General features: G+C 42.1%; 127 protein-coding genes, 1 tRNA gene, 3 pseudogenes and 1 riboswitch (2 of these 132 only partly in view). Of the genes and pseudogenes, 106 read left to right on the forward strand and 25 right to left on the reverse strand.

All coding sequences use genetic code 11. The annotated features are described in order from the left end of the window. The 10 genes in view from comGA to ACTWQL_RS13505 are tightly spaced (at most 36 nt apart) and all read left to right on the forward strand, a layout consistent with a single transcriptional unit that may run on beyond the window. Window positions 1–1063, forward strand: partial view of a competence type IV pilus ATPase ComGA gene (gene comGA / locus ACTWQL_RS13460; RefSeq protein WP_443143120.1) — the 3' portion only. The gene continues 14 nt to the left of window position 1, outside the view; 1063 of the gene's 1077 nt are visible here — the last part of the coding sequence; its start codon lies beyond the left edge, outside the window; it ends in the stop codon at window positions 1061–1063. Then, complete coding sequence (locus tag ACTWQL_RS13465; RefSeq protein ID WP_443142951.1) at window positions 1050–1295, forward strand: type II secretion system F family protein; 246 nt, start codon at window positions 1050–1052, stop codon at window positions 1293–1295. The genes comGA and ACTWQL_RS13465 overlap by 14 nt, the downstream gene beginning before the upstream one ends. Beyond that, entirely contained in the window at window positions 1210–2082 is an 873-nt protein-coding gene (gene comGB, locus ACTWQL_RS13470) for a competence type IV pilus assembly protein ComGB (RefSeq protein ID WP_443142952.1), read from the forward strand. The genes ACTWQL_RS13465 and comGB overlap by 86 nt, the downstream gene beginning before the upstream one ends. A 19-nt stretch (window positions 2083–2101) precedes the next feature. Next, window positions 2102–2416, forward strand: a complete 315-nt coding sequence (gene comGC, locus ACTWQL_RS13475; RefSeq protein ID WP_443142953.1) for a competence type IV pilus major pilin ComGC — start codon at window positions 2102–2104, stop codon at window positions 2414–2416. Next, a complete protein-coding gene (gene comGD, locus ACTWQL_RS13480) occupies window positions 2382–2849 on the forward strand; it encodes a competence type IV pilus minor pilin ComGD (protein WP_443142954.1) in 468 nt (155 codons plus the stop codon). Before comGC ends, comGD begins: the two co-directional genes overlap by 35 nt. Before the next feature lie 31 nt (window positions 2850–2880). Continuing rightward, window positions 2881–3162, forward strand: coding sequence for a hypothetical protein (locus ACTWQL_RS13485; protein WP_443142955.1), 282 nt, complete (start codon window positions 2881–2883; stop codon window positions 3160–3162). Further along, entirely contained in the window at window positions 3128–3589 is a 462-nt protein-coding gene (gene comGF / locus ACTWQL_RS13490) for a competence type IV pilus minor pilin ComGF (protein WP_443142956.1), read from the forward strand. Before ACTWQL_RS13485 ends, comGF begins: the two co-directional genes overlap by 35 nt. Next, a complete protein-coding gene (gene comGG / locus ACTWQL_RS13495; RefSeq protein WP_443142957.1) occupies window positions 3586–3966 on the forward strand; it encodes a competence type IV pilus minor pilin ComGG in 381 nt (126 codons plus the stop codon). Before comGF ends, comGG begins: the two co-directional genes overlap by 4 nt. After that, on the forward strand, window positions 3951–4466 hold the full coding sequence (locus ACTWQL_RS13500) for a shikimate kinase (RefSeq protein WP_443142958.1): 516 nt from the start codon (window positions 3951–3953) through the stop codon (window positions 4464–4466). Before comGG ends, ACTWQL_RS13500 begins: the two co-directional genes overlap by 16 nt. Before the next feature lie 36 nt (window positions 4467–4502). Continuing rightward, complete coding sequence (locus ACTWQL_RS13505) at window positions 4503–4679, forward strand: YqzE family protein (RefSeq protein ID WP_443142959.1); 177 nt, start codon at window positions 4503–4505, stop codon at window positions 4677–4679. 317 nt (window positions 4680–4996) lie between these two features. On the opposite strand, the gene ACTWQL_RS13510 is transcribed toward ACTWQL_RS13505, so the two are convergent. Both ACTWQL_RS13510 and ACTWQL_RS13515 read right to left on the reverse strand, forming a co-directional pair. Beyond that, window positions 4997–5794 (reverse strand): YqhG family protein, encoded by a 798-nt coding sequence (locus tag ACTWQL_RS13510; RefSeq protein WP_443142960.1) that lies wholly within the window; start codon window positions 5792–5794, stop codon window positions 4997–4999. Then, on the reverse strand, window positions 5772–7451 hold the full coding sequence (locus tag ACTWQL_RS13515) for a DEAD/DEAH box helicase (RefSeq protein WP_443142961.1): 1680 nt from the start codon (window positions 7449–7451) through the stop codon (window positions 5772–5774). Before ACTWQL_RS13515 ends, ACTWQL_RS13510 begins: the two co-directional genes overlap by 23 nt. Before the next feature lie 249 nt (window positions 7452–7700). Beyond that, window positions 7701–7790: riboswitch (glycine riboswitch) on the forward strand. 386 nt (window positions 7791–8176) lie between these two features. Between ACTWQL_RS13515 and gcvT the strand changes: the two genes are divergently transcribed. Genes gcvT through gcvPB form a run of 3 tightly spaced genes read left to right on the forward strand, consistent with a single transcriptional unit; the run spans window position 8177 to window position 12094 of the window. Then, window positions 8177–9271 (forward strand): glycine cleavage system aminomethyltransferase GcvT, encoded by a 1095-nt coding sequence (gene gcvT / locus ACTWQL_RS13520; RefSeq protein ID WP_443142962.1) that lies wholly within the window; start codon window positions 8177–8179, stop codon window positions 9269–9271. 19 nt (window positions 9272–9290) lie between these two features. Continuing rightward, on the forward strand, window positions 9291–10634 hold the full coding sequence (gene gcvPA, locus ACTWQL_RS13525) for an aminomethyl-transferring glycine dehydrogenase subunit GcvPA (RefSeq protein ID WP_443142963.1): 1344 nt from the start codon (window positions 9291–9293) through the stop codon (window positions 10632–10634). Then, window positions 10631–12094, forward strand: coding sequence for an aminomethyl-transferring glycine dehydrogenase subunit GcvPB (gene gcvPB, locus ACTWQL_RS13530; RefSeq protein ID WP_443142964.1), 1464 nt, complete (start codon window positions 10631–10633; stop codon window positions 12092–12094). Before gcvPA ends, gcvPB begins: the two co-directional genes overlap by 4 nt. A gap of 247 nt (window positions 12095–12341) precedes the next feature. Here the strand turns inward: gcvPB and ACTWQL_RS13535 are convergent, their stop codons facing one another. Beyond that, window positions 12342–12719 carry a rhodanese-like domain-containing protein gene (locus ACTWQL_RS13535; protein ID WP_443142965.1) on the reverse strand — a complete coding sequence of 126 codons (378 nt, stop codon included), beginning with the start codon at window positions 12717–12719 and terminating at the stop codon, window positions 12342–12344. A 188-nt stretch (window positions 12720–12907) separates the two neighbouring features. On the opposite strand from ACTWQL_RS13535, the gene ACTWQL_RS13540 reads away from it, so the two are divergent. From ACTWQL_RS13540 to ACTWQL_RS13550, 3 genes and pseudogenes are all read left to right on the forward strand, one after another. Beyond that, window positions 12908–13741 (forward strand): lipoate--protein ligase family protein, encoded by an 834-nt coding sequence (locus tag ACTWQL_RS13540; protein ID WP_443142966.1) that lies wholly within the window; start codon window positions 12908–12910, stop codon window positions 13739–13741. Between the two features lie 375 nt (window positions 13742–14116). Further along, window positions 14117–14908: pseudogene (locus ACTWQL_RS13545) on the forward strand (ribonucleotide reductase N-terminal alpha domain-containing protein); the annotation flags it as partial. A 738-nt stretch (window positions 14909–15646) separates the two neighbouring features. Continuing rightward, window positions 15647–17389: pseudogene (locus ACTWQL_RS13550) on the forward strand (vitamin B12-dependent ribonucleotide reductase); the annotation flags it as partial. Window positions 17390–17433: 44 nt separating this feature from the next. Here the strand turns inward: ACTWQL_RS13550 and ACTWQL_RS13555 are convergent. The 3 genes from ACTWQL_RS13555 to ACTWQL_RS13565 all read right to left on the reverse strand — a co-directional run bounded on the left by ACTWQL_RS13555 (window position 17434) and on the right by ACTWQL_RS13565 (window position 18675). Continuing rightward, window positions 17434–17799, reverse strand: a complete 366-nt coding sequence (locus ACTWQL_RS13555) for a hypothetical protein (RefSeq protein ID WP_443142967.1) — start codon at window positions 17797–17799, stop codon at window positions 17434–17436. Window positions 17800–17803: 4 nt separating this feature from the next. Next, window positions 17804–18319, reverse strand: a complete 516-nt coding sequence (locus ACTWQL_RS13560) for a hypothetical protein (protein WP_443142968.1) — start codon at window positions 18317–18319, stop codon at window positions 17804–17806. Window positions 18320–18471: 152 nt separating this feature from the next. After that, the gene (locus ACTWQL_RS13565) at window positions 18472–18675 is read right to left on the reverse strand and encodes a hypothetical protein (protein ID WP_443142969.1); all 204 of its coding nucleotides are present in this window, start codon (window positions 18673–18675) and stop codon (window positions 18472–18474) included. Window positions 18676–18824: 149 nt separating this feature from the next. Here ACTWQL_RS13565 and splB point away from each other — a divergent pair, with 149 nt between their 5' ends. From splB to ACTWQL_RS13585, 4 genes are all read left to right on the forward strand, one after another. Then, complete coding sequence (gene splB, locus ACTWQL_RS13570) at window positions 18825–19850, forward strand: spore photoproduct lyase (RefSeq protein ID WP_443142970.1); 1026 nt, start codon at window positions 18825–18827, stop codon at window positions 19848–19850. A gap of 101 nt (window positions 19851–19951) precedes the next feature. Then, window positions 19952–20386, forward strand: coding sequence for a transcriptional regulator MntR (gene mntR, locus ACTWQL_RS13575; protein ID WP_221565512.1), 435 nt, complete (start codon window positions 19952–19954; stop codon window positions 20384–20386). Window positions 20387–20688: 302 nt separating this feature from the next. After that, complete coding sequence (locus tag ACTWQL_RS13580) at window positions 20689–20958, forward strand: hypothetical protein (protein ID WP_443142971.1); 270 nt, start codon at window positions 20689–20691, stop codon at window positions 20956–20958. A 94-nt stretch (window positions 20959–21052) separates the two neighbouring features. After that, entirely contained in the window at window positions 21053–21985 is a 933-nt protein-coding gene (locus tag ACTWQL_RS13585) for a patatin-like phospholipase family protein (protein WP_443142972.1), read from the forward strand. On the opposite strand, the gene ACTWQL_RS13590 is transcribed toward ACTWQL_RS13585, so the two are convergent. Together ACTWQL_RS13590 and ACTWQL_RS13595 are read right to left on the reverse strand one after the other, a co-directional pair. Next, window positions 21980–22375 carry an SA1362 family protein gene (locus ACTWQL_RS13590; protein WP_443142973.1) on the reverse strand — a complete coding sequence of 132 codons (396 nt, stop codon included), beginning with the start codon at window positions 22373–22375 and terminating at the stop codon, window positions 21980–21982. The two genes, ACTWQL_RS13585 and ACTWQL_RS13590, sit on opposite strands and share 6 nt — an antisense overlap. A 19-nt stretch (window positions 22376–22394) precedes the next feature. Beyond that, window positions 22395–23354 carry a DUF1385 domain-containing protein gene (locus ACTWQL_RS13595; RefSeq protein WP_443142974.1) on the reverse strand — a complete coding sequence of 320 codons (960 nt, stop codon included), beginning with the start codon at window positions 23352–23354 and terminating at the stop codon, window positions 22395–22397. 287 nt (window positions 23355–23641) lie between these two features. Here ACTWQL_RS13595 and ACTWQL_RS13600 point away from each other — a divergent pair, with 287 nt between their 5' ends. The 25 genes from ACTWQL_RS13600 (at window position 23642) to ACTWQL_RS13720 (ending at window position 45186) form a co-directional block, all read left to right on the forward strand. Further along, on the forward strand, window positions 23642–24172 hold the full coding sequence (locus ACTWQL_RS13600) for a YqhR family membrane protein (RefSeq protein ID WP_443142975.1): 531 nt from the start codon (window positions 23642–23644) through the stop codon (window positions 24170–24172). 227 nt (window positions 24173–24399) lie between these two features. Then, window positions 24400–24846 (forward strand): type II 3-dehydroquinate dehydratase, encoded by a 447-nt coding sequence (gene aroQ / locus ACTWQL_RS13605; RefSeq protein ID WP_443143121.1) that lies wholly within the window; start codon window positions 24400–24402, stop codon window positions 24844–24846. Continuing rightward, window positions 24843–25910 carry a M24 family metallopeptidase gene (locus ACTWQL_RS13610; RefSeq protein ID WP_443142976.1) on the forward strand — a complete coding sequence of 356 codons (1068 nt, stop codon included), beginning with the start codon at window positions 24843–24845 and terminating at the stop codon, window positions 25908–25910. The genes aroQ and ACTWQL_RS13610 overlap by 4 nt, the downstream gene beginning before the upstream one ends. Before the next feature lie 19 nt (window positions 25911–25929). Beyond that, window positions 25930–26487 carry an elongation factor P gene (gene efp / locus ACTWQL_RS13615; protein WP_443142977.1) on the forward strand — a complete coding sequence of 186 codons (558 nt, stop codon included), beginning with the start codon at window positions 25930–25932 and terminating at the stop codon, window positions 26485–26487. Between the two features lie 345 nt (window positions 26488–26832). Further along, entirely contained in the window at window positions 26833–27114 is a 282-nt protein-coding gene (locus tag ACTWQL_RS13620) for a YqhV family protein (RefSeq protein ID WP_443142978.1), read from the forward strand. 82 nt (window positions 27115–27196) lie between these two features. Continuing rightward, on the forward strand, window positions 27197–28144 hold the full coding sequence (gene spoIIIAA / locus ACTWQL_RS13625) for a stage III sporulation protein AA (RefSeq protein WP_443142979.1): 948 nt from the start codon (window positions 27197–27199) through the stop codon (window positions 28142–28144). Beyond that, window positions 28141–28653 carry a stage III sporulation protein SpoIIIAB gene (spoIIIAB, locus tag ACTWQL_RS13630; protein WP_443142980.1) on the forward strand — a complete coding sequence of 171 codons (513 nt, stop codon included), beginning with the start codon at window positions 28141–28143 and terminating at the stop codon, window positions 28651–28653. Before spoIIIAA ends, spoIIIAB begins: the two co-directional genes overlap by 4 nt. 19 nt (window positions 28654–28672) lie before the next feature. Then, on the forward strand, window positions 28673–28879 hold the full coding sequence (spoIIIAC, locus tag ACTWQL_RS13635) for a stage III sporulation protein AC (protein ID WP_221565492.1): 207 nt from the start codon (window positions 28673–28675) through the stop codon (window positions 28877–28879). 13 nt (window positions 28880–28892) lie between these two features. Then, window positions 28893–29282, forward strand: a complete 390-nt coding sequence (gene spoIIIAD / locus ACTWQL_RS13640) for a stage III sporulation protein AD (RefSeq protein ID WP_221567629.1) — start codon at window positions 28893–28895, stop codon at window positions 29280–29282. A gap of 11 nt (window positions 29283–29293) precedes the next feature. Next, window positions 29294–30493 carry a stage III sporulation protein AE gene (gene spoIIIAE / locus ACTWQL_RS13645; protein WP_443142981.1) on the forward strand — a complete coding sequence of 400 codons (1200 nt, stop codon included), beginning with the start codon at window positions 29294–29296 and terminating at the stop codon, window positions 30491–30493. A gap of 18 nt (window positions 30494–30511) precedes the next feature. Beyond that, window positions 30512–31123 (forward strand): stage III sporulation protein AF, encoded by a 612-nt coding sequence (gene spoIIIAF, locus ACTWQL_RS13650; RefSeq protein WP_443142982.1) that lies wholly within the window; start codon window positions 30512–30514, stop codon window positions 31121–31123. A 6-nt stretch (window positions 31124–31129) separates the two neighbouring features. Next, window positions 31130–31780, forward strand: a complete 651-nt coding sequence (gene spoIIIAG, locus ACTWQL_RS13655) for a stage III sporulation protein AG (protein ID WP_443142983.1) — start codon at window positions 31130–31132, stop codon at window positions 31778–31780. A 3-nt stretch (window positions 31781–31783) separates the two neighbouring features. Continuing rightward, window positions 31784–32317: a SpoIIIAH-like family protein gene (locus ACTWQL_RS13660; protein ID WP_443142984.1), complete on the forward strand. Its 534-nt coding sequence runs from the start codon at window positions 31784–31786 to the stop codon at window positions 32315–32317. A gap of 582 nt (window positions 32318–32899) precedes the next feature. Beyond that, entirely contained in the window at window positions 32900–33403 is a 504-nt protein-coding gene (accB, locus tag ACTWQL_RS13665; protein ID WP_443142985.1) for an acetyl-CoA carboxylase biotin carboxyl carrier protein, read from the forward strand. 10 nt (window positions 33404–33413) lie between these two features. After that, window positions 33414–34787, forward strand: coding sequence for an acetyl-CoA carboxylase biotin carboxylase subunit (gene accC / locus ACTWQL_RS13670; protein WP_443142986.1), 1374 nt, complete (start codon window positions 33414–33416; stop codon window positions 34785–34787). 2 nt (window positions 34788–34789) lie between these two features. Then, window positions 34790–35200, forward strand: a complete 411-nt coding sequence (locus ACTWQL_RS13675) for an Asp23/Gls24 family envelope stress response protein (protein WP_443142987.1) — start codon at window positions 34790–34792, stop codon at window positions 35198–35200. A gap of 189 nt (window positions 35201–35389) precedes the next feature. Further along, window positions 35390–35782: a transcription antitermination factor NusB gene (nusB, locus tag ACTWQL_RS13680; RefSeq protein ID WP_443142988.1), complete on the forward strand. Its 393-nt coding sequence runs from the start codon at window positions 35390–35392 to the stop codon at window positions 35780–35782. A 14-nt stretch (window positions 35783–35796) separates the two neighbouring features. Then, window positions 35797–36663, forward strand: coding sequence for a bifunctional methylenetetrahydrofolate dehydrogenase/methenyltetrahydrofolate cyclohydrolase FolD (gene folD / locus ACTWQL_RS13685; RefSeq protein WP_443142989.1), 867 nt, complete (start codon window positions 35797–35799; stop codon window positions 36661–36663). Beyond that, window positions 36663–38015, forward strand: a complete 1353-nt coding sequence (gene xseA / locus ACTWQL_RS13690; RefSeq protein WP_443142990.1) for an exodeoxyribonuclease VII large subunit — start codon at window positions 36663–36665, stop codon at window positions 38013–38015. Before folD ends, xseA begins: the two co-directional genes overlap by 1 nt. Continuing rightward, window positions 38015–38257, forward strand: coding sequence for an exodeoxyribonuclease VII small subunit (locus tag ACTWQL_RS13695; RefSeq protein ID WP_443142991.1), 243 nt, complete (start codon window positions 38015–38017; stop codon window positions 38255–38257). The genes xseA and ACTWQL_RS13695 overlap by 1 nt, the downstream gene beginning before the upstream one ends. 2 nt (window positions 38258–38259) lie before the next feature. Then, a complete protein-coding gene (locus ACTWQL_RS13700; RefSeq protein ID WP_443142992.1) occupies window positions 38260–39147 on the forward strand; it encodes a polyprenyl synthetase family protein in 888 nt (295 codons plus the stop codon). Window positions 39148–39880: 733 nt separating this feature from the next. After that, a complete protein-coding gene (locus ACTWQL_RS13705; RefSeq protein ID WP_443142993.1) occupies window positions 39881–40495 on the forward strand; it encodes a hypothetical protein in 615 nt (204 codons plus the stop codon). Between the two features lie 9 nt (window positions 40496–40504). Next, entirely contained in the window at window positions 40505–42397 is a 1893-nt protein-coding gene (gene dxs, locus ACTWQL_RS13710) for a 1-deoxy-D-xylulose-5-phosphate synthase (protein ID WP_443142994.1), read from the forward strand. Window positions 42398–42399: 2 nt separating this feature from the next. Further along, on the forward strand, window positions 42400–43221 hold the full coding sequence (locus ACTWQL_RS13715; RefSeq protein WP_443142995.1) for a TlyA family RNA methyltransferase: 822 nt from the start codon (window positions 42400–42402) through the stop codon (window positions 43219–43221). A 510-nt stretch (window positions 43222–43731) separates the two neighbouring features. Further along, the gene (locus ACTWQL_RS13720; protein ID WP_443142996.1) at window positions 43732–45186 is read left to right on the forward strand and encodes a UDP-N-acetylmuramoyl-L-alanyl-D-glutamate--2,6-diaminopimelate ligase; all 1455 of its coding nucleotides are present in this window, start codon (window positions 43732–43734) and stop codon (window positions 45184–45186) included. Window positions 45187–45278: 92 nt separating this feature from the next. On the opposite strand, the gene ACTWQL_RS13725 is transcribed toward ACTWQL_RS13720, so the two are convergent. Beyond that, entirely contained in the window at window positions 45279–45404 is a 126-nt protein-coding gene (locus ACTWQL_RS13725) for a hypothetical protein (RefSeq protein WP_443142997.1), read from the reverse strand. A 449-nt stretch (window positions 45405–45853) separates the two neighbouring features. Between ACTWQL_RS13725 and ahrC the strand changes: the two genes are divergently transcribed. The 5 genes from ahrC to ACTWQL_RS13750 all read left to right on the forward strand — a co-directional run bounded on the left by ahrC (window position 45854) and on the right by ACTWQL_RS13750 (window position 52233). Then, complete coding sequence (gene ahrC, locus ACTWQL_RS13730) at window positions 45854–46303, forward strand: transcriptional regulator AhrC/ArgR (protein WP_261129380.1); 450 nt, start codon at window positions 45854–45856, stop codon at window positions 46301–46303. A 19-nt stretch (window positions 46304–46322) separates the two neighbouring features. Next, on the forward strand, window positions 46323–48050 hold the full coding sequence (gene recN, locus ACTWQL_RS13735; protein ID WP_443142998.1) for a DNA repair protein RecN: 1728 nt from the start codon (window positions 46323–46325) through the stop codon (window positions 48048–48050). 120 nt (window positions 48051–48170) lie between these two features. Continuing rightward, window positions 48171–49484 carry a SpoIVB peptidase gene (gene spoIVB / locus ACTWQL_RS13740; RefSeq protein ID WP_443142999.1) on the forward strand — a complete coding sequence of 438 codons (1314 nt, stop codon included), beginning with the start codon at window positions 48171–48173 and terminating at the stop codon, window positions 49482–49484. An 829-nt stretch (window positions 49485–50313) separates the two neighbouring features. Beyond that, window positions 50314–51126: a sporulation transcription factor Spo0A gene (spo0A, locus tag ACTWQL_RS13745; protein WP_443143000.1), complete on the forward strand. Its 813-nt coding sequence runs from the start codon at window positions 50314–50316 to the stop codon at window positions 51124–51126. A gap of 129 nt (window positions 51127–51255) precedes the next feature. Beyond that, window positions 51256–52233 carry a tyrosine-type recombinase/integrase gene (locus tag ACTWQL_RS13750; protein WP_443143001.1) on the forward strand — a complete coding sequence of 326 codons (978 nt, stop codon included), beginning with the start codon at window positions 51256–51258 and terminating at the stop codon, window positions 52231–52233. A gap of 738 nt (window positions 52234–52971) precedes the next feature. On the opposite strand, the gene ACTWQL_RS13755 is transcribed toward ACTWQL_RS13750, so the two are convergent. Next, window positions 52972–53535, reverse strand: a complete 564-nt coding sequence (locus tag ACTWQL_RS13755) for a site-specific integrase (protein WP_443143002.1) — start codon at window positions 53533–53535, stop codon at window positions 52972–52974. Between the two features lie 178 nt (window positions 53536–53713). Here ACTWQL_RS13755 and ACTWQL_RS13760 point away from each other — a divergent pair, with 178 nt between their 5' ends. Continuing rightward, entirely contained in the window at window positions 53714–54052 is a 339-nt protein-coding gene (locus tag ACTWQL_RS13760; RefSeq protein ID WP_443143003.1) for a hypothetical protein, read from the forward strand. Window positions 54053–54092: 40 nt separating this feature from the next. On the opposite strand, the gene ACTWQL_RS13765 is transcribed toward ACTWQL_RS13760, so the two are convergent. The 3 genes from ACTWQL_RS13765 to ACTWQL_RS13775 form a co-directional block, all read right to left on the reverse strand. Next, window positions 54093–54245: a hypothetical protein gene (locus ACTWQL_RS13765; RefSeq protein ID WP_443143004.1), complete on the reverse strand. Its 153-nt coding sequence runs from the start codon at window positions 54243–54245 to the stop codon at window positions 54093–54095. Between the two features lie 135 nt (window positions 54246–54380). Continuing rightward, window positions 54381–54596 (reverse strand): helix-turn-helix domain-containing protein, encoded by a 216-nt coding sequence (locus ACTWQL_RS13770; RefSeq protein ID WP_443143005.1) that lies wholly within the window; start codon window positions 54594–54596, stop codon window positions 54381–54383. A gap of 16 nt (window positions 54597–54612) precedes the next feature. Continuing rightward, entirely contained in the window at window positions 54613–54978 is a 366-nt protein-coding gene (locus tag ACTWQL_RS13775; RefSeq protein ID WP_443143006.1) for a glycosyltransferase, read from the reverse strand. A gap of 141 nt (window positions 54979–55119) precedes the next feature. Here ACTWQL_RS13775 and ACTWQL_RS13780 point away from each other — a divergent pair, with 141 nt between their 5' ends. The 16 genes and pseudogenes from ACTWQL_RS13780 to ACTWQL_RS13855 all read left to right on the forward strand — a co-directional run. After that, window positions 55120–55443: a hypothetical protein gene (locus tag ACTWQL_RS13780; protein WP_443143007.1), complete on the forward strand. Its 324-nt coding sequence runs from the start codon at window positions 55120–55122 to the stop codon at window positions 55441–55443. A 96-nt stretch (window positions 55444–55539) separates the two neighbouring features. Then, complete coding sequence (locus tag ACTWQL_RS13785) at window positions 55540–55860, forward strand: hypothetical protein (protein ID WP_443143008.1); 321 nt, start codon at window positions 55540–55542, stop codon at window positions 55858–55860. A gap of 600 nt (window positions 55861–56460) precedes the next feature. Next, window positions 56461–56730, forward strand: a complete 270-nt coding sequence (locus tag ACTWQL_RS13790; RefSeq protein WP_443143009.1) for a DUF5659 domain-containing protein — start codon at window positions 56461–56463, stop codon at window positions 56728–56730. A gap of 5 nt (window positions 56731–56735) precedes the next feature. Continuing rightward, window positions 56736–57584, forward strand: a complete 849-nt coding sequence (locus ACTWQL_RS13795; RefSeq protein WP_443143010.1) for a hypothetical protein — start codon at window positions 56736–56738, stop codon at window positions 57582–57584. Between the two features lie 465 nt (window positions 57585–58049). Continuing rightward, window positions 58050–59033, forward strand: a complete 984-nt coding sequence (locus ACTWQL_RS13800; RefSeq protein ID WP_443143011.1) for a hypothetical protein — start codon at window positions 58050–58052, stop codon at window positions 59031–59033. A gap of 107 nt (window positions 59034–59140) precedes the next feature. Further along, on the forward strand, window positions 59141–59365 hold the full coding sequence (locus tag ACTWQL_RS13805) for a helix-turn-helix domain-containing protein (protein WP_443143012.1): 225 nt from the start codon (window positions 59141–59143) through the stop codon (window positions 59363–59365). A 306-nt stretch (window positions 59366–59671) separates the two neighbouring features. Beyond that, on the forward strand, window positions 59672–59965 hold the full coding sequence (locus ACTWQL_RS13810) for a hypothetical protein (protein ID WP_443143013.1): 294 nt from the start codon (window positions 59672–59674) through the stop codon (window positions 59963–59965). 138 nt (window positions 59966–60103) lie between these two features. After that, entirely contained in the window at window positions 60104–60970 is an 867-nt protein-coding gene (locus tag ACTWQL_RS13815; protein WP_443143014.1) for a hypothetical protein, read from the forward strand. A 23-nt stretch (window positions 60971–60993) separates the two neighbouring features. Further along, on the forward strand, window positions 60994–61671 hold the full coding sequence (locus ACTWQL_RS13820; protein WP_443143015.1) for a hypothetical protein: 678 nt from the start codon (window positions 60994–60996) through the stop codon (window positions 61669–61671). Beyond that, entirely contained in the window at window positions 61671–61859 is a 189-nt protein-coding gene (locus ACTWQL_RS13825; RefSeq protein WP_443143016.1) for a hypothetical protein, read from the forward strand. The genes ACTWQL_RS13820 and ACTWQL_RS13825 overlap by 1 nt, the downstream gene beginning before the upstream one ends. Window positions 61860–61923: 64 nt before the next feature. Beyond that, window positions 61924–62124, forward strand: coding sequence for a hypothetical protein (locus tag ACTWQL_RS13830; RefSeq protein WP_443143017.1), 201 nt, complete (start codon window positions 61924–61926; stop codon window positions 62122–62124). A gap of 35 nt (window positions 62125–62159) precedes the next feature. After that, window positions 62160–64742 (forward strand): phage tail tape measure protein, encoded by a 2583-nt coding sequence (locus tag ACTWQL_RS13835; RefSeq protein ID WP_443143018.1) that lies wholly within the window; start codon window positions 62160–62162, stop codon window positions 64740–64742. Then, window positions 64733–65569 carry a hypothetical protein gene (locus tag ACTWQL_RS13840; RefSeq protein ID WP_443143019.1) on the forward strand — a complete coding sequence of 279 codons (837 nt, stop codon included), beginning with the start codon at window positions 64733–64735 and terminating at the stop codon, window positions 65567–65569. Before ACTWQL_RS13835 ends, ACTWQL_RS13840 begins: the two co-directional genes overlap by 10 nt. Beyond that, window positions 65570–66112 (forward strand): hypothetical protein, encoded by a 543-nt coding sequence (locus tag ACTWQL_RS13845; RefSeq protein WP_443143020.1) that lies wholly within the window; start codon window positions 65570–65572, stop codon window positions 66110–66112. After that, entirely contained in the window at window positions 66109–66540 is a 432-nt protein-coding gene (locus ACTWQL_RS13850) for a phBC6A51 family helix-turn-helix protein (RefSeq protein ID WP_443143021.1), read from the forward strand. The genes ACTWQL_RS13845 and ACTWQL_RS13850 overlap by 4 nt, the downstream gene beginning before the upstream one ends. A gap of 255 nt (window positions 66541–66795) precedes the next feature. Continuing rightward, a pseudogene (locus ACTWQL_RS13855) lies at window positions 66796–66924 on the forward strand (sporulation initiation factor Spo0A C-terminal domain-containing protein); the annotation flags it as partial. Between the two features lie 302 nt (window positions 66925–67226). Here the strand turns inward: ACTWQL_RS13855 and yvfG are convergent. Together yvfG and ACTWQL_RS13865 are read right to left on the reverse strand one after the other, a co-directional pair. After that, on the reverse strand, window positions 67227–67430 hold the full coding sequence (yvfG, locus tag ACTWQL_RS13860) for a protein YvfG (RefSeq protein WP_443143022.1): 204 nt from the start codon (window positions 67428–67430) through the stop codon (window positions 67227–67229). 2 nt (window positions 67431–67432) lie between these two features. Then, on the reverse strand, window positions 67433–67678 hold the full coding sequence (locus ACTWQL_RS13865; RefSeq protein WP_443143023.1) for a DUF2627 family protein: 246 nt from the start codon (window positions 67676–67678) through the stop codon (window positions 67433–67435). A 135-nt stretch (window positions 67679–67813) separates the two neighbouring features. Here ACTWQL_RS13865 and ACTWQL_RS13870 point away from each other — a divergent pair, with 135 nt between their 5' ends. The 15 genes from ACTWQL_RS13870 to ACTWQL_RS13940 all read left to right on the forward strand — a co-directional run bounded on the left by ACTWQL_RS13870 (window position 67814) and on the right by ACTWQL_RS13940 (window position 83022). Further along, window positions 67814–69862 carry a sigma 54-interacting transcriptional regulator gene (locus ACTWQL_RS13870; protein ID WP_443143024.1) on the forward strand — a complete coding sequence of 683 codons (2049 nt, stop codon included), beginning with the start codon at window positions 67814–67816 and terminating at the stop codon, window positions 69860–69862. Window positions 69863–70014: 152 nt separating this feature from the next. Further along, window positions 70015–70908 carry a phosphate butyryltransferase gene (gene yqiS, locus ACTWQL_RS13875; RefSeq protein WP_443143025.1) on the forward strand — a complete coding sequence of 298 codons (894 nt, stop codon included), beginning with the start codon at window positions 70015–70017 and terminating at the stop codon, window positions 70906–70908. A 164-nt stretch (window positions 70909–71072) separates the two neighbouring features. Next, complete coding sequence (bcd, locus tag ACTWQL_RS13880; protein ID WP_443143026.1) at window positions 71073–72176, forward strand: branched-chain amino acid dehydrogenase; 1104 nt, start codon at window positions 71073–71075, stop codon at window positions 72174–72176. 143 nt (window positions 72177–72319) lie between these two features. Beyond that, window positions 72320–73438 (forward strand): butyrate kinase, encoded by a 1119-nt coding sequence (gene buk, locus ACTWQL_RS13885; RefSeq protein WP_443143027.1) that lies wholly within the window; start codon window positions 72320–72322, stop codon window positions 73436–73438. Window positions 73439–73456: 18 nt separating this feature from the next. Next, window positions 73457–74878: a dihydrolipoyl dehydrogenase gene (gene lpdA / locus ACTWQL_RS13890; protein ID WP_443143028.1), complete on the forward strand. Its 1422-nt coding sequence runs from the start codon at window positions 73457–73459 to the stop codon at window positions 74876–74878. Window positions 74879–74901: 23 nt separating this feature from the next. Beyond that, a complete protein-coding gene (locus ACTWQL_RS13895) occupies window positions 74902–75894 on the forward strand; it encodes a thiamine pyrophosphate-dependent dehydrogenase E1 component subunit alpha (RefSeq protein WP_443143029.1) in 993 nt (330 codons plus the stop codon). 12 nt (window positions 75895–75906) lie between these two features. After that, complete coding sequence (locus tag ACTWQL_RS13900; protein ID WP_443143030.1) at window positions 75907–76890, forward strand: alpha-ketoacid dehydrogenase subunit beta; 984 nt, start codon at window positions 75907–75909, stop codon at window positions 76888–76890. A gap of 20 nt (window positions 76891–76910) precedes the next feature. Next, window positions 76911–78245 carry a dihydrolipoamide acetyltransferase family protein gene (locus ACTWQL_RS13905; protein WP_443143031.1) on the forward strand — a complete coding sequence of 445 codons (1335 nt, stop codon included), beginning with the start codon at window positions 76911–76913 and terminating at the stop codon, window positions 78243–78245. 192 nt (window positions 78246–78437) lie between these two features. Further along, window positions 78438–79382: a metal ABC transporter solute-binding protein, Zn/Mn family gene (locus ACTWQL_RS13910; RefSeq protein WP_443143032.1), complete on the forward strand. Its 945-nt coding sequence runs from the start codon at window positions 78438–78440 to the stop codon at window positions 79380–79382. Window positions 79383–79765: 383 nt separating this feature from the next. Beyond that, on the forward strand, window positions 79766–79909 hold the full coding sequence (locus tag ACTWQL_RS13915; protein ID WP_443143033.1) for a hypothetical protein: 144 nt from the start codon (window positions 79766–79768) through the stop codon (window positions 79907–79909). A 142-nt stretch (window positions 79910–80051) separates the two neighbouring features. Next, a complete protein-coding gene (locus ACTWQL_RS13920) occupies window positions 80052–80483 on the forward strand; it encodes a BrxA/BrxB family bacilliredoxin (RefSeq protein ID WP_443143122.1) in 432 nt (143 codons plus the stop codon). A 319-nt stretch (window positions 80484–80802) separates the two neighbouring features. Then, on the forward strand, window positions 80803–80943 hold the full coding sequence (locus ACTWQL_RS13925; protein ID WP_443143034.1) for a hypothetical protein: 141 nt from the start codon (window positions 80803–80805) through the stop codon (window positions 80941–80943). Window positions 80944–81093: 150 nt separating this feature from the next. Next, window positions 81094–81168 (forward strand) — tRNA-Arg (locus ACTWQL_RS13930). A 320-nt stretch (window positions 81169–81488) separates the two neighbouring features. Then, window positions 81489–82442, forward strand: coding sequence for an aromatic acid exporter family protein (locus ACTWQL_RS13935; protein ID WP_443143035.1), 954 nt, complete (start codon window positions 81489–81491; stop codon window positions 82440–82442). 64 nt (window positions 82443–82506) lie between these two features. After that, window positions 82507–83022: a L,D-transpeptidase gene (locus ACTWQL_RS13940; RefSeq protein ID WP_443143036.1), complete on the forward strand. Its 516-nt coding sequence runs from the start codon at window positions 82507–82509 to the stop codon at window positions 83020–83022. 20 nt (window positions 83023–83042) lie between these two features. Here ACTWQL_RS13940 and ACTWQL_RS13945 read toward each other — a convergent pair whose 3' ends face one another. After that, complete coding sequence (locus tag ACTWQL_RS13945; RefSeq protein ID WP_443143037.1) at window positions 83043–83429, reverse strand: 2Fe-2S iron-sulfur cluster-binding protein; 387 nt, start codon at window positions 83427–83429, stop codon at window positions 83043–83045. A gap of 184 nt (window positions 83430–83613) precedes the next feature. Here ACTWQL_RS13945 and ACTWQL_RS13950 point away from each other — a divergent pair, with 184 nt between their 5' ends. Next, window positions 83614–84084, forward strand: coding sequence for a hypothetical protein (locus tag ACTWQL_RS13950; RefSeq protein ID WP_443143038.1), 471 nt, complete (start codon window positions 83614–83616; stop codon window positions 84082–84084). A 26-nt stretch (window positions 84085–84110) separates the two neighbouring features. Here ACTWQL_RS13950 and ACTWQL_RS13955 read toward each other — a convergent pair whose 3' ends face one another. The 3 genes from ACTWQL_RS13955 to prli42 form a co-directional block, all read right to left on the reverse strand. Continuing rightward, the gene (locus tag ACTWQL_RS13955; protein ID WP_261129348.1) at window positions 84111–84962 is read right to left on the reverse strand and encodes a family 1 encapsulin nanocompartment shell protein; all 852 of its coding nucleotides are present in this window, start codon (window positions 84960–84962) and stop codon (window positions 84111–84113) included. A gap of 6 nt (window positions 84963–84968) precedes the next feature. Next, entirely contained in the window at window positions 84969–85583 is a 615-nt protein-coding gene (locus tag ACTWQL_RS13960; RefSeq protein WP_443143039.1) for an IMEF encapsulin system ferritin-like cargo protein, read from the reverse strand. A gap of 117 nt (window positions 85584–85700) precedes the next feature. Then, window positions 85701–85790, reverse strand: a complete 90-nt coding sequence (gene prli42 / locus ACTWQL_RS13965; protein WP_221565450.1) for a stressosome-associated protein Prli42 — start codon at window positions 85788–85790, stop codon at window positions 85701–85703. 161 nt (window positions 85791–85951) lie between these two features. On the opposite strand from prli42, the gene ACTWQL_RS13970 reads away from it, so the two are divergent. The 5 genes from ACTWQL_RS13970 to ACTWQL_RS13990 all read left to right on the forward strand — a co-directional run bounded on the left by ACTWQL_RS13970 (window position 85952) and on the right by ACTWQL_RS13990 (window position 92177). Next, complete coding sequence (locus tag ACTWQL_RS13970) at window positions 85952–87607, forward strand: acyl-CoA mutase large subunit family protein (protein ID WP_443143040.1); 1656 nt, start codon at window positions 85952–85954, stop codon at window positions 87605–87607. A gap of 100 nt (window positions 87608–87707) precedes the next feature. Further along, the gene (gene mce / locus ACTWQL_RS13975; protein ID WP_443143041.1) at window positions 87708–88550 is read left to right on the forward strand and encodes a methylmalonyl-CoA epimerase; all 843 of its coding nucleotides are present in this window, start codon (window positions 87708–87710) and stop codon (window positions 88548–88550) included. Between the two features lie 2 nt (window positions 88551–88552). Then, a complete protein-coding gene (locus ACTWQL_RS13980; protein WP_443143042.1) occupies window positions 88553–90100 on the forward strand; it encodes an acyl-CoA carboxylase subunit beta in 1548 nt (515 codons plus the stop codon). 46 nt (window positions 90101–90146) lie between these two features. Continuing rightward, entirely contained in the window at window positions 90147–91277 is a 1131-nt protein-coding gene (locus ACTWQL_RS13985) for a M20/M25/M40 family metallo-hydrolase (RefSeq protein WP_443143043.1), read from the forward strand. Between the two features lie 402 nt (window positions 91278–91679). Next, window positions 91680–92177, forward strand: coding sequence for a MarR family winged helix-turn-helix transcriptional regulator (locus ACTWQL_RS13990; RefSeq protein ID WP_443143044.1), 498 nt, complete (start codon window positions 91680–91682; stop codon window positions 92175–92177). Here ACTWQL_RS13990 and ACTWQL_RS13995 read toward each other — a convergent pair. After that, window positions 92174–92398 (reverse strand): hypothetical protein, encoded by a 225-nt coding sequence (locus tag ACTWQL_RS13995; protein WP_443143045.1) that lies wholly within the window; start codon window positions 92396–92398, stop codon window positions 92174–92176. The genes ACTWQL_RS13990 and ACTWQL_RS13995 overlap by 4 nt on opposite strands. A gap of 110 nt (window positions 92399–92508) precedes the next feature. Here ACTWQL_RS13995 and ACTWQL_RS14000 point away from each other — a divergent pair, with 110 nt between their 5' ends. The 6 genes from ACTWQL_RS14000 to ACTWQL_RS14025 all read left to right on the forward strand — a co-directional run bounded on the left by ACTWQL_RS14000 (window position 92509) and on the right by ACTWQL_RS14025 (window position 98517). Then, a complete protein-coding gene (locus ACTWQL_RS14000) occupies window positions 92509–93732 on the forward strand; it encodes a DNA polymerase IV (protein ID WP_443143046.1) in 1224 nt (407 codons plus the stop codon). Next, a complete protein-coding gene (locus tag ACTWQL_RS14005) occupies window positions 93707–94657 on the forward strand; it encodes an AAA family ATPase (protein WP_443143047.1) in 951 nt (316 codons plus the stop codon). The genes ACTWQL_RS14000 and ACTWQL_RS14005 overlap by 26 nt, the downstream gene beginning before the upstream one ends. 62 nt (window positions 94658–94719) lie before the next feature. Then, entirely contained in the window at window positions 94720–95862 is a 1143-nt protein-coding gene (locus ACTWQL_RS14010) for a DUF58 domain-containing protein (RefSeq protein ID WP_443143048.1), read from the forward strand. Continuing rightward, on the forward strand, window positions 95859–97088 hold the full coding sequence (locus ACTWQL_RS14015) for a hypothetical protein (protein WP_443143049.1): 1230 nt from the start codon (window positions 95859–95861) through the stop codon (window positions 97086–97088). The genes ACTWQL_RS14010 and ACTWQL_RS14015 overlap by 4 nt, the downstream gene beginning before the upstream one ends. A gap of 317 nt (window positions 97089–97405) precedes the next feature. Next, entirely contained in the window at window positions 97406–97756 is a 351-nt protein-coding gene (locus ACTWQL_RS14020; protein WP_443143050.1) for a VOC family protein, read from the forward strand. Between the two features lie 137 nt (window positions 97757–97893). Next, a complete protein-coding gene (locus tag ACTWQL_RS14025) occupies window positions 97894–98517 on the forward strand; it encodes a zinc dependent phospholipase C family protein (RefSeq protein WP_443143051.1) in 624 nt (207 codons plus the stop codon). Window positions 98518–98850: 333 nt separating this feature from the next. On the opposite strand, the gene ACTWQL_RS14030 is transcribed toward ACTWQL_RS14025, so the two are convergent. From ACTWQL_RS14030 to ACTWQL_RS14040, 3 genes are all read right to left on the reverse strand, one after another. Beyond that, window positions 98851–100248: an NADP-dependent glyceraldehyde-3-phosphate dehydrogenase gene (locus ACTWQL_RS14030; protein ID WP_443143052.1), complete on the reverse strand. Its 1398-nt coding sequence runs from the start codon at window positions 100246–100248 to the stop codon at window positions 98851–98853. A gap of 531 nt (window positions 100249–100779) precedes the next feature. Further along, a complete protein-coding gene (namA, locus tag ACTWQL_RS14035; protein ID WP_443143053.1) occupies window positions 100780–101796 on the reverse strand; it encodes an NADPH dehydrogenase NamA in 1017 nt (338 codons plus the stop codon). Between the two features lie 210 nt (window positions 101797–102006). Beyond that, on the reverse strand, window positions 102007–102795 hold the full coding sequence (locus ACTWQL_RS14040) for a glycerophosphodiester phosphodiesterase (RefSeq protein WP_443143054.1): 789 nt from the start codon (window positions 102793–102795) through the stop codon (window positions 102007–102009). Window positions 102796–103090: 295 nt separating this feature from the next. Here ACTWQL_RS14040 and ACTWQL_RS14045 point away from each other — a divergent pair, with 295 nt between their 5' ends. Beyond that, complete coding sequence (locus tag ACTWQL_RS14045) at window positions 103091–104707, forward strand: M20/M25/M40 family metallo-hydrolase (RefSeq protein WP_443143055.1); 1617 nt, start codon at window positions 103091–103093, stop codon at window positions 104705–104707. A 26-nt stretch (window positions 104708–104733) separates the two neighbouring features. Here the strand turns inward: ACTWQL_RS14045 and proC are convergent, their stop codons facing one another. Continuing rightward, a complete protein-coding gene (gene proC / locus ACTWQL_RS14050) occupies window positions 104734–105585 on the reverse strand; it encodes a pyrroline-5-carboxylate reductase (protein ID WP_443143056.1) in 852 nt (283 codons plus the stop codon). A gap of 125 nt (window positions 105586–105710) precedes the next feature. On the opposite strand from proC, the gene ACTWQL_RS14055 reads away from it, so the two are divergent. Together ACTWQL_RS14055 and ACTWQL_RS14060 are read left to right on the forward strand one after the other, a co-directional pair. Further along, window positions 105711–106682, forward strand: coding sequence for an MBL fold metallo-hydrolase (locus tag ACTWQL_RS14055; protein WP_443143057.1), 972 nt, complete (start codon window positions 105711–105713; stop codon window positions 106680–106682). Then, window positions 106683–107468, forward strand: coding sequence for an SDR family NAD(P)-dependent oxidoreductase (locus ACTWQL_RS14060; protein ID WP_443143058.1), 786 nt, complete (start codon window positions 106683–106685; stop codon window positions 107466–107468). Window positions 107469–107766: 298 nt separating this feature from the next. Here ACTWQL_RS14060 and ACTWQL_RS14065 read toward each other — a convergent pair whose 3' ends face one another. Continuing rightward, window positions 107767–107967, reverse strand: coding sequence for a YqzH family protein (locus tag ACTWQL_RS14065; RefSeq protein ID WP_443143059.1), 201 nt, complete (start codon window positions 107965–107967; stop codon window positions 107767–107769). Between the two features lie 143 nt (window positions 107968–108110). Between ACTWQL_RS14065 and ACTWQL_RS14070 the strand changes: the two genes are divergently transcribed. The 9 genes from ACTWQL_RS14070 to ACTWQL_RS14110 form a co-directional block, all read left to right on the forward strand. After that, entirely contained in the window at window positions 108111–108287 is a 177-nt protein-coding gene (locus tag ACTWQL_RS14070; RefSeq protein WP_443143060.1) for a hypothetical protein, read from the forward strand. A gap of 116 nt (window positions 108288–108403) precedes the next feature. Further along, on the forward strand, window positions 108404–109303 hold the full coding sequence (locus tag ACTWQL_RS14075; RefSeq protein ID WP_443143061.1) for a GNAT family N-acetyltransferase: 900 nt from the start codon (window positions 108404–108406) through the stop codon (window positions 109301–109303). Continuing rightward, entirely contained in the window at window positions 109278–109880 is a 603-nt protein-coding gene (locus tag ACTWQL_RS14080; RefSeq protein ID WP_443143062.1) for a TetR/AcrR family transcriptional regulator, read from the forward strand. The genes ACTWQL_RS14075 and ACTWQL_RS14080 overlap by 26 nt, the downstream gene beginning before the upstream one ends. A gap of 102 nt (window positions 109881–109982) precedes the next feature. Further along, the gene (locus tag ACTWQL_RS14085; RefSeq protein ID WP_443143063.1) at window positions 109983–111239 is read left to right on the forward strand and encodes an MFS transporter; all 1257 of its coding nucleotides are present in this window, start codon (window positions 109983–109985) and stop codon (window positions 111237–111239) included. Window positions 111240–111455: 216 nt separating this feature from the next. Further along, on the forward strand, window positions 111456–112616 hold the full coding sequence (nagA, locus tag ACTWQL_RS14090) for an N-acetylglucosamine-6-phosphate deacetylase (protein WP_443143064.1): 1161 nt from the start codon (window positions 111456–111458) through the stop codon (window positions 112614–112616). A gap of 4 nt (window positions 112617–112620) precedes the next feature. After that, window positions 112621–113367 carry a glucosamine-6-phosphate deaminase gene (nagB, locus tag ACTWQL_RS14095; protein ID WP_443143065.1) on the forward strand — a complete coding sequence of 249 codons (747 nt, stop codon included), beginning with the start codon at window positions 112621–112623 and terminating at the stop codon, window positions 113365–113367. Then, on the forward strand, window positions 113357–114109 hold the full coding sequence (locus ACTWQL_RS14100) for a GntR family transcriptional regulator (RefSeq protein WP_443143066.1): 753 nt from the start codon (window positions 113357–113359) through the stop codon (window positions 114107–114109). The genes nagB and ACTWQL_RS14100 overlap by 11 nt, the downstream gene beginning before the upstream one ends. Further along, complete coding sequence (locus ACTWQL_RS14105; protein WP_443143067.1) at window positions 114090–115058, forward strand: N-acetylglucosamine kinase; 969 nt, start codon at window positions 114090–114092, stop codon at window positions 115056–115058. Before ACTWQL_RS14100 ends, ACTWQL_RS14105 begins: the two co-directional genes overlap by 20 nt. A gap of 1 nt (window position 115059) precedes the next feature. Then, window positions 115060–115343: the 5' end (the start) of an exo-beta-N-acetylmuramidase NamZ family protein gene (locus ACTWQL_RS14110; protein WP_443143068.1), read on the forward strand. 865 nt of this gene lie beyond the right edge of the window; the window shows 284 of its 1149 coding nt (coding positions 1–284); the start codon lies at window positions 115060–115062; the stop codon falls past the right edge of the window.

Genomic DNA, 115343 nt, shown 5'->3' on the forward strand with positions numbered 1-115343 from the left:
AAAGAGTGAAAAATTGGTATTACAAGCTATTTCAATGCGTGCAACCGATCTACATGTTATTCCGAAGCATCGGTTTGCTACCATTCAAGCAAGAATCGACCAACGATTATTCACCCTTGAAGAAGTGCCGTTGAAACAAAGTGAACGCCTCATATCCCACTTCAAGTACTTAGCAGGAATGGATATCGGTGAAAGGCGAAAGCCCCAGAACGGTTCAATTCATCATTATCTCCCCTTAAATGGCAATATTCATTTAAGGCTTTCTACTTTACCATCAGCTTACAACGAAGCTCTAGCTATCCGAATTCTGCCTCAAAATGATGCAAATACCTACTCAAAGCTTTCTATTTTCCCAAATACACTCAAAAACATTTACAACCTTCTCACACGATCTCAAGGATTAATATTGTTCGCAGGTCCCACTGGGTCTGGAAAAACAACCCTCCTCTACTCCTTATTGAAAGAATCCCAATATCAAATGAAACGACAGGTCATCACTCTGGAAGATCCTATTGAAAAAAGAATGGACAGCTTGCTGCAAATTGAAATCAATGAACCAGCAGGGGTAACCTATTTAGATGGGTTCAAGTCGATTTTACGTCACGACCCAGATGTCATCATGATCGGAGAAATACGAGATGAAGCTACGGCTCATTTAGCGATACGTGCCTCTCTTACAGGTCATCTCGTCTTATCGACACTTCACGCCAAAGACACCATTGGATGTCTCTATCGGCTACTAGAATTTGGATTGAAATTTGAGGACTTGAAGCAAACGTTACTTGGAATCGTTTCACAAAGGTTATGTGATATGACTTGTCAATATTGTAGCGGGGAATGTTCTTTTTATTGCATGATGAGGAGGGAGAACCGCCGGATGGGGATCTATGAAACCTTATATGGAGAAATACTAGAAGAAACAATGACTGCAATTGAAAACAAAAAGGACCAACTAAAACAATTCCCTCATCTGCATGATTATCAAATTCGTGCGATGGCAATGGGATTTACACCCATGCAGCCATTTAGCATTAAGAAAGATAGCCGTTATGAGAAGGCATAAATGGAATAGCACCCAGCAAGCAGTCTTTCTGAAAAATCTCGGAACCTTACTTGATAAAGGATATTCGATTTCCGAATCGCTGACGTTACTGAGCCTTCAAAATAAACGTAATGCCTCCGCTACGATCAAAACGATCAAAGAAGACCTTGTTAAAGGAAAACCTTTATTCGAGTCTCTCGAAAGGGCAAAGAATTCCTTCAGATATATTAGGTTACCTTTATTTTGCTTCTGAACAAGGAAATCTTTCATTCGGATTACTTGAAGGCAGTTGCATTCTTCAAAAACGTGAAGAGTTGAAGAAATCACTCCTGCAATCAATCCGTTATCCTGCAGTCCTTCTCGGGACTTTGAGTGTAATGATGTTTTTCATGCTTAAATTCCTATTTCCTCAGTTTTCGAAGCTTTTTCAATCAGTAAACCTCTCCCTCCCTGCACACACCCTCTATTTAATTACGTTTCTAGAATTCATCCCAGTCCTCATCTATTTGACTCTCACATTGTTCATTCTGCTGTTTGTTATTCTCCATTTTCGCTTCAAACATAAAAGCGCCCATGACAAAATCTGTTTCTGGTTACGGTTTCCTTTCGTGCGAGAGGTTTTGAAGATTGTTTTGACACAATATTTTTCATTTCAAATCGGTCATTTGTTGAAAGGTGGATTGTCGTTGACAAATGCGCTTCAACTGTTTGAACAACAGAGCTTTTCGATCTTTTTCCAGGAAGAAGGTACCATCCTTAAAGCCGATTTGAGGAAAGGAAAATCTTTAAGTGAAGCCTTTGAGGAAAAACCTTACTTTTTACCAGAGCTCGCCCAGGTCACATTCTTTGGCCAGTCTAATGGAAAATTAGGTGAAGAATTGGTGCTCTATAGTGAAATGTTACTTGAGAATGCTGAGGAACGGCTGAGAGGATTGTTAACGCTCATTCAGCCTGTCATGTTTGCAGTGATCGGATCGATTGTATTGATTCTTTTCCTGTCAGTGATGATTCCTGTTTTTCAACTCTTTCAATCACTTTGAATAAGAAGGGAGAAATACCATGGGTGATCAGAGTTCGTATGAAAATGGATTTACATTGATCGAAATGTTGATTGTCATTCTCATCATTTCGATTCTGTTGTTGATTGCAGTTCCGAATATGACTAAGAACAATGATGTCGTAAAAGATAAAAGTTGTGAGGCTACCGTTCAATTGGTACAGAGCCAGGTGGCAGCTTATCAAGTCGAACATGATAACTTGCCCGAAAATCTTGAACAACTGACCGATTATATTGATTCAGATGAAATAAAATGTCCAGGAGATTCAGAGGTCTTAAATTATGATTCAGAAACCGGAAAAGTCAGCAGACCATAATGAAAAAGGTTATACGATGATCGAGCTTATGATGGTTCTTTCGATACTTGTTGTCATGACTGGTGTAGTTGTCATCAATATGATTCCGATGAAGGATAGCAGGGAGATTAAACAGTTCATCCAACTGCTGACGTCTGATCTGCATTACGCTCAACAATATGCTTTAACAGAACAAATCAAAGTACAGATCAAATTCAATAATGCAAGTAAACAATACACCCTGGAAACAGACTCCAGGAATAAGGAAAAAATCAAGACCATCCAGTTTCCTGAAGGTGTTTATTTTGAAGAATTGACTTCAAGTTTGGAACTGGAATATGGGGTGAATGGGACGATCCAAAAAGGAGGAACGATGTTGTTACGTACCAAAAAAGAAACCTATAAGATCGTCTTTCTTCTCGGAAAGGGCCGTTTTTATATTGAAAAGTTGTAGTGGTTTCACCCTTATTGATGCCATGCTTGGTATGAGTATATTTATGTTTACCGTATTTTGGATTACCCCTCATCTTACCGGTATATATTCAGAAAGGATTACTATCAAACAAGAGGAGTTTGCAATTGAAAAATGCCATACTTTACTACAGGATTGGAAAATAGGGAAGTCAGAGCCAGAAGAAAGGTTACTAGAAGTGAATGGGATAGAATATAACGTCACCACTAACAGATTGGAATCAGACCATATTGAAATTTGTTTAGATTGGATTGGAGCGAATGGACGAGCAAAGTCAATTTGTGGCAAAGCATGAAGGTGGTTATACACTCTTGGAAATGATTATATCTTTAACTATTTTTCTCACATTGGCAGCGTTGACTCCGTTGATGTTTTCTGCGATATTTTCTACAAGTGGACGACCTCTTAATCATCAGGAAATCAGTTTGTTTTTTGAACAGGCCGATAAAGAGTTGCAAGGAACAATCAGTGTTGAAAAGCGTTGGGATCGGTTATATTTGATGCAGCCTGATGGAAAGGAAATATCCTATGAGAAATATGGTGATCGCATTGTCCGGAAGGTAAATGGGGCTGGTTTTGAAGTCATCTTACAGGACATCCAGCGTTTTCGAGCGGAGCATGATCAGTATTCTGTGGAACTGATTGTCCAGGCTCATGAACGTTCATTCACACATAAAGCGATTCTCATTCAACCCTACCTCAATCAATGGAGGACACCATGAAAGAGGAAGGGGGTTACATGACTGCTTTCTCTATCATCATCTCTCTCATCCTTCTATCGGTAACGATGTATAATATCAAAATCTTGGATAGTGAAAGACAGTTTCATGAAAAACGTCTCATTTGGTTTAAAGCTGATGTTACATTAGAATTAGCAAGAGATGAAGTTTTCAACAACCTTCTGTCCGGAAACATCCAGGCAGACGATGAAGGTTCCCTTAGCTTCCCATATGGAATAGTGGATTACAAAGTCACCCAAATGCCGGATGACATTTATGCAGTCCGTTTTGATCTACAGTTGAACGAAAGTGGAAGAAAGACAGGTTTATTGTATTATAATTATGTTAACCAAGAAGTTGTACAATGGATGGTGGTATAGTGAAAGCAATCTATTTAACAGGATTCATGGCAGCAGGAAAAACTTCAGTAGGAAAAGAATTAGCACAAAAGATGAATGTTCAGGTCATTGATTTGGATAACTATATTGAAGAGAAATTGGCTTGGGCGATTCCTTCCATTTTTGAACGAAAAGGAGAAGTCTATTTTCGAGATGAAGAGCAGCGTGCACTTCAAGAATTACCTACATCTGATGTGATCATTACTACAGGTGGGGGAGCGGTTGTAAGGAAAGAAAATCGCACTCATATGAAGAAGCATGGATATGTCATCTATTTAGAAGCGGAAGTCGACACGATTTATGAGAGGCTTTCACAGCTAGATGATCGCCCCCTCGCAAAAGGGAAAACGAAAAATGAAATTCAACAGTTGGCTGAGAAAAGACAACCTTATTATGAGGACGCTGATTTAATGATTCAAACAGATGGAAAGTCTGTCGACCAGATTGCAGAAGAAATTGTTGCATGGATAAAAACACTCTAAATTGTCTAAAATGAGTAATAAAAACGGGTGATTTCGGTGTCGACGAATGATTTCGTAAAATTCCTGACGCAACAATTTGTACGGTATGTAGATCAACCCAAGAAAGACCGGGTAGAGCAGAGAAAAACACGTAAAGAACATAAACCGCCACGTTCCGTTAAATGGTTCGGTTTATTACCGATGGCGATTACAATGTTCATAAAACGAAAATGAAAAAAATGAGGGATCGGCCATCTTGGTCGCTCCCTCATTTTCATTGGCTGTGTTCGCAAACTTTGTTGCTCTTGAAAGTCGTTGATTTCCGCTCCAGGATGTTCGCTTTCCTCGGGGCGTGCGGTGAGCCCATTCGTCGCTTTGCGACATTGAATGGTCTCACCTGTCCCGCTGATCCCGTAGGAGTCTCGCACCTTGCTCTCCAATCAACTTGCAAAAGGTGTTTTTTAAAAAATGACTCAAAAGCAACAATCTTTAAAAAAGAGCTTTTGCATTTAACTTATTTGCAAGCTACTACCGCTTTTGCTGAAAGAGCTCTAATTCATCATTGTACTATTAGACAGATAGAACATGCCGCCGTTGATGATTTGTACGACTGCTTTAGGTTCATAAAGGTCTTTCAGCGCTTGTTTCTCCAAATGATAGCTTTCCGGGAGTTCCTCAGCATCCTGATAAAAGTGATCCAACAGTTCTTCATCTTCCTTCCACCGTTTTCTGGCTTCAATTGACCATTGTGGATCATCGGATTCAATGACGTGGTCGATGTATTGTTCGATTCTTTTGATGCCGCTGACAGGTTTGACCAAGGAACTCATCGTGTAACAATAGTCCGGAATTTTCGGGGTCAAAGGTTTAGATTCCAATAAGCCCTGAAATTCACTCACCATCATCCCATTGATCAGATTTAAACCGATCGAATGGAGAAAATCCTTCTTCCGATCACATTGATACGAGACCTTTATATTCAAGCCTAGCCACGGAACCAGTGGGACATACGAACTTTCATTCTGCTGGACGTTCTCGAAAAGCCGGATATATGAGCCGAGCTGACGAGTCGATTGGAAAATCTGGTGCAGCCTCGGCGACCCGAAGTGAATGAATTCACCTTCCGTATCATCTTCTGTTTGTTCCGTCTTCAACATCAGTTTCATCGGATTCGGATCTGCCCCTGTCAACTCTTGATAATGCCAATAAAAAGGGCGGTTCATCAATAGCTTATCCAGTTCAATCGTTAGCTGTACATGAAGCAGATGGTTGTCTCGGCGTTCAAGGATCTCACATTCATTTGCTGTGAAATAACGATCCAAAAATTCATGAATGTCCTTCTGAAGCATAAGCATCCCCCTCATCATTGGAATAGGTCAATAATGATGTCAAATTGTCCATTTTGATCTTGATTTCACCATCTGTGTCGGATTCACAAAAGATATCACGTATGTGTTGCTCAATGTTCTTCATACCCACACGAGAGAGGATTTCATCCAAATCTCCGATCACATTTTCAAATAGATTGATTTTTTCATATAAAAGTCTAAGGATATGTTCTTCAATTGTATTTTCAGTTGCAAAATTGTAAATGTAGACATCATGTTCTTGACCGATCCTGTGTATACGTCCGATCCGTTGCTCGATCCGCATCGGGTTCCATGGCAAGTCGTAGTTGATGATATGCTGGCAAAATTGCAGATTGATCCCTTCACCACCTGCTTCAGTCGCAATCAAGACCTTAGCATGGTTTCTAAAAAGATGCGTCATCCAATCCTTTTTGTTCCGTTTAAATCCTCCCCGGAATGGAACAGAACTGATGCCATGCTGTTGGAGGTACCATTGTAAATATAGTTGTGTTGCTCGGTATTCTGTAAATATGATTACTTTATCATCAATGGACTGGATGATCTCGAGTGCTTTCTCGGCTTTCGAATTGCGATCAACATTCTCGATTTCATGCATCAATGAGATCGCGGTCTGTCTAGCATTTTCACTGATCCCCTCTTTTTCGGACATCGCCTTCAATGTGAGGAAAACCGCTTCACGACTGCTGCAGACTTCCCTCTGCAAGGTGATTGTGGAAAACGCATGTTGTTGTTCATATGCTGTATTCGCTCGAGCTTCAGTGATGGATTCATAGAGTTTACGCTCGGTCGGTGAAAGTGTTATAGGTACCGTTTTGACAAAACGTTTCGGCCATTTCAAGCCAGTATCTTCCCGTCTGTTCCGTACCATGACTTTATTGATCAGCTGCTTGAGTTTTACCTCATTTTGAACATCGTATTTTCCGGATCTGTATGCTTCATCAAAATACTCTTCATTACCGAGGTGGCCCGGTTTCAATAATGAAACAAGATTGAAAACTTCTTCAATACGGTTCTGAATCGGTGTGGCAGTCAAAAGAAGACAATATTTCTTTTTTAAGTGTTGGACGAATTCATAGTTTTTCGTCTTCTTATTTTTCAGCTTATGTGCTTCATCTATGATGATAAGATCATAGTCCTGATCCAAAACGATTTCACGATGCGGGCTTCTCTTTGCAGTATCGATCGAGGAGACGACTACATCATATTGTTCCCACACATACGATTTCTTTTGCGGGACAGCAGGAATGAGAAACTTCGTATTCAATTCATGTGTCCATTGCAGAACGAGTGAAGCTGGGACAAGAATCAAAATTTTCTTCGCTAACCCGCGAATCATGTATTCTTTCGTGATCAATCCTGCTTCAATCGTCTTCCCTAGACCGACCTCATCTGCCAGGATTCCTTTTCCATTCATATCTTCAATGACTTTTCGTGCAACCTCCAATTGATGAGGAAGTATTTGGACATGCGGAATATGCTTCGGCGCTTGCAGCCCAAGAAAATCATCGATAACTAAACTTTTTTCCGCTTCTAAAGCAAGTTTATAAAGCTCCCAATTTGCCCATGGACCATCTTCGTCCAAGCGTTTAAGGAAATCTGTACTCCAGGATTGATCATGCTCGATATTAAAAGTCATACACGAAAACCCTTTCTGTTAAATTAGGTTGATTATCGAACGAATCATAGTTCTTTTGTATGTAATGTTCGTTTATATTGAAAATAGAACGCTTTCATGGAAAAGATAATTGCGATTATACGTTCTTCGATGATAAGATATAACTAGATTCATACTTAGTATGAACAAGCGAACCCAGAAATATAATAGCTGTTATCGATTTCGTCTTTATAGAGTGTGAATTTCTTAAGTTCAATCACATATTTGCGAGTGAGAACAAGGGGAGAGTCTACCTTTAAGGTAGCGCCGAAGGAGCAAGCTTATCGTGAATCTCTCAGGCAAACGGACTCTTGTTTGACGCAGCTCTGGAGAGTGCTTCAATTGCGAAGCCACCAAAGGGGAAAGTCGTGGAACGTTCTTCTGCGATCAAACTTTCAGGTACGAGGACAGAGAGGGCTTGTTAAAAAGTCTTCTTTGTCCTCTCTTTTTTTCATTTAAAGAAAGTATAAATGCTTCCTTCAATATAAGCGCACAAGCTGGTGGCTTCGGAAGCAATACTCCGCACGAAGGAAAAGCGATTGCTTTTTCGAGGAACTAAGGCTCAGCCAACGCTTAGGCTTGGCTAAGCCAAGTTTTCTTTAAGGGGAAGCGTGATTTTTAACAGGTCTTAAAGGTATGACTTATTGAACAAACGAGCAAAGACATACACGATCAGCTGAAAATTTAAAATTGAAGGAGAGATGCTCATGTCATCCCTACAGCGAACACCATTGTTTGAGCTGTATAAAGAATATGGAGCGAAAGTAATCGATTTCGGTGGATGGGAATTGCCTGTCCAGTTCTCAAGTATCAAGGAAGAACACGCAGCAGTACGGACTAAAGCCGGGTTGTTTGATGTCTCCCATATGGGTGAAATCACAGTTAAGGGTGAGGTCGCTGAAGGTTTTCTACAATATGTAATGACCAATGATGTTTCGAAGTTGAAAGAAGGCGGCGCTCAATATACCGCAATGTGCTACGAAGATGGCGGGACAGTTGATGATCTTCTTGTATATAAGCGTGGGAAAAATGATTTCCTTTTAGTCGTTAATGCTGCAAACATTGAAAAAGACTATGACTGGCTTGTGAACAACCAGAAAGGGAATGTTGAAATTCAGAACATTTCGAATGAAGTTGCTCAATTAGCATTACAAGGACCACTGGCAGAGGAAGTACTACAGAAGCTTACAGAATATGATTTATCTCAAATTGGTTTCTTCAAGTTTACGGAAGACGTGGAAATCGACGGTACGAAAGCATTGGTATCCCGCACAGGCTACACAGGTGAAGATGGTTTTGAAATCTATTGTGACAGTGAAGATGCTGCCAAGCTATGGAAAACCATTTTAGAAGCAGGTAAAGAAGCTGGGGTTCTTCCAATCGGACTTGGTGCACGTGATACTTTACGATTTGAAGCTAGGCTTGCTTTATATGGTCAAGAGCTGACAGCTGAGATTTCACCATTGGAAGCAGGGATCGGTTTCGCAGTCAAGCTGAAAAAAGAAGCTGATTTCATCGGTAAAGATGCGTTGATCAAGCAAAAAGAAGATGGACTTAAACGGAAATTGGTCGGAATCGAAATGATAGATAAAGGGATTCCACGAACACATTATGACGTTTTCAAAAATGATGAAAAGATCGGCGAAGTCACCACTGGTACGCAATCTCCTACACTAGGTAAGAACCTTGGGTTGGCTTTGATCGATTCGAAGTACACAGAACTTGGAACAGAAGTCGAAGTCCAAGTCCGTAAACGACGCTTGAAAGCAGAAGTCGTAAAAGCACCTTTCTATAAACGTTAATCAAGAGGGGGAATAAAAGGTGAAATTTCGTTACCTACCAATGACAGAGCAAGACGAAAAGGAAATGTTAGCAGAAATCGGAATTGATTCGATTGATGAACTGTTTAATGATATCCCTGAAAATGTACGGTTCAAAGGCGACTTGAACATCTCAGAGGCAATCCCGGAAAACGATTTGATGAAGAAGATGTCTGGATTAGCTGGAAAGAACGTAAATACAAAGGACTATGCTTCCTTCCTTGGAGCAGGAGTGTATGATCACTATATCCCATCGATCGTCAATCACGTGATCTCGCGTTCTGAATTCTATACGGCTTACACACCGTATCAACCTGAAATCTCACAAGGGGAACTTCAAGCAATCTTTGAATTCCAGACGATGATTTGCGAGTTGACCGGAATGGAAGTTGCCAACTCTTCGATGTACGATGGACAAACAGCCCTGGCAGAAGCAGCTTTCTTGAGTGCTGCTCATACGCGTAAAAAGAAGGTTGTCGTTTCGAAAAGTGTCCATCCTGAAGCATTGAGTGTTCTTCATACGTATGCGAAAGGGCCGAACCTTGAAGTAGTGGAAGTAGAAGCAACGAATGGAACAACGGATTTGGAAGCATTAAAAGGTGTTGTTGATGGAGATACAGCTTGTGTCATCGTCCAATATCCGAACTTTTACGGCCAAATCGAGCCTTTGAAGGAAATTGAAGAAATCGTTCATCAAGAAAAAGCAATGTTCGTTGTATCCAGTAACCCGCTATCCTTGGGCGCACTTAAGCCGCCTGGAAAACTTGGCGCAGATATCGTCATTGGTGACGCTCAGCCATTCGGTATTCCAGCTGCATTCGGTGGACCGCACTGTGGTTATTTTGCGACCACAAAGAAATTGATGCGTAAAGTGCCAGGACGTCTAATCGGCCAAACGACCGATGAAGAAGGTCAACGCGGTTTCGTTCTTACACTGCAAGCTCGTGAACAGCATATCCGTCGTGACAAAGCGACATCCAATATCTGTTCGAACCAGGCTTTGAACGCGCTTGCTGCCTCGGTTGCAATGACAGCTTTAGGTAAAAAAGGAATCAAGGAAATCGCTGTACAGAACCTTCAAAAAGCTCATTATGCAAAGAAAAAGCTTGAAGAAGCGGGTATGGATGTCCGTTTTAAAGGTGCCTTTTTCAACGAGCTTGTCGTAAAAGTCTCCAAACCGGTCAAAGAAGTAAACAAAGCGCTTTTGGAAAAAGGATTTGTCGGTGGTTACGATCTCGGACAATATTACCCGGATCTTGATCAGCATATGTTGATCGCTGTAACGGAACAGCGCACGAAAGAAGAAATCGATGCCTTTGTAAAAGAATTGGGGGGAGTCCAATGAGCAACAAAAAAAACCAAGCACTCATTTTTGAATTGTCTAAACCAGGACGGGTAGGTTATAGCTTATCTGAATTAGACGTGCCTGAAACTCCCATTGAAGAAATGATTGATTCTGAATATCTCCGTGATGAAGAGCCGGAACTGCCTGAAGTATCTGAACTTCAAATCATGCGCCATTACACCGCATTATCGAAACGTAATCATGGTGTGGATTCTGGATTCTATCCACTTGGATCTTGTACGATGAAATATAATCCGAAAATTAATGAGGATGTAGCTCGTTTTCCTGGATTTGCTCACATCCACCCTTATCAGGATGAAGACACGGTACAGGGTGCGATGGAAATGCTTTATGACCTGCAAACTTCACTTGAAGAGATTACAGGAATGGATGAAGTCACGCTTCAACCAGCAGCCGGTGCTCATGGAGAATGGACAGGCTTGATGATGATCCGTGCTTATCATGAACAGAATGGGGATCATCAACGTACGAAAGTCATTGTTCCAGATTCAGCACATGGAACAAACCCAGCTTCTGCTACGGTTGCAGGTTTTGAGGCTGTAACGGTCAAGTCAGATGAAAACGGTCTAGTCGACCTGGAAGACTTAAAGCGTGTGGTCGGCGAGGATACAGCAGCCCTAATGCTGACGAATCCGAATACGCTTGGTCTTTTTGAAGAGCACATTCTAGATATGGCACGTATTGTCCATGAAGCAGGCGGAAAGTTATATTATGATGGTGCGAATATGAATGCGATCATGGGCAGAACACGTCCAGGCGACATGGGCTTTGACGTTGTTCACTTGAACCTTCATAAGACGTTCACCGGCCCACACGGCGGTGGCGGCCCTGGTTCAGGTCCAGTCGGTGTAAAGGAAGATTTATTTCCATTCTTGCCGAAACCGATATTAGCGAAAACTGATGAAGGCTATGTATTTGATTACAACCGTCCAGACTCGATCGGACGCGTGAAGCCATTCTACGGAAACTTCGGCATCAATGTTCGTGCCTATACGTACATTCTGACGATGGGACGCGAAGGATTGAAGAAGGTCAGCGATTATGCTGTATTGAATGCGAATTACATGATGCGCAAACTTGCGCCGCATTTCGTCCTTCCATATGAACAGCATTGTAAACATGAATTCGTCATTTCCGGTAAGCGTCAGAAGAAGCTTGGTGTGCGGACGTTGGATATGGCGAAACGTCTCCTGGACTTCGGTTATCACCCGCCGACCATCTATTTCCCTCTTAATGTAGAGGAATGTATGATGATCGAGCCGACAGAAACCGAATCAAAGGAAACGTTGGATGAGTTCATCGATGCGATGATCCAAATTGCGAAAGAAGCTGAAGAATCTCCTGAGGTCGTGCAACAAGCGCCTCATAACACAGTCATCAAACGTATGGACGAAACAACCGCTGCACGTAAACCCATCCTACGATACGAAAAACAATAATGAAAAAGGAACAGGCCTTCTCCGGTATGGTCGGAGCGGTCTGTTCCTTTTCTATTTCAAAATTTAAACTTATTCCGGCCGATGCAGAAGGTAAACCGGCGGAATAAGAGCATAATCCGGCCGCTTTTGATCGGTATCCGGCCAAAGGTTACTTTTTACACCTTTGTGCAACCAAGAACTAGGAAAAGGAAAGGGGCTGTCCTAAAAGATTTAGGACAGCCCCTTAACCAATTCTATCTTTTCAATTCTATTTTCCTTTTTTCACTTTACCGTTCCATTTTTTGAATCCGCCTTTAAGGTTATAAAGATCCTTGATTCCTTTTTTCCTTAAAACAGTTGCAGCCCGGACGGTACGCATTCCGCTTTCGCAGTACATGTAGACAGGCTGATCATTACGGATTTCTTTATGACGCATACGGAGCTGTGACAACGGAATATTTCTCGCTCCGAGAATATGTCCATTTTCATATTCTTTCTGTTCACGAACATCGACCAGCTGAGCTTTACGATATCCGCTGCGAAATTCTTCTTCAGTCAACGTCTTCAAATGTCTGCGTTGATATAGTCCAGCGACGATCATATATACGATGATGGCTGCTGGAAGTGCCCAAAAAATCCATTCCATTTCAATCTTCCCCCTAGAAACTTTCTACCATTCTCTAAAATGATACCATGTCCATTATATACAGGAATTTTCTTATTCGCAAAACTAAGTTTTTAAAATTCAATGAATTGTATGTGCTCATAGGTTTCTGTTAAACTATGAAAGGTAAAAATGTATGATGAATGCATAAAGAAAGAGGCGTACATAAAATGAAGGAACAATGGTATTTTATCGATTCTGGTGCATGCTCACCAGCTTATAATATGGCGTTGGATGAAGCGCTGCTAGATTGGCATAGTAAAGATGAAATTCCACCGGTAGTTAGATTCTATGAGTGGAATCCTGCAACGCTTTCTGTCGGTTATTTTCAAAAGGTCGAAAAGGAAATCAAGCTTGATGCCGTTCAAAAGCACGGCTATGGGTTTGTTCGAAGACCGACTGGAGGGCGAGCTGTACTGCATGATAAAGAGTTGACTTACAGTGTCATCGTGTCAGAAGAACATCCTAAAATGCCGCAATCGGTAACAGAAGCTTACAGGGTCATTTCTGAAGGGATTTTAGGTGGATTCCGGAACCTGGGTCTTGAAGCATATTTTTCGGTACCAAAGACAGAAGAGGAAAAAGCAGGACTGAAAAATCCGCGCTCAGCAGTCTGTTTCGATGCGCCATCCTGGTATGAACTCGTCGTTGAAGGCAGAAAGGTTGCTGGAAGTGCGCAAACGAGACAGAAAGGTGTCATTTTACAACACGGGTCGATTTTACTTGATATTGATGAAGACAAATTGTTTGATTGCTTCAAGTTTTCAAATGAAAGAGTGAGAGAACGCATGCAGAAAGCGTTCAGTAAGAAGGCCGTAGCAATCAATGATCTTCGTGATGAAAGAGTGACGATCGAGGAATCCAAGAAAGCTTTCAAGACTGGATTCGAACAAGGACTTGATGTGGAATTCATACCACTTGTACTAACGGAAGAACAAAATCAATATATTGATGAAATCATTGAAAGACGCTACGCAAATGATGAATGGACATTTAGACGTTAACTGAAAACTGTGACCAAAAACTGGTCGCAGTTTTTTAATTTTTTTATTGGGAAAAAGAAGGATTTTTGAAAAGTTCAACAGACACCAGAGGTTCAAAAAAGAATAAATCTCGCAACTGAGTAAATTTCTCTTTTTCGATTGTCTGATATGTCATATGGACATTTTTCGCTCGTTTTCTACTTTTTTTATATGTTTTTGATTTTGACAAGATTAAGATCATTCGTTCTCGTCCATACAATATATTGTATTATTTTAAAATAATGTACACTATATATTGATGTTTAGTGTTTTACTGTGCTATGATTTGGGTAACCTAAAATTGAAACTACTTAAAAGAATAGAAATGAAAAAATTATATCATGAGGAGGATCCTGGATGGCGATTGTAACAGGGGAGCAACGACATCATATCAACATTGATCGGTTGAATGAGGACATTGCTAAATTTGAGCAGGTGCATCCGATTACATCGGACATGCATACCACTCACAAAGGGGTATCAAGATTGGTGATGTTGGACCGGTATTCGTTCAAGGATACTGAGAAACGGACATTGCGTGAAGGAGATTTTGTCATCTTGACTGTCAAAGATGATCCGAAATTTCCTGCAAGAGGGTTAGGATTCATCGTTTCCATAGACAGCGAGCAAAAACTTGCGGAGGTCAAAGTAGACGAAGACTACCGAGGTGTGGTTGATAAGCCCGGGGAAATGGAGACAGGAATCGTAAAAAGATCCCTTGATACGATTGATAAGCCCTTAGAAATCTATTACGAGCAGATTGCAAAGCGAAATGCGACAGGTCTTGCTACAGTAGAAAAAACAGAAGAAAAGAAAAAGGAATCATTCGAGAAGTTCTATCATGAACTTGTGAATTTGAACTTTGTTCCTGCGGGCCGTGTCCTATACGGTGCAGGCGCAGCTACAGACGTAACGTACTTCAACTGTTATGTCATGCCATTCGTTCAAGATTCAAGAGAAGGAATTTCAGACCACCGGAAGCAAGTGATGGAAATCATGAGCCGGGGTGGTGGAGTCGGAACGAATGGATCGACGCTCAGACCGAGGAACACACTCGCAAAAGGCGTAAACGGAAAGTCATCCGGATCGGTATCGTGGCTCGATGATATCGCGAAGCTTACACATCTTGTTGAACAAGGTGGATCCCGTTAACTAGCTCCAAACGGCGGGATTAAAATCTCGTGAATTGCTGGAACACCCTAAAGCCTTGAAAGCTACAACGCGGCTGGCAACAGCAAACGTGAATGCTTGAAAATTTCAAGGATAAAACAATGGGCAATCAGCAGCGAAGCGTCTTAGGAAACTGAGATGAACGTTCAGAGACTATTGAAAGCACCTAATTTTTCATAAAGTTGAAAACATGGTGCGAGTAAATCGAAAGTTCAGGAATCGACCCTTTCGAAGCGCGGGACAAGGATAGTAAAAACATCCTTGATGATATAGTCCGAACTCATGTGAGAGCATGAGAGTCAGGCAGAAATGACCTGGCCCCTCAATAAAAAGAGGAGTAACAATTAGCGTGGGGCACAAATGATCATGTTGGCGGATTAATTGCTCTAGTCCGCGTCATTCAGACAATGAGTGACTAGGAAATCGGGTGAATTGCTGAAAAGTCCTTAGAGCCATTCAAGCTACAACGTGACCGGAAACGGTGAGCGTGAATGCTAAAAATTGATTGGATTGGATAATCAGCAGCCAAGCACCTATTCAGGTGAAGGTTCAACGACTATCGAAACCTGACAATTTAATTGTTAAGGAAGTAGAGTAGGGGATCTAAAAGATCTTCGAAGTGCCCGGCCCCTAACAGATGATGCTGAGGGTGATGATATAGTCTAGACCGTCTGCATTATGCAGAGTTCAAGTATCCTGAAAAGGACGGTATAAACGTGGCATCCAGACATTATTGAATTCATCATTTCGAAAATGCAAAACCCTAGAATCCTCAGGTTCCTTGTTGAAAATACAGAAGATGAAACAATCAAGCAGTTAGCGTTGGACAAACTTAAATTTACACCGTTAACTGATACAGAACGAGATATGTATCAAAGCATCGTGAATTATAAAGCCATCCCTGGTCATGGAGGTTTTACTGAAAAAGCCATTAAAGAAGCTGAAGAAAAGCTTCAAACCGGTGGCACGTACAGTGTGCATAACTCCGAATTTTTAACTGGGGCGAACATTTCGGTATGCGTAACCAAAGAATTCATGGAAGCTGTCGAAAATGATACAGAGTACGAACTTCGATTCCCGGATGTGGAAAATTACACATTTGAAGAAATGCTCGAATACAACAATACATGGCACGAATACGGAGATGTTCGAGAATGGGAATCGAAAGGATACGGAATCCGTGTTTATAAACGGCTCAAAGCACGTGAGCTCTGGAACCTTATCAATATTTGCGCAACCTATTCGGCAGAACCGGGAATCTTTTTTATCGACAACGCCAATGACATGACCAACGCAAAAGCGTATGGACAGAAAGTAGTAGCAACGAATCCATGTGGAGAACAACCACTCGCACCATATTCCGTCTGTAACCTGGCTGCCGTCAACTTGGCTAATGTTGCAGACAAAGATCATAAACGTGTTGATTTTGATAAGTTGAAGCAAACGGTTAAAACTGGTGTCCGAATGCAGGATAATGTAATCGACGCTACTCCTTATTTCTTGGAAAAGAACCGTGAACAAGCTCTTGGAGAGCGACGTGTAGGACTAGGTGTCATGGGTCTTCACGATCTCCTCATCTATTGTGAAACGGTGTACGGATCCGAAGAAGGAAACGAACTGATCGATGAAATTTTCGAAACGATGGCGACAACTGCTTATCGCGAGTCAATCGAACTGGCAAAAGAAAAAGGAAGCTTTCCATTTTTAGTCGGTAAGACAGAAGAAGAAACAAAAGAATTACGGCAAGCCTTCATCAATACAGGGTATATGAAGAAGATGCCAGAAGATATCCGCGAGGGTATTGTGGAACATGGCATTCGTAATTCACACTTGTTGACTGTAGCTCCAACTGGATCCACAGGTACGATGGTCGGAGTCAGTACAGGATTAGAGCCTTACTTCTCATTCTCTTATTTTAGAAGTGGTCGACTAGGTAAGTTCATTGAGGTGAAGGCTGATATCGTGAACGAATACTTGTCACGAAATCCTGAAGCGGATGCTGAAAAGCTGCCGGATTGGTTCATTTCCGCAATGGATCTGAAGCCAGAAGCACATGCTGATACCCAATGTGTCATCCAAAACTGGATTGACAGTTCAATCAGTAAAACCGTCAATGCACCGAAAGGTTATGCAGTAGAGCAAGTACAAGCAGTTTACGAGCGTTTGTATAATGGCGGGGCGAAAGGCGGTACTGTCTATGTCGATGGAAGCCGTGACTCGCAGGTCTTGACGTTGAAAGCTGAAGATAATACGTTTGATGATGATTCTGTTGCGACAAAGACAGAAGAGAAAAAGAAAGTCGTACTTGTTGATACGATCTCTGACCTTCGCTCAACAGATGTTACGATTGGAAATGAAGTAGGAAACACATGTCCAGTTTGCCGTAAAGGGAAAGTAAAAGAAATCGGCGGATGTAACACATGTACAAACTGTAACGCACAGTTGAAGTGCGGAATCTAAATTCTAGAGAAGAACCGAGTGAAGCAATACACTCGGTTCTTTTTTCAATCTTTAGGATTATAAATACTCAGTACCTTGCTCCAATCCCATTTTTCATAAAAGTCCTCTCCCTGGTCAATATTTGTAATCCACACCATTGCATTTCTTCCGGTCCCATCAGCTATCCATACGTCACTTTTTTCACGGTTGGCACGGACCCATGCGAGTTGGTTTGACTTTTGTACATAGTATGGATTGAAATCACCATAACCTTCTTCAGGGCTAGTGATCTTTTTTTGCTCTTTGCTTTTAAGGTCAATCTGATACAAAGTCGGCAATGGTCGTTCTGTTGGATTATTTGACCATTCACTTTCCTTTGAACGTGCAACCGTAATCACAACATCATCATTCCAGGTGAAATCCCTATCCACAAATTCATCTGGTGTCAGTTTGCCAAAACTCGCTGGTCGGAAGCTCTTTTACTTTTAAGAACTTATTCATAATCGACATGCGATTGATACCGCCGATATATGCTAACAGATTACGACTTGGAGCCCAATGGAACCAGTTTGGTTCATTCAGCATTTGGTCGAGTTTGATCAAGTGTTTTCCATCAGAAGAGAGCACATATAAAAGATTGAAATCTGCTGATAATGAAGCTGTCGGATATTTAATAAAAGAAATCCATTTTCCATCTGGGGACCATTTGAAAATACTTGTTCCAATCCCAAAGTCTTCGCTTTCAATTGAATGGGCAGGTAATGTAAAGAAATGTGATTTTTCGATCTGACCGTCCTTTAATACGAATTTATGCAATTCAATGTCCGTCCAGCCATCGGGAGTGAGTTCTGAATTGGTCGAAGTCAAGAAACCTTTCCCATCCAGCTGCCATGAGTAATTTGCGACATTAGAAGCTATCCTTTTAGTTTTCTCGCTGAATACATTTTTCACATATAAGCGATCACCTTCCTGAAACGCGAGGCTGTTCTTGTTAGGAGCCCACTGTATGTTGGAAGGGACGCCTATAAAAACTAATTCCTTTTGCTCAGAATGTAGATTGTAAAGCCAAACCTTTTGCTTATCTTGATTCTCTTCGAAATAAGCTAGCCATTTTCCATCAAATGACCATCGAGGACTTGCTGTTTTTTTCCGTTTGTTACCTGTTTTTCATCATTGCCTTCCTTTATCCAAAGGTCACCATTTCTAACGAATGCTGCTTTTAAGGAGTTGTGCGTTTCCCCACTTGCTGCTTGAGGGATTATGAAACTTACTAGGATGCATAAGACTACTGCTAATAACCTTATCAAGACGATTACCTCCTGATTTGAAACTTTAATGTAGTTTGTGGTCACGAACGGATACAAATGCTTGCATCTTTTTTCCTGCTGATGGATTGCCATTTAATACATAAGTGGAAATAAACGGTCTTGACCATAATAAGGGGGAGGTGATTTACTTGAAACCCTTCGTTCCACAATTAGTGTTTATCGAACCGAAAGCTCTCGAATATGAACAAGGCCGGATTCTTAAAGATAAATTTGAGAAAATGGGGCTCGAAATCCGTGAGACCACTTCCCATAACCAGGTACGCAATCTCCCAGGCGAAAATGAGCTGCAAAAATATCGGAATGCCAAATCCACACTTGTCATCGGAATACGGAAAACCCTTAAATTCGATACATCAAAACCATCAGCGGAATATGCGATTCCCCTTGCGACAGGCTGTATGGGGCATTGCCATTATTGCTACTTACAGACGACATTAGGGAGCAAACCGTACATCCGTACCTATGTGAATCTTGATGAAATTTTTCAACAGGCACAGAAATATATCGATGAACGTCAACCTGAAATAACTAGGTTTGAAGCATCCTGTACATCAGACATCGTTGGTATTGATCATTTAACACACTCATTGAAAAAGACGATTGAATTCATCGGCAAGACGGAACTTGGACGGCTAAGATTTACGACGAAATACCACCACGTCGATCATCTTCTAGATGCAGCACATAATGGAAATACAAGGTTTCGTTTCAGTGTGAACAGCCAATGGGTTATCAAAAACTTTGAAATGGCAACCTCTTCATTAAGAGAACGGTTAGAAGCCGCTAAAAAAGTCGTTGAAGCGGGTTATCCTTTAGGTTTTGTCGTAGCTCCGCTTTATCTTCACGACAATTGGCAAGAAGGGTATAAGGAAATGTTCGATGAAATTAATAACACAATTCCGAGCAAACATTTTCGGGACATCACATTTGAATTGATCCAGCATCGTTTTACAAAACCAGCAAAAAAAGTCATCCAAAAGCGATATCCAAAAAGCAAACTGGAGATGGATGAAGAAAAACGGAAATACAAGTGGGGGAGATATGGAATCGGAAAGTATGTATATCAAAAAGATGAGGCTCAAGAATTAAGAGAGACGATCGAAAATTACATCCATCAATACTTTCCAGAAGCCCGGATCGAGTACTTCACTTAAGACACCAGGAACGCTTGTCACTTGTAAATTATTATTGTATCCTTTTAGTATGCTTTGATTTTGTATAACCTACAAAATCAGCGGTATTGGAGGGGAAGAACATGCCAACTCCAAGTATGGAGGATTATATTGAACGTATATACCAATTGATTGATGAAAAAGGATACGCAAGAGTTTCAGATATTGCAGAAGCTTTGGAAGTTCACCCATCATCGGTTACGAAAATGGTACAGAAGCTGGATAAAGGCAAATACGTCGTTTATGAAAAATATCGTGGTTTCGTACTTACACCGAATGGAAAGAAACTTGGGAAACGTCTTGTTTATCGACATGAACTATTGGAAGATTTCCTGAAGGTCATCGGGGTCGATCAGGAAAACATTTATGAAGATGTTGAAGGAATTGAACATCACTTGAGCTGGAATGCGATCGACCGCATCGGCGACTTGGTCCAGTATTTTGATGAAGATACGTCTCGTATTGACGGATTACGGGAAGTACAACGAAAAAATGAAGAAGAACAGGAACAATCATAGCCTACGTGTTGTGGTTGTTTTTTATATTGGCTGTTTTGGCAAACTTTGTTGTTCTTGCACTTAAAGAAAGTATAAACAATACTTTCTTCAGTATAAGGGCAACTAAGGCTCGACCTACAAAAGGCATGGTCTCGCCAAGTTTTCTTTAAAAGTCGTTGAATTCTGCTCCAGGATGCTCGCTTTCCGCGGGGCGTGCGGTGAGCCCACTCGTCGCCTTGCGACCTCAGGAGTCTCCTTTTCAAGGAAGCATTTGTGCTCCTGCGTCTACAAGAAAGTCCTGTCGAAGCGAGTTTCCTCGTCGCATGCCTTGCGAGGAGATTATTCAGGTAGTAGGCACGCTGGTCCCGCAGGACAAGGAAAGCTTCGGCAGCGTTACATCGCACGAAGGAAATGCGATTTTCATTTTCGAGGAGTCTCGCACCTTGCTCTCCAATCAAGGTGAGTTTTTAAATATGACTCAAAAGCAACAATCTTTTAGAAAAGAGCCTTTATATTTAAAGAAATTCTCCCTTCTAATGGCAAATAAGACTGAGCCTGCGCTAAGGATAAGCTTTGCCAGGTTTTCTTTATAGACTATTTTAAAGAAGGTTCTATAAAGAATATAAAGGTTTCAGTACGAATGCCTCTCTTCATTCAGTCATATATAAAATGAGGAGGGGTGAAACGATGGATGTGGATGGGGTTTTCTCTGGTGGTGGTGTTAGAGCAATTGCTTTTATTGGAGGTTTAAAAGCTGCAGAACAGAAGGGGATCGCGTTCAAAAGGACTGGAGGGACAAGTGCGGGGGCGATTTTTGCTGCTATGGTTGCAGCTGGGTATAAATCGAATGAAATCAAAGATCTACTGCATAAAGTGGATCTAAGAGAATTTCTTGACCCCAGGAGGCTATCCGTCGCTTTTCCTTTCATGAAATGGCTCACGTTGTATTGGAAGTTGGGTCTCTATAAGGGGAAACGATTGGAGCAATGGGTTGAAGAGGTGCTTGCTGCAAAAGGGATAAAAACGTTTGGGGATCTACCAGAAGGCTCCCTTAAAATCATCGCATCAGATATTACAAATGGGCGTTTAATTGTTTTACCAGATGATCTTGAAAGGTACGGAATCTTACCGGAGCGCTTCAAAATCGCTAAAGCCGTACGAATGAGTGCGAGTATCCCTTATTTTTTTGATCCGATGAAAATATATGATGCGACAGGAAAGAAGAATTTTATCGTTGATGGCGGTGTATTAAGTAATTTTCCGATTTGGTTGTTCCATGATGGAAAAACAGAAATTAAACGACCAACACTCGGGTTCCAATTAAAGCCTTCCCAGTTCGAGCAAAAACCGAATGATGTCAAAAATGCGATTTCCCTTTTCCATGGTCTGTTTGATACGATGATGGATGCGCATGATGCGCGTCATATCTCGGAAGCCCATAGTGCCGATATCGTTTTCATCCCGGTAAAACAAATTTCAATGATCAATTTTGATCTTTCATCAGAAGTGATAGATGAACTCACTGATTTTGGAATTGAAAGTACGGAGAAATTCTTAAGAAGCTGGAGACATTATCGACCGCAAGCGAAAATTTCCACAAAAAAATCGAGCATCCTATAATGCTCGATTTTTCTTTTTGCCTTTTTTTCCTTCAATGACTTTGAAGTTATGATCGTTCGTACGTTTTTTCTTTTTAGAGACGGAGGGTTTCGTCTTTGGACTTGGCTTTATCTTTGGCGGTTTTTTCATAACATTTCCCGGTTGATTTTGATATTTCTGTGCGGAATAGCGAGCCGCTTGCTTGTACTTATTAACATCTTTACCACCACCACCGCCAAACCGCTTTGAAAGGAATCGCTTATACAAGAAGTAAAAGATCCCACCGACTGCAGCGAAAATGAGGACCATCCGCACAAGGTACATTGGATTCGTAATGACGGTGTTAACAAAGCCAAATGCTGCAAGACCCAGTATCAACATGACTAATACGTTGAACTTTCGAAACAACAAGACTCACCTCCTTAAAAATTTAAACCACTTTGATCGTTTCTTCAGCTGTTGCCTTCTCGTATTCGCCGTCCCTTTTAAGCATTTCATTGAATGAGGCAATAGCTACTTCAGTCTGTTTATCAGTAGGTTCTTTGGTTGTCAGTAACTGTAACCATAAGCCAGGATAGCCGAGGTAACGCAATACTGGAATACTTCTTAACTTATTTGTACCCTGCAGCACTTCATAAGATACGCCTAATACTACTGGTATCAGTGCCACTCTAGAAATCAATCTAAGCCATAATGGATCTGACGGTACAAGTAAGTAAATGAAGACCCCGATAATTACGGTGAACAGTATGAAACTACTTCCACATCGATAGTGAAGCCTTGATTGGGCTTGAACATTTTCAACTGTCAAAGGTAATTTGTTTTCATAAGCGTTAATGACTTTATGCTCGGCACCATGATACTGAAAAACTCGTTTGATCAATGGTGTCATCGATATGAAATACAAGTATGAAAGCAATAAGATTAATTTAAGGATGCCTTCAATGATATTCTGTCCAACATGTCCTGAAAATATAGGAATCGGTCGAAATGCTTCTGCAGCAATTGCTGGAAGCAATGTGAACAAGAATTTGCCGAAAAGAAACGATAGGACACCAATCACGGCTGTTCCGAGAATCAAAGTCAGTTTCGATGGTTTATTTTCTTGTAACACTTTTTCGTCATCTTCTGGTGCTACATCATATCTATCTGTAGAAAAATTCAAGTGCTTCACACCGTTTGCACTTGCTTCAATGATTGCCACAAACCCTCGGATCAATGGTATTTTTTTTAGAGAGTTTAGAACGGGGCGATGTTTTTTTTGTACTTCGAAGTACTCGAGTGAATCGTCTTTTCTCCGAATTGCTGTTACATATGTGTGTTTCCCAGCGAACATGACACCTTCCATTACAGCCTGGCCGCCATATGCTGGAGCTTTTTGTTTAGACATTCATCCACCAACCTATCTATGCATTACCATTCTAATTCTATTCTACATGATAGTATGGTAATCCGCTATACGTGAGGGCTTCTTGTTATCCAATTTTCAAATTTCTTCAAACTAATAACTTCATGTAAAAAGGAACATATTAACAGAGAACCCCTAGAACTGGCCATCAAAGAATGGTTAAAAAGTATGAGGCACTCTGATCATTTGATTTATATTTTCCCTCTTCCCATTGATTTAACACTTTTATACAGGTTTTTTTCAATTGAACAAACTCTGGAGGTGCAAAAATGGAATCCGAACGAAACGAAAGAGAAGAAAAGAATCACAAAGAACCCCTGGAACAGGATCAAAAAGAAAGGCAGGTTTCATTTACTGGAAGGGTTTTGACCATCGGGTTCGTCGGCGGTTTATTTTGGAGTCTGATTGGTTACCTTTTATATGCCTTGAATTTTACGAAAATCAAGCCTGCTCTTGTGCTTTCACCATGGGTAGTTGCTGAGTGGAAAGATAAAGCTTTAGGAAATTGGATCGGGATCCTAGTGATCGGGTTTTTATCGATGTTGGTAGCGTTGGTTTATAAAATCCTTTTAGCAAAGTTCAAGCATATGATAACCGGTGTCATATATGGAATTGTGCTCTGGGGAATCGTCTTCTATTTATTGAGACCGATGTTTCCGACTCTAGAGCCTATTCAGGAATTAGGAAAAAATACTTTGACCACCACATTAAGCCTTTATGTGCTATATGGTTTGTTCATCGGGTTTTCAATATCGTTCGAGTATGATGAGCTTACCAAAGCGCGTCAAGAAGGGCATTGAACTATTCAAATACCACTAGCTATGATAGAATGTTCCGTGGAACATTCTGTTTTTCATTTGAAGAAAGTATAAAATACTTTCTTCAATCTGAGCGCAACTAAGGCATAGCCGGCGCTAAGGCTTGGCTTTGCCAAGTTTTCTTTATTGCTTTTAAAAGAAAGCGTAATCAGAACAGCCAGATTTATATCCTCATCAAAGACTCCTATTTCGGTAAAGGAGAGAATTACATAATGAGAATAATGGTGTTGAACGGTCCTAACCTTAATCGCTTAGGCAAACGTGAACCGGAAATTTATGGGCAGGAGACCTTGGAGCAAATCATGAGTGATCTCCAATCGACAGCGAAGAAAAACGGATGTGAAATTGACTATCGGCAATCCAATCATGAAGGGGACCTGATCGACTGGATTCATGAATCAGTTGACGAGTACAACGGGTTGATTCTCAATCCAGGCGCATTTACGCATTACAGTTATGCCATAAGAGATGCGATCGCAAGTGTCGAGATACCAGCAGTAGAAGTTCACTTATCCAATATATATGCACGTGAATCTTTCAGGCATACGTCTGTCATTGCAGAAGTTGCCATCGGACAGGTCTCCGGTTTCGGCAGTGCGGGGTATGGACTTGCATTAAAAGGACTTTTACAATATTTAGAGGGGGAAGAAAATTGAATCGAATCGAACGTTTAAGAGGATTATTCAGTGAATATGGAATTGACGGTATGCTGATTACAAGTGCGAGTAACCGCCGTTATATCAGCCAGTTTACAGGTTCTTCGGGTGTTGTGCTGATTTCTGGTGCAGAAGCGAAGTTGATTACGGATTTCAGGTATATCGATCAAGCGAACGAGCAAGCCAGAGGATATGAAATCGTCAAACATACAGCGATGATTCCTGATGAAGTTGCTGTTCAGGCGAAGAAAATGGGCATCACGAAGCTGGGATTCGAACAAGATCATCTTACATATGCTGTACACCAGGCTTATAATGAAAAAGTGCAAGGCGAACTCGTACCTGTCTCAGGAATGGTAGAAAAATTACGTCTGGTAAAAGATGAAGACGAATTGAAAATATTAAAAGAAGCGGCTGAGCTTGCTGATAAGACTTTTGAACATATTTTGACTTTTATAAAACCGGGCATGAGAGAAATTGACGTTTCGAATGAGCTTGAATTTTTCATGAGAAAAAATGGAGCAACCTCGTCTTCATTTGATATTATTGTAGCATCAGGAGTACGTTCATCTTTACCACATGGTGTCGCCACTGAAAAAGTGATTGAAAAGGGTGACATGGTCACACTAGACTTCGGAGCCCTTTACAAAGGATACTGTTCTGACATCACTCGTACGATTGCAGTTGGAGAACCAAGTGATAAAATGAAGGACATCCATCAGATCGTCCTTGACGCACAGTTGAGAGGATTAGAAGGCTTGAAACCGGGTATGACTGGTAAAGAAGCGGATGCACTGACCAGAGATTACATCAAAGAAAAGGGATATGGTGAAAACTTCGGCCATTCGACTGGACACGGAATCGGATTGGATGTGCACGAAGGACCAGGACTTTCCTTTAAGGTGGATACAGTTCTCAAGCCTGGCATGGTCGTAACAGTTGAGCCTGGGATCTATGTATCTGGACTTGGCGGAGTACGGATTGAAGACGATGTCGTCATTACCGAAACTGGCTGTGAAAAATTATCAACATCATCAAAAGAATTATTCATCATTGGTGAGTAAAAAAACAGGAGGACACGAAATGATTTCAGTAAACGATTTTAAAACCGGATTGACAATAGAAGTGGACGGAGGAATTTGGACTGTTCTTGACTTCCAACACGTAAAACCTGGTAAAGGGGCTGCATTCGTACGTTCAAAACTTCGTAACTTGCGTACTGGAGCAATTCAGGAGAAAACATTCCGTGGCGGAGAAAAAGTAGCAAAAGCCCATATCGATAATCGTCGTATGCAGTACCTGTATTCTTCTGGTGATGTCCACACGTTCATGGACAATGAAACATATGAGCAGCTTGAACTTCAGACATCTCAAATCGAAGAAGAGCTTAAGTATCTTCTTGAAAACATGACGGTTCAAGTGCAAATGTATCAAAGTGAAACAATTGGTGTAGAACTTCCGAACACAGTCGAGTTGGAAGTAACAGAAACAGAACCTGGAATCAAAGGGGATACAGCATCTGGTGGAACGAAGCCTGCTACCCTGCAAACAGGTCTTACTGTACAGGTGCCATTCTTCATCAATGAAGGTGACGTACTGATCATCGATACCCGTACTGGAGATTATGTATCGAGAGCATAACCACATTATTCTATAATAGATTACGAAAAAAGACCGACCCACACCCAATACGGTGGAGGGTCGGTCTTTTTTACATTTAAAGAAAGTATAAATACTTTATTCAATACAGGGCAACTAAAGCTCAGCATAATTTTTAGGTTGTAGAGATAATTTTATAATTATAATGTAGCTCTTTGGTTCCGAGTTGTAGAGATAAATAGTTGAGCCACAACCATTGCTCTTTGTTTGAGAGGACTCTTGTGCTTAATACATGCAAAAATAGCTAATTATTCAAAGTATATACCTAAAAATCAGTCTACTTCTTCACTTTCCAACATAGGTTGTACAAAAAAAGTGGAGGAAATCATGAAGGAACTCTTAAATCACTTAGACCCTACAGTACTGAATATGGCTGGATTGCGGCTTTTGTCTGCCACCTTTGAGCTTACGGCTGTTTTCTTGATGCTCTATTTCAATTCAATACAAAAGGCGGTCGTCGTCAATGCTTCTCTCGCCTTCGTCGGTCCTGTTATTTTCATTTTTACGATGGCTTTAGGATTGATGGGGATTGCGGGCGATCTGTCTTTTAGTAAATTAGCCCTTATCGGGATCGGCGTAGGATTGATTTTGATAGGGGTTTTGAAATGATCTCTTTCCTCCAACAATGTCATAAAACAGCTTGTTCAGCCATACATTGAGAACAAGCCCATAAAAGAAATGGGGATTTACCATGGAAGAAATTCTCGATATGTTACCAGACTCATTACGAGATCTCCTCCGCCCATATTTAACTGACTCAAAAATGGCGGTGGAGGAAGTAAGAGTGCGTCTGAACCGTCCGCTTGAAATCATTTGTGGAGGCCATCCTACGTATCTCGAAAACAGTCGTGGAGGTCCCTATATCGTGACACTTCAGGATGGGATTCAGCTTATGAACAAGTTAAGTCAATTTTCCTTGTATGCGTTTGAGGAAGAATTGAAAAGGGGTTACATCACGATCAAAGGCGGTCACCGTGTCGGTCTTGCCGGTAAGGTCATTACTGAAAAAGGACAAGTCAAAGCGATCAAAGAGGTCAGTTCTTTCAATATCCGTATTGCGCGTCAAAAGAAAGGGATTGCAGAACCAGTCGCCCCTTTGCTTTTTAATAAAAGGTGGCTGAATACGTTGATCATCGGACCGCCTCAGTCTGGTAAGACAACCTTATTAAGAGATCTTGCCAGAGTAGCGAGCTCTGGCCTACCCAGCCAGAACATCCCCACCTCCAAGGTTGGAATCGTGGATGAACGTTCCGAAATTGCTGGGTGCATTAAAGGAGTGCCTCAACATAACCTCGGTCATAGGATTGACGTATTGGATTCGTGCCCGAAAGCAGAAGGGATCATGATGATGATCAGGAGTTTGAGTCCAGAGGTTATCATCGTTGACGAGATCGGCAGACTGGAAGATTCAGAAGCGATTTTAGAAGCGATGAATGCGGGGGTGCAGATGATCATGACAGCCCATGGTTACAGCATCGAAAATGTTTTGAAGCGTCCTACGATCAAAAGGCTGTTAGATATTCAATTGTTCGATCGTTTTGTGGAGATGTCCCGCCATAGCGGTTCCAATCGGATAAAGAAGATACGAGACAGCGAGTTCAAGGTACTCGACTTTCAAATGGAGCAGGCACTCTCATGAATGTCATTGGGGCTGTCTGTATCATACTTGCAACTACCTGGGCAGGATTCGAATGGGCAAAACGTCTTCAAGAACGTCCGAAACAGTTGAGGCAATTGAAAGTCGCCCTACAATCGCTTGAAGCTGAGATCGTTTATGGACTTACCCCGCTCTATGAGGCGAGCATAAATCTTTCAAAACAGTTGAAAGCACCACTCTCTCTGTTCTTCGACGAACTGGCGGAGCGATTGTACACAGGGCGGTGCACTGTTCAAGAAGCGTGGGAGGAAAGTCTTGAAATCATAAAAAAACATACCGCTTTTCAAAAAGGTGAAATCGAAGTTTTGAAACAATTCGGATCAACGTTGGGCAGGCATGACCGTGATCATCAGCAAAAACAAATCCGCTTAACAATCGTTCATTTGGAGCGAGAAGAGAAAGAAGCTGAGGATCTGCAGCGTCGATATGAAAACATGGTCAAGAGCCTCGGGGTGTTGATTGGATTATTGATTGTCATATTGCTGATTTAGTTGGAGAGGAGAAAGCAGAATGCCTTACGATGTTAACACCATTTTTCAAATAGCTGGAATCGGTATCGTAATCGCCATGTTACATACCGTGTTGAAACAGATGGGAAAAGAGGACATCGCCCACTGGATCACATTGATCGGGTTTGTTCTCGTCCTTTTCATCGTCATCACCTTGCTTGATGATCTGTTCCAACAAATAAGAGGTGTGTTCCTCTTCCAGGGATGAGGAGGGGTTTCCAATCGAGATCATCCAGATTGTCGGGTTCTGCTTGATTGCTACATTTCTTACGATTGTCATAAAGGAACAGAAACCTGCCTTCTCTTTTCTACTCATATTATTTGCCGGTGCAGCGGTTTTCTTGTTTTTGATCGGAAAAATACAAGCGGTCATCATTATGTTAGAACGACTTGCTACGAACGCCAACCTGAACATGGTATATGTCGAAACGATCTTGAAAATCATCGGAATCGCCTACATTGCAGAATTCGGGGCACAAATCACCCGAGATGCTGGACAAGGCGCCATGGCAGCGAAAATTGAACTGGCCGGGAAGGTTTTGATTCTTGTAATGGCCATTCCAATCCTCACAGTTTTGATAGAAACAATTATTGATTTCCTGCCTAGTTAGGGGTGAATGACATGCCAAACAACTTACGGTTGAAGCTGTTAATGGTCATCGTTATGGCGGTCATTTTTTTAATAGATTTTGGACAACCCTCCATTCATGTCAGTGCCCAAACGACTGACAAAGAACAGATTGAGAGAAGTCTGAAGGTTGAAGATGAACACCTTGATGACATTCGTGAATACTGGAACAAAATCCGCAGCGAATATGGCGGTTTCCTGCCAGAAAGCCAGAAAGGAAGCATTCTTGAATTTATCCAAAGTGATCAAGATTTTTCATTGAAGGAATGGGCTGTAGGACTGCTTAAATATTTATTTCATGAAATCCTCACAAATGGAAAACTCCTTGGGATGCTGATCATGCTGACGGTATTCAGCATGCTGCTGCAGACAATGCAAAATGCATTCGAAAATCAAGCGGTTAGTAAAGTTGCTTATGGAATCGTTTATATGGTTTTGATTGTCATAGCACTGAACAGTTTTCACGTCGCAGCAGATTATACCATCGATGCGATCCGGAACATGAATTCGTTCATCATTGCACTTATTCCATTATTACTAGCTTTAATGGCCACGACCGGCAGTATTGCATCGGTTGCATTCTTTCATCCTTTCATCATTTTCCTTGTAAATACAAGCGGGATGCTCATCCAGCATTTTGTTCTTCCCCTTCTGCTGCTTTCTGCGTTGCTTAGTATCGTCAGTACGTTGACCGACCATTACAAAGTCACTCAGCTTGCCAATCTATTACGCGGTGTAGCAATTGGTGTCATGCTCGTATTTTTTACTGTATTTCTTGGTGTCATAAGTGTTCAAGGAGCGACTGCTGCTGTTGCAGACGGTGTCGCGATCCGGACAGCGAAATTCATCACAGGCAACTTCATCCCAATCATCGGCCGTATGTTTACAGATGCAACGGATACAGTCTTAAGTGCTTCATTATTACTCAAAAACACAGTCGGTATTGCTGGAGTCGTTATTTTGATCTTATTATGCGCATTTCCAGCTCTTAAGATCTTGTCACTTGTATTGATCTATCAGATCGCTGCTGCTGTTTTGCAACCGCTTGGAGGCGGTCCGATCATCCAATGTCTAACGATCATCAGTAAAAATGTCATGTTCATTTTCGCGGCGCTTTCCATCGTATGTTTCATGTTCTTCCTGGCGGTGACGATGATGATTGCTGCAGGAAATCTCACCTTGATGATGAGATGAGCGAGGAGGAGAGTCACGGTGTCATTTATATATGAATGGGTGACAAACATCATTCTGATCATCCTGTTAGCGACAATTCTGGAATTGTTGTTGCCATCAAATGCGTTTCAAAAATACGTGAAAGTCGTGATCGGACTGCTCCTGATCATTGCGATCCTGAATCCTATGATCAAAATGTTCTCCGTCGATCTCAATCAAGAGTTGGCTACATTCGCCAATAATGAGGCCATTATTAAAGATAGTGAAATGAAAAATTTGATAGAAAACAAGAAAAGTGAAATACAAGCCTCACAAGATGCATATATTTTAGAACAAATGGCTGTCCTACTACATCAAAAGGTAGAAGATAAGCTTGCAGAACAATACCAGAAACGATTAAAGGATGTGGTGTTACAAGAAAAAACCCAAAATGGTTCAGAAGAAAATCAGTGGATCATCCATGCCACATTAGAAAGTCAGTCGACAGATGAAGATTCAATCGAGGCCATCCAAGAGGTGACGATCGATTCCTCATCCCGGATAGAACCGACTGAAGAATCGGCTGACATGAAAGAAATCAAAGCATTCCTTTCAAAAGAGTGGGAGGTGTCTCCGGATCAAATCGTACTTGTAGAGGAAGGAGGATCGTAATGAAACATGTCTGATGAAAAGAAACAGAATGACTGGCTGAAATCGCTTCTGAAACCGGACAAACAAGGTAAAAGAATGAATCGCAAATCCCAATACATCCTACTTATACTGGGTTTCGGGATAGCGATGATGCTGATCCAAAACTTGATCAGTACTCCAGATTCCACTCCAACAATGAATTCCGCAACAGAAGACGAGGAATCCAAAGAGACATTCTCTATTAAAAAATCAGACGATCCTTCATCAATAAGAGAGATGGAAGAGCATTACGGAAACCAGCTAAAGGAAATCCTTGATGAAATGATGGGGGTCCAGGATACAAGCGTGATGGTCTTTCTAGACTCAACCTCTAAGACAATTTATGAAAAGGATATTACCAAAAAAGATTCCACTACTGATGAAACTGACCAACATGGGGGTAAGCGTAAAACCACAGACCTTCAAACGGATGAAAAAGTCATCATCATCCAGGGAGAAAAAGGCGAGCAACCGATTATCGTCACTACAGAAAAGCCGGAGGTGAGGGGCGTACTTATTTTAGCAGATGGAGCTCAGAACATGAAGGTGAAAACTTGGATTATCGAAGCGGTTTCCAGGGTGCTTGATGTACCTAGTCATAAAGTGAGTGTAGGACCGAAAAAGCAGAAGGGGGAATAAGGAATGTTATTGAAAAAACAAACGGTTTGGTTATTAACGATGTTGAGTTTGATTATCGTGTTATCGGTGTATTACATCACAACACCAGAACAATCGCCAACTGACCTTGCTGCACAGGATGAGGATAAAAAAGAAAGTGCAGAAGAAACCAATGGCAAGTCTGTTGTCACTGAGGTGGACAGTGATGAAATGTTCACAGAGCTTCGTATGAAAATCCAGGATAAGCGTTCAGAGCTACAAGCAAAATACAATGAAGTTCTGGCTTCCACAAGTGTTTCAGCAGAAGTCCAGTCACAAGCTTTAAGCCAGTTGGAGGAATTACAGGAACTGGGCATGAAGGAAGATACCCTCGAAACATTGATCAAGAGTATGGGGTATGAAGATGTATTGGTGAATACAATGGATTCTGAAGTTCAGATCATCGTCCGCGCTGATGAAGAACTAAGCAAAAGTGAAGCGAACGCAATCATGCGTAAAGCCCAAGAACAACTTGGCGACAAGCATGTAGCTGTCCAATTCCAAGTAGCAAAAAAATGATTATAGGTCGATAGAAGAGGCAGTCCTAAAGGGCTGTCTTTTTATTAGGCTGTATTCGCAAACGTTGTTGCTCTTGCACTTAAAGAAAGTATAAAATACTTTCTTCAGTATAAGGGCAACTAAGGCTCGACCTACAAAAGGCTTGGTCTCGCCAAGTTTTCTTTAAAAGTCGTTGATTTCCGCTCCAGGATGCTTGCTTTCCGCGGGGCGTGGGGTGAGCCCACTCGTCGCATGCCTTGCGAGAAGATTATTCAGGTAGTAGGCACGCTGATCCCGCAGGAGTGTTGTGAATTTCGTATAAAAATCAACTACGAAAATTAAGAAAGACTAAATTTAAAAGTTGACGCCAAATAGTTGCCCAGAAACAGTGAGACAGGGAAAGAAATCACTAATTAAGTTCCCTCATACTCAAAAATCCAAAGGAATTACCCATAAATTTTAATCGGTACCCTCCTCAAATGGATTATGATATGATATAAACGAATTAGCACCAGCTCACATAGTAAGGTGATAAAGTTTTAGATGTGCTGAATTATGCTATAATGAATACAGACTAATAGACACACTGAAGGAGTGGAAAGAATGCTCAAAATACAAGAAATTCGAGAATTGATCAAATTGATCGATCAGTCATCAATCAATGAATTTGAATATGAAGAAGAAGGTGCGAAAATCACTTTGAAAAAAGGCGGAGCAGAGCAGCCTGTGGTACAACAAGCACCTCAAGCAGCACCTGCAGTACCAGCTCAAGAAGCAGCACCACAGTCAAATTCACAACCAGTGGAAGCAAAGGCTGAAACAAAAAATGAAACAGAAGCACCAGTAAAAGAAGTGGACGATGGATCCTTACATAAAATTGAATCTCCAATGGTCGGTACATTTTATGCGTCTCCATCTCCAGATGAAGATTCTTATGTGAAAGAAGGGGACAAGGTATCAAACGACTCGATCGTGTGTATCATTGAAGCGATGAAGCTGTTCAACGAAATCGAGGCTGAAGTGAATGGTGAAATCGTAGAAATACTTGTCGAGAATGGACAGCTCGTTGAGTATGGACAACCACTATTCCTTGTGAAAAAACAGTAAGGTGATTGAAATGATTAAAAAAGTACTCATTGCGAACCGAGGAGAAATTGCTGTCCGGATCATACGAGCTTGTAAAGAAATGAATATAGAAACAATCGCCGTATATTCAGAAGGCGATAAAGAATCATTGCATGTGCGCCTAGCTGATGAAGCGTACTGCATCGGTCCTATTCTTGCAAAGGAAAGTTATTTGAACTTCACGAACATCATGAGCGTCGCTACCCTGACAGGCGCTGATGCAATTCATCCGGGCTATGGATTTTTAGCCGAAAATGCTGACTTTGCTGAAATCTGTGCCGAGTGTAACATTACCTTCATTGGACCGAGCCCAGAAGCCATCAATCGTATGGGGACGAAAGATGTAGCAAGAACCACTATGAAAGAGGCTGGAGTACCGATTGTACCAGGTTCTGAAGGAATTATCGGATCCAAGGAAGAAGCGATTGAATTAGCAGAAGAAATGGGATACCCTGTAATCATCAAGGCGACTGCAGGGGGCGGAGGAAAAGGAATCCGTGTAGCCCGTACAGAGCAAGAGCTTGTAAAAGGAATCAATATGACCCAGCAAGAAGCTGCTTCAGCTTTCGGAAACCCTGGTGTATATATTGAAAAATACATTGAAGATTTCCGCCATGTAGAGATTCAGGTACTCGGTGACAATCATGGGAATGTCATTCACTTAGGTGAACGTGATTGCTCGATCCAGCGCCGTTTACAAAAGCTTCTTGAAGAAACCCCATCTCCAGCACTAGACCCCGAGAAACGGGAAGAGATGGGAGAGGCAGCTGTACGTGCAGCGAAAGCTGTAGATTATTCCGGCGCCGGAACGGTAGAATTCATATTTGATCACAATACAGGTGACTTCTATTTCATGGAGATGAATACTCGGATCCAAGTTGAGCATCCTGTGACTGAAATGGTTACCGGTATCGACTTGATCAAAGAACAGATCCGGGTAGCTGGCGGTGAACGCTTATCCTACAGCCAAGAAGATATCAAGTTTGAAGGATGGTCGATCGAATGCCGGATCAATGCTGAAAATCCGGATAAGAATTTCATGCCATCTGCCGGTAAAATCGAAATGTATCTCCCGCCGGGCGGACTAGGTGTACGTGTCGATTCGGCTGCTTATCCAGGTTATTTCATCCCACCATATTATGATTCAATGATTGCAAAGCTCATCACTTACGGAAAAACTCGTGAAGAAGCAATTCGACGTATGAAGCGTGCATTAAGTGAATTTGTCATCGAAGGGGTCGATACAACGATTCCTTTCCATATCCGATTACTCGAACATGAGAAATTCAATAGCGGGGAATTCAATACTAAATTTTTAGAGAACTACGATTTGACATCAAAATCGACTTCAAATGGAGGTGAGTAGTAATGAACGATTATCAAACATTTGAAATGGAAGAAAAAGATGCAAACCTTGGAAAAGTTGAAATCTCACCAGAAGTAATTGAAGTGATCTCTAGTATAGCTGCTACTGAAGTGGAAGGTGTTTCTGCAATGCGTGGAAACTTCGCCACAGGTGTGGTTGAACGTTTCGGTAAGAAATCACTGGGTAAAGGTGTTAAAGTGGAACTTTCCGAAGAAGGGATCAACATCGATGTTTTCGTAACGATGAATTTTGGTGTATCGATTCCAGATACAGCTGAAAAGATCCAAGAAAATATCCGTCTTACCCTGCACACGATGACGGCATTAGAGCCAAATCGTATCGATGTACATGTAGTAGGTGTCCAGTTTGAAGGTAAAGTGGATCCTGCACTTGAAGAAGATCAGGAATTTTAAATGACGAACTGACTCAGAACATGTGTCAGACTTCTCTGAATGACGATCTATTTTGAAAACAAGAGAAGTTTGCCCGTTTTGGGTCAGTTTTTTATTGCGATTATAATGGTTTGAAAATGTGTATGCTGTAAAGGTAACGGTCTCTGTGCTATCATCAGATAGAGAAGATATGAAAGGAAGTATCATGAAATGAAAAGAAGGATTGCAAGAGAAAAGGCTTTACAGTCTTTGTTTCAAATAGATGTGAGTCAATTAGACCGTTCGGAAGCGATCGGGCATGTTCTGGAGGAAGGCGAAGAACGTGATGGATTCCTGGTCCAGTTGGTCGAAGGGACGACGGATCATAAGGAAGAAATTGATGCTCTTATTAAAGAACACCTTGAAAACTGGAGTTTTGACCGGATTGGAAATGTAGACCGCTCTGTTTTGAGACTAGCTGTATACGAAATGTTATATATTGAAGACATTCCGATGAAAGTTACTTTCAATGAAGCAATAGATCTGGCAAAAACATTCGGAGGAGATGAATCTGGTCGCTTTGTAAATGCAGTACTTTCTAAAATAAGCAAAACGATCCAATAGTGGAGGGGATAGAGATGGTTGCAGAGCTTATCAAGGGAAATGAAATTGCAGAAGCCAAAAGGAACGCAATGAAGGAAGAGGTAAATAAACTGAGAAATGAAGGGATCATTCCTGGATTGGTTGTCATCATCGTAGGGAATAATCCAGCTTCTTTATCTTATGTAAGAGGAAAAACAAAAGCGTGCAAGCAGGTTGGCATTAACGGAAAGCTTGTTGAACTTTCTGAAGATACCTCGGAAGAGAAACTGCTTGAAATCATTACCCAATATAATCATGATGATGCATGTCATGGAATTCTCGTTCAATTACCATTACCTGAACATATCTCAGAAACGGCAATCATAGAAGCAATCTCACCAGAAAAGGATGTTGATGGTTTCCACCCGATCAACATTGGAAGGATGATGACTGGACAACGTGCGTTTTTACCATGTACACCTTACGGGATCATTGAAATGGTAAAAGCGAAAGATATTTCAATTGAAGGAAAGCATGTGGTTGTCATTGGAAGAAGTAATATCGTTGGTAAGCCTGTAGGTCAACTGTTCTTAAATGAAAATGCCACTGTTACATATTGTCACTCCAGGACAGCCAATATGAAGGAAATTACGAAACAAGCAGACATACTCGTTGTTGCTGTAGGTAAGATGCATTTTGTCGGTAAAGACTTCATCAAGCCTGGGGCTGTAGTGATAGATGTTGGCATCAACCGTAAAGACGATGGGAAATTGACAGGTGATGTTGATTTTGAGGAAGCAGAACAAGTCGCTTCCTATATCACTCCGGTTCCGAAGGGAGTAGGTCCGATGACCATCACAATGCTCCTTCAAAACACAATCCTATCTGCGAAGTGGAGTCATCAAATAGAAGGTGTTCATTGATGCAACGAGATCCTTATATTAGTATTACGGAACTTACACGCTATATAAAACGGAAATTTGATATGGACGGGAAATTACAAGACATATGGCTTCGCGGTGAGCTCTCGAATGTGAAGCACCATAGTCGGGGGCATATGTATTTTACCGTAAAGGATCAAAACAGTAGGATTAACTCGGTCATGTTTGCCGGAAACAATCGTTTTTTGAAATTTCGTCCTGAAGAAGGGATGAAGGTTCTGATTCGTGGCGAAGTTTCCGTTTATGAACCACATGGGCAGTATCAGCTTTATGTTAAAGAGATGCAGCCTGATGGAATCGGGAACTTGTTTCTTGCATTTGAAGAATTGAAGAAAAAGCTTGATCAAGAGGGTCTTTTTGCTCCTGAACGGAAAAGGCAAATTCCCGCAACCCCTAGACGTATAGGAGTTATAACATCGCCGACAGGTGCAGCGATTCGAGATGTATTGACCACAATCAAACGGCGTTTTCCGATTGCGAAAGTAACTGTGATTCCTGTTCTCGTACAAGGTCCAAATGCAGCTCCTAGTATTTCCAGAGCAATTGACTTTGCAAATGAACAGGCACAGTGGGATGTTTTGATCGTTGGTCGTGGCGGTGGTTCGATTGAAGAGTTATGGGCTTTCAATGAAGAAATGGTTGCACGTAGCATCTTCAATTCGATCATCCCGATCATCTCTGCAGTCGGACACGAGACAGATTACACGATTGCGGATTTTGTGGCGGATATCCGTGCAGCGACTCCTACAGCAGCAGCTGAGCTTGCTGTACCTCATATTGACGAATTACAGGAGAGAGTTACCCAACGTCAGCTCAGACTTACAAGAGCTATTACGGAGCATGTGAAACGTTTACGTAATGAATTAGACAGACATCAAAAATCCTACGCTTTCAAATACCCGATGCAGCTAGTGAAACAGAAAGAGCAGGATCTAGATCGGATTATGGATCGGTTGCAAAAATCACGTTCAAGAACGTTTGAGAGAAAAGCTGAGGGAGTTAGTCAGCTTAGAAGCCGATTGGATCGAAACCATCCAGAAAAACTTTTCGAACGATCCAAAGAGAAACATCAAGTTCTGATCAGAATGTTGAAAAAGGAAATGAGTAACCAGATTGAGCTGAAAAATGCTGTTTTTCAGAACAAAATCGGAAAGCTGAATGCACTTAGCCCGTTAAGTATCATGGAGCGTGGTTATAGCCTGGCATATGACCAGAAAAGCGACAATCTCATCAAAAGTGTAAAACAAGTACAACCAGGTGATCAGGTTTCTGTAAGATTGAAAGACGGAAAGCTGGATTGCCAAGTTTGGGGACTTGAGGAGAGTGAGAAATAATGGAAGAAAAAGAGCAAAATAATGAACAAAGCTTTGAAGAAGCGATGCTGGAGCTTGAAGATATCGTCGGAAAGTTAGAAGAAGGAGATGTCCCTCTTGAAGAGTCGATTCGCTTGTTTCAAGAAGGAATGAAGCTCTCTAAACTTTGTCATGATAAATTACAGCATGTGGAAAAGCAGATGGATGAGTTATTGAAGGAAAATGGTGAAACAGAACCATTTACGATACAGGAGGAAGACTAAGATTGGACAAGGATACATTTTTACAACTCCTTCAAAATAAGAAAAATTTGATAGATGAAGCATTGCCAGCTAAAGTGGATCGTATTCAAGGGCATGGTGGGCTGAAAGAAGCTATGCTTTATTCGATTTTAGCAGGTGGGAAAAGGCTTCGTCCCACCTTATTGCTCATGACGATTGAATCATTCGAACAGGATAGTCAGGTTGGTCTGGATGCCGCATGTGCTGTTGAAATGATCCATACGTATTCACTGATCCATGATGATTTACCAGCGATGGACGATGATGATTTCAGAAGAGGCAATCTTACTAATCATAAAATCTATGGAGAAGCTATGGCGATCCTTGCTGGTGATGCATTGCTTACCTACGCTTTTGAAGTGATTTCCGGTTCGAAACATATGAATAATGACTTGAAAATCGATTTGATCACAAAACTTTCAAAGGCTGCAGGTCCTGAAGGGATGGTTGACGGACAGGCTGCTGACTTAGAAGGCGAAGGCAAGTCCCTCTCTCTTGGTGAATTGGAACAGATTCACCATAGGAAGACAGGAGCACTTCTAGGGTATTCAATATATGCAGGCGCACGCATTGCAGGGGGAACGAAGCAACAATTGGATCATCTCATTCATTTTGCTCATCATCTAGGACTCGCTTTTCAAATCCAGGATGACATTTTAGATGTTGAAGGGGATGAATCAAAGATCGGAAAGCCGATCGGCAGCGACGTTCAAAATAACAAAAGTACATACCCGCATTTATTGACAATTTCTGGTGCTAAAGACCAGTTGTTAAAGGAAGTGGCCAGTGCAAAGCAGAACCTATACAGAGCGGGAATCAAACATGATTGGTTAGAACATTTTACTGACTATATGATCAGCAGGGACCACTAGAATCGTTGAGGCATAAACAATTCTGTGGTATATTATAATTACATGAGGAGTGGTGCAGTATTCTAGTCAGTCTCCCATTTCTGAGGGCGGGCCTAAAAATCCGCCAAAGGGCACATCGATGAAGTTCCTTGTATAGGCTCGAAGCGCCCAGCTTTGGGTCTACACTGGGAGTTAAGGCAGAAGGGCGATCCACAATGGCATGTGGGCGTTGACCCTTCTGCCGCGGAGGACCTCAACTTTGCGATTTGCGTGCTAATACCTTATTGCGAACTGGGGTTATAAACCTGTTTTCACTGGTTTTTTCGGTCGCTAGAAACTACTGGTGAGCAGCGTAGCCTGCCTTGAGTGGAGTCTGAGGGGATTATGGATGAGGAAGAATTTCCGGTTGGCCGCTGGAAAGGATTCCATACCATATGAAATCGACTCTGCGAAAGAGGCTAGGGAATGGTAAAGACTGCCGAGGAAAACTCCTAGACTGTTCCATGTGACATTCAAAGGGGATTATAGTGCGGACTAAGTGGTAATCTAGTCTGGCGATTGGTGACAACGCCAAGGGAGGATTAAAGGGAAACCTCCAGTGTGGCAACGCACAGGTACCTCCCTGGGAAAACCTACTGGACCTAAGCCGCAGTGTTTACTCTTTGAATGACCACTCCACAATACATAGATGAAAATTCAAAGCAAAATTAGATGCTATTTAACTTAACTGATAGAAGATTTTAAAGGAGTACACATGAATAAAGTATTCAATAAATCCCTAAAATGGAGTACTGGAATCGCCGTTATCACGCTAGTGTTAGCGGCTATTTTTTCAGTCGTTTCAACTTTTTCCTTAGAAGGTGTCAATTGGGCAATAGGAATGGTCATCGTATTTCTTATTGTGCTAATGGGCGTAATATTTGATATTATAGGAGTGGCTGCTACAGCATCAGATGAAGTTCCATTCCATGCGATGGCATCTGAGAAAGTAAAGGGTGCCCGGCAAGCGATTTCGATTTGCAGGAATGCTGACCGTGTAGCAAGTTTTTGTAACGATGTAATCGGAGATATTTCTGGTATAATAAGCGGTACCGCATCTGCAGTAGTCATCGTACAATTGACTCAAGCCTTCGGCGGGGATGATGCGACTGGATTTCAATATACTGTATCAATTGTTTTTACGAGTGTTGTTGCAGCACTTACTGTAGGTGGAAAAGCATTTGGTAAATCATTTGCCATCCATTTCTCCACTTCCATTATTTTTCAGGTAGGACGAGTAATCTATTTCTTTGAGGAAAGATTAAAGTTAAAGCAATTGATCTCTCAGCCCGCCGGAAATAAACTTAAACGCAATACAAAAGGAAAGTGAGGATGTTCCATGAATTTGGAATCAATCAAAGATCCTAAATTTTTAAAGAAACTGGATGGGGAACAGCTAGAAGAGTTGGCATCGACCATCCGCACTTTTTTAATTGAAAAGATTTCTAAAACTGGCGGGCATCTAGGTCCGAATCTAGGGGTAGTTGAATTAACTTTAGTCCTTCATAAATTGTTTGAAAGCCCAAAAGATAAATTCATTTGGGATGTAGGACATCAAGCGTATGTCCATAAAATTTTGACCGGACGAGCTGGACAATTCGATACGCTAAAAAAATATAAAGGGTTGTGCGGTTTTCCTAAACGCTCAGAAAGTGGTCATGATGTCTGGGAAACAGGACATAGTTCCACTTCACTTTCTGCTGCAATGGGAATGGCTACTGCCCGTGACCTGAAAGGGACCGATGAAGATATTATCGCTGTTATCGGTGATGGAGCCCTTACAGGTGGTATGGCTTTAGAGGCTTTAAACCATATTGGTCACGAACAAAAAGATCTGATCGTCATTCTGAATGATAATGAAATGTCAATCGCTCCGAATGTAGGTGCTCTGCATAACGTTTTAGGACGATTGAGGACTGCTGGGAAATATAAACGGGTTAAAGAAGAATTCGAATCACTGATCAAAAAGGTTCCAGCAGGAGGGCGACTTGCTTCGACTGCAGAACGATTAAAAGATTGTCTCAAATACATGCTCGTATCAGGTATTTTCTTTGAAGAACTCGGGTTTACGTACTTGGGGCCTGTTGATGGGCATAATCTTGATGATCTGACTGAAAATATCAAATATGCGAAAAAGACGAAAGGACCAGTACTTGTCCATGTCTTAACGCAAAAAGGAAAAGGGTATAAACCTGCAGAAACGGATGCGATTGGGACATGGCATGGTCCGGGACCCTATAAGATTGAATCTGGGGACTTCATCAAACCTGCTGTAGCAGGACCTGGGTATAGCAAGGTCGTATCTGAAACACTCAGGACTATTGCTCGAAAAGATGAAAGACTCGTGGTTTTGACACCTGCGATGACAGTCGGTTCTAAACTGGAGGCGTTCGGAGAGGAATTTCCTGATCGGCTTTATGATGTTGGTATTGCTGAACAGCACGCGACAACCATGGCGGGAGGACTGGCGACGCAAGGGATGAAACCTGTTCTTTCTATCTATTCAACCTTCTTGCAGCGTGCATACGATCAACTTATACACGATGTTTGCCGACAAAATCTGAACGTCGTTTTTACAGTTGACCGTTCGGGCTTGGTAGGATCAGATGGTGAAACGCATCAAGGAGTCTTTGATATCTCGTTCTTGCGTCATTTACCAAATATGGTCGTTCTTAATCCAAAAGATGAAAATGAATTACAACATATGGTGTATACGGCTACAGAATATGATAAAGGACCAATTGCAGTACGTTTTCCAAGAGGGACAGGGCTTGGTGTACCTATGGATGAAGAATTGGAAAAGATTGAAATCGGAACGTGGGAAGTCATGAAGGAAGGTAAAGATATTGCGATCTTAGCGGTCGGTACGATGATCCCTGTTGCTATGAAAGCAGCAGAGAAGCTTAAAACGCAGGGTATATCAGCAATTGTCATCAATGCCAGATCCATCAAACCGCTGGATAATGGAATGATTACCGAACTTGTGACAAAGCGGATTCCTATACTGACGATGGAAGAGGGCATTCTTCAAGGTGGTTTCGGAAGCGCGGTTCTAGAATTCATTCATGATCTAGGTATACATGATGCAGTAATCGATCGGATGGGGATCCCAGATCGATTCATCGAACACGGCAGCGTATCCGAATTATTAGAAGAAATCGAATTAACACCAGAAGGCGTCATCGAGCGTGTAACGCAATTAATTCCTAAGAAACAGCAAAGGGCTTATTGAGTATGAAAAAGAAAGAGCGGCTTGATGTCATTCTCGTCGATCGAGGATTGATTGAGACGAGAGAAAAAGCCAAAAGGGCAATCATGGCTGGACTTGTGTATTCTGAACAGGAACGAATGGACAAGCCTGGTCAAAAGGTAGATACATCCATCCCGATCGAACTGAAAGGGAATCCAATTCCTTATGTAAGTCGTGGCGGATTGAAATTGGAAAAAGCATTGCAAACCTTTGATTTTGATGTGAAGGACAAAATCATGATCGATATCGGATCTTCGACAGGTGGATTTACAGACTGTGCTCTACAGAATGGTGCAAAGTTTGTGTATGCAGTTGATGTCGGATACAATCAATTAGCCTGGAAGCTTAGGAATGATGATCGTGTCAGGGTAATGGAGCGGACGAATTTCAGGTACTCAAAACCTGAGGATTTCGAAAATGGTCTGCCACATGTCGCTACGATTGATGTTTCATTCATATCCTTAAAGCTTATCCTTCCTGTATTGAAAGAAATTCTTGTCCATCGTGGACAGGTGGTCGCACTTGTCAAACCTCAATTCGAAGCAGGGCGAGAGGAAGTAGGCAAAAAAGGGATCGTACGGGATCGGAAAATACATCAGACAGTAGTTGACCGGATGATCAAGTTCAGTCACGAAAGCGGCTACCATGTGCTAGATTGCACATATTCTCCAATTCGTGGCGGCGAAGGGAACATCGAATTCTTGCTGTACCTGGAAAAACCTGCACATGACGAGTCGCCAGTCCTCAAATGGACAGGTCATACGGAAAAAGTCGTTGAAGAAGCACATGCTTCCAAAGCAGTTTAAAGTAAAGAGCTGACAAACATTAATGAAAGTTGATGTGGATTCAGCTCTTTTTTGTTTCATTTTTTATGACAGCACCATTCTTACGGACAGGAGAGCCGTTATTTACGACAAAATCAGTTGATTTATACTGTTTATCTTAGAATAAGAGCTCTGGTGTCCGCTATTTTCTAAAAGAGGTGGTGTTAAGACAAAATAAGGTCTCCTGTGTCCGTTAAGTTTTATAAGCGGTGATATCGTAATGTCCCTCTCTAGCTCTATCATCAGGATGACCTGAATATTGGGAGTGAAAGTCGCAAAAAATGCTTTTTTACCAAAGAGAACTGAAAAATGTTAACTTGGTTGAAAGCCTCAAAATAAAGTGTGCTTGCGAATGTTTATTTTAGGGGTTTTTATTCTACATATGGAAAAACTATTTACCAGATATGTGTGAAAGTTTTTATTTCACTTTTCGTTTGAAGAAGACCCCAAAGGGTATACAAAGCCAAAAGTTGTTAAGGAGCAAAAAGCCTGATGGATTTACAGTATTTAGTTCAAGACATAGTTGATGAAGATTTTTATGAACGCCTGCCTTCTACTCAAATAAAAAAGGTAACCGATACTTCCCTGAATGTTGAAGACGGGTTTTTATTTGTTGCGATCAAAGGTGAAAAAACAGATGGTCATTCGTTTATTCACGATGCCATTAATAAAGGGGCAGCAGCCATTATCGGGGAAGAAGATATTATTGGTCTGCCTGTCCCTTATATAAAAGTGGAGAATAGCAGGAAAGCGCTTGGGGCAATTTCTAAAAGGTTCTACCAGGATCCTTCAAAAGATAAGACCGTGATTGGAATCACTGGTACAAACGGCAAAACAACAACAAGTTATCTTTTAAAACATCTTTTAGAATCAAATGGGATTTCCTGCAGTTTATTCGGCACAATAAAAAATATTATAAATGGGATAGAAAGCGATACATGTAATACAACACCAAGTATACTGAAACTCAATGAATTACTTCACCAGAGTAATGATCAAGTTGTGATTCTCGAAGTTTCTTCCCACGGTTTATCACAACATCGATTAGAAGGGATCGAATTCGATTATAGTCTTTTTACAAATTTATCACACGATCATTTAAATTATCATGGTACGATGGAGCGTTATTTCAAAACAAAATCCAAGCTCTTCTATAAGATGAAAGAAGATGGCCTCGCAATTATCAATACTGATGATTCTTGGGGAAGTAAGCTTGTGGATGAATTACGTAAAAACGAAGTAGATGTCTATACAATTGGACAGTCAAAAAATGCGGACCTTTACATCGAAGGGATCAACAGTTCGACTTTGAAAGTATGTGAAAATGGGACAAGTTTCGAGATTGATTTCAATATGCCTGGTCTCCACAACCTTTATAATGCAAGCATGGCGTATGCAGCAGCTCTACAATTCAATATAAAAAAGGAAAATATCTTATTTGCACTATTAACATTTGAAGGAGTACCCGGACGGTTCAACATCTATAAACACCAAAACGATGCTACCGTTGTCATCGATTATGCTCATACAGCGAATGCAATCTTGCATTGTTTAAGGGCTGCGAAAGACTATGGAGCAGAGAAAATCATCCATGTTTTTGGTTTTCGTGGAGGTGCGGATACAGATAAAAGGGTTGATATGCTTCAAATCTCTTCTGAAAACAGCGACCAATTCATATTGACCTTGGATGATTTGAATGATGTGTCTGAAGATGAAATGATCAATACGCTTGAAAAATTAAATGAAACAGTTGGAAGCAGGAAAGGGATCATTATTCCAGACAGGACGGAAGCGATCAAACATGCGCTTGAAGTCACTGGAGCCCGTGACTGGGTAGTGATTACTGGAAAAGGACATGAAACCTATCAACAAACATATTCCATACCAACTGAATCGGACTTGGAGACAATTGAGTTTTTGATCAACCAATCCGTCGATCTAAAGTGAGAGGGGATGACCTGAAAATGAGTTTATGCTCTTCAACATCAGTGGTTATTGGATGTTGTACAGCAAAAATACTCATTTTGGTCGCCCTTTTTTTATTTACGCTCTTTTCTAAAAGATTGTTGCTTTTGAGTCATATTTAAAAACTCACCTTGTGCAACTTGATTGGAGAGCAAGGCAAGTGACCCCTGCAGGATAGCGGGACAGGTGAGACCATTCAATGTCGCTAGGCGACGAGTGGGTTCACCGCAAGCCCCGCGGAAAGCGAGCATCCTGGAGCGGAAATCAACGACTTTTAAAGAAAACTTGGCGAGACCAAGCCTTTTGTAGGTCGAGCCTTAGTTGCCCTTATACTGAAGAAAGTATTTTATACTTTCTTTAAGTGCAAGAGCAACAAAGTTTGCGAAAACAGCCTTTATTTAAGGCTTTTTTTAAAGAATGATGTTGATTTCCAAATTCACTACCTTTCCGCGGGCGATCCAACACTTGGTTCAACCTGTGCTAAGGCTTGTTGTTTCTATGCAGATTTGGAAAAGTATATAATTTGAACGTTACGGGTACAACACAATATACAGCAATATTCATGTTTATTCATAAAAGATGTACAATTTTCCCTTCTTCATATATGATAAGCATATACATGTGTGTATAAATTTGTGGAGTGATTCAGATGAATAAAGGACAAAGACATATAAAAATCAGAGAAATAATTACGAATTTCGATATCGATACACAAGATGAACTTGTAGAGAGATTGAAGAATGCAGGTTTTAATGTGACACAAGCTACAGTGTCACGCGACATTAAAGAATTACATCTTGTGAAAGTTCCTATGCAGGATGGACGGTATAAATACAGTCTGCCTGCTGACCAGCGGTTCAACCCGTTACAAAAATTGAAAAGGACCTTGACGGATAGCTTCATCAATATCGATCATACCGATCATCTCATCGTCATGAAAACTTTACCCGGTAATGCGAATGCAGTAGGTGCACTTATCGATAATCTTGACTGGGAAGAAATCATGGGTACGATCTGTGGTGACGATACGATATTGATCATTTGTCGATCTCCTCAGGACAGCCCTGAAATTACACGCCAGTTTTTAGATATGTTGTAATGTTAGGAGGAGGGGAAACATGCTTACTGAAATTTCGATAAGGAATTTTGCGATCATTGAAGAAGTAACTGTGCCGTTTGAAGACGGTTTGACCGTTTTGACGGGGGAAACAGGTGCTGGGAAATCCATCATTATTGATGCAATCGGTCTCTTGATTGGCGGGCGCGGTTCATCTGAGTATGTTCGGCATGGAACGGATCGTGCAGAGATTGAAGGACTTTTTTATATTCGGGAAGATCATCCTGTAATTAATAAAGCGCTTGAGCTTGGAATTGATGTAGCTGATGGGATGATCGTCCTTAAACGAGATATGACTAGTTCCGGTAAGAGTATTTGCCGTGTGAACGGTAAACTGGTGACCTTAGCGATTCTTCGTGAAATTGGCCAATCACTCATTGATATCCACGGTCAACACGAACACCAATTTTTAATGCAAAGTGATAAACATTTAACTCTGTTGGACCAGTATCATTCGGCTGAATTGAAGCGAACTCTAAACGAATATCAACAGTTGTACAAGCGATACATAGATGTGCAGAAACAATTGATGCAATTGACAGAAAATGAGCAGGAAATGGCTCACCGGATCGATTTGATCCAATATCAGCTTGATGAGATTGATCAAGCAAAACTGCAGCCAAATGAAGATGAAGAATTACAAGAGGAAAAACAAAGATTAAGCAACTTCGAACGGCTGTACCAATCTGTAAACGATGCTTATCAGGCTCTATACGGTGAACAAAAAGGCATTGATGTTTTAGGTCTTGCATTGAGCCATCTTGAAGATGTTTCAGAGTACGATTCTGAATTAAAGCCGATTCAAGAAGCTGTGACGAATGCTTATTATGCTCTGGAGGATTCAGCACATCAGCTTCGGAATTATGTTGATACAATGGAATTCGATCCTGGCAGACTTGAGGTCATTGAAGAACGTCTGCATGAAATCAATACATTGAAACGGAAATATGGGAACTCAGTCGAAGAAATTTTGGAATTTAGTTCACGTATTGAAGAAGAACTTGATACCTTCACCAATAAGGATGATCGTATTAAAGTTTTGAAAGAAGAAATGAACGAAATCGGAAAAGATTTATACTTAGAAGCGAAACAATTGTCCATACTAAGAAAAAAGATTGCAGAGAAGTTGGAGAAGAAAATTCATCAACAACTGAAAGACCTCTATATGGAAAAAACGACGTTCAAGGTTTCCTTTAAGCCGACAACTAGCACTTCAACTATCACTAGCGAGATCGATGGAAAGGCTGTACACTTTACGAAAAATGGAATGGATGATGTCGAATTCCTTATTTCCACTAACCCAGGTGAACCTTTGAAGCCTCTTGCGAAAATTGCATCTGGCGGTGAGTTATCCAGGATCATCCTGGCTTTGAAAGCGATATTCTCAAATCAACAGGAAGTTGCGTCCATCATTTTTGATGAGGTTGATACTGGAGTGAGCGGAAGAGTCGCACAAGCGATTGCTGAAAAAATCCAAAAACTGTCCGCAGGCTCACAGGTTCTATGTATAACACACCTGCCACAGGTTGCTGCAATGGCAGACCGCCATCTTTATATTGAAAAAAACATCAAAAAGGATCGGACATTGACCATCGTAAAACCACTGTCGTTTGATGAAAAAGTAAAAGAAATCGCCAGGATGATTTCGGGAGTCGAAGTAACGGATTTGACCAAGCGTCATGCAAAGGAAATGATTCAGTATGCAGACGATGCAAAAATCAGTTCATGAAAAGCTATCCATTTAAGGGTAGCTTTTTCTTATACGAATAGTTATAGAAACACTCTCTAAAGGTCAAATTATAAATGCAACCAAAAAAGTTGTAGGGTAAGGAATGAGGAGAGTGACTGAATGAAAAGAATTAAAATCAGACAAATAATCGGCATTCTTCTCCTTGGGTTCCTGATAAGCTTGGGTTTTATAAAGCCGATTCAGGACTATCTCAGTGTCCCAACTGATATAACCGTATTCCAGGGAGAGAGATTAACGATAGATCAGAATCATTCAAATGCTACGGTTCATTCGTCAGATGAGAATGAATCGATTTTGTCGCTTGGAAGTGTTAAAAACAACCCTCACTCCTTTTCCATCGAGGCGAATGAAGATGGCGATGCTGAAGTTACCATGCAGGTTTCGAATATACCTGTCAAAAAGGTAAATGTGAAGGTGCTTCCTGAATTCAAGATCATTCCTGGCGGTCAGAATATAGGAGTGCGTTTAAATACGGTAGGTGTACTGGTTGTAGGCCATCATTTAATCGACACTTCTAATGGAGATGTTTCACCTGGTGAAAAAGCTGGAATACAGGTCGGAGATATGATAACAGCAATCAACGGGAAATCCATTCAAAAATTAAGTGATGTAGGACCTTTTGTGAAAAGAAGTGGAGAGTCCGGACAATCACTTGACCTCACCATCAAAAGGAATGAACAGACACTTCAAAAGAAATTAACGCCAGTGAAAGATGCCTCTGATGCAAGCTATAGAATTGGGCTATACATTCGTGACTCAGCGGCTGGCGTAGGAACAATGACGTTTTATCATCCGGATAGCGGTAAGTATGGTGCTCTTGGACATGTCATTTCAGATATGGATACGAAAAAACCGATTGTCGTCAATGATGGACAAATCATCGAATCAACAGTCACTTCCATCGAGAAAGGCAAAAACGGGAGACCAGGGGAAAAGCTTGCTCGCTTCAATAACGGAGAAAAAATACTCGGTTCAATATATAAAAATACGCAGTATGGTATTTTTGGAAAACTGAAGAATCCGATTCGTAATGGAATAATGGATAAATCAATGCCGATCAAATTATCCCATGAGGTAAAGGAAGGCCATGCTGAAATCTTGACAGTCGTGAAGGGTGAGGAAGTGAAAAAGTACGATGTTGAAATCGTAAGTTCAGTTCCTCAGAAATTCCCAGCAACAAAAGGATTAGTCGTTAAAATAACAGATCCGGAATTATTAGATGCCACTGGCGGAATTGTGCAGGGAATGAGTGGAAGTCCGATCATCCAGGATGGAAAAATAATTGGAGCGGTAACACATGTATTTGTAAATGATCCGACTTCAGGGTACGGAGTGCATATCGAATGGATGTTACAAGAAGCCGGAATCAATATTTACCAAGAGAATAGGAATGGCGATAAAGTGGCGAGTTGATGACTCGCCTTTTTTTGCTTTATAGAGTGAACCTACCTCTTTTTACTGACTAATCACAAAAAAAACAGTACACATGCTGTCGCTCAAAATAACTATGTCTAAAAATTCAAGTCAAAAATCAATGCTGTTTGCGCAAACTTTGTTCCTCTTGAAAGGCGTTGATTTCCGCTCCAGGATGCTCGCTTTCCGCGGGGCGTGCGGTGAGCCCACTCGTCGCCTTGCGACATTGAATGGTCTCACCTGTCCCGCTGATCCCGCAGGAGTCTCGCACCTTCCTCTCCAATCAACTTGCAAAAGCTGATTTTTTAAAAATAACTCAAAAGCAACAATTTTTTTAGAAAAGAGCCAAAGTCAAATACTTCTTGGATAAGTCTAAAGAATCAAAAATAAGTCTAATAAATTCCAAAAACGTCTAAAAACGCCATGAAGAAGTTTAAAAACATAAAATGAGGTGGACCGACGAACCGTCAGTCCTTCAGATTGGAATGAAATTTACAAAAAGCAGTCTGAAACATGTAAATTCGTCAAATGTGCCGAGCAGATTTCTCCAACATCCATCAAAGTAAAAAAAGCTCTCCATTCTGGTGTTTTAACTTGTTCTCGGAATAATCTACGGCATCTGATATAATAAAATAAAGATAATTCGACAAAGAACACTAAAAAACGTGGTGTCAAATGTGATTTAAGGTCGAAATTCAAAGAAAAATAGAGCATGATTAAGGATAGAATATTTTTCGATAAAAATTTAAAATTATTAAAGGAAATGCGGTTTGTATGTGGAAATCATACATAAGACTTTGAAAGAGAAAAAGGAAAAATGATTTAGTTTATGAGGAGGAACAGCGTAGTGCAAAAAATTAAAGTGTGTTTAGCGGATGATAACAGGGAACTTGTAGGTCTTCTTGATGAATACATTTCTGCACAGGAAGACATGGAAGTGGTTGGTGTAGCGTACAACGGAAAAGAATGTCTTGAATTACTTGAAGATGAAACGCCTGACGTATTAGTGCTTGACATCATCATGCCCCATTTAGATGGACTTGCGGTCCTTGAAAATATGCATGATTTGAATTTAAGCACGAAGCCTAATGTGATCATGCTGACTGCATTCGGACAGGAAGATGTAACTACGAAAGCGGTAGAACTTGGTGCATCCTATTTTATTTTGAAGCCGTTTGATATGGAAAATCTAACGAATCAAATTCGTCAAATCAGCGGATCTAAAAAGTCATTTATCAAGAACACTTCCACTACAGCTTCCAGATCATTTACGAAAGAATATAAGCCGAAAAATCTTGATGCAAGCATCACGAGCATCATCCATGAAATCGGAGTGCCTGCCCATATCAAAGGGTATATGTACCTTCGTGAAGCTATTACAATGGTGTATAATGACATTGAATTGCTTGGGTCGATCACCAAAGTCCTGTATCCGGATATCGCTAAAAAATTCAATACGACAGCTTCGCGTGTTGAACGTGCCATCCGGCATGCGATTGAAGTTGCTTGGAGCCGTGGGAATATCGACTCGATTTCGAATCTCTTCGGTTATACGGTGAGTATGTCCAAAGCGAAACCGACAAACAGTGAATTCATTGCAATGGTAGCTGATAAATTACGTATCGAGCATAAAGCTGTATAGCGCGGTTTCTGACCGTTTCATACCGCAAACATAGCGATAAACACATGACCGTAAACCTATAAACGTTATTTCGTAAGTCTACTAGCGCCCTTATTTATCGGTTGTCCGATTGAGAGGGGCGTTTTATTTATGAATACGTTTTTAATCGAGCTGGATCGCTACATGAACGATTGTACAAGCCGTGGATTGTCGGCTAAAACCATGCGCAGTTACGACCAGACATTGCGACTGTATTTACGTTACTTGTACGAACAGCACGGAATAACCGAGCCGAAAAAGGTCAAGTCGGAACATGTACGTAGTTATTTTTCATTTGTGCGCGAGAGGGGCAAATACAACGCGTTTTCAAACGATCAGACCGTTATGCTTAATCGGCCGCATAATCGGACAGACTACGGCAAGCAGGTAAGCGAAACGACACTCGCGAATTATCAGAGGAACATTAACGCGTTCTTTAATTATCTCCATAACAACAAGGTCATACATAAAAACCCTTGCGAGGGTATTGAACGCATAAAGCCGCAAAGGAAAATCAAAGCACTACTCACGGAAAACGAGTTGCAGGCGTTCTTCAGGTCGTTCGATGTGTCGAAGTTTCATGAATATCGGAACTGGATTATCGCGCGAATGATACTGGATTCCGGTTGCAGGATCGGCGAACTGTTGTCGATTGTGCCTGCCGACATTGACCTACGCAATGGGGCGATTCTGCTTCGTTCTACGACCACGAAGAATAAGAAAGAACGGTTTATCTACTTCTCGCCGAAAATGGGTCGTAATCTCAAATCGTGGCTCGAATATCGCGACAGGTACACGGATAGTCCGTATGTGTTCCCGTCAACGCGCGGCAATAAGATGAGCTTACCGAATATCGAAACGGCGTTCCGTAAGCACGGTCAACTGACTGGAATCGAAGTTCAGCCGCACCAGCTACGAAACAACTTCGCGAAGTATTATTTATTGAATGGCGGGGATTGGGCGACGTTGAGCCGGATTCTCGGGCACTCGAGCGTGGAAGTAACGCAGCAAGCGTATTTAGATTTTAATGACGCCGAGGTCGGTCGAAAGTACCAAAGGCATTCGCCGCTCAGTAACCTAGATATATAACGTAATAATAGGCGGGCATGTAAGCGTTATGTATCCGATATGTGTTACGTACTGGCGTAGTGTACGGTACTATACGTATCTATTCCTATATATATGTTATTATCCCCGAAAAGGAACATATACTTACTTTACGTAAGCTAACGTTATAGACGATATTCACCGCTTACACCTACTGCAAGCCCGCCGGACGCGACCACCAGCGAACACCCACCCTTCGAATATACCGTACTGACATCGGTTATGCATATCGTATACATTCGGTAGCCGATCGATAGTGTGTACTATCGTTGGTGTGGCGCGGTTCCTCGTATGCATAAAAGCAAACGGTAAACAATCGAATCGTTATCGTCAATGAACGTTGATTTAATGCGGTTCCTTTGCGTGAATGAACGTAACAAAACGATAAAAGGTTAAACTCGTTATTCATAAAAACGTATATTAATTAACGTTATGATTCGATAGTTACTTACGAAAAGTACGTGATTTATTGCAGACGGGTACACCCCAGGGCCGCATACGCTCGCCCGCCGACCTAGCAATCAGTAGGTGCGGATTTCATTTCCGTATCCCGAAGGCAGAAAAAATTCCGCAGTAAAATTTTAAAACCGCAAGGCTCGCCATCTTGCGGACCTCCTTTCGATGATATAGTGCGACGTCGCACTATTTACGCACCCTTTTCCTTCGCAATTATCTACCGTTCCACCTCCGTCCATTTGCGGCAACAAAAAAGACAGCCGATTAGATTTCGACTGCCTCGTATGCTTCGATTATTTCTTCGCGAGTGATACCGATGTAATCGAGCGTGATTTCCGGCGAACTGTGCGATAGTATCTTCATCAATCGCGTAATGTCCGTACCGTTCTCGTACATGATGTATCCGAAAGTTTTCCGAAGAGTATGCGTGCCTATCGTTCCTATCTTATCCGCGATACCAGCCCGACGAGCCGCATCGTTAAGGATCCGGTAAGCCTGAACGCGTGTGATCGGTCTGTTGCCGCCCTGACGCGATTTAAACAGGTATTCATCGTCTGGACCCGTAAGAGTAGCGAGCTCCTTTTGTACGGCTTTATTCAGGTGTATCTCGCGAGTCTTTTTCGTTTTCTTTTCCGTGAGCCTGACGGATGTCTTGCCACGAACATCGCCAATCTTGAGCGACAACAAATCGCTAATGCGCAGGCCGACCGATGCGCCTAACGTGAATAATAATCGATTACGACCGTGCAATGCAGCTTTCATGCGTTCGCGGTCTTTTTTACTGCGGATAGGTTCTGCCGGTGTAGCCTTGCGTTTGTCAATCGCCATTCGATTACCTCCGAGTGTAATGTTTTATAATATAAGGTTACACTCATTTTTCGCAAAAGTCAACCAGTATTTTCCTGCGTTACCATTGCGTTTGTTTTTGCGTTAGAAATCTATTTCCATTCGTTGGAAACTTTTCTGCTATGATAAACGTATAAACGAATAAATAGGAGGGGATCGAGTGAAATATTTACTATTTGCGTTAATGATTGTATTAGTCGGATGCAGCTCGACAACAAACGGAATAGAAAAGGATATGTACGAAGACGGGATCGATTATTATGAAACGGTCGAGACTGCGGTCAATGAATCGCGGGAACTAACCGAAGCGGAATTACGTAAGCTCGATGTATTCGAGGAAACATACGACTGGCTTGGCGATGAAGAAATGGATCACAATAAAGTAGCGTTACACCAGGCGCTAACCAGTATGCGCGATTACGTGGAATTTGATTACGATGATGCGGAGTTTTATGTAAATGCCCGAAAAGATGCAGCGGAAATATTAGACGTAAAATGAAAAAGACCCTACGCAAGGTAAGGTCGAATAATAACCGAGATTATTTCGCCAATAATTCGAGAACGATCGCAATAGCACCGCCAGCAACAAAACCGATAACGATATGCATTTCGTCAGCCCCTTTCGATGTGTGTGTACCGTTAGTATGAACGAAAAATATCTTTTTATACGAGGACACGCATAAACGGAACATCGCACGCATAAGCTGGGCGTAAAGGCATCGCCGAGCATCAGCTTAAGCCGTTTGTCCGCAAGGGCAGCGGCTAAAATTTCGCAGGTAATGTAATACATATTGCGCACAAAAAGACCGCCCGGCTAGAGGCGGTTTTTATTCTTTTTCGATTGTCATTAAGTCGTTAATATCGTCTATTTCTAATGCGTCTGCAATTTTAGCAAGTGCTCGTATATCGACCTGAACACGAACATTCCTTGTCATTTCGCTAATAGTGGCTTGGCGTACTTTGCTCATTTCATGGAGTTTTAATTGAGTTAGATCGTGTTCTTCCAATAGTTCTTTGATTCGTAATTTGATTACCCTTGCCAATTTAGTCCTCCCCATTCTAAATAGTTTTTAAAAAGTCACGAATGTCTAATGCGTGTCTAAGGACGATGTATCCACATGCACCCGATATTAAAAGTTCAATCGCTTTCGATCGGTGTCCTAACATCCAACTGGTTCCCGCGAAGAATATTACCCCGCCACACATCCAGTCTCCAACATTGAGAAGCATAATCCATATTCTGTTAAATGTATCATCTGTTAATGTACCTTGCGCGAAAGTAATGGCTGGAATCGTTAATGAAGAGATTCCCCCGCTTAAAGCAGCGAGTTTCGTTTGTGTTTGGTGTGATACATTTGTATTACCATTATCCCCCTTTACGAAAGTGCGGAAATCCAATACCTCTATATCATTCTTCCCAAACATTATAATTCCTCCCCATTATTCAAAATTAGTATACCATATTCCGCAATATAAATAAATATACTAAAAAACATAAAAACGGTATTGCGTTTATACGAAATGTAGTATATACTAAGGTTAATCACAAAATAAGGAGGATTCAAATTGATAAAACATCAAATAACTTTAAACGTAGGCGGAGAAAGTGAATTGCTCCCCGGTTGGATCATCGCGCCACGAATCGCAATAGTACGCGCAGGAAAGTATATCAATTTAATCGGCATTGATGGCAGCGCAAATTATGACGGTCTTGGCCACGTAATACTCGGCATTGTTGAAGACACCGCCCTTGATATTGAAAATGAGGTCGAAATCCTCGCAACAAAATTACAATCGATCAGCGCATTAAATTTTCTTATTGGTATGGCTCGCGAACACATGGTCGAGGACACGAATTTTAACCTGATACGAGGTGATATAGAATGTTAACTCGCGCAGGTGATTGGAAGCGTCTGTCAATGCATGAACGTTATTTGATTCTAGTCGGCTTATCGACAATCCAAAAACAAAAGGGAGCGATGTAAAATGTGTTTAGTACCTGTATCCGCAACTGTAGGAACTTATGTAGTGAGTAGCTTTTATCAAGATGAGCAAAAGACGTATGTGGACCGCTACGATTGTTACTTCTTGAATGACGACCTCGCAATCACGGTGGATCCTTCGTGGAATATCGGCTGGCTCGGCAAAGTCAAACCGTCTGAAACGCACCCTGGCGAATTTGAAGGTGACGTCGAAATGATGCAGTTTAAGTTCCCCGATGATTACGACTATTCATCGATCGAGGCGCACATCGCTCAAGACCTAGCCGGATTTATTCTAACGTATGGGGCCAACGATGTTGCGTAACGAGAAAAGCCGTGCTGGCGGCACGACCTAACTCGAAGATATAGCGTCAAACGTTCCCTATACTAGGCGGTACTGATTACGGCAATAATCGGATACCGCCCGTATCTGAATTATAGCGAATGTACGTTCGTAAGTCAACGATAAAACTAGTCGAGGCAGGACGCCAGTTTCGACGATAATACCGTATCCGTCCGATCGGTGCGCCGTAGGCAAGCGCATCTATCGCGGTTCACAATCATTCGACCTTCACCGGAGCCCGCGACGGCAATCGCGTTGGTTGCGTTCTTGGCCGAGTGGTTGGCGGTTTACTCAACAACACCTTTTTGCGAGGTGTTTTTTGTTTTGCATAAAAGTGTGAAGACAGGGGTTCGGGTGGCGTCATATAGGATGTAAAGAAAAAATATCACAAAACCTGTGATTTTATCCGATTGGTTTTGAATTAAATAATAGCTCCAAAAGTGTGAAAAAATTCGATTTATATCGTTAGACATTGTAGAGACGAAAAAGTTTTTATTGAATTTCCGCGAAAACGTAATCTCATCCGTATTATCAAGTGAGGGGTATTTTCGGGTCTTTCCCGGTTAAGGAGGTGACGCAAATATGGACACTCTAATGCAACGTTGGCAACAGTCGATTGATTACGACGACTATCATGAAGAACGATTCGGACAACGAAAAGGAGGTGACGTAATGAACAACACAGACTGCAAATGTATTTTATCGCTAGGTATGGCGCGGTACTTATTGGCGCAAGGCTTCGCGATGGTAGACGTAGACAGGTCAAAAAAGTTTCAAGGCAAGCTCGTATTTATCTTCCAAAATAGCCCGCAATTAAGCGAGGCTCTTAAAAACTACAAAAAAGGGGCGTAATTAGATTGAAAAAGAACCGACTAGAAACGATGATAGATCCGAAAACAGGTGAATTTGTTTACAACGCAGTAAGGCTCGAACCTGGCGACCGACTAACGACCGCAAAGGAAATGGAGCGAAACCAACTATATATAGATTCGAGATTTAAAAAGCGATTCCACCACGGCCGCAACTACGTCGTATCATACGTCGACCAAGTGCGTGAAGTAGCTGGCGCACTATCGATGTCAGAGGCAGGTGCGCTAATTAAGTTACTCTTGCAATTGCGAATCAAAAGCGACGGCGTTGTTATGTACGAAGGTAAACCGGCCCGCAAGGGAGACATCGCGAAAATTATCGGGGTAACCCGGCCAACGGCAAATAATTATATCGATAAATTTACGGAGGTGGGCGTCTTGTCCGTAGTTGAAAAGAAATTCGTTATCAATCGAAACTTCCACGCAATGGGCGGTCAATTGGAAAAACGAGATTTTACGAAGCTGTATACCGTAAAGACACGCGAGATAATCGATAGGCTATCGCTTGAGGATGTCGGCATGCTTTATCACTTCTTACCGTATTTCCATTATATGCGATATTACCTTTGTGAGATCCCGACGTGCGATCCGACTGAAATTGATTTTATTGGAACGACGAGACTTTCCGAAATAACCGATATTCATAGAACGTTAGTTAATGGGCGAATGAAGAAATTGCAAAGTGCTGGCGCGGTATTAATCACAGGAACGCGCAACCAGACGAGGTACCTTATTCACCCGGATTTAATGTTCCGCCAGCCTGAAGGAACTGAAACGGAATGGACTCGTTCGGTACGTCAAATGTTCGAAGATCACGGTAAAGAGTATTGCAACTGAATCTCAGTGTAGAGTGTACTTTACATTTTTGAGGTTCAGTGTAGAGTGTGCTTTACATTTTTAATAGTGCTGATTTAGTACCAATTCCACCATATATGGACAAATAAGGCGTATTTATGGGGTTTCCATACTACATGTAGTTATGAGGCGTACAAAAATACAAAAACGTTGTCTTATTCTTCATATAAGTACATTTAGGCTACGCCTGCACCCGTCGCTCCTATCGTCGCACCGGCTGCTATATATCTTTTTCGCGAAAGTATTAATCGCAAGAAAGATTCGCAATAAGGTATATGGCGGAATGAAGGGGCGCAAGCCCCGGAATGACGCAGCAAGGGCGCAAGCCCGAAGCTATGTAGTTAATTCACCGTTAAGTGTATACACTTGCGAGAATTACCGTATATAACCGCTATTAGTATAGCACCGATTAAACAACCAAAACAACCGAAAAGGGGACGATATAACATGACGACTGAATTCAAAATATGCGCATACTGTTTTGAGGAGAAACCGGCTAACATTCGATTCCACACGAACCACGACCACGGCGATATTTGCGGCAAGTGCTTCCGACTAATCGGCGCAGGTCAAACCGACGGCTTAACGGTCGATCAAAAATACGCCGAGCGTGTCTCTTATGTTATCGCGCAGACTAAACGTCGGGTGCCAGCACCGGGCGAAGCTGTCCGAACATATGACGAGATTAACGGAAAATTTTCCGACCTTTGCGAAATGGGTATTCCGACAGTTAAGCATCTTACGCGTATGGGCGATGTGCTCGATTTCTATGCAGAACGTGTTGAACGTGACCGCGAGCAGGCTGACATTGACGCGCGTACTCGGGCAGACTGGCGCCGAATCGAGCGACAACGTATTTTAAAGGACGGCGCATATTTTACCGCGATGGACCTATTCGATGACCTGTCGCGCATGTACGAAAGGGGACTCGTCACGGTCGCGGATTGGCGGGCAGAGCGTCGTAAATGGTCAACGTGCGCGCATCCGTTGTGTTTGAACGTGTACCGTAGCAGTCACCGGCAAAAGCGGTATTGCTCGGCTAGTCATCGCGAAGACTTGCGTAACCGTAAGAAGAACCTACGGAAAACCGGTACGTATCTGAATAAGTACGAATATACGGCAACATTAAGCGCAGTCAGCGAAAGAACACGTAAAAAATACGAGGTTACTAGCGAAGGGATTTTCGAGTTTGTCGGTAACGATGGTTTTTCTGGCGGTGAATTGAGTAAGCGGGATAAACGACGTGAGGTGAAATCGGTTGAGTCTCGTAATCGCGAAATTGCTGAGGAGAAGAAACGGCAGGATCACGGCGAGGTTGTTTCTTATATTGGGGACGTCAGTAGCATATACGATGTTTATACTGATTATCAGATTCAGGCCGCGAAAAAAGCAGCAAAAGAACACAAAAAATCTTTCTATTTATCTCGATAACTATGGGTAAAAAAGCATGTATTAGTAGAGAAAAGGCACGTTATAAAAGGGTCTTTTTTTAGACCTTATAGTTATTAAAATCCAACATTAAAAAGGAGGTTAGGGCGATGATTCTAACAGGGAAAGACATTCACATGATTAGGGAAGTTTATAGATTTTCTTGTGAAGAATTTGGTAGAAGGATAGGCGTATCGGGTTCATATATCACCATGATGGAGAGAGGAGCTCGACCGGTATCTGAGGAGGTGCGGAGAAAAGTGAAGTACGAGTTTGATCTGACTGTCGAAAAACTAAAGTCTATCATCGATACCTACAACGAGTACAGTCTGTAGTTTTTTATTTTCGATTAGTATTAATAAACATAAATCACCATCTTAACATCATTATATCACAATTCAATAGTAATGCAAGAAGAAATTTCGATTTTTTAGGGGGTATCGAGATGAAACCGAAACCCAACGTCAGTATTCACAAATACGGCGAGGTAACGTTAATAAAGACAATTTGCCTTAAGTGTGATCGCGAGTTTATCGACTTAACACTGACGCAGTTATATTGCGACGAATGTGATGAATCCGCGTTAACTGATAAACCAGGGGAGTACCACATTATAGATTACAAGATATGGAGGTGAGAACATGCCCCGGAGAAATGAAAATACCAAGACCGAACGCGAAATTCAGCGCGAAGAAAATACGAATACAGCATATGACGACTCGCTGCCAGGATGGTTGCGATATTTAATCGAGAATAACCCGGACCTTTCGCATTTAAGAAGACCGCGTAAATATTGGCGTATGCCACCGATGAGGAGGGTTCACCATAAAAACCGCAGTAATTCGAATGAAAATAACCGAAATTACAGAGGGAAAAACCGTAATCATGAGCGTGGTTACCGATCAAGACAACAAACCCGTCGCCGAGCGGTATAAGACATATAGACTACGTCCCGACGTTGCTCAAGAATTCGAGATAAGAAGTTTAATCGATGCTTGCCGCGATTTGTATGTAGACAACGTAATTGTCGAGGGCGTGGGCGACTGGAAATTAAATCCAAAGGAGAGATATTAGTGAGTTTAGAAAAAATCAAAAGTTCATTAGAAAAGGCTCATCAAATTAAAAATACATCGGCGAAATTCCTTCGTGAGCTGCAAAATCCGGTAAGAAGTGAGATTGCAAAAGCATCTACTGATCGCGACTTATCAGAGGAAGGACGTAAGAAGAAAGCGGACGAGATTCGCGAGCAAGCAGGCATCGAAATTATGGAACGACTCCATCTCAGAAAACAACAGTACACCGCGGAATTAGTAAAAGCGCAAAAGGCTGCCGACCGGATCGTCCATGCACCAAAACCAAAGCCTGACGCTGAAACGTTACGTAGATTCGAAAAGTCATTTGGCAGTTTTAAAACGGAATTAATGCTCACGCCTCGTGCTGACGTTGCTCAGGATAAACTAAACGATTTCATCGCGACTATAAAGGATCCATATATCGCCGATAAAGTTGCGGCCGAGTTCAGCGACCTGGCATCGAACATACTCGGAGGCACAACCGGTGACGGGACCGCAAAGGCGAAGTTAGGTCTTGCGAAATCGTTCGAAGAATTACGTAATAAAAGCGAAAGTGATGAAATCAAGGAAGCAAGGGCGTTACTGGAATCTGCGGATAGTTCGTTGGCTGATCCGAAATTTTATCGTGCTGAATTATATCGCGAGGCAGCTCGTGAGATTATGCCGGTTGAATACGTTGATTATCTTGACGATACAGACGCATTCTATCGTGAGTATGACGGTTTAAAACCTGCCGACTACGTGGATGAAGAACTGGAAAAAGAAAAGGAAATCGAGAAGCACAATCGTCCGTTCGATGAAGGTAATGACAGGTTGCACGCGTTAAGTAAAAGCATTGACAAGCTACACAATCAATTAAAACAATAAAAAACTATTAGGGGGAATTTATTATGAAATCAGTTCAAAAATTAGAAACTCAGGAAGCAAAGATTAATGAAAAGGTTGTTAGTCTCTTAAGTGAAAAAGAAGCGAAAGTCGCTGAAATTCAGGAACTTAAAAAGTCTTACAAAGGAATGCTTGTAGATGATGCAGTAAGTGACGCCAAGACATCACAAAAGTCTATTGACGTGGAAAAAACTAAAATCGAAAAAGCGGAAAAAGAATTATCTACGATTTTAGAGCGTATCGAAGCCCTACAGGATGCGTACAAAAAGAACCTTTCCGAATTATTGCCGGATGTTAAAAAGGAACGCGATGCTGCGGTCGGTAAAGCGCAAAAGGAAATGACGGCGATGTTTCGCGACCTTCGCCAATACAAAGCCGAATACTTGCTCGCGGTTAAGAAGATTAACGCGGTTTACCGAAAAGCGAAAGAAGCCGACGCAAAGTATCACGAATCCGGTCGTAAAATTGATCCGCAAATGAAAACGCAATTCGTAAACCTGCCGACTTTGAATTTGTTTGCGAACAGCGACGGCGACGATAAGGTGATCGGTATCACTCAGGCCGAAGTTGACCGCGCAATCACGAGCGGTAGTGTTCCGTTATGGGTGCAACATTTCGAAGATACTGGCGAAGTGCTCGCATCTGACGCAGAGGTTCGCACAAGACAAGCGGAGGGTAAATAATGTCCGACGCAATCGATAACCTCAAGAAAGGTTACGCGGAATCAGCGAAACAAACAAAGGAACGGAAGATCGCACCAGTGTCGGAGCAAGACGAAGTGACGTTAAATAACCCTTTGCGCATGATTGCGAAGGGATTCGAGGCAATGACGTCCGATGATGAGTCGAAAGGCTCGGAGGATGGTAAGTAAACTCTCCTTTATTAACGGGCGTACGCGCCCAATCTTTTAAAATTATTGAAAGGAATGATTATAAATGGAAAAAGATTACGCATTCGAGCTAGGTTACGGATTACAACTGTTCGCGGAATTTGTGGAGCTCGCGGATAAAGGTGAATTAGAAGAGTGGGTCGAGAAGAATGGTAATGACTACTCTCTCCAAAAAATGATTTTAGTCTTTAATGCATTCGCAGGATTAGAACAAGTAAGTGAATTAATTCAACTGCCTCCTAAATAGGAGGCTTTTTTTTATTTTATGGAGGAGGTAATTAAATGACAGACGTGGGGAAAATACGTGCAACTTTGGAATTAAACGCTAAATCGTTCGAGGATTCCATGCGAAAAGCAAGAGACTCGATGGATAAAACGGGTAAAAATGCACAAAAGACCAAAAAGAATATGACCGACTTACAAAAAGGGTTCGTAGGAGCAGGCGCGGCTATAGCTGGTGCCATTGCGTTGTCAGTACGTTCTGCGGTGCAATTCGAGCAGAAAATGGCGGATATAGCTTCGATTTCAAATCTTTCTTCGGACCAACTATCGCAACTATCCGACACTATCAAGGAACTGGCGGAGTCAAGCACCTTCGCAATTGGTGACGTATCATTGGCGGCAGAGGAATTAATCAAAGCGGGTCTATCGTTTGAGGACGTAATTGGAGGAGGATTGGCCGGCTCACTCGACCTGGCTGCCGCTGGATCGTTGTCGATGGCAGATGCCGCGATGGTTGCAAGTACCGCGCTAAACTCGTTTAAGAAAGACGGGCTCGAAATGAGCGACGTTGCAGATATATTGGCGGGCGGAGCCAATGCGAGCGCCACAAGCGTAATGGAGTTACAGCAAGGACTATCGCAAGTCTCAGCCGTTGCATCAAGCGCCGGGATGAATTTTCGTGATACTGTAACTAGTTTGTCACTATTTGCGAATGCAGGATTGCGTGGGAGTGACGCCGGGACCTCGTTAAAGACCATGCTACAAAATTTGACACCAAGTACTTCTGCCGCTTCCAAATTAATGAAAGAGCTCGGAATTATTACCGAAGAAGGCTCGAACCAGTTTTACGATGCGCAGGGTAACTTGAAAGGACTTGCGGAAATTACCGATGTACTTCGGGACTCATTAGACGAATTAAACCCGCAGGAAAGGGGCGCCGCACTTAAAGAAATGTTCGGAACTGACGCGGTTAGAGCTGCGAGTATTCTTTATTCGGAAGCTGCCGACGGAGTTACTAAAATGACCGACGCAATGTCAAAAGTGAGTGCCGCTGATACAGCCGCCAAAAAAATGAACACCTTACGAGGATCGTTCGAGGAATTTTCTGGCGCCATGTCTACAATCTCTGTGCAGGTCGGGGAAGAATTCTTGCCTATCTTTAAAAAAATTGTGGATCAGGGGACATCTATCGTCCGAGCGTTCGGTGACATAGATAGCGGGCTTGTCGCGACCGGTCTTAAAATGGGCGCAGCCGCAGCCGGAGTCGGCGTGCTATTAACGTCACTCGTTAAGTTGCGGATAGGACTTACCGCGCTATATGCGTCACTCGGGCCAGGAGGTTGGATGATTGCTGGAATTAGTTTGCTATCGGGACTATTCGTCGGACTTTACAGCGAAACCGAACGCATGACCGAAGTGAACTTGGACAACGCGAACGCACTCGCAAAACAACGTGAGGAGCTCGAGAAAAACACGGCTGAATTTGACCAGCTTGCGATTAAGAGTCAGTTAAGCAACGCGCAATTCGCCCGGTTCCTCGACATTCAAACGGAACTAGCGAATACAACCGCTCCTGACAAGATTAAGGCGTTGCGCGAGGAGCAGGCGAAGTTATACGAAAAGTCCGGTCTGTCAAACGGTGAACTCGACCGCATGGCTCAGTTAAATAACGACCTTACGACAGCGGTCGGAACCGCGACCGATAAGATTACCGATCAAGGGAACCGCGTAATCGAGACTACCGACAAGATTAAGGAATACAACGAGAAATTAAAGGACGCTACATTGCGAGAATTAGAGTCCGAACGCTTTAAAGCAATCGCGAAGGAAAGAGATATTCGGGCTGACATTAATGATATGCAATCAAAGCTCGAGGAAGGGTTAAAGCGCGAGCAGGAACTTCGTGCGGAATTAAATAATTACGATGCGGCAGCAGTTGAAAAGCAAGCAGAAAAGATAAGAAAGCAGCTTGAAGGTACCGAGCTCAGTGGTATCCGTCGTATGACATTAGAACATGAGCTTAAGACACTAGAAGATCAGTGGTTCCAACTTAATGAAAATCTCGGTAAGGAAATAGATCAGAATGAAGAACAACGTGAGAAGATTAAGAAAAAGCAACAAGAGCTCGGTCTTAACGATGAGATATTAAAGAGAATGACCGACATTTATCTTGAAGACGTTAATATAAACAACGCAAAAGGCGACGGGGTTCAGAAACTAGATCAACAGCTAAATAAACTTTACCAGCAACGCGATGCCTTAATCAACAACACTTCCGCTCAAGATAAACAAAATTCAGCATATAGAATCGCGCTAGATGAATTGGATTTTCAGATTTCAAAGCACGAACAGGTTAAAGATAAAATCAACTTTGCGACCAATGCGCAAGGTCGTACGAATAGTGCTATTTCAGAAGGTTCAGAACGTGCTGCCGAAATGAACCGCAGACTAGGTGAAGACGTTGGTAAGGATGTCCGGTTTAAAGGAGACGGTCTTGCAACCGCGCAATCGATTCACGAGTGGCTAACGAAGCCGGCGCATAAGTCCGTCAGTATTTCCGAATCCGCCACGTATAGTGATGAAGAAATCGAGCAGGTAACCGCGTTAATGAACGATATATGGGAGGAGTTTAAATGTCATTAATCACAGGGGTCGGTTATAGAGATCAGTTCGCGATTATGTCAGGTGATTTTAATACCTTGACCGCAAAGTATTACATGAATAAGGACGGCATTATTGAGGATGAGGAAGCAAAGATATATCGGTGCAATGTAAAAAGTAATAAGGTTCATAAATTGACCGATTACGTTCTCTTCGCTACGACTGGATTAGCTGATTTATCCGCGATGATTGTAGAAGAGTTTAAGAAGAGATTAACCGATGCAGATGACTTAGGTGTTTGTGCTGATGTATTCAGGGATATTATTTCAGACCTTAGAAAGTTAGCAGATAGCGGAGACGTATCTGCCGATGTTCGGTCGTCTTTAAAAGCACTTACACACCATACGTCTCTTCGTCTCACCTGTTCTCTTACAGGGTTTTACGAAAATGGAAGGACAGGGATTGTTACATTCGAAACTGACGAAGGACCTGACGCTGAGGTATTTGTTCCGGATCCTCCCGCTGATGAATATAAATTCGACGCAATATGTAGGGGAGTATCCAAAGCGACGGAAATCGAGCATCCGTTTGACCTCGGACCGCATTACGAAGATTATACGTTTATAAACTTTCTGCGACGCGTTAATATGCTTCATACGTCCGTTTCGCTCGTAAACCCTAAACTAGTCTCGCCTGAGTATAAGATATATATCCTCCGCAATAGAGGAGAAGACAAACCGGAATTTATCGAAATGGATATGGATTCAAACGACCATTACCATGAGATAAGCGGCAGGGACTTGTCGGTATTAAAATGCTATTTAAACGACCGCGTGTGTGACGAGGTCTTAAACGTAGAGGAGGATTAAATGCGATCAATCGACGAAATCAAGACGCAAATCGAGCAGCTTAAACGCGACCATCCGTCGGAACCGCCTGCGCCATTTGTGCCGATTCCTCTATCGCTTCACATTCGGGAGCGTGTTGCGCCATTTAAGAAAATCGCGGTCAAGTACGCCAGCCTGCTAATGAATTCGGGCGAACTACAACCGATTGACGTCGGTAAACTAGCCGGGTACCGCGAGTATGGCGAATTATTGCACAGGTCGTTAGGTACGGGATCGATGGCGATAGGAACCGGCGTTCTCGGTATTATTTCGTCAATGGACCGGGTAAACGAGGCAATCGAAAACGAACGCGAATTAGATGCTGACGACATTGCATCGCGGATATATACGTTTATTCAGATAATGAACGTAAGCCTTGACGACACATACGATTATTCGGCGCAAAACTGGCGGGACATCATGACAGAACACCATGCGGAATATAAACGCCTCACGAGCGATGATGCATTTAATGCGGAGCTCGATAAGGTACGCGAAGAATATAAACGGGAGGTGGGAGAATGACCACATTAGACGAATTAAAACGGGGACTGGACGATCGACAGCTTCTTGCCGCGCAATTACTTGTGAATAACGAGTTTGCCGGTAAAGAGCGCAGACACCAGGAAGATATTGCGGAAGAAATCGGAGTCAGTCGGCAGACATTGTGGGAATGGCGCAAGAAAGACCAGCGATTCATTTCGTACATGTCCGCGTTGTCCGACATGACGCTCGACAGTCATCGGTCGCTTGCTGATGCGCAGCTTATTAAGCTAATCAAGGGAACGAGTAACAACGGGCTGGCATCGATCAAGGCGCTGGAACTGTTCTATAAGTTATCCGGCAGGCTTATTGATAAGCGCGAGGTTAAAGTCGACGACAATTACGTACCGCGTAAGAGTCGGGAAGAGGTTGCGCAGGAACTACGAGAACTCAACGACATGCTACAATAGTTAATACGGGCGTCCTTACGGGGATGCTCGCCTTTTTTTTTGTGCTGAGACGACGATTGTAGCGCAATTAGAATCGTGTTAACGGGTAATAGGTCGTTTCGTTGCGAAATATCACTTGCAAATTATCGCTAATTGCCGTAAGATTAAACCGATAAACAATAACGGATATACCGATAAATATAGGACGAAGCATACCGATAAACATAACGTTTAAACTTACGGAAAACCTATCGCTAAATCGCCGAAAAACCTTGCCGTGGGAACATCGACTCGATTTCGAATCTCTTCGGTTATACGGTGAGTATGTCCAAAGCGAAACCGACAAACAGTGAATTCATTGCAATGGTAGCTGATAAATTACGTATCGAGCATAAAGCTGGTTGAAAGAGCACTGAAATCATAAAAAATTGAGCCAGCTTGTCATCCGTTTTAATACCCAGCACTAATACCATAAAGGGACTGTCCAAAAAGAAAGTGTCAGACACCTCTTCACCACAACATTTTTGTATCCACGTTTTTTCTCAAAATGTTGTTAAGTTCGGAGAGACTCACACATTCTTTGGATAGCCCCCTTTTTATGCTTGCATTTAAAGAAAATATAAATACTTTCTTCAATATAAGCGCAACTAAAGCTCAGCCTACGCCAAAGGCTTGTCTTTGCTGAGTTTTCTTTAGAAAGAAGATGGTCAACGACAATTCTGATAGGCTGTATTTAAGTTTCGAATTCGTTGTACCAGCTCGGAGTTCTTGTTGATGTTATCATTTATGATTGTCGATACCATTGAGACATAGTAACTGTTCATCGCCTGTTGTTTAGAAAATACATCCTCATTATGTTCTGCATATGTTTTAAAGTTTTCTTCAAAAAAAGCCACGCTAAACTGCTCCATATTTAATTTCCTCCTTTATTCCGGAATCTTTGTTGTACATTATTCCGTTTACGGTCTCTATAAAAGATGAAACCACCCACAAAGCCGAATCCTATTATAAACATGAGAATCCCGGCGATCAGCTCGATAATGAAATTCGGAAAAATGGGATGTACGATTCCAAAAAGGGAATCCCGTATTAATTTTATACCTACCACACCTGCGATTCCAGGGATCACTAATACTAAAAGTGCGATTATTCTTGTCATATTGAATCATCCTTTTCTGTCGCTACTCATTGTACCGATTTTATCGTTTCCTGTCTATAAGTGTTTGCGTATGTAGAAAACAAAGGGTAAAATAAAAGTGTGAAAAAAATTGCATGGTAAAAATAGGTGTAGCTAATGAAAAATGTAATCATAATTGGAGCTGAGAAAGTTGGTGCAGCTCTTGTAAAAATCATCAACAAATCCCATGCCTTAAAATTGAAGGCAGTTATTGACCGCGACAAGGAAGCGCCAGGAATTAAAATGGCGCAAGAAATGAATATAGCAACAGGGACAAAGTGGGAACAATACATAGACCAGCCCGTAGATGTTGTGATTGAGACAACAGGAGATGAAAAAACATTCACCTCCCTTAGGGAAGTAAAGGATCGTCAATGGGTCATCATTCCTCCGTCAGTCGCAGTTCTGGTTTCGAATTTGATTGAAGAACAAGAAAACCTGATCGATCAATTATCAAGTCAATCCAGACAACAGGATTTAGTTTTAAGCTCCTCCCATGATGGTGTCATAGCGATTGATCGTACCCGCAAAATTACTATCTTCAATAAAAGTGCCGAAGGAATGACAGGTCTCGAAAATGCAGAGGTCATAGGTAAAGAAATCACGGATATCATCCCAAACAGTGAATTACCCCGAATCCTGAACCACGGAAAAACAGAAGTGAATAAGGAACAAGTTTTAGACAATGGAAGAAAAATCATTACTACCAGGACTCCGATGATTGACGATAAAGGCAATATAATCGGAGCGTTCGCCGTTTTTAAGGATATCACTGAAGTTGTGGAAATGGCTGAAGAAGTAACGAGTCTGAAAAGCGTGCAGACGATGCTTGAGGCAATCATCCATTCCTCACAAGAAGCGATATCGGTTGTGGATGAAGAAGGAAAAGGTCTTATGGTTAACCCGGCTTATACGAGATTGACGGGATTGAAATCAGAAGATATTTATGGGAAACCGGCTACCACTGATATTTCTGAAGGGGAAAGCATGCATATGCGGGTTTTGCGTACCCGTAAGCCTGTCCGAGGCGTACGGCTGAAAGTAGGACCTAACCGAAGGGATGTTGTGGTTAACGTTGCTCCTGTCATCGTTGATGGCAAATTGAAAGGAAGCGTCGGGGTGATCCATGACATTTCTGAAATCCAGTCGTTGACAGCGGAATTACAACGAGCCCGACAAATCATCCGTACATTGGAAGCCAAATATACGTTTTCAGATATCATCGGCGATTCGAGTGAAATGAAATTCGCAATCGAGCAGGCCAAATTGGGAGCATCCACGCCTGCGACTGTTCTATTAAGAGGGGAATCAGGAACAGGAAAAGAATTGTTCGCCCATGCAATTCATAACAGCAGCAGCTTGAAGTATAACAAATTCGTTCGTGTGAATTGTGCCGCCATTTCTGAATCACTGCTCGAAAGTGAATTGTTTGGCTATGAAGAAGGGGCATTTTCCGGTGCCAAAAAAGGCGGGAAAAGAGGTTTGTTTGAAGAGGCGAACGGTGGAAGCATTTTTCTTGATGAGATTGGTGAATTATCAAGCGATACACAGGCCAAGCTCCTCAGGGTGCTTCAAGAAAACGAAATCATACGGGTTGGGGGGACGAAAGCAATCCCGATCAAAGTCCGTGTGATTGCGGCAACCAACGTAAACCTTGAAAAAAGAATAATTGAGGGCTCTTTTCGGGAAGATTTATATTATCGGATTAATCGACTGCCGATCTTCATCCCTCCATTAAGAGAACGGAAAGAAGATATCGGTAAACTTTGCGATCACCTGATTCGGAAACTGAATCAGGATTACGGACGGAATATCGAAGGTGTTACCAAGGAAGGTATAGTCTATCTCTGCCAGTACCATTGGCCAGGTAATGTACGTGAGTTGGAAAATATCCTGGGGAGGGCGATCATCCATCTTTCGTTCCATGAATCTTGGATTGATGTCACCTCAATACCATCTTTAGATACTGATGCCCAGCCCAGAATGGAAGTTTCAATAGCACAAGGGACCAATGATTCCTTACAGACGCAAGTTGATCAATTTGAAAAAGACCTGATTCAGAAAACCTTGAATGAATGCAATGGGAATAAAACAAAGACAGCTAAAAAACTCGATGTCTCCTTAAGAAATCTCTATTACAAAATTGATAAATACAATATTGAATAAAGTGGCATGCAAGATATTTCATTGTATGAAGAAAGTTGCATGGTCAGATTTGTGGAAACGCCATCATATCAAGGTGATAAAAGTTGGCATGAATCTTGCATTTATTAGACGATGGGAAAAGAATAAGTAATAGAAAGGGTTGAACTCAGGTCATGCATTTAGAAAACCTCATCCAAGAAGCAACCCACCTGCCGGACAAAGTTGTTGCAGTAGCTGCTGCAGAAGATGAAGAGGTCATCGAAGCAGTGAAAATGGCTTTAGAAAAGGAAATCGCTTCTTTTCAATTGTTTGGTGAAGAAGGAAAGATTCTCTCTTTACTTCAAAACCAAGGGCTAGAAGCTTCTGAGCGTTTGAAAGTCATTTCATGCTGCAATCCTGATGAGGCTGCGGCAATGGCGGTCCAAGCAGTAAGCAGCGGACAAGCTGATGTGTTGATGAAGGGGATGGTTCCTACAGCACGTATACTGAAAGCCGTATTGAATAAAGAATATGGTCTTAGAACCGGTAAAGTTCTCTCTCATGTTGCAGCTTTTGAAGTGACAGGCTATGATCGCCTCGTATTTGTAACTGATGCTGCCATGAACATTACACCGGATCTGCAGCAAAAGGCAGATATCATCCAGAATGCTGTAGACGTTGCTGTGAAAATAGGTGTAGAAACACCAAAAGTTGCCCCTATAGCAGCAGTTGAAGTCGTTAATCCATCGATGGAAGCCACATTGGATGCTGCTGCCCTTAGTAAGATGAATAACAGGGGGCAAATCAAGAATTGCGTTGTTGATGGACCACTAGCTCTCGATAATGCGGTTTCCATAGAGGCTGCAGAACATAAGGGAATCCGAGGCGAAGTAGCTGGAAGAGCGGATATCCTCCTCGTTCCAAATATCGAGACGGGAAATGCTTTATACAAATCCTTAATCTACTTTGCTCGCGCTAAAGTTGGTGCTGTCATCGCTGGAGCGAAAGCACCGATCGTCCTCACTTCAAGAGCGGATACGGCAGAGAGCAAATTGTATTCAATCGCATTAGCGGTACGTGCTGTTTGAAAATAAGAAAAAGAGAACAATTGCGTTGGTTTGTAAATTGAACTGAAGCAGTGGGATATCCGAAACTCCTGAGGGGAAAGCGAACCAGGCGAGACCCTACAGCGAGGAACAAGCCAAAAAATTCATCAAAAAATAGATAAGAATTCTTAAGGAGGAATATGAACATGGAAATTTTCAAGTATATGGAGACTTATGATTACGAGCAATTGGTGATTTGCCAGGATAAACAATCAGGATTGAAGGCGATCATCTGTATTCATGATACGACTTTAGGTCCTGCACTTGGCGGTACTAGAATGTGGACATATGAAACAGAAGACGCTGCGATTGAAGATGCGCTTCGACTTGCAAAAGGGATGACATATAAAAATGCTGCAGCAGGTTTGAACCTTGGCGGAGGAAAGACAGTTATCATCGGAGATCCAAGAACAGCTAAAAATGAAGAAATGTTCCGGGCGTTTGGACGTTACATCCAAGGTTTGAATGGTCGTTACATAACTGCAGAGGATGTTGGAACAACTGTCGCTGATATGGACTTGATTCGTCAAGAAACTGAATTCGTAACTGGTGTATCACCAGCATTCGGTTCTTCAGGAAATCCATCACCTGTAACGGCTTATGGTGTTTATCGAGGTATGAAGGCAGCAGCTAAAGAGGCATTCGGAACTGACTCCCTCGAAGGAAAGGTCGTTGCTGTCCAAGGTGTTGGGAACGTTGCTTACAACCTATGTAAACACCTCCATGAAGAAGGTGCACAGCTGATTGTCACCGATATCCATAAAGAAGCAGTACAGCGTGCGGTAGACGATTTCGGAGCAAAGGCTGTGGATACTGAAGAGATCTATTCTGTTGAATGCGATATCTACGCACCGTGTGCACTTGGTGCGACAATAAACGATGAAACGATCCCACAATTGAAAGCGAAAGTTATTGCTGGTGCGGCAAACAATCAACTGAAAGATACGAAACATGGAGATACGATTCATGAAATGGGCATAGCTTACGCACCTGACTACGTCATCAATGCAGGCGGAGTCATCAATGTCGCAGATGAATTATACGGCTACAACCGTGAACGTGCGATGAAGAAAGTTGAAACGATCTATGACAACATTGCAAGTGTATTTGAAGTTTCAAAGCGCGATAATATCCCTACTTATATGGCAGCTGACCGCCTTGCGGAAGAACGTATTGAGCGCAACAAGAATTCAAGAAGCCAATTCCTATTGAACAGCAGACATATTTTATCTCAACGCATCGGTCAATAATATATAACTCTGTTAAACGTTGATTGTTGATTAGTTAAGCGAAATTCACGATACACCTGCGGTTTGACCGGGGAACTGGAGTGGGTTTCGCAAGATCTACTTAACAGAGCCTGATTTTTAAAAAAACGTTTTTTGAGTCATCAATGGAGGGTTCCGTTTTGCAACAAAGAGAATATCGATTACTTGTAATTAATCCTGGATCAACATCTACTAAAATTGGAATATTTGATGATGAACACTCAGTGTTTGAGAAGACCATTCGTCATGATAGCGAAAAAATCAGCGAATTCGAACACATCATCGATCAATATGAATTCCGGAAAAATGTCATTCTGGAGACATTGGATCATGAAGGGATCAATGTTTCTAAATTAAGTGCAGTCGTTGGACGTGGCGGTCTACTTCGTCCAATTGAAGGCGGAACTTATAATGTGAATGATTTAATGCTTGAGGATCTCCGTAAAGGTTATTCTGGAGAACATGCTTCTAATTTAGGCGGGATCATCGCTTTTGAGATTGCGCGAGGATTGAATATTTCTTCATTTATTGTCGATCCGGTAGTTGTTGACGAATTAGCGCCACTTGCGAGAGTTTCAGGTGTACCGGAAATAGAGAGAAAAAGTATATTCCATGCACTGAACCAAAAAGCAGTCGCACGAAGAGTGGCAAAGCAGTTAGGCCGATCATACGAAGAACTTCGTTTGATTGTTACACATATGGGTGGAGGAATTACAGTCGGTGTACATCAAGAAGGAAAAGTCATTGACGTAAATAATGGATTACATGGAGAAGGACCATTTTCTCCTGAACGAGCTGGGACTGTCCCAGTAGGGGATCTCGTGTCTATGTGTTTTTCTGGAGAATATTATGCAGAAGAAATCATGAAAAAGCTTGTTGGTAATGCAGGGTTTGTCGGCTATCTCGGTACGAATGATGCTGTGGAAGTCGAAAAGCAGATTGAAGCTGGTGATGAAAAGGCAAAGCTGGTCTATGAAGCGATGGCTTATCAAGTCGCCAAGGAAATCGGTGCAGCAAGTGCAGTACTGCATGGCAAAGTCGATGCAATTGTACTGACAGGCGGACTTGCTTATGGTAAGGATTTTGTAAATGAAATCACTGAACGGATCGAATGGATCAGTGATGTGATCGTACATCCTGGTGAGAATGAACTTCAAGCATTGGCTGAAGGCGGCTTACGTGTACTACGTGGAGAAGAAGATGCGAAAGAATATCCAAATCAACCGATAAAACAAAGCATTTAACGGAAAGGGGAATGAATCATGGCTGAGAATTATGATCTCGTCATCCTCGGTGGAGGTACTGGCGGTTATGTAGCAGCAATTCGAGCATCCCAGCTTGGATTATCTGTCGCAATCGTTGAAAAAGGAAAACTAGGAGGGACATGCCTTCACAGAGGATGTATCCCGAGTAAAGCATTATTAAGGAGTGCAGAAGTTTTTGCAACGGCTAAGAAGGGTGAAGAATTTGGTGTCATCGCAAAAGATGTAGCATTGAATTTCGAACGTGTCCAACAGCGTAAACAAGGTATTGTCGATCAGCTTCATAAAGGTGTCCAACATCTTATGAAAAAAGGGAAGATCGATGTGTATGAAGGACATGGCCGTATATTAGGTCCGTCTATCTTCTCACCGATGCCTGGCGCGGTTTCAGTCGAGTATAACAATGGTGACGAGAATGTAATCCTGGTACCAAAAAACTTGCTCGTCTCAACTGGATCACGCCCACGAACGTTACCTGGCCTTGATATCGATGGAGAATTAGTCCTGACATCGGATGAAGCATTGGAGCTTGAAGAGCTACCATCCTCAATCATCATTGTCGGAGGAGGCGTCATCGGGATTGAATGGGCTTCAATGTTCATTGACTTCGGGCTTGAAGTAACCGTATTAGAATATGCTGATCGAATTGTTCCTACAGAGGACAAAGAAATCTCGAAAGAAGCGACACGCATTTTGAAAAAGAAAGGCGTAAAGATCGTCACAGGAGCTAAAGTCTTGCCTGAAACCCTTGAAAAAGGAGAAGGGGTAACGATCAAAGCTGAACATAAAGACGAAGAGAAATCCTTTTCTGCAGATAAATTATTGGTTTCTGTAGGCCGCCAGCCGAATGTTGAAGACATCGGTCTTCAAAACACAGAAATCCAAGTTGAAAAAGGTGCTATACAAACCAACGAATTTTATCAGACCAAGGATTCCCATATTTATGCAATCGGAGATGTGATCGGTGGACTTCAATTGGCTCATGTGGCTTCCCACGAAGGCATTGTAGCTGTTGAACATATGGCTGATCAGAATCCACATCCGATCGACTACACGATGATTTCCAAATGTATTTACTCAAACCCTGAAATGGCGAGCGTAGGATTGACCGAAGATGAAGCGAAGGAACAAGGCTATGATGTTAAAGTCGGTAAGTTTTCGTTTAAAGGCATCGGTAAAGCACTCGTTTATGGACAATCTGATGGATTTGTAAAACTGATTGCTGATAAAGAAACAAATGATTTACTTGGAGTCCATATGATTGGACCCCACGTAACGGATATGATTTCTGAAGCAGGTCTTGCAAAGGTTCTGGACGCAACACCATGGGAAATCGCACACTCTGTCCATCCGCATCCGACATTGTCAGAGGTAATCGGAGAAGCAGCCTTAGCAGTTGATGGCAAAGCGATTCATAACTAGGATATTTTAAGGAGGGCAATATGATGGCCGAAAATCGTCATGAAAGATTAGGTTTATCTGATGAGCAAGTAATCAAAATGTATGAAACGATGTTAATGGCAAGAAAAATCGATGAAAGAATGTGGCTGTTGAACCGAGCAGGAAAGATTCCTTTCGTCATTTCGTGTCAGGGACAAGAAGCCGCACAAGTAGGTGCAGCGATGGCACTCGACAAAGAAAAGGATTACGCACTCCCTTACTACCGTGATATGGGTGTTGTTCTTTGGTTCGGCATGACTGCACGTGATCTCATGTTATCCGGTTTTGCAAAAGCTGAAGACCCGAACTCAGGCGGACGCCAAATGCCTGGACACTTCGGGCAAAAGAAAAACCACATCGTTACAGGTTCTTCACCAGTAACAACTCAAGTCGGGCATGCGGTAGGAATTGCATTGGCAGGAAAAATGGAAGGGAAAGACCTTGTGACGTTCACTACTTTCGGTGAAGGTTCATCCAACCAGGGGGATTTCCACGAGTCTGCTAACTTTGCGGGAGTACATAAGCTTCCAGTCATTTTCATGTGTGAGAACAATAAGTATGCTATTTCTGTTCCGATCTCTAAGCAGCTTGCTTGTGAAAAAGTATCCGACCGTGCAATCGGTTACGGTATGCCAGGTGTCACTGTAGATGGAAACGATCCATTGGCTGTTTATGAAGCGGTAAAAGAAGCTGCTGAACGCGGCCGTCGTGGTGAAGGTCCTTCCTTGATCGAAACCGTGTCTTACCGTTTGACGCCTCACTCAAGTGATGATGACGACCGTGCATATCGTGAGCGTGAAGAAGTTGAAGAAGCAAAACAAAAAGATTCTCTGATCACCTTCAAAAAGTACCTTGAAGATCTCGGAATCTTGACAGAAGAAAAAGCAAAAGAAATCGCTGAACGCATTGATAAAGAAGTGGATGAGGCTACGGACTATGCTGAGGAAGCACCGTATGCGGAGGCTGAAAGTGCGCTCAAATATGTGTATGCGGAATAGGGGGACGAAAAAATGCCAGTAATTTCATATATAGAAGCTGTAACGCAAGCATTGCGTGAAGAAATGGAACGTGATGACAAAGTATTTGTACTTGGAGAAGACGTTGGGGTTCGTGGCGGTGTTTTCCGCGCAACTGCTGGTCTTTATGAGCAATTTGGAGAAGAACGCGTAATCGATACACCTTTGGCTGAATCTGCGATCGCAGGAGTAGGAATCGGTGCAGCGATGTATGGAATGCGTCCTGTTGCCGAAATGCAATTTGCTGATTTTATCATGCCTGCAGTCAACCAGATTATTTCTGAGGCTGCTAAAATCCGTTATCGTTCAAACAACGATTGGCAATGTCCAATCACAATCCGTGCACCATATGGCGGTGGAGTCCATGGAGCACTTTACCACTCCCAGTCTGTTGAAGCGCTTTTCGCGCATGTTCCAGGTTTAAAGATTGTCATGCCTTCGACTCCTTATGATGTAAAAGGACTGTTGAAAGCTGCGATTCGTGACGACGACCCAGTCCTTTTCTTCGAGCATAAGAGAGCGTATCGACTGATAAAAGGTGAAGTGCCTGAGGATGATTATACACTTCCAATCGGTAAAGCAGATGTGAAGCGTGAAGGAGAAGATATCACAGTCATTACATATGGACTGTCCGTACACTTCGCACTTCAAGCGGCTGAAAAGCTTGAAAAAGACGGAATTTCCGCACATGTCCTTGATCTACGTACGGTTTATCCGCTTGATAAAGAGGCAATCATAGAAGCAGCATCTAAAACAGGGAAAGTCTTGTTGGTGACTGAAGACAATAAAGAAGGAAGCATCATGAGTGAAGTTTCAGCGATCATCGGTGAGCATTGCCTGTTCGATCTCGATGCCCCGATTCAGCGTCTTGCTGGACCTGATGTGCCGGCAATGCCTTATGCACCGACTATGGAAAAATATTTCATGATCAACCCGGATAAAGTCGAAAAAGCTATGCGCGACTTAGCAGAATTTTAATCTCCAAGGAGGGAAACGAAATGGCAACAGAAAAAATATCCATGCCCCAGCTTGGTGAGAGTGTTACAGAAGGAACGATCAGTAAATGGCTCGTTCAAGTTGGAGACGAAGTAAAGAAATACGATCCGATTGCAGAAGTCATGACGGATAAAGTTAACGCTGAAATCCCATCATCTTATACAGGTACAATCAAAGAGCTTGTAGCTGATGAAGGAGATACCATCGAAGTAGGTGAGCTTGTCTGTTACATTGAGACAGAAGGCGGAGCTGGTGCTAAGGATAAAGAAGACGCACCAACAGAAGTTGACCCTGTTGAAGATTCTTCAGCAGAAGAGCAACCTGCTGAAGCTGCTCCTAAAAAGGAAAAGCCGAAGCAGCCTAAAGACGGTAAAGCGCGCTATTCTCCAGCTGTTCTACGATTAGCTCAAGAAAATGATATCGACCTTGAGCAAGTCGAAGGAACTGGACGAGAAGGAAGGATCACACGTAAGGATCTTCAAAAGCTGATTGAGTCAGGTGACATCCCGAAAGCTGGTGATAAACCGAAGGAAGAAGCAGCTCCAGCACCTGAAAAAGCGCCAGAACCGACACAAGCTCCAGCAGCTGCAGCATCCAAACCAGCATCCAAACCGATGAACATCCCAGTTGAAGAAGGCGATGTTGAAATTCCAGTAAGTGGTGTGCGCCGTGCGATTGCTGATAATATGGTACGAAGCAAACATGAAGCACCTCACGCGTGGATGATGATGGAAGTAGACGTAACGAACCTCGTGGAATATCGTAACAGTGTAAAAGGCGACTTCAAGCAAAAAGAAGGATACAACATCACTTTCCTTCCATTCTTTATCAAAGCAGTCGTGGAAGCACTCAAGGAATTCCCGATGATCAACTCGATGTGGGCTGGCGATAAGATCGTCCAGAAGAAAGCGATCAACATTTCCATCGCTGTCGCAACTGAAGATTCCCTTTTCGTCCCTGTCATCAAGAATGCAGATGAGAAGAGTCTGAAAGGTATCGCGAAGGACGTTAATGAGCTTGCTTCTAAAGTCCGCAACGGCAAGCTTTCCCGAGACGATATGAAAGGTGGAACTTTCACTGTCAACAACACAGGTTCATTCGGTTCGATCCAATCAACACCGATCATCAACTATCCTCAAGCGGCGATTCTTTCTGTAGAATCGATTGTGAAGCGTCCGGTTGTGATGGATAACGGTATGATCGCAGTACGTGATATGGTTAACCTTTGTATGTCACTCGACCATCGTGTGCTTGATGGATTGGTTTGCGGGAGATTCCTATCACGTGTCAAGGAAATCGTCGAAAACACAAGTAAAGAAAATACATCGATCTATTAAAAAATAGAGAGAAAACGTGCTGATCGCAGCACGTTTTCTTTTTCAATTACGGGCATCCTGATGTAAGAATGAGAACAATTCTAGTTTTTAATACTATAAATATAATAAAAATTGTTGAAAATCGTAATGGTTACGATATAATAAATAGTGCTCTGAAAATAAATCGGAATCATTACGAAAGGAGCGGCAGCAGTGCGAATACTCACATTTTTACTCATGTTCGCCTTCATCATTTCAGGATGCGGCCAAAATGATTCAAACATAGAAGGCGAAAAGGGTACTGATTTTATAATTTATACGTCCATTTATCCTTTACAATATTTTGCGGAAAGAATCGGGGGGGATTCCGTAAACGTAGAGTCCATCATCCCTCCAGGCACAGATGGTCACACATATGAACCGACGACGAAAGAACTGATCAATATTTCTAAAGCAGATCTGCTCATCTATAATGGTGCTGGTTTCGAGGGGTTCGTCGGAAAGGCGAAAAAATCTTTAAAAAGCCAGGATGTTACCTTTTTGAATGCATCAGCTCATATTACCGAGGATGAAACAGAACACGAAGACGGTCATGAGGATGAACATCACGAGCACGATGATCATGAACATGGAGAGATCGATCCTCACCTATGGCTCGATCCTGTCTATGCAATCGAGATGGCTCATATGATAAAAGATGAAATGATCAAGCAACAACCAGACAACAAAGAAGCATACGAAGCAAATTTTAAGGCGTTGAAAAGTGACCTGGAGGAACTTGATCAGGAATTCAAGGAGCTTGCTGAAAACGCGCAACGCAAAGAGTTCATCGTTGCACATAATGCTTACGGAAACTGGGAAGAGAGATATGGTTTCAAACAAATATCTGTAGCAGGTACATCGCCTTCACATGAACCTTCACAAAAAGAAGCGCAAGCAATAATCGACTTTGCCAAGGAAAACGATGTTCCTTATATCATATTCGAAAAAAACATTACCTCAAGTGTTGCGAAGATGATTCAGAAAGAAGTGGACGCGGAGGCATTATACTTGAGCAATCTGGAGTCACTTACTGAAGAACAGATGGATCAAAATGAAGATTACATTAGTGTCATGGAAGAAAATTTGGCCACATTAAAAAAAGCCTTGAACAAATAAAAATTTATGGAAAAAAGTTTTAAATATTGGGAACGGGGTAAATAAATAGTACAACACCTCTATACCCCCTAACCCCCTTTCTAAAGTGAGCCTAGTGCTTGCTTTTTTTTTTGCTGTATTCGCAAACTTTGTTGCTCTTGCACTTAAAGAAAGTATAAAATACTTTCTTCAGTATAAGGGCAACTAAGGCTCGACCTACAAAAGGCATGGTCTCGCCAAGTTTTCTTTAAAAGTTGTTGATTTCCGTTCCAGGATGCTCGCTTTCCGCGGGGCGTGTGGTGAGCTCACTCGTCGCCTTGCGACATGGGGAGTCTCCTTATCAAGGAAGCATTTGTGCTCCTGCCTCTACAAGAAAGTCCTGTCGAAGCGAGCTTCCTCGTCGCATGCCTTGCGAGGAGATTATTCAGGTAGTAGGCACGCTGATCCCACAGGACAAGGAAAACTTCGGCAGAGTTACATCGCACGAAGAAAATGCGATTTTCATTTTCGAGGAGTGTCGCACCTTGCTCTCCAATCAAATTGCATAAGGGGGTTTTTTTAAAATAACTCAAAAGCAACAATCTTTTAGAAATAGCTTTTTTTGCTGTTCAGGGAATCTGGAAATTTGCGATACACCCTTCCTTTCGAATAAAATAGTAGGTAACAGGTTACGGAAGGGTGTGGATGGTATTGAATATGAATTTCAACATGTTCATGAATGATGTGGTTGTGACTGCACGTAATGAAGCGAAAGAAGCAGGATTTGCTGAATTGACGACCCCTGAAGAGGTAGAAGCGGCATTTGGTAAAGAAGGTACGACCCTGGTACTGGTGAACTCCGTATGTGGTTGTGCAGGAGGAATAGCAAGACCTGCTGCTGGTTACGCCTTGCATAAAAGTGATGTTAAACCCGATCATGCAGTGACGGTATTTGCTGGCCAAGATAAGCCTGCGACTGAAAAAGCGAGATCCTACTTTACAGGATATCCTCCGTCATCGCCATCATTTGCATTGCTGAAGGATGGAAAATTGATGGCGATGGTTGAGCGTCATGAAATTGAAGGATCTGAACCGATCGAAGTAGTTCACAAATTACAAGATGCATTCAAAGAACATTGTTAAGATACGTGTCACCGGCATTTGTCCGGTGGCATTTCCTTTTAATCTTAGGATGTTTTCGCAAACTTTGTTGCTCTTGCACTTAAAGAAAGTATAAAATACTTTCTTCAGTATAAGGGCAACTAAGGCTCGACCTACAACAGGCTTGGTCTCGCCAAGTTTTCTTTAAAAGTGGTTGATTTCCGCTCCAGGACGCTCGCTTTCCGCGGGGCGTGCGGTGAACCCACTCGTCGCCTTGCGACCTCAGGAGTCTCCTTTTCAAGGAAGCATTTGTGCTCCTTCGTCTACAAGAAAGTCCTGTCGATGCGAGCTTCCTCGTCGCATGCCTTTCGAGGAGATTATTCAGGTAGTAGGCACGCTGATCCCGCAGGACAAGGAAAGCTTCGGCAGCGTTACATCGTACGAAGAAAATGCAATTTTCATTTTCGAGGAGTCTCGCACCTTGTTCTCCAATCAACTTTAACAAGATGAGTTTTTAAAAATGACTCAAAAGCAATAATCTTTTAGAAAAGAAATTAATCTTAAAAGGATTGTTTGCCTGGCAAAGTCTCATTATCTGAATCTTGACAGTGATGGCGATATGCCGTAAACTAAAGTCCTGTCCAAAATAAATGCGTCCATAGTGAAATGGATATCACACGAGATTTCGGCTCTCGTATTCTGGGTTCGAATCCTGGTGGGCGCGCCATACTACTTTATAAAACCGGCGGAAGCGGGTTTTTTTGCTTTTTTAGAGCTTTGATTCACATTGCCCTTTCGCACGACATTTTACGAATTGCGTCGTTTGGCCGATAGAAAGTAAACGAACATACCGCCTCGATGTGAATTCCTTCCATCCTTGAAAATCACATGTCTGCTTCGATTTTCACTACATAGGGTGTCTTTATTTCACGAAAACTAGGGGTATGGTTTACAATAGGATATGATTCTGGAACCAGTTCTTATTCAATAGTAGGTCTCCACACATCTAATAAAATCAACATCTACAGAATGAAAGGAGGCAATGCCATGTCATTTCCGATTGGCTATCGTACATTGAAAACTGCGATTGCTGCACCATTGGCTATTTTAATCGCCCAGGCTTTCCAGCTAGAATTTTACATATCAGCGGGTATACTTGCGGTTCTCTGTATCAAAGTGACGAAAAAGAAATCAATCGTCAGTTCATGGGAACGATTTGCGGCATGCTTGATCGGCATTGGTTTTGCATTCCTCTTTTTTGAAGGAATCGCCTATCATCCGCTCGTGCTCGGACTGCTACTATTAGCTTTTATACCAACTCTTGTGGCACTCAAATTGAAGGAAGGTGTGATAACAAGCGCGGTCATCATCCTTCATTTCCTGATGATCAAGGATTTTTCTGTTTCGATCGTACTTAACGAACTTGCCATCATCATTATCGGTATCGGAATGGCGCTTGTGATGAACCTGTATATGCCGAGTATGGAATTTCAATTGAAAAAGTATCAAGACGATGTGGAAAAGAATTTTGAAACGATCCTCAAAGAATTCTCGAGGTTTCTGAGAGAAGGGGAAAGCGATTGGGATGGAAAAGAGATCGTGACTGTGGACAGGCTGATTAAAGAGGCGAAAAGTCTCGCTTTCCGTGATGTCGAAAACCATCTGACAAGGCATGAGAACCAATACTATAACTATTTTAAAATGAGGGAAAAGCAGTACGAGATCCTCGGTCGGGTGATGCCGGTCATTACATCACTAGATCATACCTACGTCCAAAGCTTCCGGATAGCAGATTTCCTTGATGATTTAGCTGACGCAATCCACCCTGGGAATACGGCACAAAGATTCCTTGATGAGCTTGAAAGAATGAGGACGACCTTTCGCAACATGGACCTTCCTAAGGATCGGGATGAGTTTGAAACCAGGTCCTCACTCCATTATTTTTTACTTGAAATGGAACAATACTTGATTTTGAAGAGATATTTTAAAGCTAGAGATTAGTGATTAATCCAGTCATCCTCTTGGCAAACTAATGAAGAAAAGTTTGACGAGGGAGGATCATGGTATGGGACAACTATCACTATTTCTAGCTTCTTTTATTTTCATGATTTCACCGATTTGGCCGCTCGGAGAAAACCCTTTGCCTGGGGACCCTTATGTTATCGTCAATAAAGCCAATAATACCTTTGCTTATATCAGCGAGGGAGAAATCGATAAAACGGGGCGTGTCGCTACAGGAAAATCCAAGGATTTGACACCTGAAGGAGAATTCAACATCATCGTTAAAGCTGTCGATCCTTATTATCGCAAAAAGGACATTCCAGGCGGGGATCCAGATAATCCTCTAGGATCACGGTGGATCGGGTTTGATGCAAAAGATACTGATGGAAGGACGTATGGTCTTCATGGAACAAATACACCAAAAGCGATCGGCCATTTTATCACAGCCGGCTGTGTCCGTTTTTATGAGGATGATATCATATGGTTGTATGATCATGTCCCTTTGGGCACCAAAGTCCTGATCGTCGATACGAAAAAGCCGTTTGAACAAATCGCAAAAGAAGAACACATTTTAGAATAGAAATCATCCACTCGATAATCTTATTTAAGGCGAGTCTGGCATGCAAGTCGGAATCCTTGATTGATTAAATTATCAAGTTTCTCTTTTTCCTGATCATTAGGCTCGGTAAGTATGGTCTTTCCTTTCAATAGCTGGACTTTGCATCTGCCGCATGTCCCTTTTTTACATTTGAAATCAAGCTCATTGCCTTGCTGTAGTGCGGAGTCAAGTAGTGTCATGTCTTTATCTGGTCGAACCGAATATGCTGATCCATTTTGGATAAAATATAGAGTAGGTACCGGATGGTTTTCGTGAGGTTCCGCCACATTGGACGAAGCCTTTTCAGCTTTTTGAGGAGCATCATTTTCACTTGCAGCCGCAGGGGCGGATTGTGACTTTAAGGAACCAACGGTCAAAGCCTTTTTCATGATAAAGGGATCCTCCTTTTTTTCTTTGTAGCGTTTAGTCGCGACAAGACCCTAGAAAAGGGTATGAATTTTCGCAAAAAGAAACAATTATAAAATGTTATTGACTTGAGAATGATTTTCACTTAAAATGAGAATAAATATCGTTGAGAATGATTATCATAATTACTGATAGGAGGCTTTTCAAATGGGATACGATGTAAATGGCTTCACTGACATGCATACACTTTTGACGAACGAGCGAAAAATTGGTGGAGCAATTGAAGCAAGTCGTATACGTTTGAGTACTGGTGAAGAATTTACATATCCAGTCATTACGAACATTGATTTTTCTGGTTCCACATTCTATTCGATTGGATTCATTACCGATGACGGTGAAAAATACATTGTCAACGTAAAAGATATCAGTATGATGGCGTCTTGTCGCCACTGTCCGATTCAAGAATTGAAAAACAATCACTATAAAGAGCTTAAAACCAGTCAACGTCTCGACTATCTGAAACGGTTATGTGAAATCAATGAAGGTGCTTGTACACCAATATTTGAAGAAGAGGTCGCTGCAATCATCAATGATATCGGTGAAGACGTAATCGAACAAGAAGCAGAACTGACACATTTGAAAAAGCAGCCACTTAAAAATACATTCAAAATCGCTTAGAAAAAAGTAGAATCCCATTCAGGATTCTACTTTTTTGTTGGTGCATCAAGTGTACAGATTGCTGACGGACGCTTGATCCGAAGAACTGAGCTTTCATACACACGGAATAAATAGTTCATATGTTCAGTATCCATGAAGGCTGAATCGAAATCTTCAGCAATTGCGAGATCCAGGTTTTCACGGCCTGTAGCGACCAGGACACCAGAATCTTCTTTTATGACAGGTGATTGGTAAATCCCATCCGTTACAAGCTCCCGGATGTGTTCAATCTCGAGTACATGTGTCCCTTCATGCACACGGTGAATCAATGCATAGAGGGAAGGGGAGAGAACTAAAGCATAGGGTCCGCTATGCCCCATTTTAAGAAGTTTGTTTCGTGCTTCTACGATATCCGTGAATGCATTACCTGATTTCATCCAATCCTCACGAATGTGGGTCAACCTTCCTTTTACATTCATCAAGCCTTCTATATCAAACTTTTTCGCCCCATTGAAAATCATGTCATCTTCTAGAAGGGCCGACTGGGCAGCAGCATTAGCGGCAGCAGAGAAATCGACTGGGATATCGAGCGTTTTCGCTTGTTCAATATCACGCCAGTAGAGGATAAAATCTTTATACAGTAAAGGAATGGTGAGGTTCACACGTTTCGTTGGTTCAGATAGCTGGAGGTTTTCACCATGATAGCCCATCGATCCAAGTTCTTTCTCTTCATATACATCATTGGTGACTGTTTGCACACCTTGACCAAGTGGACCATAAATATCGATGAAACGTCTCCCGATCAGTTGTCTTTTGATACTGTCCATGATTGTGGAATCCAACTGCTGCCAATCACGATCACTTAATGGAGAATCTGCAAATACGTCAACTTTGTTCATAATTATTTACCTCCCTTTAAGGCTTCCGACTGTAAGTCCTTTTTTGTAGCGTCTTCCTTTTTCAGGCTCAGGCTCTGTTATAGCGTTTAAATTTTGATCTGAAGTTTGGGATGTGTACAGATCCACTTTCACGTGACCTGCTTTGCCTTCCTTTTCATCTGTTGGAATCGATGCTGCTGTACTTACGACCCCTTCAAACTGATCATTCAAGTCATCCAACATTGTTTTGATGGTTTGGTAATCTTCATTGGTCATGTCCCGCAAGCTTTGCAGACTTGATTCGTGTTCTGTATCTTTAAACTGAAATAATGCGAGATCCAAATGCTCTAAGAAATTATGAAGACCGAATTTTTCAAGGCTGATATCCTGTAGGACTCTTACGAATTCATGATTTGAAGGATGGGAAGTCTCAGGATTATTGATGAAATGATCGAGCTTTGGGTTCAACATTGTCAATCGATCCTGACGATGTTCTTCTTCTTCATAAATGTGATGGAAATAGAGCCTTTCATGTTCGTCTTTAGCATTTTCAATTGTTGGTTCAAGGATACCCATGAAAACGTTCAAAGCATCCTCAGTTCTGGAAAAAATGTTTTTCAATTCCTGGAATTGTTCTGACATCACATCACACGCTCCTTTCTGTCTGACTTCTCCATTTTCAATCATCATTGCCGATTGAAACGCCTTTTATCCTCTTTAAGCTTGTCGAGACTTGCTTAGCCTTCCAAGCGATCAAGGTTAAAACATGAATGCAACATTTGCGAGAAGTGAAATGCACATGGCGATGATCATCAGATAAATCATGATTTTCATCCATTTGTTACGCATTACGATTACCTCCTAAGATTCTTACATCTTATTGTACAGAGAAAAGTTTGGCGGTACAAGCGCAAAGCGTGTCGAGTTTTTTCGAGAAAATGCAGGAGTTAACCGCTTTCATAGAGAAGTGAAGTAGGTGGTAAACATGTATGCAAAAGGAGGCTTCTAGAATGGAACATGAAAAAGGGTTTGAGCAAGCTTACAAAGAGTGGCAAGAAACAACAAAAAAGTTGATGAATCGATTTCCAGAACGTAAGGAAGCGTTCAAGACTTCATCCAGTATCGATATTGAAAGACTATACCTTCCAGAACAGTTAGATTCAACATATATGGAGAAACTCGGCCTGCCGGGTCAATATCCTTTTACAAGAGGGATCCAACCAACAATGTACCGTGCGAGACATTGGACGATGCGTCAGTATGCAGGTTTCGGGTCTGCAGAAGAAACGAACAAGCGGTTCCGTTACCTTCTGGATCAAGGACAAACTGGATTATCTGTAGCATTCGATCTTCCTACTCAGATCGGGTACGATTCAGACCACGCCATGTCAAGAGGAGAGGTTGGAAAAGTCGGGGTTGCTATCGACTCTCTAGAAGACATGGAAGCATTATTGAAAGATATTCCGTTGGAAAAAGTAAGTACGTCAATGACAATCAATGCCCCGGCAGCTGTCCTATTGGCAATGTACATCGTAGTAGCAGAAAAACAAGGAGTATCTCCAGAGAAAATTTCTGGAACCATTCAGAATGATATATTGAAAGAATACATCGCGAGAGGGACGTATATATTTCCACCGAAGCCATCAATGCGCTTGATTACAGATATTTTCGCATACTGTGCTGAAAATGTACCTCGATGGAACACAATCAGCATCTCGGGTTATCACATACGTGAGGCTGGTGCAACAGCAGCACAGGAATTAGCTTTCACAATTGCGAATGGAAAAGCATATGTTGAAGCTGCTCTAGAAGCTGGTCTTGATATCGATCAGTTTGCACCTCGTCTAGCTTTCTTTTTTAATGCGCATAATGAGTTTTTTGAAGAAATTGCTAAATTCAGAGCGGCACGGAGAATGTGGGCAAATATCATGAAAGAAACGTATCAGGCAAAGAATCCGAAGAGCTGGCAACTTCGGTTCCATACTCAAACCGGCGGTTCAACATTGACAGCCCAGCAGCCAGACAACAATGTTGTCCGTGTAACAGTACAAGCACTTTCCGCAATATTGGGAGGAACGCAAAGCTTGCATACCAATTCACGTGACGAAGCACTGGCCCTTCCGACAGAAGAATCTGCTAGAATTGCTTTACGGACACAGCAGATTCTTGCCAATGAAAATGGTGTAGCGGATACAGTTGATCCACTTGCAGGTTCTTATTATGTAGAATCCCTGACAGATGAACTTGAAAACGAAGCGAATCTTTATCTGGAAAAAATCAAAGAACTCGGCGGTGCTGTCTCAGCTGTCGAACAGGGATACATGCAGCGAGAAATTCATCACACCGCATATGAAACACAAAAAGCGATTGAAAAAGGAGAGCAGATCGTCGTTGGTATGAATGCATATCAATTGGATGACGAGCCAAAACCGGAATTGCATCGATTGGATCCTGAATTGAGCGCGAACCAGGTAAGGAAGCTAGGCGAAGTACGGAGTAATAGAAATCAACAACGAGCGAGCGCTCAGTTAGATGAATTGCATAAAGCAGCCCAAGCTTCTGAAAACCTTATGCCTCATATCGTTGAATGTGTCCGTTCCTATTGTACAATTGGAGAAATATGTGGCGTGCTTCGTGAAGAATTCGGTGAATTTACAGGTATTTAATTTTATGTTTTACCAGTCCTTTAATAGAGCCTAAAGAATTATACAACTGTGACTAAACCTGCCTGACTGACATCCTGGCAGGTATACGGAGGTAGTGGAGATGAAAAAGAAAATACGTGTTTTGATTGCAAAACCAGGTCTTGATGGTCACGATCGCGGAGCATTGATCATATCTCAAGCACTGCGTGACTATGGGATGGAGGTCATTTATACAGGTCTAAGACAAACACCTGAACAAATCGTCGCCTCAGCGATACAAGAGGATGTTGATGCAATCGGTTTGTCCTGCCTATCCGGTGCCCACAATGATCTTTTTCCTGAGATTGTGAAAGGATTGAAAGGTCAAGGTGCTGATGATATCATCGTCATCGGTGGAGGGGTGATCCCTTGGGAAGACATTCCGTTTTTAGAGGAGCAAGGCATAAAGAAAATCTTTACACCAGGAACCCCGTCAATCGAAACCGCAAAATATATTGAAAAAGTTGTATACCAGCGTGATGGGATTTCAGTGGAAACCCCAGTGAATATCGTCCAAAAAATCGATCACATTGGTATTGCAGTAGAATCTCTTGATGAATCATTGCCTTTTTATTTAGATATACTACAGCTAAAATTAGAAGGCATTGAAGAAGTTTCTTCAGAAGCGGTGAAGGTAGCGTTTGTAAATGCCGGAAACGTCAAGCTCGAGCTGTTGGAACCGACTTCCGAATCAAGCCCGATCCGATCGTTTTTAGAAAAGCGTGGCTCGGGAATCCACCACGTTGCATTAGGTGTAGTGAACATAAAAGACCGCATTGAGGAAATTAAACAGAAGGGGATTCAGATGATTCATGATACACCTAAACCGGGAGCAGGAGGCGCCTCGATTGCTTTTATGCATCCAAAATCAACAAATGGTGTACTTTATGAATTATGTGAGAAACCATCGAAGGAGCGTTTGTAGGAATGGACATCTATGATAAAATCAATGAACTTTATGATCGACGCCGCCAGGTTGAAATGGGGGGCGGTGATGAACGGATCGAAAAGCAGCATGAAAAAGGGAAGCTTACTGCAAGGGAACGGATCGATCTACTTCTAGATAAAGACAGCTTTGTGGAAATTAATGCATTCATCGAACACCGCAGCTCTGATTTCGGTATGGATAAAAATCACGCACCGGGTGAGGGAGTTGTCACTGGATATGGAACCATCCATGGCAGACCTGTTTATTTGTTCGCCCAGGATTTCACCGTTTTCGGTGGAGCCTTAGGAGAAATGCATGCTCAAAAGATTGCAAAGGTGATGGATTTAGCTGCAGAAAATGGAGCCCCTTTCATCGGTCTAAATGATTCAGGTGGTGCGCGGATCCAGGAAGGTGTCGTTTCTCTTGATGGTTATGGCCAGATCTTTTATCGAAATTCGATTTACTCCGGGGTCATCCCGCAGATTTCTGTCATTTTAGGCCCTTGTGCAGGCGGTGCTGTCTATTCACCTGCCATCACGGATTTCGTGTTCATGGTTGAGAAGACAAGCCAAATGTTCATAACAGGACCGAAAGTCATCGAGACCGTTACTGGTGAAAAAATCAGTTCAGAAGACTTGGGCGGAGCAAAGGTACATGGTACGAAAAGCGGAAATGCCCACTTTACTGCACCGACAGAACAAGAAGTGTTAGAAGAAGTCCGTCACCTGCTCGAATACTTACCGCAAAATAGTGAAGAGCGCCCTGAACCGAAGCAAGTCGAGAGTGAATCCGATTATCGGGAAAACCTTGCGGATGTCGTACCTTTTGAAACGATTCGCCCTTATGATGTAAGAAATGTTATCCTAGAGGTTGTGGATGAAGATTCATTCATGGAAGTACACAAGGATTTTGCCAAGAATATCGTGGTCGGATTCGGCAGAATAAACGGTGAAGCCATCGGATTGATTTGTAATCAGCCTAAAGTAATGGCTGGCGGTTTGGATATCGATTCATCTGATAAAGTAGCTCGGTTCATCCGGTTCTGTGATAGTTTCAATATCCCTTTGATTACATTTGAGGATGTTACAGGGTTTTTCCCTGGCATCAAACAGGAGCATGGGGGTATTATAAGGCATGGCGCTAAAATCTTGTATGCTTATTCAGAGGCAACCGTCCCCAAGATTACTGTCATAACACGAAAAGCATACGGTGGAGCCTATGTTGCACTCAACAGTAAGTCAATCGGAGCGGATCTCGTGTTCGCCTGGCCAAACGCTGAAATTGCCGTGATGGGACCCGAAGGAGCGGCTAATATCATTTTTGCACGGGAAATCAACAATAGTGAAAACCCGGAACAGATGAGACAGGAAAAAATTGCGGAATACCGCGAGAAGTTTGCGAATCCTTACGTTGCTGCAGCCAGAGGAATGGTCGATGATGTCATCGATCCTAGAGACACACGGATCAAGTTAACTCAGGCATTACATATGCTGCGCAACAAAACAGTGAACCGTCCTTATAAAAAGCACGGAAACATCCCATTATAATGCTATCTCATTTTTATAGATCGGCTAGATAAGAAAGGAGAATACAATGATCAATCAAGACAGAATCGTTGAAGAGTTTCTGGAATTGGTCCAAATCGACTCGGAAACAAAACATGAAGAAAAAATCTCAAAGGTTCTCAACCAGAAATTTTCGGATTTGGGTTTAGAAGTGTTTGAAGATGACGCTAAAGAAAAAACAGGTCATGGTGCAGGGAATCTCATTTGCACATTGCCGGCGACGAATGATAATGCCGACTCGATCTATTTCACTTCCCACATGGACACAGTTCTTCCAGGAAAGGGAGTTAAGCCATCCATTGAAGATGGTTATATCAAAAGCGATGGGACTACGATCCTTGGAGCTGATGACAAGGCAGGGTTGGCAGCAATGTTCGAGGCAGTCAAAGTCCTCAAGGAGCAAAACATCCCTCATGGTAAAATCCAGTTCGTCATTACTGTAGGTGAGGAATCAGGCCTAGTTGGGGCTAAGGAGCTTGATCCGGCACATGTAGATGCACAGTACGGCTTTGCTCTCGATTCAGACGGTAAGGTTGGGAACATAATTGTAGCAGCACCGACTCAAGCAAAAATAAAGGCTGCTATCAAGGGAAAGACAGCGCATGCAGGTGTTGCACCTGAAAAAGGTGTTTCAGCAATCACGATTGCAGCTAAGGCGATTGCGAAGATGCCTCTTGGTCGGATTGATGAAGAAACGACTGCGAACATTGGTCGATTTGAAGGCGGTGCAGGAACGAATACGAATATCGTCATCGATCATGTCGATATTTTGGCTGAAGCAAGATCATTAATACCTGAAAAAATGGAAGCACAGGTACAGAAGATGAAGGAAGCATTTGAAAGTACAGCTGAAGCAATGGGTGGTAAAGCCGATGTTGAAATCAAGGTCATGTATCCAGGATTCAAATTCGATCATGGTGACCATGTAGTGGAAGTCGCGAAACAAGCTGTTGAAAAGATCGGAAGAAAACCTGAGCTTCAACAAAGTGGTGGAGGCAGTGACGCCAATATCATAGCTGGATTCGGTATTCCAACAGTCAACTTAGCTGTAGGTTATGAAGAAATTCATACTACCAATGAACGTATGCCGATCGAAGAGCTTGTCAAAACGTCGGAACTTGTAGTAAGAATCATAGAAGAAGTTGGAACTGCCAAGTAATCAAATTGATACATGGTTGACCTGGTGAAGTTGGACTTCATTTGGTCAACTTCTTTTTTCCCTTAAAGAAAGTATAAAAAACTTTCTTCAGTATAAGGGCAACTAAAGCTCAGCCTGCGCCAAAAGCTCAGCCTACGCCAAAGGCTTGGCTTTACCAAGTATTCTTTATCAGCTCCTGAAGTATGAAATGGGGTACTTTAGGGGTGGCTGAATCGGCACCAGTTTACTTTCTCCTAGTTAACTGCTTATTTTATATCCTTCCATGGTTCTAGGCAAATACAGGTCCTAGGTATCGAATTTTGTTAGATAAGCATTGAAAGGTGTCGACTCTTACAATATATGTTAATATTAAACTACCTTTTAATGCCTATTAAATAGAATAGAGAAAGCGAGGCGTTGGTAGTGAATTTAGCTAATCTACATATCATGATGAACTATCTGAGAGGAACCTACAAAGTACTGGAAGAAGAGTGGCAGAAATCAGCAAGAAGCATTGGGCTTACCCAGGCTGAACAGCACGTACTATGGATCGTACAATTAGAGAAAGAAGCGACGATAACGAAAATCGCTACGATTGGATTGTGGGATGTTTCTACTGTCATGCAAGTCATTACACGTCTCAAGCAAAAAGGCTTCATCACCCTAACTAAAAAGAGTTCAGACCGCAGGGTGTCATACGCTGTTTTGACAGAAAAAGGAAAAGAAAAATACGAAGAATCCAAACAATTTTCCTATAAATTGTTTGAGTATCTAGAAAGCTTTGGGGAAAACTCAAATGAAAACAGACAGTTTGTAGAAAACTTGGTGAAATTTCACCGGGAGTTGAATCAACATTTCCATGGGAGTGAGTTCATCGATTGGACAGAACAGACTGCTAAAACGATGAATAAAGGTAGTTAGTGGCAACTGTGGAACATTCGGAGGTTTGATTCTTCGCTGTAATAACCACTGAATTCCATTGATTCGATGATCAATTCTACTGAGACACCAATGTGTATAGAAAGCTCAAAAATCGTGGGGGAGCGCTGATTTATGCTCCTCAGTTGTTCTAAAGAGTCCAGGACCTTCAATTGAACAGCTGGGTAAGGGGTACATGAATAATGTCGAATTCGATTGTACATGAAAATTACCTCCCTCCGTTTTATAGCTTCATTCTATCACCTTTTAATAGAATATTCAAAATATTCTTACTATAATAATTTTGGCGATTATGTTCGAGGTGAAGGGGTTCATGTTGAAAAAGAACAAAACAACTAGAATAATCTTCCATGTTGATATGAACAGTTTTTATGCTTCAGTAGAATGTGCGCGTGATCCGAGTTTACGTGGCAAACCGCTTGCCATTGCTGGGAATGTCGAAGAACGGAGAGGGATCGTCGTCACGAGCAGCTATGAAGCGAGGGCAAAAGGTGTACGTACAACGATGCCTGTTTGGGAGGCAAAACAGAAGTGCCCGAACCTCATTGTCATGCCACCTTCCTTTGAACGGTATCGTACGGCTTCTCGAAAGATGTTCAATTTATTATCGGAGTATACAGATCTAGTAGAACCGATCTCAATTGACGAAGGTTATATGGATATTACGGAAAGGTTTTCTGAGTATTCACCAATCGAAATGGCAAAAGAAATTCAGCATCGTTTGATGGAAGAACAGCATTTACCGTGCAGTATCGGGATCGCACCGAATAAGTTTTTGGCGAAAATGGCTTCTGATATGAAAAAGCCGCTGGGAATCACGATATTGAGAAAGAGGGAACTGCCAACAAAACTATGGCCGTTACCCATTGAAGAAATGCATGGTGTAGGGAAGAAAACGATGGAAAAATTCCATGAGGTGAATATTTACACCATTGGTGACTTAGCATCCAAGAGTCAGCATGAAGTGAAGCTTCATCTTGGCAGGAATGGCGAGAAACTGTGGAACCGTGCAAGAGGGATTGATGATCGACCAGTAGATCCAGAAGCATCTAGTGAGTTCAAATCAGTAGGTACCTCTACGACATTACCCCGTGATATACTCCATTCTGATAATGCAGCTAAAGTACTGAGAGAACTTTCTGAGTCACTCGAACAACGATTGAAACGAAAGAAAGTCGTCACTACCTCTATCCAAATCACCATCCGTTATGCAAACCGTAAAACCATCACCCGGAGCCACACGTTTTCAAATCCAATTCAACAAAAAGAAGAAATTTTTGATATTGCCTATCATCTTTTTAAAGAACATTGGGATGATCGACCAGTACGGTTGTTGGGGATCACTGCGACTCAAGTTATAGATAAAAGCAGTGCAACCAGACAACTGGACTTGTTTTCATATAAAGAACATACAAAAGATGAACAACTTTTTGAAACGTTGGATCGTCTTAATCGTAAGTATGGGAATCAATCAATCCGAAGAGGTATAGAGAAAAAGGGGGATGTCAGTAATGGAAGTGAAGATGAAACTGAATGAAGTGAAAAAATCGATCGGAAAAGTTCTGATCGGTAAGGAAGAAAGTGTCGAACTTATCCTGGTTGCATTGCTTGCAAAGGGGCATGTTTTGATGGAAGATGTGCCCGGCACTGGGAAGACGATGCTGGCGAAAAGTATCGCAAAATCTATAGCAGGTTCATTTGGGCGTATTCAATTCACGCCGGATGTATTGCCATCAGATGTAACAGGGATACAATATCTCAATCCAAAAACACGGGAATTTGAAACAAGATTCGGGCCGGTAATGACGAATGTACTTCTTGCCGATGAAATCAACCGTGCCACACCGAGGACACAATCGAGTCTTTTGGAAGTGATGGAAGAGCGGCAGGTCACGATTGATGGTACAACAAGTTCTCTGCCTAATCCGTTTATCGTACTGGCGACACAGAATCCGATCGAATCACATGGAACCTTTCCATTGCCTGAAGCGCAAATGGATCGTTTTCTTTTAAAATTGAACGTCGGCTATCCATCTTTACTCGAGGAGCAACAGATGATGAGAGCTTATCGTAAAGAAGAGCCGATTGAAAATCTAGAACCTATTTTTACCCCAGAAGAAATCATTCAGATGCAGAAGATGATTAAAGAAGTCCGGCTGTCTGAGGAAATCGAGACGTACCTCCTCAGAATCATCATGGAGACGCGCCGTTCAAAAAATATCGAAGTTGGTGTAAGTCCTCGGGGGACGTTAGCTTTCATGCGTGCATTGCAAGCATATGCCTGGATCAATGGAAGGGAGTATGTGGTTCCGGAAGACTGTAAGAAACTTGCTCCATACGTATTATCACATCGTCTTGTTCTTTCGATGGAAGGTGAATTGCGTAAAACACAGAGACAAGTGATCCTGGATATCCTGGATGAGGTTGAGGTGCCAGTCGAGTCTGGAGCGGTCCATCAATGATCTGGAATAGAATTCTGAATTCGGATAGAAGTATACGAATACTTCGCTTCCTAGCAATATTTGTGGTCATATTTGCGATTTATGGGAAATCCTATCTGATGTTTTTGGTGGGAGTACTGATAGGATTAAGCTCATTCTTGTCAATGTATTATATCCAGAAAGTATCGCAAAAACTTTTTTATGCAAATGAGAAAGAAAAGGTCAGGTTATTTCCGGAAGATGAGACAATATGGAACATGACATTGACCAATTACAGCAAATTACCTGTGTTCAATTCCAGAGTCAGGTTTCTCTTAAATAATAATATTACCTTCCAGAATATAAATCCCACTGATGAACAAAAGAATGCCAATGAATATATCTTACCGTTATCCTTTTTCCCTGGTGAAGAAAAGAATATGACTTTCGAAATAAAGGGGCTGAAGCGTGGGGTAGCGAAAATCTCGAATTTAGAAGTTCATGTCTCTGATTTACTTAGTCTTGCAACGTTGAAAATGATCAATGATCGCCTCGTGCAAACGGAATTCATCGTTTATCCCGCGATTCTACCTGTTTCTGGAGTAGAAGATTTAATCAAGTTTAGGCAGGGGGTGCGCCCTGTACAGAGCTCTTTATATGAAGATCATACATCTGTGGTTGGGACACGTGATTATCTTCCAGGGGATTCGTTCCAACGCATTCATTGGAAAGCCTCTGCTAGAATGGAAGAAATGCAGACCAAGCTTCATGAAAGGACTGTTTCACAATCATGGACAATCCTCTTGAACGTCGTTATGGATTCAGAGGAAGTCGCGCATGTAGGAGAATCTGAATTATTGGAAAAACAAATCAGCCATACGGCTTTCTTATGCCAATACGCTGTCCAGCATCATATTCCATTTGAAATTTTCGTGAATATCAAAACGATGGGAAGACTGCCATTCATGCACCTGGAAATGGGAGAAGGAAAATCTCACCTGGTAAAAGCGTTGGAGTTATTGGCAAGGTTGAACATCAATAGCATCAGGATGCCGATGTTCCGAGTGCTGACCCTTTTCAACCGGCAACAGGTGGATTCTACAGTCGTCATCCTAGTCGGGGATGACAAATCAGATGCAGCGTATTATGATCAATGGCTCAGACAAGGAATTGATCTACATAAGGTTTACATCGATGCAGACACTGCTAAGCTTGAGCGGTATGCAGCCAGGAGGTCGATTTCATGAGTATATGGGCGTACATTCGCTCAAGATGGTTGAATTATTCTCTGGATATCCTGCTCCTCTTGTTAATTACAACATGGTTGTACGCACCTTTTGAAAAGAGCGTCATTATCCCTACACTAATTGTAATGATTGGGGGAGGGATATTCTATGAAATGATTTTACCGCGAATGGAACTGACAACTGGGAAAATCTTTTTAACGATACCTGTTATCTGGGGAATAGGGCTGGTGGCTGGACTAGGTGAAGATTTGTTCTATCTTGCAGTATTAGGTGTGATTACTGCAATCCGTTTTTCCAGGCATTATGCCGATGCTGACCTCCAACAAGAGTTTCCAATTTTCCTATCAACGATGATCGGTGCAATCGCCTTCTTTTTTCTGTATAATACCAATGATCACCTGGTATATGTTCTTTGGATCGCGATTGCTCAATTTTGTATGTTCATATTTGTACGCTTAAACAGGATGATGGTGCAACAGCCAGCAAATCCTAAATTAAAACGGCTTTTATACTACATGATATCCGCCTTTTTCATCGTTTCTGTCATCATTGCTGTCTTTCTTCCTGTGGTGAAGGCTGGGGCATTTTTCGTATTGAAAATCGTTACTGCCGTTTTGTCCCTCATCCTTTTTCTGCCTTTGAACGCTTTCTTCAATTGGTTCGCAAGCATATTTTCACTTGGAGAATTGCAACAAGAAGATGATGATCAAGACGGAACAGTCGAAATAAAGCCTGAAGAACTTGGCGAGCTGAACAATATCGAAGCTTCTGATACGCTGTTGAATATCATCCTTCTGATCGGGATGATCCTACTGGTATGGTATGGCTATAAGTATTATAAAAATAAGATCAAGATAATGGATTATTCTACAGTTTCAACTGGAATCGATTCGAGGAAAGCTGGTGGAATGAATCCTGAAGCGCAATTTGGATTTAAACGAAGTAAACCACCTGAAAATAATATAAGGAAACAGTTGTATAAATTAGAAAAAAGGATGGCGAAGTCCACTTTCGGCCGTTTTCAACATGAATCTGTTTCAGAATGGCTGAACCGGGTTAATGCACCTAAGGAATTACAAGGCGAAATCGATCGGATTTATAAAAGGGTGCGATACGGTGAGGAAGAGGTGCCTGAACAGGAAGCAGAACAATACCGGAAGTCGATCTCAGCAATGAACAACTGGGCGAAAAAGAAATACCGTTCAACGAAAAAAGATAAAGAATAGCACAAGGAACTTGGGTTTTCAAAACCACCCATAAACGCAAGTGGTTTCACATAAGGAAATCACCTGCGTTTTTTTTCGTTATTTAGGGCTTTTCTGTAAAGCTTACGCATGACGCGATTCCCAGGGATATGAAATAACGATTTAGGAGTGGAAATCTAGTGATCTGTTATGGAATTTAAATGATGTAACAGAGAGCGCTAGAAAAATATGTTAAATTATAGATGTAGATGAAAATTGTGTTTCATTCAATAATCGGGAGCTTACCTTTTCGTGATTGTAGAAATAAAAACCAACATCAAAACATTTAGGAGGTAAAAATGAAGGTTAAACGAATTGTTGCCAATGTTGAGACGCAGAACATTGCCAAAGCAAAGTACTTCTATGAGGAAGTACTAGGGCTTGATCAACTGATGAACCTGGGATGGATTGCAACTTACGGCTCGGACGAGAAAATGACTACTCAAATCAGCTTCCTCTCACAAGGAGGCTCCCAGACGCCTGTGCCTGATCTGTCAATTGAAGTTGATGATCTCGATGATGCACTAACTCGCATAAAAGATGCAGGGATTGCGATTGAGTATGGACCAGCTAAAGAACCGTGGGGGGTTCGTCGGTTTTTTGTAAGGGATCCATTCGGGAAGCTTATCAATATTCTTAGTCATCTGTAATCGAAGTGGTGAATTTAAAAGTAAACACCCTTCTCACTAGCAGGTGTTCTATTATAAGTGGTTAATGCTACACAAGGTGATTGCTTTTCACTTACCCATAAAACAGGATTACTGTAAATTATTGAAGGGTAGGGAATATGGGTTCAAGAATAATGCACTCAATAATTGGTAATAAAATTGCAGAGGCTTTATCGATAGAAGATAAAACATCATTTTTGGTTGGATGTGTTGCTCCGGATGCTGTTTTTTCACACGAAGAAAAAAACTTATCCCATTTCTTTGCAGGTGAAGTTCAAGATTATTCAAGAAGAGTTGATTATAAAGGATTTTTACATAAATACAGTTCGCAAGTAAAAAGTAAAGATTATTATATATTGGGGTACTGTGCGCATTTGATTGCTGATGATATATGGCTAAGAGGGTTTAATCTTTCGTGGTTAAGGAACAGAATGGATGCTGATGAGGGATTATACAAGTTATATCATAATGATTTCCGATTACTAAATGGAAAACTATTAGAATACTATGGTTTTACAAATGAATTGATAAAAACATTCCGTCATTTTCCTGCAATTTTAGACTTGGAAGAGGTTAAGTCCAAAGACGTTGAAAAGTTTGTTCCTTACGTATTAGGCGATATGGAGTACGATAAGGATGTTTTTAATGCAAAACTTAATGTTTTTACGTTTAATCAGATAGTTGGTTATATAGAGACTTCAGTTGAGGTGGGGTTATTGAAAATGAGACCTCTACTAATTTAATTGATTTTTAAAAGATAATTTACAACTAAATGGGGCTATTAATAGCATAAGCTCCACCGAAAACGTAAATGGGCGTACACCTAAAATTAGGGTACGCCCTTATTTTTATTAATAGCAACAATTTTATAGAAAGGCATTGTTTAATCTACCTTGTTGATTACTAAACCAATTTCACGGCACTCCTGTGGGAACAGCGAGCCAGGTGAGACCCCGCATCGAACTGTGCAAGTTTGTGAGGAGGCTCACCGTTCGCCCGCGGAAAGGAGTGAATTTCAAAGGAATCAACATCATTCTTTAACAAAGCCTTTAGAAAACAGCCTTGATTTTAAAGTTTTATAGATTTAAGACAAAAAGTTTATCACGTGTCATGGATTCAATACTACGCCGTATCCCTTGAGAACCAAGGCCAGAGCTTTTGGCTCCAATGAACGGAAAGTGGTCTGGTCCGCGCTCTGTTTTTGCATTCAGCTGGACAGATCCAACGTTCAGCTTAGAACCCATAAAGAGCGCTTTTTGAACGTCTTTGGTAAAAATGCTTGCTTGAAGTCCATATTCCGATTGGTTTGCAATCTTGATCATTTCTCCTTCTTCCTTAAAATGCAGGATTGGCAGGACAGGTCCGAATGGCTCTTCCCAGGCGATTCTCATATCAATGGTGACATGATCGAGAACAGCAGGGGAGATCAAATTGTCTTTTCTCGTATGATTCAAAACGGGAGTGGCCCCTTTTTCCAAAGCGTCCTCAATTAATTCCTCCACATAATCGGCTGCTTGTGTATTGATCAGCGGTGTGATCGTTGCATTTTCTTCAGGTAATCCCACAGATAATTGTTCAACCTGCTCCTTGATTTTACCAACAAGTTCATCTGCAATCTGTTGATCCGCCAATACACGTTTGATGGCTGTACAACGTTGTCCAGAATAAGAAAAAGCACCACTGACAATCTGTTCGGCCGCTAATGATAAATCAGCATCTTCTAAAACAATGGCTGGATCTTTGCCGCCTAGTTCCAATACAACAGGCTTCATTTTGGCTTTTTGAGAGATCGCTTGTCCCGTTGCTGAACTTCCTGTGAAGGTAATCATGTCAATATCAGGATGGGTAACGAGCAAGTCTCCAATTTCAGATCCTTTTCCAGTCACTGTTTGGACTGCTTCTTGAGGAATATCTGTTTGTAGGAGCGCCTTTACCATAAGTAATCCACTTAAAGCACCTTGAGAGGCAGGTTTGAACACCACAGCATTACCACTGATGAGGGCAGGTGCGATTTTCGAAGCAGCAAGGTTAACGGGGTAGTTGAATGGTGAGATGGCAAGAATGACACCTAATGGAGCCTGATCAACCATCGCCAATTTCGTTGCTTTTCCCCCTTTGAATGAATCACCTTTCATCAATTCACCATGCATTCTGCAACCTTCTTCCGCAACATAACGAATAAGGTCAGCTGTCCGAGTAACTTCTTTTTTGGCTGCGTCATACCCTTTGCCGACTTCTTTGGAAATCACCTCAGCAATGTTCGTCTGGTTCTTTAACAATTGATCTGCCCAATCATGAAGGATTTCAGCTCTCTTGTATAATTCAATTTCCGCCCATTGCGGTTGAGCTTCTTTCGCTTTACTGATCGCTTTTTCTACGGCCTCATTATCCATAATGGGGATCACGCCGATCCGTTCTTCTCCAGTGACAGAATAGATTTCCTTTTCTTTACTCAATAGTGTTGTGCTAATCACTCATTCACTCCTTCGCATTTTTCTGATTATTCATTCTATTAGACAAGACAATGAGTTCTTTTTCAAACCTTGTGTAAACGGTAACATTGTATGTTAAAACGCTGTCATAACGATTATCCTTTTAAATAATTGAAAATTCTCAATATTAAAGGGGTCTGGTAGTAAATGTATATCCTTATCGTGGTAGAAAGAAAGATGAGTAAAAAATCAACAAAAAACAAGAGAGCTTAGGTTTCAAGCTCTCTTAAGATTAATGAACGACTCTATTTTTTTGCATTGTAACAATGTGTTGGTCCAAAATAGAGGACAACTATTCCGTTATCATGAACAAAATGGTTTGATTTCAAAAAATAGAGGACAACTGGTCCGCTATTTGGGTGAAATGCTACTGATTTTTACTAGTTTCAGGCAAATAAGGTCTTCGGTGTCCTCTAAATTTCGTGAAAATTTCCTTAATCTACAAAAGCACATTTTTCATCAAAGGCTTCGTTTTATCAGGTATTCTTTTAGACTGGGTAATACCGGCCAAACTTACCATCCACGTTCATATTGTTTCGGCGGTAGCAGTTCCACGTTCAGCTCTTTGGCTGCTCTTCTTGGCCAGTACGGATCGCGTAACAATTCACGGGCTAAAAATACCAAATCGGCACGTCCGTTCTGCAGGATTTCTTCAGCATGTAGCGGAGAGGTGATCATACCCACAGCACCTGTGGCAATTGAAGCTTCTTCTCGAAGCTTTTCAGCATATTGGACTTGATACCCTGGGTAAGGATTGATTTTAGCAGGAACGACCCCTCCAGAACTGCAATCGATGAGATCGACACCAAGATCTTTCATCCATTGGGCATAGTCTATGTAATCCTCCACAGTATAGCCAGATGCTTTGTAATCATTGGCTGAGATCCGTACGAAAATCGGACCGACCCATTCTGATTTCACTGCAGTGATGATCTCTCGAAGGATGCGGAACCGTTTTTCTTTCGTTCCCCCGTACTGATCATTTCGTTGATTGATCAATGGGGATAGGAATTGATTGATCAAATAACCATGTGCCCCATGAATTTCGATGACATCAAATCCAGCTTCGCGGCTCCGTCTCGCAGCCTGACGGAAATCTTCGACTGTCTGCTTAATTTGATCAAGTGTCAATTCCAGTGGTATTTCCATCCCCTCTTTATAAGGGACTGGTGATGAAGAGTAGATCGGGCCATCAACTATCGCTTTCCGGCCGGCATGAGCGAGTTGGATTCCAATTTTAGAATCCTGTTCATGCACTAGATCGGCCAGCGTGGATAATCCTTCGACTTGTTCATCGTTCCAGATGCCGAGATCCTCCATGGAAATCCGTCCTTGGGGATGAACAGCCGACGCCTCGACAATGATCAAGCCTACTTGTCCTACTGCACGGCTTGTATAGTGTGTCTTATGCCAGTTTGTCACTTTTCCATCCTGTTCGTCACATGAGTACATGCACATCGGGGACATGACAATCCGGTTCTTCAACGTCATATTTTGAAAGGTAATCGGTTCAAATAGTTTCGTACTCATACTCTCATATCTCCCATCTTTCTCTTTTACACTTAAAGAAAGTATAAAATACTTTCTTCAGTATAAGCGCAACTAAGGCTCGCCTGCGCCAAGTTTTCTTTATGAGATAGTTTATCACAACTAACGAATACACCTTTTGAAATTTGCTTTGAAAAACAAAGGCAAAAAAGACCCATGCATCGTGTTCGTTTCGATGATGGGTAATTCGCTTTAAAAGTAACTTTTCGGATTAATTTTATGAAAGACATTGCCGATTACGGTTGGTTTAACGAGCAATGACCCGTCTGCAACTGCCCTGGTGGTATCTGGCACATCTGTAATGATCGCTTCAACCTTTTGATCACACAGCCATTTTACTTTTTTAGGATCGTTTACAGTGTAAACTCTGACTTTTATATCATGATCTCTGAACCCTTTCAGAATAGCAGGATGTAAGGTCCGCCAATGTGGATGGACGCAATCCGTCGAAAGACTCTTCACATAGTTCCATGGTTCATACAGACCTGAGGAGTAGAGTGGAGCAATCTCTACCTTTTGATCGATTTGTTTCAATTCCTGTAAACTATAGTGATTAAACGAGGAATAAATGACACGATCTTTCAACTTGTGTCGATCCACTAGCTCATAAACGATTCTTTCCATACCATAATAGGGCATGATTGTGTTTTTTAGTTCAATGTTCAATAACAGCTTTGTCTGTTTCATCCAGATGAGGAATTCTTCCAATGTCGGGATCCGTTCGCCACTAAATTGTTTCGAAAACCATTTTCCTGCATCAAGGTTTTGCAATTGATTATATGTGAACTCACTTACGAATCCTTTGCCGTCAGTCGTACGTTTAACTGTTTCATCATGAATGATGACAGGTATTTTATCTTTCGTTAGCTGTACATCAAGCTCAATACCATCCGCTTTCATTTCTAAGGCTTTTTTAAAAGCGGACATCGTGTTTTCAGGCGCGTATTTACTTGCTCCTCGATGTGCAAATATATATGTCAAAAGAGATCGCTCCTTATCGACGACTTCAATTTTGGTTGATGTATAGTTTAACATAGAGTGATTTGTTAAGAGTATTTGGTGATTTCTGCGAAAGAATTACCATGCTTAGGCTTTACTCTGACAGGTTTTCTATATAGTATATACGATTCGTTCATATTTTGCTTCCTGTTTAAAAATATCCTGTCTGAAGTTTTTTAATGTGTAAAAGGATTTCGGACACAAACCCCGAAATCTTCTTCTATAAGAATACCAAATTCGACAAATACTTAAGGTTAGTGTATGGGAGTGAGCATCTATGAAGAAATGGCAGGATAAAGAAAGTTTGAAGGAATTGCTATGTCATTTAGTTGAGTTTCCAAGTATTACTGGATCAGATGCGGAAATTGCGATCAGTGAATTCATCCATATGAAGCTCAATGATCTCCAATATTTCAAGGATCATCCATTGGATTTACAGATTCATCCCACTAGTGATGGGCGTAAATTCGTCACAGGTTTGATAAGAAACGGGAACAGTTCGGAGACGGTGATTCTCATCAGTCATTTCGATGTCGTCGATGTAGAAGATTACGGGGAATTCAAGAACCTTGCTTTCCGTCCAAAAGAACTGACTGCCGAATATATGACAATCAAAAATGACCTCCCAGAAGGTGTCCAGGATGATTTGAAAAGCGGGGAATGGCTGTTCGGAAGAGGGTCGATGGATATGAAGGCAGGCTTAGCCCTCCAAATGTCGATGATGGAAAAAGCGAGCCTCGGTGAATTTGATGGGAACATTTTATTGTTGACAGTCCCTGATGAGGAAGCGAATTCGACAGGTATGATGGAAGCGGTAGAAGTCCTTCTTGAGATGTCCCAAACACACGGACTACACTATAAAGCCTGTTTGAATTCTGAGCCGATTTTCACCCGATATCCTGGGGATACGAACCAGTACGTGTATACAGGCTCGATCGGAAAGCTATTGCCAGGTTTCTTGTGTTACGGAATGGAAACACATGTCGGGGAACCTTTTTCCGGAATCAACGCGAATTACATGGTTTCCGAATTGACAAGGGAGCTTGAACTGAACACCGATTTTTGTGAAGTAATTGAAGGGGAAGTTACACCGCCTCCGACCAATCTGATGCAAAAGGATTTGAAAGAGGAGTATTCTGTACAGATCCCCCATGTTGCGGTGACGCTTTTCAATATGATGACGATGGAACGCTCCATTAATGATATCAATAAGGATTTGTTGGCGATTGCGAACAAGGTCGCCGGAAGAATTGAAAAACAGTTGAATGAGAGAGCAGTTTCCTTCAACCAGTGGGAATCGTTCGATCCGATTGATAATAAAATTTCGGTCTTTACGTATCAGGAGTTACTGGAAAAAGCGATTGAACAATACGGAGAAGCGGAGATCGTCCGACGGCAGGCGTATATTGCTGGTAGTTACAGGTTGATAGGCGACCGTGACCTTTCTACCCGCATCGTGTTCGATCTGGCTTCGCTTTGTAAGGAAGAAGGACCGATGATCGTCTTGTTCTACAGTCCTCCGTTCTATCCAGCTGTCTCGTCACGTGAGAATCCTTTTATCAAACAAGTGGTAGGAGAGATGATCGAATATGCAAAGAACCAACACAATGTCGTGCTGAAAAATCAACATTATTTCGCAGGGTTATCCGATTTAAGTTTTACGAGCCTCTCCCAGCCAGTAGAAGGCCTCATTCCGTTGTTCAGAAATATGCCGCTCTATCAGAACGGTTATCATTTTCCACTGGATGAACTACAGCAGCTTAAGATTCCCGTCATGAACCTGGGACCATTAGGACGAGATCCTCATCGTTGGACGGAACGTTTGAATATCGACTATTCGTTCGGAGCTTTCCACGATATACTCGGTACAGCGATCCATAAACTGTTGAAATAGAAAAAGAGCTCAAAAAGCTCTTTTTCTCAACGTTTCGCTGTATTTTTCTTGCAGGTCGAAAAATGCTGCTGCAGTTCTTTGGAGCGTTTTGCGGCATCAAGGATACAGTGTTTAAAGGCATCCTCAACATGACGTTCCATCAAGGCACTCAATCCTGCTTCGGTTGTACCGCCTGGGCTCGTAATATTTATTCGTAGCTGATTCAAGTCGGTGCTGGATGCTTTCATCATTTGTCCTGCACCGATCATTGTCTCAGCAATCAACTCCCTGGCTTTTGCTTCATCCAACTCAAGGTTTATGGCTGCTTGTTTCATGGCTTCTGCGATATAGTAAAGATAGGCTGGTCCGCTGCCGGCAAGGGCTGTAGTTGCATCCATATATTGCTCTTGGACCACGGTTACAGAACCGATCGCTTTGAAAAGCTCTTCCACGATCAGGCTTTGCTCCAAGGTTGTATTTTTTCCGATACATAAGGTCGTCGTAGAGTGGCCGATCTCGGCTGAGGTGTTCGGCATCGTCCGGATAACTGGGCAATCACATTCCAGGACGCTTTCAATAAATTCTGTGGTGATACCGGCCATGACAGAAGTGATAATGTGGGAGTGTTTCACATAAGGACGGATTCGTTCAAGACCTGATTGAGCATCTTTCGGTTTCATCGCCAGGACGATCAGATCCGTTTCCGTCAAAATACGTTCATCATCGTGGGAGATATGGATCCCGTATTTATCTTCAAGGTACTCCAACCGATCCTCATCTGTACGGTTGGTGACCATGATATTCGGAGAGGGAATCATTTTTCTTGATACCAGACCTTTTATGATTGATTCTGCCATCGACCCTGCGCCGACGAAGGTGATTCGATTGATTGTTCTCATTTTAAATGATTCTCCCTTCTGCTAAAATGAAAGCACTCTACCATTTCAGAGTACGATCAAGTATCATATAGTATTTCAATTTCAAGACTGCTTGATTCAGTTCAACATACGGAGGCGTTTTTGTTTTGGACCATACAACTGAAATTCACTGCATTACGTTACCGACTCCCTTTGCAGTCGGTGATGTTAATGTATATCTTATAAATGACGAAAAACTGACACTGGTCGATACTGGACCGAAAACGAAGGAAGCGTGGGAAGTATTTCTTACCCAAATCAATAAACTAGGATTCAATGTAACTGATATTGACCAGGTTGTGCTCACACATCATCATCCTGACCATGTAGGTCTCTCGGATTACTTGAAAGACAACGGCACGAGGTTCATAGGATTAGCTTACAATGAGCCCTGGCTGCAAAAAGATCCGGTATTTCTTGCACACCATGATGCTTTTTACTTGAGAGTCTATCGAGAAATGGGTATTGAAAAATTCCATGAAAAAGCGATGCAACGGATTCGCGGATATTTGGATTATTCTTGTTCCATCAATATAGATACGATCGTAAAAGAAGGAGATCGTATTGATGGCTTACCGGGATGGGTCGTTATCGAGACACCGGGTCATGCTCAAGGACATCTCTCCCTTTTAAAAGAGGAGGATGGTGTCATGATCGGTGGTGATCACCTCATTCAACACATTTCATCCAATGCCTTGATCGAGCCGCCGCCGATCGGTGTTCAGGAACGGCCGAAAACGTTGCTTCAATACCGTGATTCACTTAGAAAACTACTAGACTTAAACGTCAATATCGTATATGCGGGTCACGGAAAACCAGTTGTAAATCCTAAGAATCTGATCAGAAAACGTTTAGTGAAACAAGAAGAGCGTGCAATTGATATAAGGAAGATGATCATCGACCAACCGAAAACAGGGTTTGAGATCTGTCAGAATCTGTTTCCAACAATCTTCCTGAAGGAACTAGGGTTGACGATGTCAGAAACACTTGGACATCTCGATTTATTGAGCAGTAATGATCAGATCCGGATTACAGAACAAGATGGTGTCCTTTATTTTCAAGCGAAGGAGGCGATGTAGGTGAACGACCAGAAGATCGTCGTCATCACCGGTGCTTCGAGCGGAATTGGAGCAGATATGGCGAGAATGGTTGCGTCGAAAGGTTGGACTCCTGTGTTGATGGCTCGATCCTTCGATAAACTCGAACACCTTCGCAATGAAATTAAGAACGATTATAAAACGACTGCGCATAGTTTTCAACTGGATATTCAAGACAAAAAGAACATCGAAGCTGTGTTCAATCAGGTGCAGCATGAGGTTGGAGCGATTGATGTTCTTATAAATAATGCAGGTTATGGGATCTTTGATTATTTTGAAGATGCGAAAATGGAAGATATCGAAGGGATGTTCAATACGAATGTCTTAGGTTTGATGGCTTGTACGAAAGCCGTCTTACCTGAAATGATCAAGCAGAAGAGCGGTCATATCATCAACGTCGCTTCCCAGGCTGCAAAGCTTGCAACGGTGAAAGGCAGTGTTTATGCAGCAACAAAACATGCCGTCCTCGGGTTTGCGAATAGTTTGCGAATGGAAGTGAAGGATCATGGCATCTATGTCACGACTGTGAATCCAGGTCCGATACAAACGAACTTTTTCACAATCGCTGACAAATCGGGTCAATATGAGAATAACATCGCAAAATGGATGCTCCAGCCTAGTGAAGTGGCAACAAGGGTTGTCTCTGCGATCGACAAACCCGTCCGTGAAATCAATCTGCCTGGATGGATGGAAGCAGGCAGCAAGCTCTACCAGCTCATGCCGGCAATCGTTGAGAGGCTAGGAAAAAAAGCATTCCGGCAAAAATAAGAGAAGACTGTTCCTGATGAGTAAGGTCAGGAGCAGTTTTTTATGGCACTTAAAGAAAGTATAAAATACTTTCTTCAGTATAAGCGCAACTAAGGCTCAGCCTGCGCCAAAGGCTTGGCTTGGCCAAGTTTTCTTTAAGGATCACATTATACAAATCACCGAAATATTTTGAGTTTGCACCGATAATTTTGTGATTTGCACCGATATTTTTCAGAATTCCACCTTTATTTCTCCAGATTGCATCGAAAAATCTAGGGTTTGCACCGATATCCGCGATCGACTAATTTCTCTCACAATGCTATTGTGCTGCTGAAAGGTAAGAATAAACCTTATCATGCACGATCGCAAAAACTTCTTCTTCCTGTTGGGCGTGTAAATCAAGAGCTACTTGTTCGACCAAATCGTCATATTCATCCTCTGTGAGCGGAGATAGCTCCAAATCTCCGAAATAATCAACTAAACATCTGTCTATCATTTTCCTTAGCAGTTTTTTCTCCATCGTTCATGTCACACTCCTTTATCCACCTTAGAATAGGGATTCTCTTCCGTCAACAATATTTTTGGGCGTTCATTCATTCAGAAGGAAATGACTTGATTGGCTGCGAATATAGTTATACAAGGTTAAAAGAGGGGGAATAGAGGATGAGAATAAAAGTTGTGATGAATAGCGGTAAAGAATATGTCCTTCAAATGGATAAGTCCGATTTCCAGTCAATCGTCATGACTGAAGATGATACTGTTCGAGATGAAATGATCGAGATCCACCCTTCACTTTACATTAATCCTTCCCACATCTCTTCATACGAAATTCTAGAGTAAGTGATTTACCAATTTTTTCTTGATATTTAGTCACAATTGGTTCATAATGAGAATATAAAAACTAACCAGTCAGTTTTATTTTAAAGGAGGAGAAATTCATTATAGAAATTAAGCGAGTGTCATCTTGCCCGCTGTCGGATGTAATTGAGGCTTGGAATTCAGGATTCAAAGGATATTTTACAGATATGACGATGTCTGTTGATCGTTTCTTACAGCGTATGGTCCATGAAGGCCTCTCTGCTGAAGACTCGATTGTAGCGTACGTGGATGGAGTTCCAGCTGGAATTGTATTAAACGGATTCAGGACAGTGGATGGCAAAACAATCAGTTATAACGGTGGAACGGGTGTAGCACCGGAATTCAGAAGAACGGGTATCGGAAAAAAGATGATGGAATCAGTTATAGAAATTTACCGACAGAAAGAAGTCGATACTGCGACACTGGAAGCTATACACGAAAACTCTGCTGCAATCAAACTTTATGAATCACTTGGATATGAAATCACCGACAGGGTGGACTTTTTACAACAAGATGGTCCATTGCAACCACACTTTGAAGACTTTGAATTATCAAATGAATATGATTTTGAACATACAACACCTGAAAAAGTCAGCAAGTTGAGTTTTTATCAAAAAGAGAGTCCATGGCAGACACAGTGGCAAAGTGTGGCGAATGGTGAAGCGATGACTGTTTCACACGAAGGCAGCCAGGTCGGATATGCATTATATCGACGGAGTTTACAACCAGATGGAAACGCCGCTGTCATCGTCCTTCATCAACTAGGTATAGACGCTGATTTCCATGATCCGCACAACCTAGTCGATTCTTTGCTGTATAAGGTTTTGGAGCCCAAACAATCCTGTAAACGTCTCATCATCAATCTCTCCAGGGAAGCGAAATTTCAATATGAAACAGTAATGAACAGAGGATACTCAACGATGATTAGTCAGGTATGTATGGAAAAAGTCATAAAGGAGCCGATTGAAAGCAATGCCAAAAGTATCGAAAAAGTATAAGGAAGAGAAAATAGCAGTCATTTTAGATGCCGCAGCTCAATGTTTCGCAGACAAAGGGTTCAGTGATACAACAGTGGATGATATCGCAAAGGCATCCGGAACGAGCAAGGGCTCGATCTACTTATACTTTTCAAGCAAAGAGGAAATTTTCTATAGATTGAATGAAAAAAGTGCAGAACAATTCCTCGAGATTAAAAAACAACTTGCAGAACAGGATAGCGCCTCTGCAAAACTTAAATACATCTTTCAACACTTGATCAGCGGTTCAGTCGGTAAGGAAGATTTTAATAAGATTTCTGTCCAGTTTGAGTTTTGGGTTTATATATCAAGGAATGACAAGGAAGCGCTATTTACCGAAAGAGTAGAGATGTTCACCTCATTGATTAAGGAAATTGTGGAGGAGGGGGTCGAAAAAGGGGAGTTCAAAGAAGATATCCAGGTAGATGATTTTTCGAAATTATTCTGGTCCATTTGGGATGGGATCTTAGTACAATTACTCTTCCATAAGAAAGATTCAGAACTTAAGAACATGATGCGCTTGTACGAACAGATGGTGTATCGGTATCTGGAAAAATAAAACTCAGACTTGAGACGGAGATCAAAAACCGCCTTAAGACAGTGTGATAGAACCGAGGGTTAGAAGAAAATGGTAGTGAGGTTATAAGTTGGAGGCGATAGTATGGAAGCGGTTGTTGAAACACGGTCACAACAAGGGGAAACCTCCCCTGCGATATGGAAAAATCGAAATTTTTTATTGTTATGGATTGCTGGGCTATGCTCTAGCTTCGGATTGGCGATCTTCATGTTCTCTCAAGCATGGTATGTCGTTGAAGTGATGAACCTGCAAGCTTCTCTAGGATTGGTGTATATTGCGTCGAGTGTTCCGCGTGTACTCTTCATGGTCTTAGGCGGTGCAGTAGCTGATCGCTTCAGCAAAAATGTCATCATGTTTTTATCAGATATTCTTCGAGCCTTCGTAGCAATAGCGCTTGTTGTATGGCTTCTGTTAGGGGATGTCTCAATCTGGTCGTTCGTTTCGTTTGCCCTTGTTTTCGGGATATTGGATGCGTTCTTTTGGCCAGCTAACGGGGGATTGTTACCTTCGTTGATTAATAAGCAGCAATTGACAAGAGCGAATTCAGTCATCCAAATGACAAGCCAGTCTTCTTTTATAGTTGGTCCGATGCTTGCCGGTGCAATCATCGCATTAGGAAGCTACGTACTCGCCTTTTCTCTTACTGCTGTATTACTCATCATCGCAAGTATCTCGATACTCCTAATCCGAATCAAAAAGAAGGAAGTTACTTCGGAAAATCAGACACCATCAAATCTGCTCACTTCCATCAAAGAAGGAGTCACTTATGTAAAACAATCAGCATTTTTAAGTTCCCTTTTGTTATTTGCTGTCTTTATCAATCTATTCATGGTCGGACCATTACAGATGGGCTTGCCGCTTTTTGTTAAAAATGTGATAGGCGGGAATTCGCTGGATTTCAGTTATCTTGAAGGAACATTCGCAGGTGGAATGCTTGTAGGCTCAATTATCGTCGGGGTTCTGAACGTCCGAAAGAAAAGAGGACTCGTCGTAATATTCGCGGTAATGGGATCCGGATTGTTCTTCGCACTTTTCAGCTTCACAGAAGCTTTGTGGCAAAGCTTGATGCTAATCGCACTGTTAGGCAGTACCTTTTCTGTCATCAATATCCCGATCATTGCTGCCATTCAATCGGCTGTGAAAGAAGAAATGATGGGGCGGGTGATGAGTCTGTTATCCATGGCTTCACTCGGACTCGTACCGGTATCATTTGCGATTACCTCAGGTGTTTTATCAATCGGAGCTGACATAACATCAATTATGCTGACTGGTGCGTTATTGATTATCATCTTCGCCGTTATCATCTTCATGAAAGTTCCTGGTTTGCGGAATTTCGATTAAGTATTTGGGTGAAAATACAGGAGGTCTGCTGAGTATATGCTCGGCAGGCTTTTTTTACACTTAAAGAAAGTATATGCGACTAGACTCAGACGGCGATAAGGCTTGGCTTTGCCAGGTTTCCTTTATAAAAAGAATTAACTTAAGTAAACACTTAATAGTGCTGGTATAGACAACTGTACCAGTAATTTTATATACTGGATAAAAGAGGTGAAGTGTATGACAATTCAGACGATTACTGGAGGCAAAGTCTTTATTGGTGAGCAAAGCTTTCAGTCAGCTGCTATACATATCGAAAACGGTAAAATTAAAGATTTGAGCGACAAAACAATAGGATCCTCCGATATCGAGCTAGAGGATGGCGACCTCGTTTTACCTGGCCGGATCGATGGCCATATTCATGGTGCAAACGGACATGATGTCATGGATGGAACGGTTGAGTCGATCGATGAAATGGCAAAAGCTCTCGTGGCTGAAGGGACGACAAGTTTTTTGTCTACGACGATGACTGCCCCAGGTCATGAAATCGAACAAGCCCTTACTTCGGTCCATAAGTACATGACAACGCACAACGAAAGAGGGAAAACGGATGTCATCGGAATTCATCTGGAGGGTCCATTCATTTCTGAGAAAAAGAGAGGTGCCCAAAATCCAAAATATATCCAGACACCGAACCTGGATGCATTCAACCATTGGAACAGATTATCGGGCGGCAACATTAAAGTGGTAACGATTGCGCCAGAGATCGAGGGCGCACTTGATTTTATCAAGGAAATCACCAGTCAGGGGATTGTTGCGTCGATTGGCCATAGTGATGCGACCTATGCAGAAATCCACAGGGCTCTGGAGGCTGGGGCGAAACAGTTCACCCATCTTTATAACGGTATGCGGTCTATGCATCACCGGGAGCCCGGTGTCGTTGGCGCTGCTTTTCTATATTCTGAAGCTTTAGCTGAAATCATTGCTGATGGGCTCCATTGTGCTCCCGAAATGATTCGACTGGCATATGAGATTAAAGGAAAGCAAGGACTATTGATGATCACGGATGCAATGAGAGCCAAGTGCTTAGGGAATGGCAGCTATGATTTAGGTGGCCAAGAGGTCCATGTGGAAGACGGTAAAGCGACTCTGCAGGATGGTACTTTAGCAGGTAGTGTATTGACGATGCAGAAAGCTTTCGAAAATATAACCACGTTCACAGATGCTGATATTGAAGCCATTATATTCATGTCATCCATCAATCCTGCAAAACAGTATGACGTCTACGATCGGAAAGGGTCCATTGATATAGGGAAAGATGCTGACCTGATTGTACTTGATGAAAATCTAGAGTTGAAAATGACGATTTGCCGCGGAGAAATTGCTTATACGAGGGGTTGATGAAATGAACGTGATCACCGTTAATGATGAGCAGGAGATGAGTGTAAGGGCTTCCTTGATTTTATTTGATGAGATAAAAAGGAAGCCAGAGCTAGTATTAGGTGTGGCAACCGGAGGGACACCGGCAGGAACTTATGAGCACCTGGTTGATAATGTCCTCGATGAAAATCTTGACTTATCAAAGGTAACGACCGTGAATTTAGATGAGTATGTTGGATTGGCTCGTGATCATGAAGAAAGCTATTGGCGCTATATATATGAACACCTTTATGAACCACTCGATCTATCTCCTGACAGGGCTCTCGTTCCAGACGGTCTGAGCGAGAATCTTCAAGCAGAGTGTCTCAGATATGAAAAGGCGATTGAACAAGTGGGCGGAGTAGACCTTCAGGTTTTAGGAGTCGGCAGAAATGGACATATCGGGTTCAATGAGCCAGGAACATCGTTCGAATCGAAGACTCATGTGGTGGAACTGACGGAAAGTACGAGAGAGGCGAATGCAAGGTTTTTTGATCGAAAGGAGGAAGTTCCTTCTCAGGCGATTACCGTTGGAATTTCAACGATTATGAAAAGCAGATCGATCCTCTTATTGGCCTCAGGTCCGGAAAAATCTGAAGCAGTTCACGCCTTGTTGAGTGGAACGATCGATCCGAACTGGCCGGTTACAGTCTTGAATGAACATCCATCCGTCATATTGATCGTAACAAAAGATGCGCTCGAAAAAGGAGAGGAGGATCCTGATGATCAATAAACATTCCACTTTACCGCTATATACCCAGGTGGAACAATACTTGAAAACAGAAATCAAAAAAGGTGGTTATCATACAGGTGATCTTATTCCATCTGAACGGGAGCTATCAGAGAAATTTCAAATCAGCAGGATGACAGTGAGGCAGGCGATCAACAACCTGGTAAATAAAGGAGTTTTGTATCGGGAGAGGGGAAAAGGCACGTTTGTTTCTGCACCGAAAATCGGTTATCAACTGAAAGGGATCGCCAGTTTTTCAGAAGACATGAGACGACGAGGGATCGAGCCATCTACAAAAGTGATTTCTTTCAAGACGGTTACAAATCCACCGGAACATATCCTCAAAAAACTGGATTGCGAATCTGAAAAGAAAGTGATCGAGTTAGAGCGGATCAGGTATGCTAATGAAGAGCCTGTCGCAATCGAGACGGCTTATTTGCCTATCAATCTCTTTTCCAACCTTTCAGAGAAGGACACAGGAGGGTCTATCTACGATTTTATCAGGAAAGAATTGAAATTGGAGATTCATAGAGCGGTACAGCAAATCGAAGCCTCACTAGTCGGTGAAAGGGATGGGTTCCTGTTGGATATCGGGTCAGGAAGTCCAGTATTGATTGTCAATCGGACGACATATCTTAGCAGCGGTGAGCCATTCGAGACGGTTAAGACGGTGTTCCGTGCTGACCGTTACCATTTTTCGATCGAAATGGAGCAGGAGGGTGAACATGTATTATCTGGGGATTGATGGGGGAGGATCCAAGACCACTGTTTCGCTGGTAGACGATAGAGGCAAACTTATTGCCTGTCATCATGGAGGCCCGAGTAACCCGGTATCCGTCGCTTTTAAGAAAATCGAAAAGACGATAGATGATCTTTTTGGACAGCTGAAACAAAATCACCCGGAACCATTTTCACAAATCAAAAGTGTATGTGCAGGGATCGCCGGCACAGAGAACAATCATTCGAAGGATGAATTACGGCTGTTATTGAAATCGAAATTCCCAAAAGGAACAACTGTACAACTCTGTCATGACGCGTTGACAGCCCTCTATTCAGGTACGAACGGTGAACCTGGCATTGTCAATATTGCCGGAACGGGCTCCATCACATTCGGAGTTACAGCTGATAAAAATGTCGTACGATCAGGTGGATGGGGCTATTTATTGGATCATACGGGAAGCGGGTTCGGCATCGGAAGGCTCGCGCTCCAGAAAGTATTTGAAGCTTATGATGGATTCATCCAACCGACAATGCTGACAGACTTTGTCCTCAAAAGGTTCGGAATCTCATCACCACCAGAACTCATCTCTGTAATCTATGGAACGAGCGAAAGCAGAAGCAGGATCGCCTCTGTTTGTGAAGATGTCTTTGCAGCGGCACGGTCAAATGATCAAGAGGCAGTAGATATCGTCAAGCAGGCTGCTGACGAAATCGCGAAAAGCATTTCCCACATCATTCACAATCATTTTAAAGAGTTAGATCAAACGAATGTCGTCTTGACGGGCAGTGTTTTTAAAAGCAGTGACCTTCTGTTGCCATTGTTGCAAAAGAATCTTCCTGATGATGTTAAGTTGATTCTACCCAAGTCTCCTCCTGTAGTCGGTTCGGTTATCGAAAGTTATCAGACGATGCATGGTACTTGTCCAGAGGATTTCGTGAAAAATCTGCATGAATCATTTGCGAGGGGTGACTAGAATGGTACTTACGGGCTTGATGGAATTCATGAAAAACCATGAGGATTATAAAGTGTTGAACATTGGTCTCATCATCAACCACACGTCAGTCACCGAAGATATGAAGATGAGTATTGATGCTTTATTGGCAAGCGGATTAAATGTTACAGCGATCTTTTCTCCGGAACATGGTCTGCGCGGACAGGTGAAAGAGGGGGAGCATATCGATCACCAAACAGATGAACGATCTGGACTTCCTGTTTATAGCTTGTATGGGAAGAATAAGACTCCTAAAGAAGAATGGTT

Origin of the sequence: Pseudalkalibacillus sp. R45 (assembly GCF_052246725.1) — a bacterium.
In the GTDB taxonomy this organism is placed as follows: Bacteria; Bacillota; Bacilli; order Bacillales; family Fictibacillaceae; genus Pseudalkalibacillus.

Excerpts from the sequence above, each read along its gene's own strand:
- ACTWQL_RS13465 (WP_443142951.1), top strand. The coding sequence starts at position 1,050 with ATGAGAAGGCATAAATGGAATAGCACCCAGCAAGCAGTCTTTCTGAAA.
- comGC (WP_443142953.1), top strand. The coding sequence starts at position 2,102 with ATGGGTGATCAGAGTTCGTATGAAAATGGATTTACATTGATCGAAATG.
- comGD (WP_443142954.1), top strand. The coding sequence starts at position 2,382 with ATGATTCAGAAACCGGAAAAGTCAGCAGACCATAATGAAAAAGGTTAT.
- ACTWQL_RS13485 (WP_443142955.1), top strand. The coding sequence starts at position 2,881 with ATGAGTATATTTATGTTTACCGTATTTTGGATTACCCCTCATCTTACC.
- comGF (WP_443142956.1), top strand. The coding sequence starts at position 3,128 with ATGGACGAGCAAAGTCAATTTGTGGCAAAGCATGAAGGTGGTTATACA.
- comGG (WP_443142957.1), top strand. The coding sequence starts at position 3,586 with ATGAAAGAGGAAGGGGGTTACATGACTGCTTTCTCTATCATCATCTCT.
- ACTWQL_RS13500 (WP_443142958.1), top strand. The coding sequence starts at position 3,951 with ATGGATGGTGGTATAGTGAAAGCAATCTATTTAACAGGATTCATGGCA.
- ACTWQL_RS13510 (WP_443142960.1), bottom strand. The coding sequence starts at position 5,794 with ATGCTTCAGAAGGACATTCATGAATTTTTGGATCGTTATTTCACAGCA.
- ACTWQL_RS13515 (WP_443142961.1), bottom strand. The coding sequence starts at position 7,451 with ATGACTTTTAATATCGAGCATGATCAATCCTGGAGTACAGATTTCCTT.
- gcvT (WP_443142962.1), top strand. The coding sequence starts at position 8,177 with ATGTCATCCCTACAGCGAACACCATTGTTTGAGCTGTATAAAGAATAT.
- gcvPB (WP_443142964.1), top strand. The coding sequence starts at position 10,631 with ATGAGCAACAAAAAAAACCAAGCACTCATTTTTGAATTGTCTAAACCA.
- ACTWQL_RS13535 (WP_443142965.1), bottom strand. The coding sequence starts at position 12,719 with ATGGAATGGATTTTTTGGGCACTTCCAGCAGCCATCATCGTATATATG.
- ACTWQL_RS13540 (WP_443142966.1), top strand. The coding sequence starts at position 12,908 with ATGAAGGAACAATGGTATTTTATCGATTCTGGTGCATGCTCACCAGCT.
- mntR (WP_221565512.1), top strand. The coding sequence starts at position 19,952 with ATGCCAACTCCAAGTATGGAGGATTATATTGAACGTATATACCAATTG.
- ACTWQL_RS13580 (WP_443142971.1), top strand. The coding sequence starts at position 20,689 with ATGCCTTGCGAGGAGATTATTCAGGTAGTAGGCACGCTGGTCCCGCAG.
- ACTWQL_RS13585 (WP_443142972.1), top strand. The coding sequence starts at position 21,053 with ATGGATGTGGATGGGGTTTTCTCTGGTGGTGGTGTTAGAGCAATTGCT.
- ACTWQL_RS13595 (WP_443142974.1), bottom strand. The coding sequence starts at position 23,354 with ATGTCTAAACAAAAAGCTCCAGCATATGGCGGCCAGGCTGTAATGGAA.
- ACTWQL_RS13600 (WP_443142975.1), top strand. The coding sequence starts at position 23,642 with ATGGAATCCGAACGAAACGAAAGAGAAGAAAAGAATCACAAAGAACCC.
- efp (WP_443142977.1), top strand. The coding sequence starts at position 25,930 with ATGATTTCAGTAAACGATTTTAAAACCGGATTGACAATAGAAGTGGAC.
- ACTWQL_RS13620 (WP_443142978.1), top strand. The coding sequence starts at position 26,833 with ATGAAGGAACTCTTAAATCACTTAGACCCTACAGTACTGAATATGGCT.
- spoIIIAA (WP_443142979.1), top strand. The coding sequence starts at position 27,197 with ATGGAAGAAATTCTCGATATGTTACCAGACTCATTACGAGATCTCCTC.
- spoIIIAB (WP_443142980.1), top strand. The coding sequence starts at position 28,141 with ATGAATGTCATTGGGGCTGTCTGTATCATACTTGCAACTACCTGGGCA.
- spoIIIAC (WP_221565492.1), top strand. The coding sequence starts at position 28,673 with ATGCCTTACGATGTTAACACCATTTTTCAAATAGCTGGAATCGGTATC.
- spoIIIAE (WP_443142981.1), top strand. The coding sequence starts at position 29,294 with ATGCCAAACAACTTACGGTTGAAGCTGTTAATGGTCATCGTTATGGCG.
- spoIIIAG (WP_443142983.1), top strand. The coding sequence starts at position 31,130 with ATGTCTGATGAAAAGAAACAGAATGACTGGCTGAAATCGCTTCTGAAA.
- ACTWQL_RS13660 (WP_443142984.1), top strand. The coding sequence starts at position 31,784 with ATGTTATTGAAAAAACAAACGGTTTGGTTATTAACGATGTTGAGTTTG.
- accB (WP_443142985.1), top strand. The coding sequence starts at position 32,900 with ATGCTCAAAATACAAGAAATTCGAGAATTGATCAAATTGATCGATCAG.
- accC (WP_443142986.1), top strand. The coding sequence starts at position 33,414 with ATGATTAAAAAAGTACTCATTGCGAACCGAGGAGAAATTGCTGTCCGG.
- ACTWQL_RS13675 (WP_443142987.1), top strand. The coding sequence starts at position 34,790 with ATGAACGATTATCAAACATTTGAAATGGAAGAAAAAGATGCAAACCTT.
- nusB (WP_443142988.1), top strand. The coding sequence starts at position 35,390 with ATGAAAAGAAGGATTGCAAGAGAAAAGGCTTTACAGTCTTTGTTTCAA.
- folD (WP_443142989.1), top strand. The coding sequence starts at position 35,797 with ATGGTTGCAGAGCTTATCAAGGGAAATGAAATTGCAGAAGCCAAAAGG.
- xseA (WP_443142990.1), top strand. The coding sequence starts at position 36,663 with ATGCAACGAGATCCTTATATTAGTATTACGGAACTTACACGCTATATA.
- ACTWQL_RS13695 (WP_443142991.1), top strand. The coding sequence starts at position 38,015 with ATGGAAGAAAAAGAGCAAAATAATGAACAAAGCTTTGAAGAAGCGATG.
- ACTWQL_RS13705 (WP_443142993.1), top strand. The coding sequence starts at position 39,881 with ATGAATAAAGTATTCAATAAATCCCTAAAATGGAGTACTGGAATCGCC.
- dxs (WP_443142994.1), top strand. The coding sequence starts at position 40,505 with ATGAATTTGGAATCAATCAAAGATCCTAAATTTTTAAAGAAACTGGAT.
- ACTWQL_RS13715 (WP_443142995.1), top strand. The coding sequence starts at position 42,400 with ATGAAAAAGAAAGAGCGGCTTGATGTCATTCTCGTCGATCGAGGATTG.
- ACTWQL_RS13720 (WP_443142996.1), top strand. The coding sequence starts at position 43,732 with ATGGATTTACAGTATTTAGTTCAAGACATAGTTGATGAAGATTTTTAT.
- ahrC (WP_261129380.1), top strand. The coding sequence starts at position 45,854 with ATGAATAAAGGACAAAGACATATAAAAATCAGAGAAATAATTACGAAT.
- recN (WP_443142998.1), top strand. The coding sequence starts at position 46,323 with ATGCTTACTGAAATTTCGATAAGGAATTTTGCGATCATTGAAGAAGTA.
- spoIVB (WP_443142999.1), top strand. The coding sequence starts at position 48,171 with ATGAAAAGAATTAAAATCAGACAAATAATCGGCATTCTTCTCCTTGGG.
- spo0A (WP_443143000.1), top strand. The coding sequence starts at position 50,314 with ATGAGGAGGAACAGCGTAGTGCAAAAAATTAAAGTGTGTTTAGCGGAT.
- ACTWQL_RS13750 (WP_443143001.1), top strand. The coding sequence starts at position 51,256 with ATGAATACGTTTTTAATCGAGCTGGATCGCTACATGAACGATTGTACA.
- ACTWQL_RS13755 (WP_443143002.1), bottom strand. The coding sequence starts at position 53,535 with ATGGCGATTGACAAACGCAAGGCTACACCGGCAGAACCTATCCGCAGT.
- ACTWQL_RS13765 (WP_443143004.1), bottom strand. The coding sequence starts at position 54,245 with ATGTTCCGTTTATGCGTGTCCTCGTATAAAAAGATATTTTTCGTTCAT.
- ACTWQL_RS13775 (WP_443143006.1), bottom strand. The coding sequence starts at position 54,978 with ATGTTTGGGAAGAATGATATAGAGGTATTGGATTTCCGCACTTTCGTA.
- ACTWQL_RS13785 (WP_443143008.1), top strand. The coding sequence starts at position 55,540 with ATGTGTTTAGTACCTGTATCCGCAACTGTAGGAACTTATGTAGTGAGT.
- ACTWQL_RS13790 (WP_443143009.1), top strand. The coding sequence starts at position 56,461 with ATGGACACTCTAATGCAACGTTGGCAACAGTCGATTGATTACGACGAC.
- ACTWQL_RS13800 (WP_443143011.1), top strand. The coding sequence starts at position 58,050 with ATGACGACTGAATTCAAAATATGCGCATACTGTTTTGAGGAGAAACCG.
- ACTWQL_RS13805 (WP_443143012.1), top strand. The coding sequence starts at position 59,141 with ATGATTCTAACAGGGAAAGACATTCACATGATTAGGGAAGTTTATAGA.
- ACTWQL_RS13810 (WP_443143013.1), top strand. The coding sequence starts at position 59,672 with ATGCCCCGGAGAAATGAAAATACCAAGACCGAACGCGAAATTCAGCGC.
- ACTWQL_RS13820 (WP_443143015.1), top strand. The coding sequence starts at position 60,994 with ATGAAATCAGTTCAAAAATTAGAAACTCAGGAAGCAAAGATTAATGAA.
- ACTWQL_RS13825 (WP_443143016.1), top strand. The coding sequence starts at position 61,671 with ATGTCCGACGCAATCGATAACCTCAAGAAAGGTTACGCGGAATCAGCG.
- ACTWQL_RS13830 (WP_443143017.1), top strand. The coding sequence starts at position 61,924 with ATGGAAAAAGATTACGCATTCGAGCTAGGTTACGGATTACAACTGTTC.
- ACTWQL_RS13835 (WP_443143018.1), top strand. The coding sequence starts at position 62,160 with ATGACAGACGTGGGGAAAATACGTGCAACTTTGGAATTAAACGCTAAA.
- ACTWQL_RS13840 (WP_443143019.1), top strand. The coding sequence starts at position 64,733 with ATGTCATTAATCACAGGGGTCGGTTATAGAGATCAGTTCGCGATTATG.
- ACTWQL_RS13845 (WP_443143020.1), top strand. The coding sequence starts at position 65,570 with ATGCGATCAATCGACGAAATCAAGACGCAAATCGAGCAGCTTAAACGC.
- ACTWQL_RS13850 (WP_443143021.1), top strand. The coding sequence starts at position 66,109 with ATGACCACATTAGACGAATTAAAACGGGGACTGGACGATCGACAGCTT.
- yvfG (WP_443143022.1), bottom strand. The coding sequence starts at position 67,430 with ATGGAGCAGTTTAGCGTGGCTTTTTTTGAAGAAAACTTTAAAACATAT.
- ACTWQL_RS13865 (WP_443143023.1), bottom strand. The coding sequence starts at position 67,678 with ATGACAAGAATAATCGCACTTTTAGTATTAGTGATCCCTGGAATCGCA.
- ACTWQL_RS13870 (WP_443143024.1), top strand. The coding sequence starts at position 67,814 with ATGAAAAATGTAATCATAATTGGAGCTGAGAAAGTTGGTGCAGCTCTT.
- yqiS (WP_443143025.1), top strand. The coding sequence starts at position 70,015 with ATGCATTTAGAAAACCTCATCCAAGAAGCAACCCACCTGCCGGACAAA.
- bcd (WP_443143026.1), top strand. The coding sequence starts at position 71,073 with ATGGAAATTTTCAAGTATATGGAGACTTATGATTACGAGCAATTGGTG.
- buk (WP_443143027.1), top strand. The coding sequence starts at position 72,320 with ATGGAGGGTTCCGTTTTGCAACAAAGAGAATATCGATTACTTGTAATT.
- lpdA (WP_443143028.1), top strand. The coding sequence starts at position 73,457 with ATGGCTGAGAATTATGATCTCGTCATCCTCGGTGGAGGTACTGGCGGT.
- ACTWQL_RS13895 (WP_443143029.1), top strand. The coding sequence starts at position 74,902 with ATGGCCGAAAATCGTCATGAAAGATTAGGTTTATCTGATGAGCAAGTA.
- ACTWQL_RS13900 (WP_443143030.1), top strand. The coding sequence starts at position 75,907 with ATGCCAGTAATTTCATATATAGAAGCTGTAACGCAAGCATTGCGTGAA.
- ACTWQL_RS13905 (WP_443143031.1), top strand. The coding sequence starts at position 76,911 with ATGGCAACAGAAAAAATATCCATGCCCCAGCTTGGTGAGAGTGTTACA.
- ACTWQL_RS13915 (WP_443143033.1), top strand. The coding sequence starts at position 79,766 with ATGCCTTGCGAGGAGATTATTCAGGTAGTAGGCACGCTGATCCCACAG.
- ACTWQL_RS13925 (WP_443143034.1), top strand. The coding sequence starts at position 80,803 with ATGCCTTTCGAGGAGATTATTCAGGTAGTAGGCACGCTGATCCCGCAG.
- ACTWQL_RS13935 (WP_443143035.1), top strand. The coding sequence starts at position 81,489 with ATGTCATTTCCGATTGGCTATCGTACATTGAAAACTGCGATTGCTGCA.
- ACTWQL_RS13940 (WP_443143036.1), top strand. The coding sequence starts at position 82,507 with ATGGGACAACTATCACTATTTCTAGCTTCTTTTATTTTCATGATTTCA.
- ACTWQL_RS13945 (WP_443143037.1), bottom strand. The coding sequence starts at position 83,429 with ATGAAAAAGGCTTTGACCGTTGGTTCCTTAAAGTCACAATCCGCCCCT.
- ACTWQL_RS13950 (WP_443143038.1), top strand. The coding sequence starts at position 83,614 with ATGGGATACGATGTAAATGGCTTCACTGACATGCATACACTTTTGACG.
- ACTWQL_RS13955 (WP_261129348.1), bottom strand. The coding sequence starts at position 84,962 with ATGAACAAAGTTGACGTATTTGCAGATTCTCCATTAAGTGATCGTGAT.
- ACTWQL_RS13960 (WP_443143039.1), bottom strand. The coding sequence starts at position 85,583 with ATGTCAGAACAATTCCAGGAATTGAAAAACATTTTTTCCAGAACTGAG.
- prli42 (WP_221565450.1), bottom strand. The coding sequence starts at position 85,790 with ATGCGTAACAAATGGATGAAAATCATGATTTATCTGATGATCATCGCC.
- ACTWQL_RS13970 (WP_443143040.1), top strand. The coding sequence starts at position 85,952 with ATGGAACATGAAAAAGGGTTTGAGCAAGCTTACAAAGAGTGGCAAGAA.
- mce (WP_443143041.1), top strand. The coding sequence starts at position 87,708 with ATGAAAAAGAAAATACGTGTTTTGATTGCAAAACCAGGTCTTGATGGT.
- ACTWQL_RS13980 (WP_443143042.1), top strand. The coding sequence starts at position 88,553 with ATGGACATCTATGATAAAATCAATGAACTTTATGATCGACGCCGCCAG.
- ACTWQL_RS13985 (WP_443143043.1), top strand. The coding sequence starts at position 90,147 with ATGATCAATCAAGACAGAATCGTTGAAGAGTTTCTGGAATTGGTCCAA.
- ACTWQL_RS13995 (WP_443143045.1), bottom strand. The coding sequence starts at position 92,398 with ATGTACAATCGAATTCGACATTATTCATGTACCCCTTACCCAGCTGTT.
- ACTWQL_RS14000 (WP_443143046.1), top strand. The coding sequence starts at position 92,509 with ATGTTGAAAAAGAACAAAACAACTAGAATAATCTTCCATGTTGATATG.
- ACTWQL_RS14005 (WP_443143047.1), top strand. The coding sequence starts at position 93,707 with ATGGAAGTGAAGATGAAACTGAATGAAGTGAAAAAATCGATCGGAAAA.
- ACTWQL_RS14015 (WP_443143049.1), top strand. The coding sequence starts at position 95,859 with ATGAGTATATGGGCGTACATTCGCTCAAGATGGTTGAATTATTCTCTG.
- ACTWQL_RS14020 (WP_443143050.1), top strand. The coding sequence starts at position 97,406 with ATGAAGGTTAAACGAATTGTTGCCAATGTTGAGACGCAGAACATTGCC.
- ACTWQL_RS14025 (WP_443143051.1), top strand. The coding sequence starts at position 97,894 with ATGGGTTCAAGAATAATGCACTCAATAATTGGTAATAAAATTGCAGAG.
- namA (WP_443143053.1), bottom strand. The coding sequence starts at position 101,796 with ATGAGTACGAAACTATTTGAACCGATTACCTTTCAAAATATGACGTTG.
- ACTWQL_RS14045 (WP_443143055.1), top strand. The coding sequence starts at position 103,091 with ATGAAGAAATGGCAGGATAAAGAAAGTTTGAAGGAATTGCTATGTCAT.
- proC (WP_443143056.1), bottom strand. The coding sequence starts at position 105,585 with ATGAGAACAATCAATCGAATCACCTTCGTCGGCGCAGGGTCGATGGCA.
- ACTWQL_RS14065 (WP_443143059.1), bottom strand. The coding sequence starts at position 107,967 with ATGGAGAAAAAACTGCTAAGGAAAATGATAGACAGATGTTTAGTTGAT.
- ACTWQL_RS14070 (WP_443143060.1), top strand. The coding sequence starts at position 108,111 with ATGAGAATAAAAGTTGTGATGAATAGCGGTAAAGAATATGTCCTTCAA.
- ACTWQL_RS14080 (WP_443143062.1), top strand. The coding sequence starts at position 109,278 with ATGCCAAAAGTATCGAAAAAGTATAAGGAAGAGAAAATAGCAGTCATT.
- ACTWQL_RS14085 (WP_443143063.1), top strand. The coding sequence starts at position 109,983 with ATGGAAGCGGTTGTTGAAACACGGTCACAACAAGGGGAAACCTCCCCT.
- nagA (WP_443143064.1), top strand. The coding sequence starts at position 111,456 with ATGACAATTCAGACGATTACTGGAGGCAAAGTCTTTATTGGTGAGCAA.
- nagB (WP_443143065.1), top strand. The coding sequence starts at position 112,621 with ATGAACGTGATCACCGTTAATGATGAGCAGGAGATGAGTGTAAGGGCT.
- ACTWQL_RS14100 (WP_443143066.1), top strand. The coding sequence starts at position 113,357 with ATGATCAATAAACATTCCACTTTACCGCTATATACCCAGGTGGAACAA.
- ACTWQL_RS14105 (WP_443143067.1), top strand. The coding sequence starts at position 114,090 with ATGTATTATCTGGGGATTGATGGGGGAGGATCCAAGACCACTGTTTCG.